This window comes from Acinetobacter sp. NBRC 100985 (assembly GCF_000241225.1).
Classification (GTDB): domain Bacteria; phylum Pseudomonadota; class Gammaproteobacteria; order Pseudomonadales; family Moraxellaceae; genus Acinetobacter; species Acinetobacter venetianus.
In genome coordinates, this window is sequence record NZ_BAEB01000022.1 from 1 (window position 1) to 92,093 (window position 92,093).

A 92,093-nucleotide genomic window follows, 5' to 3' on the forward strand; every position below is an offset into this window, starting at 1 on the left:
GTTTTTAACAGCATTGATTAACTTTCATCTATAAAAGAAACTCAAGTCATTACATCTTCTTATCTTCAATATTAAGCGCACTAATCGCTAATACTGCTTGAGTACGGTTTTGTACACCAAGTTTACGGAAAATCGCAGTCACATGCGCTTTAATTGTTGCCTCTGATACATCCAGCTCATAAGCAATCTGTTTATTTAATAGACCTTCCGCAACCATCATTAATACACGAAATTGTTGTGGTGTAAGAGACTGTAATCGCTCAGCGAGAGCCGTTTCATCCGCAGCACGAGGATCAAAACCTGCATGTGTTGGTAAATTTGGTGGTAGCCAAATCTCACCTTCCAACACTTGCTTAATCGCTTCACCAATATGGCTAGGATGTGAAGACTTTGGAATATATCCCATCGCACCATGAGCAATTGCACGTTGAATAATTGAAAGCTCTTCATGTGCAGATACAACAATAATCGGAATCGCTGGATATTGAGCGCGGACATACACTAAAGCTGAAAAGCCAGAAGCACCTGGAAGATTTAAATCCAACAGTACTAAGTCTGGTTCTGCACCATGCTCTAATCGTTCATAGAATTCATCAACATCCGCAGTTTCCTGAATTTGAGCCTGAGGAATGCTATAACGAACCGCTTGAATCAAAGCATGTCTAAATAAAGGATGGTCATCTACAATTAAAATATTCATAAGCGCTTTATGCAGTCTTCAAGTACGTCACTGTACGGAGTTTATTCAAATCTACTCTATCTTAGCGTATTTTTAAATAAACTGTTGGTCAAGCATCAAGAGTTGTGTATTCCAGCATAAATGCAAAACAATACAAATATTGATATAAGTCACATAACAGCAACTAATCAATAAACACTATACAGAAATAATGAGAAGAAACAGAGTATTAAATTCATTTAATTTTTCTCGTAATACTTAGAACAGATATATCTAGAAAACAGATAAGCTTGCAGCTTTTCCTTATTTTACAGCGGTGGTCGAGCTATAGATAAATAAATAGTAATTCGTAATGATCTTTTAGGCTGTGACTATGTCCAATCGTAATACTTTATCAACTCCACTAAATATTGTTGCGGTATCTGGTGGTTTAAATAGCCCATCAAAAACAGAAAGTTTAGTTCAAGCCATTCTCAATGAACTGGCAGAAGCCATCAACATTCAAGTACATTTTGTGAAACTCAGTGAAATTGGGCCTTTGCTTGGTGGGGCAATTTATCGTAATCAATTGCCACAATGTGTTCAAGATGACCTCGCAGCGGTAGAAGCAGCTGATGCACTGATTGTCGGCACCCCTGTTTATCGTGCTTCGTTTACAGGTTTATTTAAGCATTTTTTTGATTTTGTAGAACAAACTGCTTTGGTTGATGTGCCCGTTTTACTTGCAGCCTCAGGTGGCAGCGACCGTCATGCGTTGGTCTTAGAACATCAATTACGCCCACTATTCAGTTTCTTTCAAGCACAAACCTTACCCATTGGCGTTTATGCCACAGATCGCGACTTCACGCCTGAATATACGGTGAAAAGCGAGCAATTATCTGATCGCGTGACGCTCGCTGTTGCACGTGCTTTACCAATTTTAGAATGGGCACCAGCCAAAGGTCAGCGTGCGGCTGCCATTAAAACCAAAACCGAACAAGCTAATCAAAATCTTGGTATCAATAAACAGATTGAACAAGCGGAGGTACTTCCATCCGCAGCAGTTCCTGATCTGGATGCAGCGGAATCTCGATTGCATTCCAAATCAACTAAGAATCTAACTCACGTTGCATAAACCGATTTAATGGAGGATACAACAATGACAACAACAGCATCCGCAATTAAATTTGCCTACTGGGTTCCCAATGTGAGTGGCGGTCTCGTTGTCAGCAATATTGAACAACGTACTGACTGGAGCTATGACTATAATGTGCGCTTAGCTCAAGCAGCGGAACAAAGCGGCTTTGAATATGCTCTCACTCAAATTCGTTTTACCGCTGGCTATGGTGCAGAGAACCAACATGAATCCGTGAGTTTTAGTCATGCTTTATTAGCAAAGACTGAAAAACTCAAAGTAATTGCAGCGATCCTGCCCGGCCCTTGGAAGCCCGCATTAGCTGCTAAGCAATTGGCGACCATTGACTATCTTACTCAAGGGCGCATTGCAATTAATGTGGTCAGTGGTTGGTTCCGTGGTGAATTTGATGCGATTGGCGAACCTTGGCCTGAGCATGACGAACGCTATGTTCGCTCGGAAGAGTTTATTCGTACTCTCAAAGGGATTTGGACGACTGACCATTACAGCTTTGATGGTAAATATTACCAATTTCAAAATTACACACTTAAACCAAAACCATTGCAAAAACCGTCTATCGAAGTGTTTCAAGGTGGTAGTTCTCGCGCCGCTCGTGATATGGCTGCATGTGTATCCGACTGGTATTTTACCAATGGCAATAGTGTCGAAGAAATCAAAAAGCAAGTCGATGATGTCCGCAGCAAAGCAAAGTTAGCCAACAGGCAAGTCAAGATTGGGGTCAATGCCTTTATCATTGCCCGTGATACAGAAGAAGAAGCTAAAGCCGTGCTGAATGACATCATTGCTCAAGCCAATATTGAGGCGGTAAATGCCTTTGGCAATGCCACTCGTGAAGCAGGTGCAGCGGCTCCAGAACGCGAAGGGAATTGGGCAAAATCGACCTTCGATGATTTGGTGCAATATAACGATGGCTTTAAAACTAATCTGATTGGTACACCAAATCAAATTGCAGAACGCATTCTTGCTTTAAAAAATGTGGGGGTAGATCTAGTTCTTTCTGGCTTTCTTCATTTCATTGAGGAAGTTGAATATTTTGGAGAAAAAGTTTTACCGCTAGTCCGTCAACTTGAACAACAACAACAGGAGCATCATCTCTCAGCAAAATCAGCGTAGTTTTCAGCGTTAAATAAGAAGAAAAACAAAACTAATGGCAGATACTCCCCCCAAGGCTCGGCTTGGGGCTTTTTTATTTTAACGGGTCTCAATTTCTCGCATGACGGTTTCAACCGAATAACGGCACCACTGCGACAGCTGCTCAATGAATTCATTTAATTGTGGCGGATCAAAGTGGCTGACGATCATATAACAAGCATTGCCGAGAACCTTAAAACATTCATCCACATGCTCATATTGTTTGACTAAACGCTCAACCTCGATAAAAGCTTGCTGATCATTCATAAAAAGTTGGATGAATTGTTTATGCTCATACTTTATCGCCACAGTGTATTTTTTGATAATACCTGCATCCATCAACTGAGCAATACGTGCCCCCACTGCCTGTCCTGTACGATGCACGCATTGTCCAATTTCTTTATGGCTAATGCGCGAGTCTTGTTTCAACAATTCAATAATTTTTAAGTCGATGGGATCAAGTTCAATATTCATTTTTCATTACGAAAGAAAACCAGCAACAATGCTTTCACCAAAATATAGCCCATTTTTCAGTTTCACCCTACGCTTGTTTTATCTTAACCTTAGAGCTAAATATGATGAAACAGGCTTTACTAATTATTGATGTACAGAATGATTATTTTAAAAATGGCAAAATGGAGTTGGTCAATCCTGAACTTGCCTTGCAAAATACCAATCAACTAGAAGACTATTTTATTCGAAACAATTTACCAATCATTTATATCCAGCACATTAGTCCAGCCTCGGCCAGTTTCTTTCAGGAGAATACCGTTGGTGTTGAATTACACCCACAACTTCAAATCACTGATGATTCTCTGATTGTTGAAAAACATTTTCCAAATAGCTTTCTAGAAACCAAACTTCAAGCCATCCTTGAACAGCATCAAGTTGAGCAATTAGTGATTACAGGCATGATGACACATATGTGCATTGATGCAGGAACACGAGCGGCACAAGAACTCGGCTATCAGCCGATTGTGATTGCAGATGCGACTGCAACTCGCGATTTAGAACATGAGGGCAAAATAGTCAAAGCAGCAGATGTACAAACTGCTTTTTTATCAGCACTAGGCTTCTTCGCTACAGTACAAAACACGGCAGATTTTTTAGCCTCACATAAATAAACCATATAAAAAAAAGAGCGTTCTACAGAACGCTCTTTTAGTAAAAAAACGATTATTTGTTTGGATAAACCGTCGCAATCAAATGCTCGACCACAGCTGGTTCAGCTAGTGTAGAGGTATCACCTAAGCTATCCAATTCATTTGCCGCAATCTTTCTCAAGATACGGCGCATGATTTTACCTGAACGGGTTTTCGGTAATGCAGGCGCCCAATGCAATGCGTCTGGGGTTGCCACGGGCCCAAGGACTTTACGCACCCAATTCACCAACTCTTTGCGTAACTCGTCAGATTCTGCTACATCAGCTTGTAAAGTCACAAAGGTACAAATACCCTGACCTTTAATATCGTGCGGCATCCCAACCACCGCAGCCTCAGCGACCGCCTCATGTGCCACCAACGCACTTTCTATCTCGGCAGTCCCTAAACGATGCCCTGATACATTCAGTACGTCATCAACACGTCCCGTAATCCAATAGTAATTATCTTCGTCTCGACGTGCACCATCACCCGTGAAATAGCAACCTTTAAAGGTCGAAAAGTATGCTTCGATAAAACGTTGAGGATCGCCCCAAATGGTTCGCATCTGACCCGGCCATGAATCTTTAATCACCAGATTCCCTTCGGTTGCGCCTTCCAACTCATTGCCTTCACCATCGACCAAGGCTGGCTGAACACCGAAGAATGGACGTGTTGCTGAACCCGGTTTTAAAGCGGTTGCACCCGGCAGCGGTGAAATTAAGATACCACCCGTTTCGGTTTGCCACCAAGTATCCACAATTGGGCAACGACCTTCACCAACCACCTCGTGATACCAATTCCATGCTTCAGGGTTAATCGGTTCACCAACTGAACCCAGTAGACGCAAGCTACTGCGATCACTTTCACGCACATAAGCATCACCTTCACGCATCATGGCGCGAATTGCGGTTGGAGCAGTATACAGAATAGTAATGTTGTGCTTATCAATGACATGACCAATACGCGCCCAAGTTGGATATTGTGGAATCCCTTCGAACATCACCGTCGTCGTCGCATTACTCAGTGGGCCGTAAAGTAAATAACTATGCCCTGTAATCCAACCCACATCCGCAGTACACCAATACACATCATCTTCACGAAGATCAAAGACCTCTCTGAATGTTGTGTTGACATATACTAGATAACCGCCTGTGGTATGGAGCACGCCTTTCGGTTTACCTGTTGAACCTGATGTATACAGAATGAATAACGGATCTTCTGCTTTCATTGGCTCTGGTGGGCAGTGCTCATCTACCTCCATAATGGCAAGGTGATACCAAACATCTCGCTCCGGATTAAACGCAACTGAATTTCCTGTACGGTGCACCACAATGACATTCTGAACACTACTTGTACCATCAATTTCCAATGCAGCATCTACATTTTCTTTGAGCGGAATAATTTTTCCGCCACGCATCCCTGCATCAGCGGTAATGACTAATTTTGCTTGGCTATCTTCAATACGACTGGCCAATGAGTCTGGTGAGAAGCCACCGAACACCACACAATGTACTGCGCCGATACGCGCACATGCCAACATGGCAATTGCTGCTTCAGGCACCATTGGCATATATAAAACTACGCGATCGCCTTTACTGATCCCTTGCTTTTTCAGGACATTGGCAAAACGACACACTTCATCATGCAATTCTGCAAATGAAATAATTTTATGACGTGATGGATGATCACCTTCCCAAATAATTGCTGGTTTGAGTGGATTATCTTTAAGATGACGGTCTAAACAGTTAGCAGAAACATTCAGCTCTCCATCTGCAAACCATTCGATCTTGAAGTTATCTGGATGAAAACTGGTGTTTTTAACTTGCGTAAAAGGTTTGATCCAATCAATCTTTTTCGCTTCTTCTGCCCAAAATGCTTCAGGCTGTTCAATTGAATACTGATAACGATTGAAATAGTCTGCTTCAGAGATTCTTGCTGTTTCTTTGAATTTGTCAGGCACTGGGTAGATTTCTTTCATAGTTCACTTCCTTGGTTTTTTATCTCATACCGTAGATATACCATCTAATGCATCGGTATTTTTTGTTGTCTCTTGCAGTATGGTCACCAACAACAAGAGCAAACAATGCGGCTTTGGTCGTAGAACTGTTGCAATTTTACGATTCGCATATTTTCAAAAATTTACTCAAAATAATTTAAAATTTAACTGCTTGTCTATGCTTTTTGTTTTTAAAATAAGTGATTATTTTGATCAATGTAAACACTTTAAAAGATTTAATAAGCAGAAAAATAGGAATCCATCTATGTCAGATTTTACAATTGCACCGCAGACGCAACCCAGCAAAGATCGTCCGCTCTCATCGAGAGGACGTTTTAATCGACTTAGCTACTTAGGTTGGCATGGACTAATTAGTATCGGATTCATACTTATGTTCGTGCTATTGGTGTCAATCGTAGGCAATGTCAGCATAAACAATGTCAATATGAACGAACCGATGTTCTCAGCATTTTCAGGTATTGCAACATTTGCCATTATTGCGCTGTGGTTTGCAGGATTTTATTTTCAAATTGTTTTCTTGATTCGACGCTTACATGATCTCAATAAAACAGGTTGGTTATGCCTACTGTTACTTGTGCCATTAATACAACTCTTTTTCACTTTATATGTATTACTTGCGCCGGGCACACCGTATCACAATGACTATGGAGATGTACGTCCATCTAAAGCATGGGAAAAATTATTGGCTTGGATCATGATTATTCTGAGTATTTTCATACTATTTAGTATGTCTGTCTTTATGTATTACTTCGCTAGTCCTGATATTTGGGATGCACCAACACAGATTATTCAAAACACAACGGAGTATTTTTGATTGTGAGTAATTTTTATGCGTTTGTAGCATTAATGAAATCAATTGATTACTGAATTTGCCAAGCGTGTTTACAATAATTTCATTATCATGCAACACCTTATTACTCCTTTCTTTGCGAAATAGAGATTTCTAGTGGCTAACGAACAAACAACATTGACAAATGTCGCGAAAGATACAGGCGAACTATTGCATCAGGCAAGCGCGAAAACCACACAGACGGTACTTGCGCATACTGAGAAATATCACGATGCCTATACAACGATTGATAAAATCATCGACAGCTTTTGGGAACGTGTTCCCTATATCTGTATTGCGATTGTTGTTTTTATCATTTTCTGGTTACTCACTAAATTATTTAAATTTTTTGTGAATAAAACATTAACCAATCGCTCTTATGCAAGACAGAATTTGGTCTTAGTGTTACACCGTGTCGGTGGAACATTTATCTTATTCTTTGGCTTCCTAATCGCATTGGTGATTGCGATTCCAGGATTTACACCGAGCCAACTCATCGGTGCTCTAGGAATTGGTTCTGTTGCCATTGGTTTCGCATTTAAAGATATTTTCCAAAATTTACTTTCAGGTGTTCTGATTTTACTTGGTGAACCATTCCGTATCGGTGATGCAATCATCGTGAATGGCATGGAAGGTGTGGTCGAAGATATTCAGATTCGAGCGACTTTTTTACGTTCTTATGATGGTCGTCGTATCGTAATTCCGAATGCAACGGTCTATACCAGTCCCGTAACAGTTAATACCGCTTATCAGCAGCGTCGCTGTGAGTTTATTGTTGGTATTGGTTACGATGACGATGAACAAAAAGCCAAGCAAATTGTCTTGGATATCTTGAATAATGACCGTAATGTGCTCAGTCAACCGACATTCTCAGTCAATGTTACTGCTTTAGCCGATTTCTCTGTCAATTTAACGGTTCGTTGGTGGATTAATACCACTGAAACCGATATTTTATCATCGACCAGTTCAATCCAAGCTCAAGTAAAACAAGCCTTTAATGCTCAAGGAATTAATATTCCATATCCAATTCAAGAGCTTAAAGTACAGCAGAACAATGCTCAATTGCCTTTTGATACACAAAACTCAGATAAACAGCCTTCCTAAAATAGACGGAACAGCAGTTTCAGTTCGCAAAATTCGGTTGCCTAAGCTCACAGCTTGGCAACCATTTTTTTTGAGCAATTCAATTTCATAAGGAATGAATCCGCCTTCTGGCCCAACCACCACAATACAGGGATGTTGTATTGCGTGAGGCATCACATGCTCAACATAGGGATGTGCCACATAGGCTGGCTGCTGCTCTGTGATTAAAGTTGCCAAAACATCTTCTACAAAAGGTTTAAAGCGTTTGTACAATTGTATCTCTGGCGCAATGGTGTCTCCCGCCTGCTCTAAGCCCAAAGTTACATAATCATCCAATTGCTGTAAAAAAGGCGTCTGCCAATAGCTTTTATCTACGCGGTAACTATGAATCAAACTAATGCGATCTACCCCTAAAGTCACTGCATCCATCATCATTCGACGCAACACTTTGGGACGAGGTAAGGCTAGAATCAAATGTACAGGATACTTAGCAGGTACAGCTTCGGTCTCAATCGGGCGCACCATAATTCGCGTCTCATTCAACGCAACAACTTCTGTCAAATAGCGTAGACCTTGTCGAATACCGACTTTCAGCGAATCACCTACTTGAAGTTGTAAATGCTGACGTAAATGTTGCAATTGTCTTGGATTTTCAATATTCCAAAGCTCAGATTGTGTCTGTTCTGGTTCAAGTAACACAATATTCATGAGGATGCGGTTTGCTGTAAATAATGATCAATTAACTGAATATGCTTTTGTAAAGAACCCGTATTTCGTTGTAAAACCAACTGAGCTTGCTGAACTAAACGTTGTTCTTGAGCAGTATTTTCTAAACAGCTCAACAGCTGTTGCACAATCTGTGCTGCATCATCTCCAATCAAAATGCCTTGCTCTGCAACAAACTCATCGACAATACTTTGGAAGTTAAAATAGCGCGGTCCAATGACAGTCGGCACATCGAGTACCATAGGTTCTAAAATATTATGACCACCACCCGGTTCATTCAATGAACCGCCAACAAAACACGCTTGGCTCAAGCCATACCACAACCACATTTCTCCCATACTATCAGCAAGAAAAACTTGTGTATCCGCTTGAATCGGTTGTTGCAGGCTACGGCGTTGCGTATTTAAATTTAAACGCTGACATACCTGGTAGACTTCATCAAATCGCTCAGGATGACGAGGCACAACAATGCACAACAAATTGGAATTTGCATTTAAGTGCGGTTGCAGCTGTTTCAGTAAACTCTCTTCTTCTGGTGCATGTGTGCTAGCAAGGGTGATGATTTGACGATGTTCGAGTTGCCAATCTTGTTTGAACTGTTCTGCCTGTGTGACATAGTGCTGCGGTGCAGTAATATCAAATTTAATATTTCCAACCACCTGACTTTTGGCTTGATCTAAACCCAATTCAACATAACGCTGTTGGGTTGCCACATCTTGTGCCAGCATCCACGTCAGTTGTTGTAACATCGGCTTGGTTAATCGCGCCACTTTGCCATAACCTTTCGCCGATTTTTCCGAAAGACGGGCATTCAATAAAATACAGGGAATCTGTTGCTGCTTGGCTTCCGCGATCAAATTTGGCCAGATTTCAGTTTCAACCAATGCCAAAAGTGTGGGTTGATATACATCAAAAAACTGCTTGAGCAATGGCTTTTGATCAACGGGCAAATAAACCGCTTGAAATAAATCGAGATAAGGTGCTTTCAGAAACAGCGATTTGGCGCGCGCCTGACCCGTCTTCGTCGTATTGGTTACCAACACAGGATGGCCTAATTTTAAATAATGCTCGATCAAAGGCTGTGCTGCATTGGTTTCCCCAACAGACACCACATGAAACCAAATCGTTTCTAAGTTTTTGGGTGGCTGAAAAGGGCCAAAACGCTCGATACACTCTTGTTGAAATGCCGCCGCATTTTCAGCGCGTTGTTTTATTTTCCAACGATATAACGGTTTGATACAGGTCAATAAAAAGTTATACCAAAAGGGTGTTTGCTGCACTGCGTTTTTCTGCGCCATCCTAGACCATATTTCACGATTTGATGTGTGCTTATTATGCGGAATTTCAATAAAAAACTCATGCCATTTTGGTAAATAGCATGAGTCTTTTAGATCAGATTAAGCTTCTAACTGTTCAAAAGCAGGATAATCTGTATAGCCTTCTGCGCCTGAGCCATATAAGGTTTCAGGCTGAATAGCATTTAAAGGTAAATCATTTTGCAAACGTTCTAACAGATCTGGATTGGCAATATAAGCTTTGCCGAATGACACCGCATCTGCTTGACCTGTTGCCAAGATTTGTTTTGCAGAATCAGCCGTTAAACCTTCATTTGCAATCCATACACCTTTAAATTTCGAACGTAATGCAGGCATTAAGCTGTCTTCGGCTTGGTATTCACGCGTGAAAATAAAAGCAACATTGCGCTGATCCAATTGCTCAACGACATAGCCAAAAGTTGCTAATGGATTTTCATCGCCCATATCATGCGAATCACCACGTGGCGCTAAATGAACACCCACTCGACCCGCACCCCACACGTCAATAAATGCATCAACGACTTGTAACAGTAAACGTGCACGGTTTTCAATTGAACCACCATATTCATCATCACGATGATTGGTTGAACTTTGCAAGAACTGGTCAATCAAATATCCGTTGGCAGCATGCAACTCTACACCATCAAAACCTGCCGCTTTCGCTTGTTCAGCAGCATTTCTATATTGTGCAACAATTTCCTGAATTTCTTCATGGGATAATGCACGCGGCGTAACGAATGGGCGTTTTGGACGAAGTAAACTCACTTCACCCGCAGGCTGAATTGCACTTGGCGCAACAGGCGTATCACCATCTAACAAATCGGGATGTGAAATACGACCAACGTGCCAAAGCTGAACCACGATTTTTGAGCCTTGTGAATGCACTGCATCAACAATCTTGTTCCAAGCCTGTGCTTGTTCTTGTGACCATAAGCCTGGGGTATTGGCATAACCTGCGGCTTTTGGACTAATCACCGTTGCTTCGGTAATGATTAGACCCGCATTGGCACGTTGTTGATAGTATTCCACCATTAAATCGTTTGGAACACGAGACGCACCGCTACGTGCACGCGTTAAAGGAGCTAAAACCAAACGGTTTTTAATCTTAAAGTCACCTACTTGTAAGGTAGAGTTTAATTCAGCCATGATCGCCTCAACTTCACTCTATTTAGCGGGTTAAGATTGCCCGTATCCTCGCCGTCAGAGTGTTTGTTTTAAATGTTCGATGTATTGCTGAATCAAAGCTTCATTACGTGTGAAATAAGACCATTGCCCATATTTTTCGACATTAATCAAACCCGCTTGCTGTAACACAGACAAATGATTCGACATCGTCGATTGCGCAACTTTGCCTAAACGTTCGATGTGCCCAGCACATACACCACGCTCAAAACTACCACCACATTCCTGTACAGGTAAAAATTGCTCTGGCTCTTTTAACCACTGCAAAATTTGTCGACGTAATGGGTTGGCTAAGGCTTTGCTTATAACATCAATATCCATAGACTCACCACGTTTCTCAACAGGCAAAAGCTTTGTTCAGCATCTAAACCCAGTATATCGAATTTTATAAATATTAATATTCATTTTTATCGATATTAATATCATATTTTTCCGATTAACCAAAAGATGCTGAACGAAATTGCCGTTTTAAACTTATAAACCTTGTTTCAAACTTGCTTCAATGAACTTGTCTAAATCACCATCCAAGACTGCTTTGGTGTTCGATGTTTCTACACTTGTACGCAAATCTTTAATACGTGAATCGTCTAAGACATAAGAACGAATTTGGCTGCCCCAACCAATATCTGACTTTGAATCTTCCAAAGCTTGAGCTGCTTCATTACGTTTACTCATCTCTAATTCATAGAGCTTGGCACGTAACTGTTTCCATGCATGATCACGGTTAGCATGTTGTGAACGTTGGTTCTGACACGCCACCACGATACCTGTTGGTGCGTGGGTTAAACGTACCGCAGAATCAGTTTTGTTAATGTGCTGACCACCTGCACCCGAAGCACGATAAGTATCTGTTCGAACATCCGATGGATTAATATCGATCTCAATATTGTCATCAATCTCAGGTGAGATAAATACTGCTGAGAATGATGTATGACGGTTGTTGTTACTGTCAAATGGCGATTTACGCACTAAACGGTGTACACCACTTTCTGTACGTAACCAACCATAAGCAAACTCGCCATCTACACGAATCGTTGCAGATTTAATTCCTGCAACATCACCGTCAGAAACTTCCATCAATTCAGCTTTAAAGCCATGACGTTCAATCCAACGCAAGTACATACGTAACAGCATGGATGCCCAATCTTGTGCTTCTGTACCACCAGAACCCGATTGGATTTCAAGGAAGCATGGATTTGGGTCCATTGGATTACTAAACATACGGCGGAATTCAAGATTACCTAAAGCCTGTTCAGCACTATCCAGTTCAGCTTGTACATCGGCCAATAAACTTTCATCATCAGCCTCAACAGCCAAATCAAGCATCGCTTTCGCATCATCAAGCTGTTCAGCCAAACGATCAAATACACTAATGGTATTTTCTAAACTGCCCTTTTCTTTGGCAATCGCTTGAGCACGATTTTGATCATTCCAAATTGCAGGGTCTTCTAATTCTCTTAAAACTTCTTCTAAACGCTCAACTTTTAGATCGTAGTCAAAGATACCCCCGTAGTGTTTGGCTACGATCAGATAAATCTTTCAATTGAACTAAATACGGATTAATTTCCACGTGTCTTTTCCTACACTCTTTTTCACTTAATCGACTATTTTAACATAAGTGTTTTTACGACACAGCCGTCTTATTTTGTACATCATGGAAAACGAAAACAAATGTTTCACTTTCATCTTTTCATACTTGTCCAACGATTTCACTGAAACAATTTAAACTTAAATTGGGTAAAAATTAGACTAAATATACGAAAATACACAATCCCTCCTAAGTTTTAATAAATCAATACAGTCCATTTTTTTAAATAAAAATCAAATATATAAAATGTCAAAATTACAAGTTAATTACATTCGTACTGTTTGATTACTTTCTCATGATTGACCCTCATCAAATTTTAAATAGACTGGGACTTGTAACAAAACATGTAATTAAGATTTAGCTAGTTCTCATTATTTCAGAGGGAAGTAACCATGAAAAAATTAGCAATTGCATCGGCACTTTTATCTGCATTGGCAGTGACAGGTACTGCACATGCTTATCAAGCTGAAGTAGGCGGCTCATATACTTATTCTGATTGGGATGATTTCGATGCAACACATAGCTTTGGTGTAGATGGAAAATACTATTTCAACCCAGTGCAAACCCGTAATGCACCTCTTGCTGAAGCAGCGTTTGTAAACCGCGCAAGTAATGTTAGTGCAAAAGTGAATTACGCAGACAATAACGGTATAAAAGATTCACAATATGGCGTAGGTGTAGAATATTATGTCCCGAATAGTGACTTTTACTTAAGCGGTAATTTGGGTCGTAATGAGTTAGAAGTAGACAATACATCTATCGATCAAAAAGTTACAACTTATGCTGCTGAAGTGGGTTACTTACCTGCACCAGGTTTATTACTTGCTTTAGGTGTAAAAGGGTATGACGAAAAAGATGGTAAAGACGGTGCAGACCCAACCGTTCGCGCAAAATACGTCACTCAAGTTGGTGGAAATGACATTAACTTAGAAGCATATGGTGCTTTCGGTGATTTAGACGAATACCGAGTAAAAGGTGATTACTACCTAGATAAAACACTCAGTGTAGGTGCAGATTACTACAATAACGATCTTACGAATCGTGATGAATGGGGTATTTCTGCGAAGAAATTCCTAAATCAGCAAGTAAGCTTAGAAGGTCGTGTCGGTTTTGGCGATGATTACAACACTTATGGTGTTCGTGCTGCATACCGTTTCTAATTGTTAAATCCTAACTTTTAGATTCTAAAAACCGCTCTGAAATCAATTTTCAGGGCGGTTTTTATATAACGAATACTTATAAATATAAAAATAAGCACTCTGATTCATATTGAATTCAATATCTGATTATTTAAACAGAAACAGCTAAATATTTTGATCATTCATTTAATAATTGACGACTCTCAAATTTTGACTACACTACAACTCGCAACAAATTATTACGATGCATTATTTTAATAAAGGGGAGTTATTGAATGAAAAAATTAAGCTTAATTACAGCACTTTTAAGTTCTTGTGTTGCTTTAAATGCAAATGCATATCAAACCGAAGCGACTGGTGCTTATGAATACGTTGACATAGATGGTGGTAAAACCAATAGTGCAGCAATCAGCGGTAAATATTACTTTAATCCTGTGCAAACCCGTAATGCGCCACTTGCAGAAGCAGCTTTCCTTGACAAAGCATCGAGCATCGGCGGTGGATATGCGTATAGCAAACTTCAAGATGATGAAGATTTTGGTGATTTGCAATTTAATATTATCGGTGTAGAAAGCGAAATTTTTATTCCTGATACTCAGTTTTATGTTTCTGGTGCATTACACCGCACGAATATTAAAGCCACCATTAATGGACTTGGTTCAGAGTCAGATAATGGCAATGGTTACGAGTTTGAAGCAGGTTTCCTTCCAGTAAATGGTTTATTACTTGCTGTAGGTGTGGCTGATTTTTCAGAAAGTATCAACCCTGTAAAAGTCGCAAAATATGGTTTTGTTACTAATGTCAGTAATGCTGCCGTTGTTTCTGGTGATAACGACGATACAGCCGTTTCACTTCGCGCAAAATATGTTTCTGAAGTCGCAGGCTTCTATACAAATTTTGAAGGTGTAACTTACATCGGTGATGAAACATCTTATCGTTTAGCTGCTGATTTGTATTTAGATCAAACACTGAGTGTCGGTGTTTCTTTTGCAGACTCTACAGCTGACGACTCAGATAGTATTTTCAACATTCGTGCACAAAAATTCTTTAACCCTCAATTTGCTTTAGGTGTGGGATACACGACAACTGATGGTGCTGACTCTTATGGCATCAACGGTACATTCCGCTTTTAATTGAGTTTCTATAAAACAAAAAATCCGCTCAACAGAGCGGATTTTTTATTGCTTTAAATAGGCGACCTGCAATTGTAAACTGGTATTCCCATTAAAAACATTACGTTCTAAGGTGTACACCAAATCGACATAACCCAACATTGGATTAAATTCATAACGATCGATGGCATTAAAAGCAATCGCATCAATCACATGTTGCCCTACAGCAAGTTTTAATTTTAAGTGCTGATCTTTGAGCCAACGATAATCAATCACTTTAAACCGACCCTCGAACTGAGGTAGAGGAAATTTTTGCCCCCAAGGGCCAAGTTGCTCTATCCAATCTAAAGTTCCTAAATGCAAAGCGGAGTCATCTAACTCACCATCCGTCCATAAAGTTGCTTGAAATAAATCAGAATCCATTTCCGCAATCATTTGAGTAAACACGGTTTTAAATTCTTCAAAATGTTCTTTTTTTAGTGTTAAACCCGCTGCTGCTGCATGCCCACCAAAATGACTGACCAAATGCGGATACTGTTCAGCAACCTGCTCAATCATATCTCGGATATGAATTCCTTCGATTGAACGAGCAGAACCTTTGATATGTATCCCATCTTCATCGGGCGCAAACACTAAGCTTGGTCGATGAAACTGCTCTTTTAATCGACCTGCAACGATACCGATCACTCCTTGATGCCATTGTTCCTCAAACATTACCAAAGCAGGAGGAATATGTTCGGTTGTTAATTGTATTTGTTGCAAAGCCGTGAGAGCCTGTTGCTTCATTTCATTTTCAACTTGTCGACGTTCAACATTCAGTTGATTGAGCTGCTGAGCAATCGGATAAGCAGTTGCCATGTCTTCAGCAAGTAAGCATTCTATTCCGATACGCATACTTTCCATACGACCTGCGGCATTAATCCGCGGTCCAAGCACAAAACCCAAATCCTGCGCACGTAGATGAGCTGCATCTCGACCAGCAATATCGAGTAACGCTAAAATTCCAGCACGACACTGATACTGTTGGATGCGTTTAACACCTGCATCAATCAAAATTCGGTTGTTATAATCTAAAGTTGCAACATCAGCATAAGTACCCAAAGCAACTAAATCTAAATATTGGGTGACTTTACTGCTCGTTTTATTGTGCTGACTGCGAAAACTTGCCAGTTTTGCCAAGACATAGAATGCGACTCCAACCCCTGCCAAGGCCTTACTCGAAAACTCGCAATCCAATTGGTTTGGATTCACCACAGCATCAGCAAATGGTGTTGGCTTAGTCGTTAAGTGGTGATCCGTAATAATCACTTGCATTCCAAGCGACTGCGCCGTTTCAACACCCGCATGACTTGATATCCCATTATCGACAGTAATCAATAAATCAGGATGATAGGTTGCGTGTGCCAATTCAGCAATTTTGGGAGTTAACCCATAGCCATATTTAAAACGGTCAGGTACTAGATAATCGACCAATGCACCCATTTCTTTAAAGACTAATACCATCAGCGCGGTACTGGTTGCACCATCTGCATCGTAGTCGCCCACAATGATGATTTTTTTTTGCTGATCAATCGCTTGATCAATCAGTTCAACTGCTCGATCTAAATCTTTCAAATGCGGAGCGAGTAGGTGTTTCAGCTTTAATTCAAGCTCTTGCTCAGACTGAACACCACGTCTTGCCAAAATCTCTGCGATAAACGGAGGCACGCCCTGAAACTGTTCAGGGCGTGTAAGTAATGGTCTCTTTTGAATAAGTATCTGTGTCATTTATGGCATCAAACGTTGAATCGTCCAGAGATCATTCTGTTTTTCATAACTTAAACGATCATGCAAGCGGTTTGGTCGCCCCTGCCAGAATTCATAATAATCTGCTTCGAGACGATAACCTCCCCAAAATTCAGGTTTAGCTAACTCACCTTGATCACCAACGCGCTGCTGGAGTTGTTGAAAGCGTTGTTGCAATTCTTCACGACCCGAAATCGCACCACTTTGTGGAGTACTAATGTGCGCTGCAATTTGGCTATCACGAGGGCGCTTATGATAATAATCAGTCGATTCTTGTTCAGAAATCTTAAGTACCTTACCACTGATACGCACCTGACGTTCTAAGCTAGGCCAATAAAATAACAACTCAGCAAAAGGATTTTCAGCAAGATCTAAACCTTTTTGACTATCATAATTGGTATAAAAATCATAACCTGCTTCAGTCGCACCACGTAACAAGACGGTTCGAACATGCGGACGGCCTTGTGCATTTGCTGTCGCAAGTGACATGGTATAGGGTTCATGCAGATTTGCATCAAGCGCATGATTAAACCAGTTTAAAAACTGCAAATGTGGATCACTGCTGATCTGCGCTTCGTGTAATTCGCCTTGTTCGTAACTTAAACGTAGCTCGCTGAGATCCTTAATGACATCACTCATTATTTATCTCCTTAAGCAACTTGCGCCTGCGCACGTACTGCATCAGCTAAATGATTTGCCAGACTCACAACCTCTTCTTGTTGATCACCTTCAACCATCACACGAATCACAGGCTCAGTACCTGACTTACGAATTAAAATACGTCCACGGCCTTTGAGTTGCTGCTCTGCTTTATCAAATTCAGCCACTAAAGCTGGAATAGAATACGGGTCGATCATTTGCTGTAAACGCACATTAACGAGAACTTGAGGGAATAAAACAAAACCTTCCACTAACTCATGTAAGGCTTTACCCTGCTCAACCATAACCGTCAGCACTTGTAATGCAGCAATAATCGCATCACCTGTTGTGCTTTTATCCAAGGTGAGAATATGCCCTGATGGCTCACCGCCCGTTACCCAAGCGTTTTCTTCAAGTGCTTGTAACACATAACGGTCACCTACTTTGGCACGGACAAAACCAACGTCTGCTTTTTGCAATGCCAGTTCAAGCGCCATATTACTCATGACTGTACCCACGACACCTTTTGGCTTGTGGTTGGCTTGCGTCGCTAAAATATACAAAATATGGTCACCATCAATCAGATCACCATTTTTATCCACCATCACTACACGATCAGCATCACCATCAAAAGCAATGCCAAGATCAGCCTGATGTTCTACAACTGCTTTCTGTAATTGTTCAGGATGAGTTGAACCACAATTTTCATTAATATTTAAACCATCTGGTTCATTGAATAATGAAATTACCTTCGCACCCAACTCACGGAATACAGAAGGTCCTACGCTATAGGCTGCACCATTGGCACAATCCACGACAATTTTTAAATTATGTAAATTGAAGTGGTATGGGAAAGTAGATTTACAGAATTCGATATAACGACCATTGGCATCTGTTACACGTACGCTTTTACCAAGGTTTGCCGTGTCATCAATGACAAGATCTTTTTCTAATTCTTGGTTAATTTCATCCTGTAAGGTATCAGGAAGTTTTTTACCTTCACTTGAGAAGAACTTAATCCCATTATCAAAGTAAGGGTTGTGCGACGCAGAAATCACAATCCCCGCATGGGCATGTAGTGCACGAGTTAAGTGAGCAATCGCTGGTGTTGGTAATGGACCTAATAAATGAACATAAACACCCGCAGCGTTTAGACCTGCTTGTAGTGCAGCTTCTAAAATATATCCAGATAAACGCGTATCCTTACCTAATACCACAATTGGCTTATTTTTCGGACTATTTCTTTTTAGTACTTTTCCTGCGGCGAAGCCAAGTTTTAATGCAAACTCAGGGGTAATTGGCATTTGTCCAAATTTTCCACGAATGCCATCAGTGCCAAAATAACTCATCTTCTACTCACTTTCTTATCGTTTATATGGTCTATCACCATATATTTCTCATCACGCTCACTTTACACCAAAAACAAAAAACCGTCAGTAAACTGACGGTTTTTCTATCGGTAAAATTACCAAAAATCAACCAACACGATAGTTTGGCGCTTCTTTAGTAATCGTTACGTCATGTACGTGTGATTCAGACATACCTGCTGAAGTAATTTTCACGAATTTCGCATTTTGACGAAGATCTTCAATGGTCGATGAACCTGTATAACCCATAGAAGAACGTAGACCGCCCATCATTTGATGGATGATATTGCCCATTGGGCCTTTATATGGAACACGTCCTTCAATGCCTTCAGGTACTAATTTTTCAGCACCTGCTTTCGAGTCTTGGAAATAACGGTCAGCTGAACCAGTCGCACCTGCCATCGCACCCAAAGAACCCATACCACGATATGCCTTGTAATAACGACCTTGGAAGAACTCAACTTCACCCGGTGCTTCTTCAGTACCAGCAAGCAGAGAACCCACCATGATGGTACTCGCACCCGCACCAATTGCTTTTGCCATATCGCCAGAGAAGCGGATACCACCATCAGCAATCAAAGGAATTTGGTCTTTCAATGCATTTGCAACACTGTCAATCGCAGAAATTTGTGGCATACCAATACCTGCCACAATACGTGTTGTACAAATCGAACCAGGGCCAATACCAACTTTAACGGCATCTGCACCAGCATCAAGCAATGCTAATGCCGCATCACCTGTCGCAATATTTCCGCCAATCACTTGAACTTGTGGGTAGTTTGCTTTTACCCAACGTACGCGTTCAATTACACCAGCTGAATGACCATGTGCAGTATCTACAACAATCGCATCAACACCAGCATCAACCAATGCTTCTACGCGGCTTGGTGTCTCAGCACCTGTACCCACAGCAGCACCTACACGTAAACGGCCAAGGTCATCTTTACAGCTGTTTGGATAGCTTTCAGCTTTACGGAAATCAGTCACCGTAATCAAGCCTTTGAGTTCATTGTGCTCGCCAACAACTAAGACTTTTTCAATACGATGTTTTTGCAATAATGCTTGAATATTTTCTTTAGATTCGCCTTCACGTACAGTAACTAAGCGATCTTGACCTGTCATGATGTTGCTCACAGGCTGTTCTAAGTTCGTTTCAAAACGTGTATCACGTCCTGTTACGATACCGACAACTTTGCCATCTTTAACAACAGGCACACCGCTGATGTTGTTGGCACTTGTGATTGCAATCAATTCACGAACAGTTGTTTCTGGTGTCACAGTGATAGGATCTTTCACCATCCCTGCTTCAAATTTTTTCACACGACGAACTTCAGCGGCTTGTGCTGAGATGTCCATGTTTTTGTGCAAAATACCAATACCACCATTCTGCGCCATCGCAATTGCCATACGAGACTCAGTCACAGTATCCATTGCAGCAGAAACGAGAGGAATATTAAGTTGAATTCCGCGAGTTAAACGTGTCTTTAAGGAGACATCTTTTGGGAGAACAGTAGAGTAGGCAGGAAGTAATAAGACATCATCGAAGGTCAAGGCTTCTTGAACGATGGTCAGCATAACAATCTCACTGGTAATTTCCGTGAGCTATTATAAACAAATTTCGATGTGATTTTCATTTTCTATGAAGAAAATAATTTGAGAAAAAGCATTTCTTCATCAGAATAAATGCTTTTTACATTGAGTTTATCAAAACAGAATTAACAGACTTGATCAAAATTATCATTATTTTCAGAATCTTGTGATTCCACACAAATGAGTGGAATCATATTATGTTTCATTCGTGCTTTATTACATTGTTCATCTGCAATTTGTACTTCTTTACAACTCGAGCTACGCACTTCATAAATAGAACAACTTACATTGACACCAACTTCGCCTTGTAAGGCCACACATCTTGGTGGTGATTGATTGGTTCCTTTCATGCAAGAATAAACCGCTGTAAGAGGTTCAACCATTTCTTCAGGCATGCTTTCAGCTTCAGCCCAATAGAATGAGACACGGAAATTTGCGCAGCATGCACCACAACTAATGCATGCATCTGGCGTAGCAATTTGAGACAACATTTTTATTAAAATTCTCGCGACCAAATCAAATTTTTTATAGCGCGAATCCTAAGAAAATTCACTACCGAAAACAATATATATTTATCTGTTTTCGATAGATTTATTCGTTCAAATTTTAAGGATTAATCAAGCTTTAATTTATTTCCGTTGGAATGCTGAAAACATACTCATTCATAAGGTCTACGCCACATTCTAGATTTTCAATCCAATCCAAAAATTGATTAATCATCTCTTTACCGACAAATGCCGTGCCATGTTGAGGAACAATCATATCCAAATCCATTTGACGAACCATATTGACCCACAAACGAATCACTTTGTTTGAGCACATATAGCGTTGATGGAAGCCTTTCATTTTTTTGATGTGGGCTTCAAAATCAGTGATCGGTAGACTGGCATCTTCAACAATCGACGCCCCCATATCACCAGAAAATAAAATTTTTGCCGTTGGATCATAAAATTGGAAATTGCCAACCGAATGTAAAAAGTGAGCAGGCACGGCAACAATAGATGATTCACCCAGTGGAATCACTTGTCCTGTGTCAGGCAATTCAATCAAACGCTCCTCCCAATTGCCCTTCATACGATCACTCATAAAAGCTGAATTCAGATGTGGTAAAAATCGTGCCCATAATTTTGAAGCGACAACTTTTGCGTCGGTATAAACCAACCAACGCGGCATCGAGGTAATAATGTCAGGATCTTGATGCGAAGCCATCACATAATCTAAATTTTTAAGCTTCGTATATCGATTCAATTCCATCGTCAATGGAACATACGTTAAATCCCCACCTGGATCTAAAACAGCAGCACGATCATGATCAATAATTAAAAATTGATTGGCTTGAATACCCTCGCCCTTTACCAAACTGGTAAAACTAATGCATTTATGAGTACCATTATCAAATAATATTTGTGATGTAGTCCGATCAAAGCTCATAGCAACCCCAGAAAAATTCTTTAAATATGAAATATTTTTAATTCCATAATAAAATAATGGGATTTAGTCGCTGTTTCAATCAGATATTGGACTTTTATCGTAATTTATCTATGTAAATTTTACTGATTTAAAACTTGAGTATCTTTATTTACATCAATTAAAATAATAACCATTCTCATTAATATTACCTCGATCTGAGATATCTCTCAGTTTTGGAATCTTCTATGCTCCCTCCACATCGAACGCTGCTAGCAACACTTGTTTTAGGCTTTATGACAACCGCTTATGCAGACGATACAACCAATACCCTTCCCACCATTTCAATTCAAGCAGAGCAAGATCAAACTGACACTTATGTTGCTACTCAAGCAACTTCAGCACTAAAGTCAGATGCTCCACTTTTTAAAACAGCACAATCCGTCAGTGTAATTACTCAAGAACAGCTAGAGCAAAAACAAGCACAGACTTTAGCAGAAGCGATTGATGGTGTTGCAGGTGTTGTTTCGGGACAACTTGGACGACGGGGTTGGGACGATTTTATTATCCGTGGACAAAATTCATCGGATCAGGTTTTTATTGATGGTTTACGGCAAGGGCAAAGTACTTTTGTCGCAACAGAACTCTCTGGTATGGATCAAGTACAAGTCATCAAAGGGCCTGCATCGGTTAATTTCGGCCTCGTTCAACCCGGTGGCATGGTCAATATGGTCACTAAACGACCTCAAGCTGACTCATTCTACCGAGGGTCTTTGACCTACGGCTCCAATCAACTTAAGCAAGGCACTTTCGATTTAAACTATAGTCCGAATGACAGTGAAAAAGGCGCTTTCCGCATCAACGGACGTGTTGCAGATCAAAATGATCCAACCGATTTCGTGTATTTTAAAAATTACTATATTTCACCTTCTTATAATTTTAACTTAGGTGACAATACTGATCTTTCGGTCATTGCGAGCTATCAACATCGTGAATATATGCGCCAACAAGGCTTACCAGTCTTAGGTACATTGCTAGCAAATCCAAATGGCGCATTAAACTCAAAATTATTCATCAGCGAACCAGCTCATGGCGGCTACAATGCGGATGTTTATCGTAGTGGCTATAATTTTGCACATACTTTTGCAAATGAATGGAAGTTCAAACAAAATTTTGTCGTACAAAAAACAGAAATGGTTGGTCCTGCCGTATTTGCTGCAACAGGCAAGAACTTTTGGGCGAAAAATACGGATGGGACAATCGACTACACCACGATCCAACGTCAAGGACGTTATCAAGATGTCGATAATTTAAGTTTTTCAATCGATAATCAACTACAAAGACGCTTTAACCTTGCCAATATGTCGCATGAACTCACGATTGGTGTCGATGCTATGCAAGAAAAAAGCGATTACATCAATAACCGTTGTACCGTGGGCAATTTAAATTTATATCGTCCGCAATACAACACCAAGGTGAGTTGTCCTGAGTCACCCACAAATCATGATATCAATCGCCTCAGATATACAGGCTTATATCTACGTGATCGAATTCAACTCAATGATCAATGGGTGTTAAATCTATCAGGTCGCCACGATTGGGCTGAAACACAAAATAAAAATTTAGTGAAAAATACTGAATCAACCCAATCAGATAATGCATTTACAGGCAATGCTTCTCTCCTCTATACCATCAATGATATTGCAGCCCCTTATGTTAGCTATGCAACATCATTTCTTCCTGTGAGCGGAACAGATGCTAATGACAATGCATTTAAACCAGAGAAAGGCAAACAAGTTGAAGTCGGCTTAAAACTACAAAGCCCAGATCAACGCATCCAAGGTAGCATCGCATGGTTTGATTTACGTCGCCAAAATGTTTCAGTATCAGATCCAATCAACAGTGGATTTAAAGTACAACGTGGTGAGCAAATGACACGGGGGATTGAAACCGAAGTCACGGCACATTTGTTTGATCAGTTCAAACTCACTGCAGCATATACCTATACACCAGATGCAAAAACTACTCAGGATACAACAGCTGAAAATATTGGTATTCGCATCGACAATATTCCAAAACAGAGCTATAGCTTATCGACACGCTATCGCTTTAAACCAAATTCAAATTTAGGCTGGTATGTGGGTGCAGGACTTCGAGGCGAAACGAAAAAAAGCGTTGATGGTTTAGCGGTGGATATTCCGAGCTACACAGTATTTGATACTGAAGCAGGCTATGATACAGAACATTGGGGTGCACAACTTTCAATCCGCAATATGTTTGATAAAGACTACTATGCTGGCGCACTCAATGAAAATCTAATTACGCTAGGCAACCCACGCCAAATCAATTTTACAGTGAAATTTAACTACTAAAATTAAAGAATAATGCCAAGTCCTACTTTGAATTTCATCAAAATAGACTTGGCATTTATTTAACTTAGATTTCGTTGATGCAGCGGTTAAGCAAAGAAATAATGCTGAACCAATGTTGAAACACCGACAATTAAGAAAATCGCAGCGCCAATTTTATGAATCAAAGAAATTGGCAAACGATCAGCAAGTTTATTACCAATAAAAACAGCAGGCGCATTGGCAATCATCATCCCCACAGTCGTACCACACATCACCCAAAATACACTGTCAAAACGAGCAGCGAGTGCGACAGTTGCGATTTGAGTTTTATCACCGATTTCCGCTAAGAAAAATAAAATAAAAGTCGCACCGAATACACCAAAACGTTGCCACTTATTAATGCTTTCAGTTTCATCTCCAAGCTCATCAGGAATCAGCATCCAAATCGCCATACCGATAAATCCAAGTGCGAGGATCCAGATCAAAATCTCAGGGCTTAATACAGTTGTGATCCATTGGCCAAACACCGCAGAAATACCATGGTTAATGGTTGTTGCAAGTAAAATGGCAATTAAAATTGGAACAGGTTTTCGAAAACGTGCGGCAAGGAGTAAGGCAAGAAGCTGAGTTTTATCACCCATTTCTGCAAGGGCAACAATTGAAGTTGAGATGAGAAATTCATACATAATTGAATGCTCTGGCTAGCATATATACCGATGACTTATCCCTCCTGCTAGCCAAAATCAAATAGATTGATGCAGAGTGATAAATCAAAGGTCTTGCCAACAAAAGCACAGCCTAAGCTGCTTTGGTTCTTTGCTATGATGACCATGTTCTGTTGAACAATTATGTTGATCATCACCTCTTTACTTTGCGTAAAGAGCGGCTACTCCCCAATGAAGTGATACTATTCTAACAAATAAAGATATCATTTTGAATCTTTAGACCCAGAATTTTTGATAACCCCATAACAGCAAACGGAATATACCTAAAAGAAATGCAAAATAGGCACTCAAGCCAAGAAAACCAAAACTTCCCCAACCGCTCGCACTTCCTACATGCTGAGCTTGATATTCAACAGCCATCACCACTGTAGCAACACATACTTCTAAACCCATCACCGCGTACATTACCCATTCCCAAGGAAAGTGCAAAAAACTCACCCATAAGCCCATCAATACAAAAACAACCAGCAATAATGGCAACATTACCCGATAAATCATCAACATCCTTGCTCCTGATCTCAAAGAAATTTCTTATAGATAGAACCGTATTCTAGAGAAAAGTATTTACAAATAAAGCCACAATTTTGTCATCCTAAAAACAGAAAACCCCGCATTTGCGAGGTTATTCCAAATATAATTTAAGCACTTACAGTAGTAATGTACGAATGTCTTTCAACAGTTTGGTCAACTTATTGGTAAAGCGAGCAGCATCCGCACCATTAATCACACGGTGGTCATAAGACAATGACAATGGCAACATCAAACGCGGATCAAAGTCTTTACCATTCCATACAGGTTGCATCGTTGCAGGCGAAATACCTAAGATCGCAACTTGTGGCCAATTCACCAATGGGGTGAATGCAGTTCCACCGATACTACCCAAGCTGGTAATGGTAAAGTTGGCACCTTGTAAATCTTTCGGCGACAATTTGCGGTCACGTGCTTTCTGGCTCAATTCAGCCAGTTCTGTCGCAATCTGCTTAATCGATTTTTGATCTGGGTTACGTAATACCGGAACGGTTAAGCCATCTGGAGTCGCAACTGCAATCCCCATATGAATTTCGTTACGCAATAACACTGACTTCTGATCATCGGCCAAATGCCCAGCAAAATAAGGCTCTTCTTTGAGCAAGTGTGCAACCGCTTTGGCAATAAAAGCCAAAATTGTTAAGCTCAGACCCTGCTTTTTAAAGCCATCTTTGAGTTCACCACGCCACGCTTCGAGTTCAGTAATATCCGCCAAATCAAACTGGGTGACTTGCGGAATGAAATTGTTCAATGACAACTGTGGTACAGACACTTGCTGTAAACGCGTCATTGCTTTCACTTCACCACCACCAAATGCACCAAAGTCTGGCAACTTCGGTAAGCCCGAAGCTACTGGTGCTGCTTGAGCAGAAGGTGCTGGCTGTGATGTCGTGAGACGTGCTTTTACATAAGCAAAAACATCGTCCTTCATCACACGACCATGTTCACCAGAAGCCTTGACCTGACCGAGAATAACGCCTAATTCACGCGCCAGTTTACGCACGGCAGGGCCTGCATAAACCTTCGCATTTTCTGCTTCTTGCTCTTTGGTCAGCTTATCAGCTTGCGCTGGCGCACTTGGTGCTGCTGTCGTTGCTGCCTGCGGTTTTGCTGGTGCTGCTTGCGTAGCAGGCGCAGCGGCTGGTTGAGCTTTTGGTGCTGCTGGAGCAGCAGCCTGACCACTTACCTCGATCATTGCCAAAGCCATACCTTGACGAACTTCTTGATTCGCAGACACATGGATTGCTTTTACAATCCCCGCCACTGAACTTGGCACTTCAACAGACGCTTTATCTGACTCAACCACACATAGGCTTTGTTGAGCTTCAACGCGATCACCGACATTGACCAAAATTTCTGAAACAAGTGCTTTTTCTACACCTAGATCAGGCACTTCAATTTCGACATTACCTGTTGAGGTATTGCTTGCAACTGGTGCTTCTTTAGTTGCGACTGGCGCTTCTGTTTTAGCTGGAGCTGCTTGCGGTTCAGATGACGTTGCAGCGCTCTCAGTCTTGACCTGAATCAATACCACGCCTTCTTTGATGCTGTCGCCTTCTTTAATCTGGATCGCTTCGACAATCCCCGCAACCGAGCTTGGTACTTCTACAGTCGCCTTGTCCGATTCAACCACCACAATACTTTGTTCAGGTTCAATCTGATCACCGACTTTGACCAGTACTTCTGCAACCAATGCTTTTTCTACACCAATATCTGGAACTTTTACATCCACAATCTGACTTGCTGTCGCTGTTGGAGCGGCAGCTGGTTGTGCTTTTGTTTCAGCTTCAACAGGTTTTGTTTCTGCTTTTGGCGCTTCCGCTTTCGGTGCTTCGTTCGCAGGTGATTCAGCAGCAGACTCAGACTCTAGTTCGATCAATGCGACGCCTTCAGTAACTTCATCACCCTGTTGAACCAGAATACTTTTTACGATCCCTGCCGCAGTGCTTGGTACTTCGACCGTTGCCTTATCTGATTCTAAGACCAGAAGGCTATCGTCAACTGCAACATGGTCGCCTACTTTGACCAAGATTTCTGCAACGAGCGCTTTATCTACGCCAATATCAGGTGCTTGGATTTGCATGATTATTTCCCCTCACCTGTTTGTGTTTCATGGTATTCAGCAACGGCCTGAACTTCTGGATGCGCTTGTGGCGCCCAAGCCACTGGACGATCCGTATCTAACTCAAAGTTAGAAATTGCATCTTTGACTAAACGTGCATCTACTTCACCTTCGTCAGCGAGTTTTTTCAAAGTCGCAACAACGATATGTGCAGCATCAACACCAAAGAAACTACGTAAGTTTGCACGTGTATCTGAACGTCCGTAACCATCTGTACCTAATGCAACAAATGGACGACCATCTGGAAGATATGCACGGATTTGTTCGCTATATGCACGCATATGGTCTGTTGCTGAAACAACGATACCTTCTGTACCACGTAACTGTTTAGATACCCAAGATTCTTTCACTTCTTCAGTCAGTGGGTGTAAACGGTTGTATTCTTCACATGCCATACCATCACGTGACAACTCATTGAAGCTTGTTACGCTCCAAACATTTGAGTGGATCTGGTATTCATCACGTAAGATTTTCGCTGCTTTGATCACTTCACGCAGAATGACACCTGAACCAAGTAATTGAACCGTTGCTTTTTCATCTTTTTCGAACAAGTACATACCACGTTTAATGCCTTCCTCAGCGCCTTCTGGCATTGCAGGATGCTCGTAATTTTCGTTCATTACAGTTAAGTAATAGAACACACGCTCTTGGTTCACATACATACGTTGTAAACCGTCATGTACGATCACAGCCAATTCATAACCAAAACATGGATCATAAGATACGCAGTTTGGAATGGTGTTCGCCAAGATATGTGAATGACCATCTTGGTGCTGTAAACCTTCACCGTTCAAAGTGGTACGGCCCGCAGTTGCACCAAGTAAGAAACCTTGTGCCTGTGCATCACCAGCAGCCCATGCAATGTCGCCAATACGTTGGAAACCAAACATTGAGTAGTACATGTACATTGGAATCATTGGCAAGTTATTGGTTGAATAACTGGTTGCCAACGCAGCCCAAGCGCTCATCGCACCCGCTTCGTTAATCCCTTCTTGAAGCATGTGGCCATCACTTGCTTCACGATAATGCATTAACTGTTCTTGGTCTTCTGGGGTATATTTTTGACCGTGAGCAGCATAAATACCCAACTGACGGAACATACCTTCCAGACCAAAAGTACGTGCTTCATCTGGAACGATGGGTACAACGCGATCTTTAATGGCTTTTTCTTTCAGTAAAGCAGCAATTAAACGCACCATCAACATCGTAGTCGATTGCTCTTTACCACCTGAACCATTTAATACAGCATCAAATACAGATAACTCAGGAATCGGTAAAGTTTCACTCTCTTTACGACGTGCAGGTAGGTAGCCACCTAATGCTTCACGACGCGCCTTCATATACTTCATTTCTGGAGAGTTTTCACTTGGGCGATAGAACGGAAGCTCTTCTAACTTGTCATCTGTAAATGGCAGATTAAAACGGTCACGTACATATTTCAAAGAGTCGATCTGCATTTTTTTGATTTGGTGCGTTTTGTTCACCGCTTCAATTTCTTCAGACAATCCGTAACCTTTAACTGTTTTCGCAAGAATAACGGTCGGTTGGCCTTTGGCTTTCATTGCTTCTGCATAAGCAGCAAAAACCTTGTACGGGTCATGACCACCACGGTTAAGATTATCGATGTCTTCATCGCTTAAATCTTTTACAAGTTCCGCAGCTTCTGGGTACTTACCAAAGAATTTCTCGCGGGTATATGCACCACCTTTCACTTGATAGCGTTGGTACTCACCATCAACCGTTTCTTCCATGACCGCTTTTAAAGCACCTGAAGCGTCTTGTGCAAGCAATGGATCCCAATGACGGCCCCACACGACTTTAATCACACGCCAACCTGCGCCACGGAACAATGATTCAAGCTCTTGGATGATCTTACCATTACCACGTACTGGACCATCCAAACGCTGTAAGTTACAGTTCACCACCCAAACCAAGTTATCTAATTTTTCACGACCTGCTAATGAAATTGCACCCGTACTTTCTGGCTCATCCATCTCACCATCGCCTAGATATGCCCAGACTTTACGATCTTCTTCTTTAATCAAACCACGATTCATCAAGTACTTTTGAATATGTGCTTGGTAAATCGACATAATAGGGCCTAAACCCATCGATACCGTTGGGAACTGCCAGTAATCAGGCATTAAATAAGGATGTGGATAGCTTGGGAGACCATTGCCACCGACTTCACGGCGGAAATTATTGAGCTGATCCTCAGTTAAACGACCTTCTAAGAAAGAACGTGCATAAATACCAGGGGCGCAATGACCTTGGTAATAAATCATATCGCCGCCGAAGTTATCTGAAGCAGCGCGGAAGAAATGGTTAAAACCAACATCATATAAAGTCGCAGAAGAAGCGAAACTTGCAAGGTGTCCGCCTAGGTCATCACCGGTTTTATTCGCACGCAATACCATTGCCAGTGCATTCCAACGAATCAAAGCACGGATACGACGCTCCATGTCCTGATCACCCGGCATTGCAGGTTGTTCTTCAACTGAAATGGTATTGAGATAAGGTGTATTTAAGCGTTGGATTGGAACATGTTTCGCAATTGCTCTTTGATACAGTTTTTCGAGTAAGAATGCAGCGCGTTCCGTGCCCATATGTTGTAATACTGAATCAAATGCTTCTTGCCATTCCTGGGTTTCCTGCGCGTCTGAGTCGCCATAAAACGCCATACAATTCACCTTTTCCCTTAAGTTATTTTGACGTTATATATTTATCATGTTTTCACTTCATAAAGGTATTGCCCCAAATGAATACAAAATCCCTTAATATTTTCTCACTAAATAGTCATTGACCCAAATGAAACAAAAAATACAAAAAATCGACCAATAAAGGCGATTTTTTAATATTTCTATACAACTGTTAACAAATTATATTATGGCAACATCGCTAAGTACGGTGAAGGATTTTTGCGTTGACCATCTTTTACAACTTCAAAGTGTAAATGCGGACCTGTACAACGACCTGTGCATCCAACATTCGCAATATGCTCACCAGCGCTTACGCGATCACCAGCATTCACGATTAAACGAGATGCGTGTGCATAACGAGTGATGTAACCATTGCCGTGATCAATCTCAACATATTGACCGTAGCCTGTACCCCAACCTGATTTGGTAACAACACCTGGACCAGTCGCATAAATCGGCGTGCCTGATGGTGCAGCAAGATCAAGACCAGAATGATGACGCGTTGAACCAAGTAGCGTACGATTACCCCAAGAAGAGCTTACACGACCTTCTTGTAAAGGATGGCTCACCAACCAAGAATAACCTGTATTCGCAGAGAATGACGGTGCATTGTCTTTGCTTGAAATTGCAGAACGGCCGTATTTCTTTTCAATCGTCGCATTATTCAATTCAATAGTTTTTTCACGCAATTGAACTGAAACATTTGAAACTGCTGGCAGATCAATATCATCTGGGTGATTATAAGAACCTTGAGCTAAGGTTTTAGATAACTGTTCTAAACGGTCAGTGTCCGTTGTTTGGCTGATATTTTGATAATCAGCAAAAGCAACCGAAGCAGCTGACGCAGCCAATGAAAATGCGAGTAAAATACGACGCGTATGATGCATAAAAAACCTCTTGAAACCGTCCTTACTAAAGTTCCTTTATCATCTCTTCCTTGATAACAGTTGAACTGAACGCTTAAGATGAACACATAACCTCTGAGGAAGTTAACATGTCTGAACCTACCAACGTTTTTCAACAGAAAGGACAACACATAAAAACTGGAAACTTAACGTTTCTCACTACGCAAGTCACACAATGGAAACAACTTACGAAAATTATTCAACCATTACTGCCCCAACCAGAGCAATGGCAGGTTGTTTGTTATCAACATGGTATTTTGACCATAACAGGTGAAAATCAAGCAATGATCAGTCAACTGAGTTATTTACAAAGTCACTATGTTGCGCAGTTAGCTCAGCTTGAAGGTTTCAAGGAATTACGAAAAATACAAGTCCGGTTGAGAAACAAAACCACAGTCTCTCGTGAACCCTCTCCCCCATCTAAAGCACTTTCATCAGAGACACAAGAGCTATTACGCAGTGCCGCTGAATATGTGAGCGACCCTAAGCTTAGCCAAGCTTTACTACGTTTGGCAAGCAATAAAAAATAATAACCTAGCTTTACAGTAAGAAAACGTACACAAATTTTGTGACAAAAATCTCAGATTATATTGTTATAATATAACATACCCACTGAAAGACAATGACTTATGTCACACTCACGTATGGAATTGGACATTCATTCTCGTTAACAAATGTTACAATTTCATAGCTGCTTGGATCGTTTTGAACATTGCGCAAAAGCTGGTTATTTAGCGCATGTCCAGATTTATAGCCATCAAACTTGGCAATAACTTGATGCCCAAGCAAATATAAGTCACCCACAGCATCTAAAATTTTATGGCGCACAAACTCATCAGCAAAGCGTAAACCCTCTTCATTGACGACACCCGTATCATCTACACCAATTGCATTCTCTAAACTTGCACCCAATGCAAGATTATTGGCTTTCAAATAATCCAAATCTTTCATAAAACCAAAGGTACGCGCCTCACTGACTTCATAGACAAATGTTTCAGTGGAGAAATCAATGGTGACAGACTGGTATTCCTTAGCAAAGGCAGGATGGTCGAAATCAATAGTAAAGTTCAGTTGAAAACCTGAATGAGGGGTAAAAATCGCACGTTTATCTTCAATCAAAGCTTCGACTGGCTTAAGAATACGAATAAACTTCTTTGGGGCATTTTGTTCCGCTAACTCACCTTGCATGAGTAAGTAAATAAATGGTCCTGCGCTACCATCCATGATCGGTACTTCTGAAGCAGAGACTTCGACAATGAGATTATCAATGCCTAAGCCAGCTATCGCACTCATGACATGCTCAATTGTGCCGACTTTAATGTCTTCTCGAACCAAATTGGAACACATAAAAGCTTCTTGAATCAATAAAGCGTTGGCAGGGATATCAACGGGTGGGTTGAGATCGATACGGCGAAATACAATTCCTCCATCAATATGATGCGGAACAAAATTAATCAGCACTTTTTGACCACTGTGCAGACCAATACCGCTCGCTTTCACCACACGTTTTAGAGTTCGTTGCTTCACCATGCCATGCTAACTTCATTTGCAAAAACCGATATAACTTAGCATATTTTGCCATTTTAAAAAATAAAAAGGGGGCAATTACTTGCCCCCTTTTCCTAAATAGTTGATTTTATTATTTACGCTGTTGATTTTTTAGATAGTCCTGAATGCTCATCGGAGACGAACGTGGCGTAGAACTTGGTGCAGAGCTAACTGGTGCTTCAGTATTTGTACGTTTACTGATCGCTGGTACATCGTCTTCATCAACAGATTGCTGTGCAACTTGAGCTGATGCGTGATGTGAAGGAACAGTACGTTTCTTATGTTCAACTTCAGTTGCATTACGCGTTAAACCTGTCGCTATAACAGTTACGCGAAGTTCATCACGTGCATCAGGATCAAATACGGTACCGTAGAAGATTTCACCTTCATCCAAATCAACGATTTGGTTAACGACATCCGTAATGATCTCAGTTTCGCGTAGGGTAATATCATCACCACCCGTGATATTAATCAACACGCCTTTGGCATTGATAATGTTGACGTTATCAAGCAACGGACTACGAATCGCTTGTTCAGCTGCTTGACGAGCACGATCTTCACCACGACCTAAACCAGCACCCATCATTGCGTAACCACGAGTACTCATTGCAGTTTTCAAATCTGCGAAGTCAAGGTTAATATGACCGCGGTTTACAACCAAGTCAAAGATACTGCGTACCGCATTGAGCAATACATCATCTGCCTTTTTATAGGCATCTTTCATTGAAATATCGCCATAAACACTGAGTAAGCGCTGGTTCGGAATGATGATAAGCGAGTCAACATGTGCTTCTAAAGCATCAATACCTTTTTCTGCAGACTTTTGACGACGGCGACCTTCAAAATTGAATGGTGTTGTCACCACACCAACAGTCAAAATACCCATTTCTTTGGCAACTTCAGCAACTACGGGTGCCGCACCCGTACCCGTACCACCGCCCATACCAGCAGTGACAAATACCATGTCAGTACCTTCAAGGTGCTGACGGATGACTTCACGACTTTCTTCCGCTGCAATTTGACCCACTTCTGGGTTTGCACCAGCACCTAAGCCACGCGTACTTTGTTCGCCTAATTGAATTTTAAATGGCGCATTCATGCTATCTAAAGCTTGTTTGTCGGTGTTCGCACAAACAAATTTCACACCTTGGATATCAGATTGCACCATGTGCTGGACAGCATTACCACCACCACCACCAACACCAAATACTGTGAAACGGGCTTGACCGTTGCCATCGTCTAGTTCATCTTCTATAAATTCAAATGAGGCCATGACCTTTAGATTTCCTAATATATAAATGGCAGTTACTTCAGCCCGTTACTGCCTTGATTTTTAAAACACCTGATGTTTAGGATGCTGTTCAATATTCGTCAGCTTGTCAAGTCCAGTGACTTAGTATTACAACTTCCTAACAATTTTTCCCCAAAATGCCTACAACTTAGAATATCGCCTTAAGCTTACTGTTTAATGCATTCCAGCCATTTGAGACACGATCAATAAAACTACGATCACTTGCCTCCTCTGGCTCTTCTACTGCATCTTGTAGATCACTTTGGCTAAACATCAACAATCCAGCCGTCGTTGCATACATCGAACGACGTAATGCTGGTAAATGTTGATCATCAGCATAAACCTGTAATGGTGGATTTCCTAAATGTGCAGATACCCCAAGCATACGACGTGCCAAATTGACCATACCTTCAATCTGACATGCATCCCCAGTTAAAACCACCCCATGATATAAACCGTGAATTGCACCGCTATGCTCTAGTTCTTCACGAATTGATGCAAAGATCTCTTCATAACGCGCAATAATAATTTCTGCAAGCTCAATACGACTGATGGTTTGAGTACCATCAATCCCTTGAACTTGAATCATGTGATCTGGTTTCACAACACTCAGGTCAACACAACCATGTAAAATCTTGATGCGCTCAGCTTCTTCGGTTGTAGTCTGTAACACCGCTGCAATATCGCGCGTTACATTTTCACCACCGCGCGCGAGGGTACGTGCTAAAGCTAATCGACCATCTAAATACACAGCGAGATTGGTAATACCCGCTCCAATATCTACAAGGCAAACGCCATATTCTTTTTCATCTTTAAGCAGGCTTGCTTCAGCTGTTGCCAAGCAAGACACCACCATTTTTTCCACCCCGATATTGGCACCTTTCATGGCGCGATCAAGGTTTTGCATAGTGCTAATTGGCATCATCATTAACTGATAATGACCCGTCATACTATGTGCAGACATATTGACTGGGTTTTGTACCCATTCAGCAGAGTCACCAAGTTCAAAGCCTAAAGGAACTGCACTTGCCAAATAATAATCAGGCGAAACATGACTTGCTTTCGCCAATTCTAATGCTCTAACCACTTCATTTGTTGTAATAATATGATCATGGTTAGCAACAGGCGTACGTCCTGAAGCATAAAAACTTTGTAATTCTGTACTTGGAATCGACACCCATGCGCTATGAATACGACATTCAGCCATATCTTCCGCTTCGGATACTGCATTTTTGATCGCAGCAATTACCTTGTCTAAGCTGACAATCTTGCCTTTAACCATACCTCGGTTGCGAGCAGTTGCCATGCCAATGACTTGGATCTTATCCGGTGCATGGATCTTACCAATCAAAACTGAGACTTTATGAGTCCCAATATCAATCGCAACAACTGAGGGAACAGCTTCACTCATTACTTAAATACCATTTCTTTAATGTTGTTTAGGACCACTGCCTATTATTTTCAAGCCACGTATTATGGCTTTGCCTGAATTACACCTGCAAGGTTTGTGTCATCAATCGTTACAACAAACTGACCGTTCACAATCTTGGGCGGTGCTGCATTTTTCCATTGAATCGCTAAGCCATTCCGATATCGCAAATCAATCGACGAAATTTTTGACCATACAGGTTTTAGATCTGTTTGTGCCAAATGGCTTAAGCGTTGTAATTTATTCATGGTCTGATCTTGGTCAACAATAATTCGCAAGCCTGAATCAAACTGCATAAACCACGTCATACGCTCAGTTAAATACAACTCTTTTAAACGCAAATTTGCAGGATGAAAAAGCTGATTAATTTCATTATAGCGACGCATCATCATTTTGGATTGGCTGACTGGACCATGTAAAAGCGGCAAATTTGGATGTGCGGTTAACACAGCCTCACTAAATACATCCCCATTATCACTGAGCAAGCGCCCTGTTCCCCAACGTGCAATCGCATGGCGCGGCATGACACGCACTCGAATTGCATTTGGCCAAGCTCGTGATACAACCACTCGATCAACCCATGAGACCTTTAATGCTTGATCTCGAATCTGCTCTAAATCGGACGTGAAATAGTTATCTTTAATCACTGGATCCAAATGTTGAACCATCTGTTGGTTCTCAACATCTGAATATGTGCCAACCACCTGCAATTCCGCCACTTTTGCATCAGTCATGACTTTATATAAACCATAAAGACCAATGGCAAGAACAGCAAATGCAATAATCAACAATGCCCAGCCGCCCGCATTCACCATTTTTTGTTTTGGCGAAGGCGGTTTCTCGTGAATCGAGCTAATCGCTGGTCGTGTTTTACGACGCATTGATGCAGGAAGTTGAGCCATAAATAGTTAGACCGACTCAGTTAATGTTTGCTCTAAGATCGCAACACAAAGCTCATCAAAACTATAACCAACTGCTTGTGCTGCCTTCGGTACCAAAGAATGACTGGTCATACCTGGTACAGTATTTACTTCTAATAACCAGAAATTCCCTTGTTCATCCTGCATCGCGTCAATACGCCCCCAGCCCTCTGCACCGACTGCTTGGAATGCACGTAGACACAATGCTTGCAAGTTTTTCTCTTCAGCGTCACTCAATCCGCAAGGAATACCATATTCGACATCATTGCGTTGATATTTTGCTTCATAATCATAAAAAGCAACATCTGCTGGTGGCTGTAAACGAATGACTGGCAATGGCTGACCATTTAAAAATGAGATCGTAAACTCACGTCCTGTAATCCACTTTTCTGCCATAACCACAGCATCATGTGCGGTCGCTTTTGCAATCGCAGCCGCAAAATCTTCTGCTTTCTCAACCTTGCTCATGCCCACACTTGAGCCTTCGTGAACAGGTTTGATAATCACAGGTAGACCAAGATCGGCAATTACTGAATCTAAATCAGTTTCTTTGGTAATAATACGATACGGCGCTGTTGGTAAATCACTACCCTGCCAGATTTGCTTGGTTTTGACTTTGTCCATACCAATCGCAGAGCCTTGCACACCTGTTCCTGTATAAGGTAGGTTCAACCATTCCAAGACACCTTGGATTTGGCCATCTTCACCACCGCGACCATGTAATACGATAAAAGCACGGTCATAAGCAACCAGCTCTGTCACGCTACGATCTTGAGGGTCAAATGCTTCTGCTTGCACACCCGAGCGCAATAATGCTTCTAATACGGCTTGACCGCTGTCCAACGAAACAGCACGTTCAGCCGACTTCCCACCCAATAACACGGCAACTTTGCCGAATTTTGCAGCATTTGACACGTTTATATCCTTAAAACTTTTCTAAATTCTCTAAATCTCCCCCTATTCCCTATTTATTAAAGGAAGATTGGGAGAGATTTTCTAAAACTATTCGGCATACAAGCGATGCTGAGCCAATTCTACCGAAATTGCACCAACGTTACCTGCGCCTTGTGTTAATAACAGGTCATTCGCTTGTAACACTTTTTGTAAAACACTTGGCAAATTGCCTTCAACTGGATCAACAAGAATCGGTTCAACCTGACCACGTAGACGAATACTGCGTGCCAATGCTCGACTATCCGCACCCACAATCGGTTTTTCGCCCGCAGGATATACCTCAAGCAATAATAGCTGATCGACTTGCGATAACACATCGACAAAGTCATCGAAACAGTCACGAGTACGGCTAAAACGGTGTGGCTGGAACATCATGACCAAACGACGATCTGGATGGCTTGCTCGCGCTGCCTTAATGGTTGCTTCAACTTCTTTTGGATGGTGACCATAGTCATCGACTAATTTCACCAAGCCTTCGCCGACTTCAAATTCACCCTGAACTTGGAAACGACGACCAACACCGCTAAAGCCTGCTAAAGCACGGCAAATCGCACCATCAGAAACACCTTCATCTGTCGCAACACCAATCGCAGCAAGTGCATTTAGGACATTGTGTAAACCCGGTTGATTAATCGTGACACTTAATGGCTCACGATCTTTACGCAATACCGTAAAGTGCGAACGCATGCCTTCTTGTTCAACATCGACCGCACGAATGTCGTTGCCTTCATCAAATCCATAGGTCAATACTGGACGACCTACACGCGGCAAGATTTCACGGATATTGGCATCATCACCACACACTACGGCCAAACCATAGAATGGCAAGTTATGTAAGAATTGAATAAAAGTATCTTTTAATTTATCAAAGCTACCTTCATAAGTATCCATATGATCGGCATCGATATTGGTCACAATTGCGGCCATCGGTTGCAAATACAAGAAAGAAGCATCTGATTCATCCGCTTCAGCCACGATAAAACGACTCTCACCCAATGCAGCGTTGACACCTGTACTATTCAGCAAACCACCGATTACATAAGTTGGATCAAGGTTTTCTTCTGCCAACATGGTTGTTAGTAAACTTGTGGTCGTAGTTTTACCATGCGTTCCCGCAACTGCAATACCATGACGGTAGCGCATTAACTCACCCAACATTTCTGCACGGCGCACGATTGGAGTACGTTGCTCAATGGCCGCTTTAATCTCTGGATTTTCAGGGTCAATTGCCGTTGAAACAACCAGTACATTGGCATTTTTAATATTGTCAGCAGAGTGTCCAATAAATACTTTAATACCATTTGCTTCAAGCTGAGCTGTGGTTTTTGACGCTTTAATATCAGAACCTGAAACTTTATAACCTTGGTTACTTAATACTTCGGCAATACCACACATCCCCGCACCACCAATACCAACAAAGTGGATATGTTTAATACGGCGCATTTCAGGCACTTTGATCAGCTTTTTGGCTTGGTTTGGATTCGTTGGAGACATAGATAAACTCGAATTACAATTTTTTAATCAGATCAACCACATGCTGAGTTGCATTCGGTTGTGCTTGTTGACGTGCTTTGATTGCCATTTCTGAGAGCAGTTGGCGATTGAATAATGTGGCTAACAACTCATCTAAAACAGCGGGTGTCATTTCTGCTTGTTGGCAAATCTTTGCAGCGCCGACATTGGCAAGGAATTTTGCATTTGCAGTTTGATGATCGTCTACGGCAATCGGCAAAGGTACAAACACTGCGGCTAAACCTGCTGTTGCAACCTCTGTCACCGTCAAAGCACCAGCACGACAAATAATTAAATCTGCTTCACTATAGGCCTTTGCCATATCGTGAATAAATGGCTCAACCTGAATATTTAAATTTGCAGATGCACCTTGATAACGTTCACGCGTAATCTCTTGCTGATTTTGACCACATTGATGAAAAACATTCAGTGGCAAATTGACCTTTTTCAAAGCTTCTGGCAAACGCTCATTGAGCGCTTGAGCGCCTAATGAACCGCCTACAATCAAGATATTCAGGGGCAACTGCGCTTGTTCACGCGTTTGATAACGCCAAGATGGATTTAAAATCGCAGTGATTTCCGCACGCACAGGATTGCCTGTGGTCACGACTTTATCACTATTTGCGAAAGTATTTGGAAAAGCCTGACAAACTGTTGTTGCAACACGCGCCAGTTGGGTATTGGTAAATCCTGCAACAGCATTTTGTTCATGGATCAATACAGGGATACCCAATAAACGTGCAGCTAAACCACCCGGCCCTGCGACATAACCACCAAAGCCAGCAACAGCATCAATCTTAAGTTGTTTCATATAGCGCATCGCGCTTAAAGTGGCTTTTAAAATTTTAAAGGGTGCACTCAGTTTCCGTAATAAACCATTGCCACGCACACCTTGGATATCAATCTGATAAATCGGAATATTTTGATCTTTGAGTAACCGATTTTCCATTCCTGTAGGCGTCGCTAACCAAGACACTTGGCAGCCTTCTTGTTGCAGTTGTTTGGCAACAGCAAGCGCAGGAAAAACATGCCCACCTGTACCAGCGGCCATCATCATGACATGTTTGGGTTTGTTCTGTGGTGAATTGGTCACGGTCTAATTCTTCAACTCAAAAAAGAAGGTTATCGTCTATTGTTTTCGGGAGTTATTTTAATCCTAAAGCTTCATTCACGAAAAGCGAATTTCACTTGTTTACAACAGAAAGCAGTGCTTTTTTCGATTCTTTGTTAAAAACAAGGTTCTGTCGATATCCAATTGCCCATTTGCTTGTCAATTTGGTACAAATTCAAACGGGCAATTCGGTCAAATAATGATTCTTATTTAGCTTGAGCGACCTGCTTCTAACACATTAAATAAATCATCCGCAATCGATGTTCCAAACTGTGCATCAATCTCACGGATACAGGTTGGACTAGTCACGTTAATTTCCGTCACATAGTTACCGATCACATCCAAACCAACAAAGACCAAACCTTTTTCACGTAAAAAAGGTCCCACTTTTGCAGCAATCAATTTATCGTTTTCAGTCAGAGGGCGTGCTTGACCCAAGCCACCTGCCGCCAAGTTTCCACGCACTTCACCATTTTGTGGAATTCGCGCCAAGCAATATGGAATCGGCTCACCATTGACCATCAAAATGCGTTTATCACCTTCCACGATTTCAGGAATATAACGTTGTGCCATGATTGGACGTGTGCCCATTTCAGTGAGCATTTCCAAAGTCGAACCAATGTTTACCCCATCTTGATACAAACGGAAAATCCCCATTCCGCCCATACCATCAAGTGGTTTCACAATTACATCACCATGTTCTTTGATAAATTCACGAATTAGGCTTTGCTGAGACGTGACCAAAGTGGGTACTTGTAACTCTGGGAACTGGGTTGCAAACAGCTTTTCATTACAGTCACGTAGCGATTGTGGTTTGTTAATAATCCACGCACCTTCACGTTCGGCTTGTTCTAAAATATAAGTGGTATAGACAAAGTTCATGTCGAACGGTGGGTCTTTACGCATCAATACGACATCGTAATCAGCCAATGACTCTTTTTGCTTGTCACCCAACTCATAATAATGATCGTAATCTTCAAAGACTTTAAGCGGCGAAATCAAACCAAAGGCTTTACCTTGATCAATATATAAATCGTGTTGTAATGCATAACCCAATTCATGACCGCGACGGCTTGCCGCCCATAACATTGCCATCGTCGAATCTTTCTTGAGATTCACCGTTTCAATTGGGTCCATCACTACAAGTACACGCATAATTTAACACTCATATTTTTAATCTTGGCAAAAAGTATAGCGAAGTTTAAGGATGATGTTTAAACAAGTTATGTAATTATTAAATCTAAAAAATTCTAATTTATTCAAATCACTAGATTCGATTTATTTAAATAGACGATTTTCTGAGTGATAAAAATTTAAAAATTACTGGTAGATGATTTCGATACCAGTAATTCGTGCAACATTCAATTTCAGCATCGAATTAAGCCAAAAGTTTTTCAATATCTTTGGCAATTTTTTCAGGTTTAGTGATGGGAGCATAACGCTTGATCACTTCGCCTTTTTGATTGATCAAAAACTTGGTGAAATTCCATTTAATGCTGCTGCCCAAAAGACCTTTGGCTTCAGAAGTCAGGTATTGATACAAAGGATGTGCCGTTGGACCATTCACATCAACCTTGGCAAACATTGGAAATGATACGCCATAGTTGCGCTGACAGAAGCTGCCAATTTCTTCATTGCTTGATGGATCTTGATTGGCAAATTGGTTACACGGAAAACCGAGAATCACCAGACCTTGTTGTTGATAGTCCTGATAAAGCTTTTCCAAACCTTCGAATTGTGGGGTTAAGCCACATTGACTTGCAGTGTTCACCACCAATAAAACTTTGCCTTGATAGTCGGCTAGGTTCTTTTGCTCGCCTTCTAAAAGCTCAGCCTGAAAATCATAAATTTTGCTCATAGGTGTTTTCTCAACTATCCAATTGTGGGATTGCGCAAAATAGTTTGCTTAATCATTCAGCTCGTTCATTTAATATTGCACACAATTATCTTGTGTGCAAGTTTATTATGCACAATATACTTTTGCGATTAATCAAACTATACTGTGAGCTAGCAAAATGACGTTGAGGAGCAAAGCATGACTGAATTTTCTTACTTGGATAATCAAGTGTGTTTTGCCATGTATTCCGCGACCAATGCGATGATTCGTCAATATCGTCCTTTGCTTCAGGAATACGACCTGACCTATCCACAATTTATCGTACTGTTGGCTTTGTATGAAAAGGACAATGTGACTTTGTCTGAAATTGGTCAAAAGACTTTTTTTGATTCGGGAACGCTGACGCCAATTATTAAAAAACTTGAAGAAAAACAGTTTTTAAAACGTGTTGCGGTGAAAGAAGATGAGCGGATGAAAAAAGTGATCTTGCTGGAAAAAGCACTTGCTGCAAAAGATGAAATTACGTTAATTCCTTTTAAACTCGCATGCTCTTTGGGTGTTGATCCAAATGATTTAGTGGCAATTCATAATCTATGCCATCGTTTTTTAAAGGATTTAGAGGATTCTAAACTCGAAAGTATGAGTGAATAAATGCAACAGGCTATTGTTGGATTTCATCTCGATGCGGAAAATCATTGGGTTACTGATCTTGCTTGTGGTCATACGCAGCATGTGCGCCATGATCCACCGTGGCAAAATCGCCCTTGGGTGTTAACCGAGCAAGGGCGCAGAGAGAAATTAGGGGTGATGTTGGAATGTAAAAAGTGCGGGGAGATATCTTCTGGATAAGAAATTTTATGTTAAGTATAGGATATCTAAAGACTATGATGTTTCACTAACAACTATGGTGTTCCAATTGTCTTAAAATCTCTTTACTAGCTTCATTTGCTTCATCAAACGAGATAGGATCATCCTCATAAAGACATGCAGCGGCAACAACTTGTTCTGGACGAAATCTAGGATATTTACCCTTATCTTCTCTTAACTTTTCTAGAAAATGATCTTGGAAAAGAAAAAAACAGTCATTAAGCATTCTTTCAAACCAAATTGTATCTTCTTCTGTTATTTTCCAAGAATTTTTATCTATTAGATTAACACCAAAATTTTCCAACATTAATATAACAAACGTTGCACAAGTTAACCCTTCTGTAGGGAATTTAGGATCTACAATATACTTTCCATTTTTATCATCTAAAACTCCATTTCCAGAATAGATAGGACTATATTCAACATCAATTGTTTTTTTTAAGCTTAAATTCTTTAAACGTGCCATTAATGGCACAATAATCGCCTCATCTAACTCATTAATCCATGTATATACATATGTTCCCTCATATCTTTCAAATCTATAATTTTTACCACACAAATGTGCAATACTAAGCTCTTGATTCTGTTTTAAAATAATAAAACCAGTATGCCTATTTCCTAATTCCAAATCAGTAGTTTTAAGAATTAATCCTAATAAGTCGGGTTTATCTATTGGATTCACTCCCCGCTGTATAATAAAATTTTTCATATAATTTAACGATTCAACCCTTTTAATAACTTCTTAGCATTATAATTTTTTTGTTCGAGAACCTCATAACTTTTTTCATAAAAATCTTGCCAACTAGGTAGTAAATCTTTTGCTGAATATGTACTTCTTAATAAAGATACTATTGACCACTTAGTTAAATAGTTAATATCTACAAGCATAATTGATAAAAATGAATTTACATTTTCATATTCGCATTGGTCAAACCAATGATCAATTATAATAACAGTATAAACAGAAGCTTTTCTACCTTCATTATTTAACTCATATCTAATCAGCTTTACATTGGCTGCGTAAAAATCATCTCCAAAATAACACCCGTCAAACCTATCTAACTGATTGTAATATTTACTAGTTTTGTTTTTGTCAAAACAATACAATCTATTAGAATGTTCCATCTCACTAAAAAAATCAGAGTTATTACGATTCTGACATGATCTATTCATAATATATCCTCATAAACCATTTTTTTCTTAACAAGAAGAATAACTTCATTCAGAATGTAATCAAATTCGATTATTTTACTATTGTTTATAGCATCAGTATTGACATCAATTTTTATTATACATGCATCAATAATTTTACCTTCTGGAAAATTTTCATCATCATCAACCATTATTTTTTTCGAACTACTACCAACCAAAGTTTCGTTAATAAATATTTTAGAAACATCCTTATTTAAATTTATCTTTTTACTTATTTTTAGTGATATTTCATCATATTCATCATTATTAACATGAATTATATCAAAATATTTTTTTTAAAGCAGACGTAGATTCTTCTATTGAATCAGCCACATATATAGTATCAACACCAACCCCTAATCTGACAATATCAAGGTTATTTACTTTATTAAATACAACACTGATTAAAGAAATAAATTCCTCAAAAGCAATTTTTATCTTATATATATCAATTTTATCACTTGAAGTATCAGCAAATTCAAAATCCAACCTATTTTTATATAAAATCACATGTAAATATTTATTATCAGAACATCGAATAACATAAATTTCTTTACCAGATGATTCATCATTAATTTTTTTATGAGGTTCAATCATAAATTTTTCATCAAATAAATCAATGATTTCCTCTATATTCTCTAAAAAAAACTTCTTTTCTTGAAAAAAAATGTCAATCGAAAAGAATCTATTTCCCACAATAATGTTTCCATATAGATTTAACCTATCAAAAAAATTGATTTTATTAGTATTACATATATTATTAATAAATAGTTTTTAGTAGACATAATTATGCGTAAACTTATAAAAAATTTACTTAATTTAACATTTATTTCCCGTATAAACAATGAAATCTTGTGGCAGACTATCTCTTAAATATTAAAAAAATATGAAATTTTTTAAATAAATTCTATCTTAATTTTTCAATTTTATATGACTATGGAGTTCCCTGAAGTCAAAATAATACACCTTATTCGAAATAATTTAAATTTAAAATAAATATCAATAACTTATACAAAGTAACCCCATAATTCAGAGCACTCAAATGGCTTTTTCGTGATCTTTCACATTCCACACTTATTTTTTTAATCACTATTTCCAATAATTCATTAATTAAACTCAACAAAAAAGGAAGCCTCAGCTTCCTTTTTTCATTTACACCTAAAACTTAGATACCATATTTTTCACGATACGCCTGCATATTTGCTAAAGCTTCTTTCTCGCCTTTTGCATCCAAATAATCCATCAAATCTTTCATTGTGATTAAAGCATGCACTGGGATTTCAAGTTCTTTTTGTACTTCCTGAATCGCAGAAAGCTCTCCTTGACCACGCTCTTGACGATCGAGTGCCACTAATACCCCTGCAATCGTTGCACCCGCATTTTTTAAGATGGTCACAACTTCACGAATCGCAGTCCCCGCAGTAATCACATCATCAATAATCCAAACTTTTTGACCTGCAACCGATGCACCAACCAACACACCACCTTCACCATGATCTTTAGCTTCTTTACGGTTAAAACCCCAAGGAACGCTCTTGCCATGTACTTGAGACAACGCCACTGCAGTCGCCGCAACAAAAGGAATACCTTTATATGCAGGACCAAAAATCACACCAACATTGTCACACTGAACCAATTTATCGGCATAGCCTTGTGCTAATAAAGATAGCGCTTCGCCATCGTTTAACAAACCTGCGTTAAAGAAATAAGGACTGACACGGCCTGATTTTAAGGTAAACTCACCAAATTTAAGCACTCCACGTGATAATGCGAGTTCGATAAAAGCTTGCGGATGAAATGACACAGGCGTTGTCATATAAGGTGCTCCAAATTCTTCAATTGAGGTTAAACAGACGTATGATACCAAAGGATAGCTATCCAAGTGATGTAAAAATTCTTCGAGTCGTTTCAATTAACGTAAATGGCTTGCGCGCATCAGTCACCAAAGGCTTGCTCGAATGGTTAGAACAGTCTGGTGCCGATGTGGTATGTATGCAAGAAAGCCGTATCACTCATGAACAATGGACTGATAAATTTAAACCTGAAGGTTGGTACACTCACCTCTTCCCTGCTGAACGTGCTGGTTATGCAGGTACGGCGATTTATAGCCGCTTGCCCTTTGTCTCAGTCACCAATGGTTTAGGTTTTGAGCTTGCGGACTCTCAAGGTCGTTTTGTTACCGCAGAATTTGATTTAGGTCTGTCACATCCTGTTCATATTGCCTCGTTATACTTACCATCAGGTTCAAGCGGTGACGAAGCACAAGCACGCAAAGATTTATTTCTACAAGAATATGCCAAAATACTAAAACAATGGCGAGATGAAAATAAATCAATCATTGTGTGTGGTGACTACAATATCGTACACAAGCGTATCGATATTAAAAACTGGTCAGGCAACCAAAAGTCATCAGGTGTTTTGCCGCATGAACGTGCATGGCTCGACCATATTTATGATGAGTTAGGTTATGTCGACACCTTCCGTGAGGTACGACCTGAAGCTGAATTGTATTCATGGTGGTCAAATCGTGGTCAAGCGCGTGCGAAAAATGTAGGTTGGCGTATCGACTACCATGCTTGCTCGCCAGACTGGAAATCGCGTACCAAAAACGCATGGGTCTATAAAGAACAATGGTTTAGTGACCATGCACCCGTGATTATCGACTATAAAATACACGAATAAGTGAACACTTGTTCACTTTGACCGCTTCTTTAGCTTACATCCCGTGTCGTTTTTTGTGTATTTTTATTTACCCCCTGTAACGGCATTATAGCACCACGGCACAGGGAAGCGGTCAGGATGACCACAAAGGGATAGGACGCCGTAGGAAGGAAAAATAAACTTAGTTTAAGTTTATTTGCAAGGATGAGACATTGGACGTTGAAATGAGACCCGCATGATCAGGAAGATTAAATGCGGGTTTTCTCTTTTTTAGATACTAAATATTTTTTACTGACTTTATCCATCGCATTTTTATTCAATTCAACTGATCAATTTGGTCACCCCTTTTATCTCTTTCATCGATCAACTGAATAAAAAATTTCAACTGGCACAGCGCAGCCTTTTTACGTTAGGCTTTGGGCATATCTTTTTGTTATTTTCTGTGGTTTTCGCATGTTTAAAATTTATGGTATTAAAAATTGTAATTCAATGAAAAAAGCCTTTGATGCATTGCAGGCAAAAGGCATCAACTACGAATTTCATGATTATAAAAAGCAAGGCATTGATGCAGACACTTTAGCAGTTTGGTTAAAAGAGATTGGCGCTGACAAAGTTCTGAATAAAAAGGGCACAACATGGCGTAAACTAACAGCAGATGAGCAAGCTCACGCTACCAGCAATGAACAGAACCTCATTGAAACGCTTATGTCGCAGCCAAGCCTAATCAAACGTCCTGTATTACAAACACCACAAGGTTTTGTGATTGGCTTTGATGAGGCGAGCTATGAGGCATTATCAGCCTAAGCTGAATATAAAGATAAAAAAACCGAGCTTTTTAGCTCGGTTTTTTAGTGCTATGAAATCTTAGTTCACGCGAATCCATGTTTGGTTACGACCTAAAGCTGCAATACCGATATAACCACGTAATTTCAGTTTTTTACCGCCTTCAATCATTTCAGCTTTTAACTTGTATGTCTTACCATTTTTAGGATCAATGATTGAACCATTGTCGTAGTTCGTACCACCGACATTTTTCAAGCTATGAACAATCGTCACGCCTTTTAGTGGTTTGTTGTGGTAAGTGCCTTCACATTTAGAGCAGGCATTTTCTTGACCAGCAACTAAATATTTTTGAATCGATGCGGTTAACGATCCATCTTTTTGTTCCGTAAACTTTACAATTGCCTTTGGTTGTTTTGTTTCATCATCAATTGTTTGCCAAACTGTACCATTCAGCGCATCCGCCGCATTGGCAAAAGTTGTTAAACCGAGCAATCCAAATGCTAAAGCAATTTTCTTCATTTTTGTAATATCCTTAAGAGGGTCTTTTCAAGACCAAGAGTATTGGGAACTTCAATCAATATTGCAATTCTTGATTATGACTATTTGGTATAACCTGACGAGTTCATGAACTAACTCTACTTATTATTATACTGATCTAACAATATGGAAAAATTATGAAATTTGGTACTGTTTGGAAATATTATTTTACTGAATCGTTACTAAAGGCGACCATTCGCACGCCAAGTCAGTTGAATTTAGCACCGAATGCTTTACGACCAGTTCTCGATCAACTTTGTCGCTTATTTCCACAAAATCCAACAGTACAAATTCGACCAATTCGTTTGGCTGGTGTACGTGGTGAAGAAATTAAAGCGCAAGCATCTGCAACGCAATTGATCTTTCATATTCATGGCGGTGCATTTTTTCTTGGTAGCTTAAATACTCACCGTGCTCTGATGACTGATCTTGCTGCGCGCACTCAGATGCAAGTGATTCATGTGGATTACCCTCTTGCACCTGAACATCCTTACCCTGAAGCGATTGATGCGATTTTTGATGTCTATCAAGCACTGCTCGTGCAAGGGATTAAACCAAAGGATATTATTATTTCAGGCGATTCATGTGGTGCCAATCTCGCACTTGCACTTTGTCTACGCCTGAAACAGCAACCAGAGCTCATGCCAAGTGGTTTGATATTAATGTCGCCTTATTTGGATCTGACACTGACCAGTGAATCGCTACGTTTCAATCAGAAACACGATGCATTGTTATCGATTGAAGCTCTACAAGCAGGTATCAAGCATTATCTAACCGACGATATCCAACCTGGCGATCCGAGAGTTTCTCCACTGTTTGATGATCTTGATGGCTTACCGCCTACACTGGTTCAAGTCGGTTCTAAAGAGATTCTGCTGGATGACTCAAAGCGTTTTAGAGAAAAAGCAGAACAAGCAGATGTCAAAGTTCATTTCAAACTCTATACGGGAATGTGGCATAACTTCCAAATGTTTAATGCATGGTTTCCTGAAGCTAAACAGGCATTGGCTGATATTGCTGAATTCGCACATTCGCTTGACCTAGACTAATCTGATCAAAATATATGCAAAAATGGTCAGCTATGTCTGACCATTGTCACTCTTAATTTATTTTTGTCATTATAAAATAAAAATCATCGGATATTTAGATAATAGACCGTTTTTCAAAGAATTTTTCCCTTTCTATTTTGCATTAAAAAGTCTTTAGCTAGACTTCATTCTCATTCCAAAGATGTTATTGTTATTTTAACAGTCATTTCTCGATAATTTTGATGACGAATTTACACTTATAAAGTTTCTTAGGAATCTCATTGCATATAAGGATGCATGCCAATGATAAAGATTCGATTTAAGGATTTAGCAAATACAGAAAAATGGAATTTTTCGCAGCTTTGGGAACATGAACCATTAATTAATTGGAACATGTTAAGAAAAACAATTTTGCTGCTAATCCTTGCTTCATTAATGAGCCTTTTTGGGATTATTTGGGACAGTTTTGTTCTACTGAATTCTGCGACATGGCAATGGGTTAATTTACCTTTGGTTCGTTCTAAATTATGGACCAATCTTATTATGCTCTGCGTATTTCTGAGCATGATTATCCCTTGTTATTTCTATAAAGATAAAAAATGGGTTCAGAATATTATTCCTATTCTAAGCGTACAGGTTTTTACTGTTCTGCTCTGCCACACAGGCTATTTGATCGGTAGTTTTAGTCCAGCAACCATGGTTGCTTATGTCAGTGTAGTGGGTGTTGGATTGGTCTTGTTTGATCGTAGAATGATTTATTGCGCCCTCGTACCTGCAACTATAGCGCTCTTATTTTGTAGTTTTTTAAGTATTTTTGGCATATTAACTTACGCGCCAATCTTTAAGCCTGAAGTGTTAAATCAAGCGCAAATGCACCCATTTTGGGTCGGCAGCATGTTTTTCTTTTTACTGCCTATTTTAATTGCTTGTTTATATCTTTTTGAAAGCTTACTCACCCAGTGGCGTACTCGCGAAACAGCTATTCAGGTGTTAAGTCGCCTTGATCCACTGACCAACGTGATGAATCGGAGAAGTATTAGCAATCACTTAGAGAAGCTATATCAACAGCCAGATCAACTGTATTCCGTTGTTCTGTTGGACTTAGATCATTTTAAAAGTATTAATGATCATTTTGGTCACAATATGGGAGATCAAGTGTTGGTCCAAGTAGCCAAATGTCTTTCAGATAATATTCGTGATCAGGATATGATTGGTCGCTTTGGCGGTGAGGAATTTATTTTATTGCTTCCCAATACCACCACACCTCATGCACAAAATGTTGCTGAACGTTGCCGTATGGCAATTTCCCAGCTGATTTTCACTACGGAAGATCATCAGGAGTTTTCAGTGAGTGCCAGTTTTGGTATTAGTAGCTCATTGAGTGCAGATGAGCCGCATTTAGTGATAAGTCAGGCAGATCAAGCCCTTTATGCGGTAAAAGCCGCTGGGCGTAATCAAGTAAAAATATTTACGGATTTAGTGGCGAATTAAAGCGAAGATCGTTGTATCTTCGCTTTATCAGTTCAACTAATCGATGAGATATTCCTCACGATTCTGACGGTAGGGTTCGTCAAAAGGTACGTACATTTGCTCTTGTTTGGCTTCGTCAATCCATTGTTGTACTGATGCAAGCGCTAATATTTTTTGCATATACATTTGGCTCAACTGAGAAATCGGTAGCTGATAGCACACGAAACGCATGACCACTGGTGCATAAAATGCATCGGCAATACTAAAATCACCACACAAGAAGCTGTCATCACTTGGACGTTCAGACCAAATTTGATCGATTCGTGCAACTTCTGCACGTAATTCAGCATTTTCATTCCACAATTGTTGTCCAATATGCGCCAAATCAGCTTCGACATTCATCGGACAGAAATTACGTAGGTTTTGGAAGCTGCTGTGCATTTCAGCGCTAATCGTCCTCGCTCTTGCACGTAATTTTTGGTCTGTTGGTAATAATGCTTTTTCAGGATTTTGTTCTGCGACATATTCACAAATCGACAGACTATCCCAAACTACTATGTCACCATCAACCAAAGCGGGTACTTTACCTGTGGGATTGAGCTTTAAAATTTCCGTTTTGAATTCACTGTCTGGCTCAAAGCTATCAAAACGAATTAAATGTTCTTCAAATGCAATATTGGCTTGTGTTAATAAAATCCACGGACGCATCGACCATGTTGAGTAGTTTTTATTTCCTATAAATAGCTGATAACTCATGATGATTTCTCTTTTAATTGCGCAAGCTGTTGCAGTAATTCAGATTTCTGGAATGCACCTGTTAAACGTAAAGTACGTATTTCTTTATGTTGCTGATCCAAGAACAAATAAGTAGGTGGTCCTAGAATATCCCACTGACTCAATAAAGCTTGATGTGATGCATCATAGTGGCTCAAATCAAGCTTAATCAGATAATACGGCGCAAGCGCGTTTTGGACTTCTGCATCTTTTAAAATACGATGCTCAATCGGCTGACATGCCACACACCAATCTGCATAAACATCAATCACAATCATACGATCAGTCGGTGCTGAAGCAAGAATTTGATTAAATTGATCAGCACTGTTGGCAACATGCCATTCGGCTAACTTGTCTGCTTGTACCGAACTCAGATTTTGGTAATGTTGATATTGATTGAATGCGAGCGCTGGAATCGCTAAAACCAGCAATACAGCATATAACCATTTCAGTTTGTTTTTTTGACCAAATAAGCGATAAACCGCATAAATAATAAAGGCGAGGCCTAAAATCAGACTCAAAATTTGGATCGCTAATTCTGGCAGGATTGGGCGAATGAAATAGAGACTGAGCGCCAGCATCAAAAAAGCAAAAATGATCTTGATTTGGTTCATCCAATCGCCTGCTTTTGGCAACACACGAGAGCCAAGCACACTTGCCAACAGCAAAGGAATCCCCATTCCAAAACCCAGTGCAAAAAGTAGTAAAGCTCCCTGCCATTGATTTTGAGTCTGAGAAATAAAGAGCAGTACACCTGCCAAAGGTGCGGTCATACAGGGTCCGACCAATAGCGCCGAAATCATCCCCATGATGCCTGCGCCCACCAAGGTACCACCCTGTTGTGCTGACTGCATCTGATCCAGTCGATTGACCCATTTTTGCGGTAATTTGATTTCAAACAAACCAAACAAATTTAGTGCAAACACCACAAACAATAAGCTAAAAGCAATGAGGGTTGCGGGTTGCTGTAACCAACGCTGAAAATTCAAACCTGCTGCTGATGCGATCATACCTAAAACAGCGTAAACCAGCGCCATACTCACCACAAAAGTAAGTGCAATCGACCAAGCGCGAACGCCTCTATGCTCACGAACAAGCAACGACGTGAGAATTGGCAGCATCGGCAATGAACATGGGGTAAAAGCCAGCAATATGCCTAAGCCAAGAAATAATAATAGGCTATAAGCCAAAGAGTGTTGTTCCAGACGGCTTGACCATTTTTGGTCTTGAGCCATAACCGTACCGTCAGCTTGCTCAGATGAGGTTACATTAGGTGCTTGTTCAGTTGTTTCTAACGAAGTGGTTTGAGTATCTAAAGCATTGGACGATCGTGCGAGATCCAAAAATCGTTTTTGTGCATTTGGATTGGTGTTTTGTACACTGACCAAACCATCTGCATCTGTTTGAAATTCAATATTTTGTGGAGGATAACAAATACGATCTTTGGCACAACCCTGCCATGTGACACGATAGTGTTGTGATGCTTGTGTGGGAATATCAAATTCGACTTGTTGATAATAAACTTGGCTATGACCATAGTTTTCATCATATTGATCAACAGCTTTTGGAAAATTAAGTGCAACCGCTTGATTGCCTTGCTGTACTTCAAATTTGTGCTGATATAAATAATAGTTCGGCTGAATCGTCCAATGTAAACGCGCTTGATTGGTCTTGGTCGATTCAACTGAAAATGTAAATGCATCTTCAGGGCTTAGTAAGGTTGCTGAATTGTCTTGCGCATAGGTCAAAGACCCGCAGAGTAATAGCAACGTTCCAATAAAATAACTTATCCATTGGGAACTGCGTTCACCCTGAACACACATTTTCATTATTTTCTCTCTGATGTGCTCCGAGACCTCATTTCAGTGCTTCAAAAATCATAGAAACAGGAATAACTCAGAGCATTTTTTCATTAAAATAAAACAGATACGCCTAAGCCACCGTTATAACTAGGTACGTCACCATTTAAATCGACACCAACACTTGCATCTAATTGTGCACGGTCATTAATCGCATAAATAAGGCCTGTACCTAAGCCATATTCATAGTCTTGACTTTCAGCTTTTCGATAAACGAACTCAGAATAACCTGATAATTTACCTGCAATTTTATAATCAATCGTTGGAATTGCGGTTACAGCCCAATCACTATTTTGTGCTTCGTAACGCATGGTAATTGATGTTCCGATGAGATCGCTAAACTTATAAGCGACTGCAGACGTTAAGCTATAAATGTCATCATGCGCTGTAAATTCATCGTTCCCTGTCGCAATAATTGCTTCAGCCAACAAAGCCATCGTTAAACGATCATCTTTTAAATCAATTGCCTTTTTTAGACCAATACTTACATCGCCTAAACCATTCGTTTCTTTAGTTTTACCCGCACGCTTATATTGCTGCCAAACTGGACCCTGCCAACCAAGTTGTAACTCAAGCCCATCCGCAAGACCTGTACGTAGCAACATATCGCCATTTAAAGTAACTGTTTTGGTTTTCTCACCATCAATCGTATCTTCTTGGTAACTCGCAGATGGTAGACCTTGCTCCCAAGCGAGTTGACCTACAGGTGTAATGCCCGTGCTGATCCCTGAACCTGGACGGTCAAAAGAAAAGTCTGCCGCAAAAGCTGTGCTTGCCATCATTGATACGGCTACGACGCCCAATGTCTGAATTTTTTTCATCATTATCCCCTGTTTCATTCTGTTGGCTAAGCTTATGCCGTTAGCTCTTTTGACATTTTCGCACCATTTTGACGGAGCAACTCTAGCGTTTCGCGCTCTTCTTTTAATGACTCTGACCAATCAATTTCATCAAATTCACAATCAAAGAACAGCTGACTAATAGACGATAAAATAGTTAGGCCTTCTTCATCGCGGGTATTTGGATCAACTTTTTCATCCAACAAACGTTGTACAACTGGTACACATGCTGAACTTGCTGCATCCCAAAGTGGACCATAAAACTCTTCGGCATCCCATAAATGCAGGTTTGCTTTTGCTTTAATCAGTGCATCTAAAATATCTAAATAGACTTGGAGTTCTTGTTGTTTTTCTGTCTCACTGAGTGGTTCACCAGCTTCATATGCTTCGCAAATCTTTTCCCACCAAGCAAATAAACCATCACAAATCATTGAGACAGGAGGACCTTGTTCAGGATCAATAAAATTTGGGTCGAGTCCTTCAGCAAGCAAAGATTGCACTTGGTTTAAGTCGAGTTGTTGTATGGCTTGCACCAAGGTCTGCTGTTGGTTACTTAACATGACCAATTCTCTCAATATTTTTAATGGTTCTATTATGCCGAATATCCTGACAGGTTTTTATAAAACGACCCAAAAATCATGTATAAATTTGATACACACATAAAAAAGCCCAACTAAGGGCTTTTTTTATGTCTTTACCGACATTTACGCTTCGTCATCGACCTCAACATCGACATATTCTGGCAAGCCACCACGATGATGGTCTTTTTTCTCATATAAATGTTCCAAACTACGTTTCAGCTTATCGATTGCACCATGAATAGATGCATCAATATTGGCTGCTTTATGAGTCACAGCAATTGGCTGCATTCCAGCTGGACGAGCTTCGATCATACAGCGTTTGTCATGATCGCCCGTTTTCTCCCCATTCTCATCACTAATATGAACCGAAAAATGTGTAATACGCTCGCTATAGCGTTGAAATTCTTGCGTAAGTTCTGCACGGACATAACTAATTAAACGTTCGCTACCTTGAATGTTTTTATCTGTACGGATTTCAATATTCATAAATATCTTCCTCTCTTTTCTGTGAGACGGTTCTACGAAACTTTATTTATTCAGCACACTTTGAGCATGCATTCATTCAGTGCAGTTGTATATTTTGATTATGTAAATGCTTGTCGTCTCCTTGCTTCACATCTGTTGCGTTTCAGTCATTTAGAAGATCTTCTCTCATTCCAATATCTGTCTTTCCTTATAAATATGCAAGCTGATTTTGCAGATTTTCATCGAAATATGATTAAAAAGTCAGCGCTCAAGCCTTGTCTTTTAAGTTGATTTTTGCCGTATACAATTCTTTTGAGCATTTGGTCAAATTTGGCTTTATTTTTGCTTCATAACTTGTATGCTTTACACGCCTTTTGTGGGGGAGATTTTTTAAATGCAATTGAAGCAACTTGCGGCTACATGTCTATTGGTATCTACAGCAGCTTTCGCTCAGGCGAAACCAATTTGGCAGGATTTCAGCTTAACTGGTTTATATGGTGAAAATTACGAAGTTGTTGATGAAAAACAAACAACTTTGACTGTTGAATATGCGGCAAAAGTTAAATATGCCGATGTATTCTTTTTTATGGATCGCATGCGTGGTAGCGACGATCATAAAAGCACTTATTTCGAACTTTCTCCACGTTTAAGCCTAGGCGAAATTTCAGGTCAAAAACTTGCTTTTGGTCCAGTGAAAGATGTTTTGATCTCAACGACTTGGGAAAGTAACAATGATGATTTCTCTAGTTTTGATAACTTCTTATACGGCGTAGGTTTCGATCTTGCAATTCCATATTTCCAATATGCGAATGTGAATTTCTATCGCGCAAACAACGAAAAAACTGCTGATGACTATCAAATGACGATCGCATATGCATTGCCATTTAAAGTATCTAACGAAGATTTCTTGGTTGATGGTTTCCTTGACTGGTCTACGGGTGAGAAAGATCATGCGAGCGAACTCAACTGGACAACACAATATAAGTGGAATGTCGGTAAACACATTTCACCAGACACTCGCTTATATTTAGGTGTTGAACATTCTGTTTGGAATAACAAATTTGGTCTTAAAAACCGTGACGAAAACAACGTCAGTGCTTTGATCAAATATCATTTCTAAGCCAATTAGAATGAAAAAAACAGTAAGGAATTCCTTGCTGTTTTTGTTTGTAGAGATCATATTGGAATCACTTGATATTTCTCGTATTGAAATATGATTTAATCTATATTTTTAATCTGCTTTGATGGTCTCACCCATGTCAGCTCTGATTTCACTTGCTCCAACAACACTCTCATCAGATTATCAAATTCGTTTTGCTAACTTACACGATCTCGAACCAATTCTCGCGATATATAATGCAGAGATTTTAAATGGAACAGCGAACTGGAACGATCAGGCTGTTTCTTTTGCAGACTACCGACAACGTTTTCTAACCTTACAAGAACAACAATTTCCAATGATTGTGGTTGAGGATTTGCAACTCAAGAAAATCGCGGGCTATGCCTATTATGCAAGTTTTCGGAGTATTTCGGGTTATCGTCAAACAATTGAACACTCTGTGTTTATCGATCCAAGTTATGCCCGTAAAGGGATGGGAAAAGCGCTCATGCAACAATTGATTCATCTGGCAAAACAGCAACAGATGCATATTATGGTTGCCGCAATTGATAGTGAAAATATGGGTTCAATTGTGCTACACGAACAGCTTGGTTTTGTACAAACGGGTTATATGCCCCAAGTTGGACAAAAAAAGGGAACTTGGCGAGACTTAGTTTGGATGCAACTACAGCTCAGCAACTAACAATTTCATCACAGCGCAAATCCATCATCATTGGATAAACTATTGCCATAGCAACTTTAAAAATATTGAAAATGATTAAAATATCTCAGCTCAGTTTCATCGCCATCACTGCCATTATTTCCGCAAGCAGTTTTGCTGAATCTTCTTTTGCAGAAGAGTTACAACAAGGTTGTGCCAAAGTAAAACAATATGCCCAGCAAGGTAAGAAGCTCTACGATCAAAAACAGTATGCTAAAGCAGTAAAACAATTTGAAGACCAAGCAGCATGGGCACATTTCTGTAAATTAAATGCTGATGAAAGCGGTATCCAAGTCAGCGATCGTGATATAGAAATCGCCAATAATAATGTCGGTTTAAGCTATGCCAAACTTGGAAAACCTCAATGGGCAAGAGTTTGGTTTCTTAGAAATAAAGACTCGAAAACCAGTCAATACAACTTAAAACAGCTCCCAAAACCCCAGATCACCAAAGATTTACAAGGTACTTATGTCCGAGCCAATGGTTTTGGGCAATGGGACTACATCAAGGTGAGTAAAAAGCAAAATAAATATGAAATCGACTTTGATGGTTATTACTTTGGACTTAGAGGTCTAATTTATGGTCCCAATATGGGTCAATTTGACACCAACATGCCTGTTACATCAAAGCAAGCCAGCTATCGTTATGAAGATTGCACCATCAAACTACAGTTTTTAGATGACCTACAAAATGGTCAAAAAATCGAGGTTGAGCAAAATAATGGTGATTCAACCTGTGGCTTTGGACACAATGTTTATGCTGGTGGCACGTTTTATAAGGTTGAAGGCAAATAAATCTAGTACCAACCATTTAATTTTCTAAATTGTATTTACCCACCATTCACTATTGTGACAGGCGACATGGATGTCGCCTTGTTCGACTGCGGTTACAAGGACGTACCGTCAGTCGAACAAAAGATTTTTGTTACTTTTGATCTTTCAAAAGTAAAATATATCACTCAGGCACATGACTTAGAAAACAGCTAAAAAATCATTAGTTGAAGAATATTAAATCGCCACCAACTCCCGAATCCCTTTTTCAGGCATCTCCTCACCTCTCCCATGAGCGACCACTTGCCCACGTGCCATTACCGTATAGGCATCCGCGAGCTCTTCGGCAAAATCATAAAATTGCTCAACCAAAATAATTGCCATTTCCCCTTGATCGGCGAGCTTGCGAATCACTCGACCAATATCTTTAATGATGGATGGCTGAATGCCCTCTGTGGGCTCATCCAGAATCAAGACACGAGGTTCTGATGCCAAAGCCCTCGCAATCGCAAGTTGTTGTTGCTGACCACCCGATAAATCACCACCACGGCGATGTTTCATTTCATCAAGAACAGGAAAAATCTCATATAAATGGCTTGGAACTTTACGCGTTTTAGCCCCTGAAAATTTAGCCATACCAATTAAAATATTTTCCTCAACGGTTAATGTCGAAAAAATATCACGACCTTGGGGCACATAAGCTAAACCGGCACGAACACGCTGCTCAGGTGTCATTTTTGCGATGTCTTTTCCATCCAATAATATTTCCCCCGACTTAATCGGCAGAATCCCCATCAAACACTTGAGCAATGTGGTTTTTCCCACTCCGTTACGTCCAAGCACAACACTACATTCGCCGACTGGGGCAGACAAAGACACATCACGAAGAATATGACTGCCACCATAAAACTGGTTGACTTGTTTAACTTCTAACATGGCAGTCTCCTAGCGTCCTAAATATTTTTCAATTACATCTTCATTGGCTTGAACCTCTGCCAATGTGCCTTCTGCCAAAATTGCACCTTGTGCCAAGACTGTGACTTTTTCACTAATGGTGTCGATAAAGCTCATATCGTGCTCCACCACCACCAAGGTATGATTCTTTTTTAATTCTAAACACAATTCAGCAGTCCGCTCTGTCTCTGCATCGGTCATGCCAGCGACGGGTTCATCTAACAAAATCAGTTTCGGACGTTGCATCAACAACATACCGATTTCCAACCATTGTTTTTGACCATGTGACAATAAGCCTGCGGGTTTATGAATGAACTCTTGCAGACGAATTTGCTGCAAACTCTCATCTAATGCCAACTGCGCTTCAGGGTCTAAACGACTAAAAAAGCTTTTCTTGACTCGTTTGTCTCGCGGCGCTGCGAGAAGTAAATTCTCCATCACCGTGAAATTTTCAAATACCGTTGGTTTTTGAAATTTACGACCAATTCCTGCTTCCGCAATCTGTTCAGTACTCATTTTGGCAAGATCATAATTCTGCCCAAAAAAAGCCGTGCCTGTCGTCGGACGAGTTTTGCCTGTGATCACGTCCATTAAGGTAGTTTTGCCTGCACCATTTGGACCAATGATGCAGCGTAATTCACCCTCTGCGATATACAGCGATAAATCATTCAAGGCACGAAACGAATCAAACCAAACACTGACTTTTTCTAAATAAAGTGCGATACCATGACTAAAGTCAGCGCCTTGAGGTTTAGCACGACCATAGCCCTCACCGAGTTGACCGCCATGTTGAGCAGAGTTTGTTAATAAATCACTCATTTAATTGCTCTCCTTTTTAAAACGGTCAAATAAACCAATCACACCTTTTGGTAAGAATAAAGTCACCACAATGAACAATGCGCCAAGGATGAGTAACCATGCTTCTGGTGCTGCCACGGTAAAATAAGTTTTCACTGCATTAATCAAACCAGCACCTAAAATTGGTCCAATCAATGTGCCACGACCACCTGCTGCGACCCAAACTGCCATTTCAATCGAATTCACAGGATTCATTTCACTTGGATTGATAATGCCTGCCTGCGGGACATACAGCGCCCCTGCAATGCCTGCAATCACCGCAGAAAGCACCCATGCAGACAGCTTGTACCAAAGCGTGCGATAACCCAGATATTGCAAACGATTTTCACTATCTCGAATCGCGCCAAGCACACGACCATAAGGGCGATTCATCAATTGACGTAAACCAATAAAACACAACATCAGAACCAAAGCAGTCATAAAACATAAGCTGGCACGCATCGGTGCTGAGGTGATGTCAAAACCTAAAATCGTTTTAAAACCAGTAAAACCATTATTGCCACCAAAGCCTGTTTCATTACGGAAGAACAATAGCGCTGCCGCAAAGGTCATGGCTTGGGTAATAATTGAGAAATACACGCCTTTAATTTTTGAGCGGAAAGCAAAGAAGCCAAAGATGAAAGCAATTAAGCCTGGAACCAGTACGACTAAAGCCAAGGCCCATAAAAAATGCTCTGTTCCGATCCAATACCAAGGCAATTCTGTCCAGCTCAAAAAGCGCATGAAATCAGGCAAGCCATCACCTGCCGATTCACGCATTAAGTACATGCCAAACGCATAACCACCTAAAGCGAAATACAAACCATGCCCTAAGCTCAAAATGCCTGCATAGCCCCAAACCAAATCCAATGCCAATGCGACTAAGGCCAAGCACATAATTTTGCCAATCAAGGTGATCCAGTAAGCAGACAAATAAAATGCAGAATCTGGAGAAAGTAAATGTAACCACGGTAGTGCCATCAATACTGCAAAGCAAATTGTAATCGCGACGGCGCTATACGGTTTATCTGCAAAGAGAGAAGTGATTTTCATTGGCTTACTCCACGAAACGACCTTTGATGGCAAACAAACCTTGTGGACGCTTTTGGATAAACAAAATCACAAGAACCAAGAGAATAATTTTTGCAAGAACAGCACCTAGACCGATCTCCAAGACCGTACCACTGATCCCAAGACCTAACGCAGCAAGTACTGCACCCCAAACTTGACCGACACCACCCACCACAACAACAAGGAAGGCATCAATAATGTAGTTTTGTCCCAAGTCAGGCCCGACATTGCCCACTTGAGCCAAAGCACACCCTGCAAGGCCTGCTAAACCAGAACCTAAACCAAATGCCATCATGTCGATACGCGCTGAACGAATCCCCACCGCACGCGCCATTTGACGGTTTTGCGTCACTGCACGCACGAATAAACCAAAACGAGTTTTATTAAGTAAGAACAGCAACAACAGCAACACCGCAACAGTAAAGCCAATAATGGCAATACGGTTATACGGCAGCATTAAACTTGGAGTAACGGCAATCCCGCCACTGAGCCATGCCACATTGGAAACTTCAACATTCTGAGCACCAAAAATCATGCGTACCGCTTGCATTAGGATCAGACTGACCCCGAAAGTTGCCAATAATGTTTCAAGTTGACGACCATAAAGCGGACGGATCACAGTGCGTTCAATCAACATACCAATTAAAGCACTCACTAAAAATGCAGCTGGAATCGCAGCCAATAAATACCAATCGACTAAGCCAGCAAAATGGGTTTTAAAGAAGCTTTGCACTACATAAGTGGTATACGCGCCGATCATGATCAGCTCACCATGCGCCATATTGATGACACCAAGCAAACCATAAGTAATCGCAAGTCCCAACGCCGCTAGAAGTAAAATACTTGCTGTACTTAGACCCGAAAATACATGCCCAGACCATTCACTCATTTGAATACGTGTTTTAATTTTCTTTTGCGCATCGACTAAAGCTGTTTTTAATACAGCATTATTTTGTGGTTGAGCTAAGCTCTGTTCGATCAATGCCAACACATCAGGACGATTAGAGTCTGAAAGAACTTTGACCGCTTCAATCTTGGTGAACTCATCGGTACTGTTAAAATCTAAACGCGCTTTCAATTGCGCTAAACGTGCTTTGACCTGATCATTTTTCTCATTCAGATAAAGTTGTTTTACCGTTGCAATATCTAGCTCATCCAAATTATTTTCTAAAATATCAACCGCTGCTAAACGTTGCGATGCGTCATTTGAATTGAGCTTAACTTTGGCTTGTCCGAAATTTAAAGCTTTGCGTAAAGTATTAACCAACGTCACTTGAGATAAGTCCGCAGGCCAGTTTTCAATGACTTGTTGTTGTGGATAGCTTAATAATTTTTCATCATCTTGCAGAATATAAGTATGTCCCACGCTATCAGTATAGAGCTGATTTTGATCAATATAAGCAACCAATTGATCAAGCTCCTCAATACTTGCAGGCCATTGATTCAACATCGCTCGGCGTGTTGCAAAATCTGCTTGAACAAAAGTTTGAATTGCATCTTGAGAAGCTATAGGCGTCACTGTTGTTGGTGTTATCGTCGATGTGGCTTGCTCTGCCCATACAGGGCTAAAAATCACTTGCGCCATGACACAGAGCAGCGCCAAAACATATTGTTTCGCCATATGACTCCCCTTATTTACTGTATTTTTGAAATGATTGAAGCGGAAAATGAAAATAAAGAAACCTGCTGCTTAAAACAGCAGGTTTGAAAGAAATTATTTAGGGATATATGGACTCCAAGGCTCTGCTTTGATGGTCTCAGGGGTTTTATACACCACATCAAATTGTCCATCTGCTCGGATTTGCCCAATCATCACGGGCTTGTGTAAATGGTGATTGCTCTCATCCATTTTTAAGGTATAGCCAGATGGTGCTGCGAAGGTTTGACCTGCCATTGCATCACGAACTTTATCAACATCGGTTGTGCCTGCTTTTTCAACCGCTTGTTTCCACATATTGATTCCGACATAAGTCGCTTCCATTGGATCGTTGGTCACGACTTTGTCTGCGTTTGGCAATTTATATTCGACCGCGTATTGCTTAAATTTATTCACAAAATCCGTATTTTTCGGATTTTTAACTGACATGAAATAGTTCCATGATGCTAAATGACCGACCAACGGTTTAGTATCAATACCACGTAGCTCTTCTTCGCCGACAGAGAAAGCCATCACTGGAATATCTGATGCTTTGATGCCTTGGTTACCCAACTCACGATAGAAAGGAACGTTTGAATCACCATTGATGGTTGAAATCACCGCAGTCTTTTTACCCGCAGAGAATTTTTTGATATTTGAAACAATGGTTTGATAGTTGCTATGACCAAATGGCGTGTATTCTTCCATGATGTCTGCATCGGCAACGCCTTTAGACTTCAAGAAAGCACGTAAAATCTTGTTGGTGGTACGTGGATAAACGTAGTCCGTACCGAGTAAAACAAAACGCTCAGCCTTACCGCCTTCGTCACTCATTAAATATTCAACAGCTGGAATCGCTTGTTGGTTCGGCGCAGCACCTGTATAAAAAATATTTTTAGATTGTTCCTGACCTTCATATTGCACTGGATAGAACAGCAACCCATTGAGTTCTTCGACAACAGGTAAAACAGATTTACGAGAAACTGAAGTCCAACAACCGAAAATTACAGCCACTTTATCTTGCGTAATTAACTGACGTGCTTTCTCAGCAAACAAAGGCCAATCAGATGCAGGATCAACAACAACAGGTTCTAATTTTTTGCCTAATACCCCACCATTGGCATTAATTTCATTGATGGTCATGAGGGCAGTATCTTTAAGTGATGTCTCAGAAATTGCCATCGTGCCTGAAAGTGAATGAAGAATACCCACTTTAATCGTGTCACCATCAGCTGCTGGTGTCGCTGTGGATTCTGTTTTTGTTTGTTCTGTTTTTTCCGCTGGCTTAGAACAACCGACCAAGCCTACCCCCATCATCGCTGCCATTAACACAGACATTGACATGAATTTATTTTGCATCTTTTTTCTCCACCCATTGATATTTTGATCTTTACTGAATGGAGTTATTCAATTTCTATGCCAACAATTTAAATTATTGTTTTATATTAATATTAACTATAATTTTTGGATAAAAATCCAATCTTGTATACAACACTGCATACAAAAAATACCTCCTGACCTAAAATGATGCAAATTTATTCAATAAAAGACTCAATAATATTAATAAGAAAAAAAGCCAAGCATGTGCTTGGCTCTTAAAAGTTATTTTTGATCCGGTATCACACCACGATATCCGCTAAATTACCCTTTTGTTCTAACCAATGCTTACGATCGGCTGAACGTTTTTTCGCAAGTAACTTATCCAATAAACCAGCAGTTAAATGTGCATCATCCAAGTCCAATTGCACCAAACGACGTGTATTCGGATCCATCGTCGTTTCACGTAGCTGACTGGCATTCATCTCACCTAATCCTTTAAATCGGGTGATTTGTGGATTTTTATTGCCTTTGATCTTTTTCAAGATGGTTTCAAGTTCGTCATCATCCAAGGCATAGTGCACATCTTTACCAATATCGATACGGAATAGCGGTGGCATCGCCACAAAGAGATGACCTTCTTCGACTAAGGCAGGAAAATGTTTCACAAACAATGCACAGAGTAAAGTTGCGATATGTAGACCATCTGAGTCCGCATCGGCAAGGATACAGATTTTGCCATAACGTAGTTCAGACAAATCATCACTACCTGGATCAACACCAATCGCAATCGCAATGTCATGCACTTCCTGCGAGGCAAGAACTTCATCCGAGGACACTTCCCACGTATTCAGGATTTTTCCACGAATCGGCATAATCGCTTGGAAATTCTTGTCACGCGCTTGCTTGGCACTCCCACCCGCAGAATCTCCCTCGACAATAAATAATTCACTGTCTTCACGCGTTAAGCCCACACAATCTGCTAATTTTCCAGGTAAGGCTGGCCCTGCAACAATTTTTTTACGCTCAACTTTCTTTGCAGCTTTTAAACGACGTCCAGCCTTAGCAATCGCCATCTCAGCCAATTGTGTCGCAATCTCGGCGTGTTGGTTTAACCATAAAGCAAAGGCATCTTTGGCAATATTCAAAACAATATTGGATGCTTCACGACTCGATAGACGCTCTTTGGTTTGGCCTGAAAACTGAGGTTCTTGAAATTTCAAAGATAAAATGAAATTCACACCATCCCAAACATCTTCAGCAGAAAGTTTGACATTCCGTGGTAACAAACTACGTAACTCACAAAACTCACGTAAAGCTTCAGTTACACCTGAACGTAGCCCATTCACATGAGTACCGCCTTGTGCGGTTGGAATCAAGTTGACGTAACTTTCTTGAATTTGTTCACCACCTTCGACATTCCAACAGATCGCAAATTCACATGCAGCACGTTCTGCTTGTCCACTGCTCACAAATGCAGGACTTGGTAAAATCTCTCGGTCTTCCAACTCATCCATTAAATAGTCAACTAGACCATTTTCAAACTGCCACTCGATCTTTTCTTTATTAATCTTATCGTCGTAAGTAATTTTGAGACCTGCAGCTAAAACTGCTTTGGCTTTTAAATTGTGTTTCAGTGCTTTTAATGCAAATTTTGGACTATCAAAATACTTGGCTTCTGGCCAGAAACGTACTGTTGTTCCCGTCGCACGTTTTGCAACTTTACCCTCCAATACAGACAAAGGAGCAACAGGTTCGCCTTGCTCAAAGGCCATCTGATACAAATTGCCTTGTCGTTGAACGGCAACTTCAACACGCGTAGATAAAGCATTGACCACGGAAATCCCAACACCGTGTAGACCACCCGAGAATTGATAATTATCGGTACTAAATTTGCCACCTGCATGCAGCTTGGTCAGAATAATCTCAATACCACTTTGCCCATATTCAGGATGAATATCAACAGGCATGCCACGCCCATTATCCTCTACTGATAAAGAACCATCTTCATAAACCGTGACACAAATCTGGCTTGCATGTCCTGCGAGTGCTTCATCCACAGCATTATCGATCACTTCTTGCGCCAAATGGTTTGGACGCGAGGTATCGGTATACATGCCTGGTCGACGACGAACAGGATCTAAACCAGAAAGAACTTCAAGGGATTGTGCCGTGTATTGTGTCACTGGGTCTGACTTCCTTATTGGATGGCTGCCGATAAAAACTCGAGAATTAAGGGTAATTTTTCTTCAAAATCATCCATTGCATGATTACCATTAGCGTCGGTTAAAATCAATGAGGATGGACCTGCTGCACTATAATAACGTTGTGCTTGACGATAATCCAAGACCTCATCGCCTTGCTGCAATAGCACGAGAATTTTATCAGCATGACGTAACTTCGTGTCAGCAATCGATTGTAATTGCTGCAATTGATCATGATCAAGTGTCCATGATTCGGTGACTTTGAGTGGTATTTGCTCAATCCCAAATAAATCTTGAAATAATTGCCATGGTTGCATAGCAGGATTGATCAGTACAGCTGGACAAGCATATTTGGCGACAAAGTATGTCGCATAAAAACCTCCCAAGCTACTCCCTACCAACACAACTTTTTGATTTTGTAATGTCTCAATCAAGGCAGAAACTTGTTTAATCACTTGATCTGGAGAAAGATTTAAATCAGGGAGATGAACATGCACATCGCCTAATTTTGCACAATAATGTTTCAATTGTTGCCCTTTTATAGACATCGGACTACTACGGAAGCCGTGTAAATATATAATTTCCATACGCACCAAAATAGACAACAACTTGACTTGCTGTGAAATAAATCACATTATTCTGCTTAATAGATAAACATATAACAATATAAATTACATTTAAGCTCGATATTGTCCGACACAAATAACGATACTGTACTCCGTTCATCAGTATTCTAAAAAAATTACTTATGAAAGACATAAGATGTAAGAGTTTGTTGTAGTTTATCTAAACAATGATAAGTTAATAACTTCAAACCTTCGGTATATATATCAAGGATGGGGAAATAAAAATGCCAAGTTTAACACCTCTGCATGAAACCTACTGCAAATGGGACAGTACGCCCCCAAGTCAGGCAGATGTTTTGGAAGGTTTGGCACAACTTGTGAGCACAAGTTTAAGCGGTGTTCACGAATTGGTGCAATTGGTGCAAACTGAAGTGTTAAGGACTACACTTGGTTTAAGCGCACAAAAAGCAAAAAAATTACAAAAATTGCCGCAACTACAGAAATTTTATCAATTTTCTTATGATGCACTGCAAAAATACGGTAGCAGTTTTCTTGCACCAAGTTTACGCCATATCGTTGAGAAATTTCCTGTTTTGCATGATAAACCATTGAATCCAACCCTTCATTTTGTAGTTGGTGCACTTAATGGAATCTTTGGTGATTTCTTCTTGAAACAGCACAATCCAATGGCTTTACCAATGGTGCTTTATGATCATTATGGATCATTACAGCAAGGTGAGCTGACTGGGCGTATTGTGATTTTGACACATGGTTTATGTATGAACCATTTAAGTTGGTCAAATCAACGTTATGGTGGGATTGGTGAACGCCTCTTAGCACAACGTGACAATAATACGATGCTGTACCTTAACTACAACACAGGCCGTCGTATTTCCGCGAATGGTCGTAGTTTTGCCAATGTACTGGAAGACTTAGTACAACGAAATCCACGTATTACCAGTATCGATTTAATCGGTCACAGTATGGGTGGATTAGTCTCTCGTAGTGCATTGTTTTATGGAAAACAGAACTTATATCAATGGGTTCACATGGTTGAGAACCTCGTTTGTATCGGTTCGCCTCATCATGGTGCGGTACTTGAACGCTTTGGTTTTATTTTACAAGATAAATTAGGTGCTTTCCCTTTTATCAGTCTTATTGGTCAATTAGTGAATGTGCGTAGTAATGGGATACTCGATCTGCGTTATGGTAGTGTTCGTGATGATGATTGGGAACATAATGACGCACGTATCGGCTTTGCAGATGACAATCGTAAGCCAGCGCCATTACCCTCACATATCAACACATTCCTGATTGCTGGAACTTTAGAGTTTGAAAAGGTAAAAAATAAAGCACTTAAAGTAATTGGGGATTATCTCGTCAGTGTAAAAAGCGCTTTAGGTGAACACCCTAATCCTCGTTTCCAACTGAAATTACCTGACACGCATAAAGCCGTATTCTATGGTTTGAATCATTTTGAAATTCAATATCATTCAAGTGTAGCTGAACAAATCACCCGTTGGTTGTATCCAGAAGTCGGTGAAGTTATTGAGGATGGCGTTCAAACACATATGATCAATGTCCCAAATAATTATACCTTTGATGATCTAGAAGGAATTGTTGAGACTTAAAGTAAAAGGCTCAGCTGTATAGCTGAGCTTTTTTTTACAAAAATATTTAAAAGATAAGTTGTTACATTGGTACCTAAGTACCTAATCACTCCAAGCAGCACATTTTTTTAGCGCATAAGCTCTTCTATTCTTTCAAAGCTTCACTTTTTAGTAGGATATGACTGCATATATCTCAAAAAGAACCCCGTCATAGTGTATCGCGAACTCAGAATAGATTTGAGCTGCATAAGCCATTACAGATAAAAACCATTTAAATTCGATAACTAAATGGTTTTCTTAAAGTTTAGTTACAGTTCTTAATTAAAATGTTGGAAGGTACTTTCCGCTTATATGTATTAAACTTTTGGGTAATATTTATGTTTTCGCTTCCAATAAATACTTTATCGACAACCAACTCCATATCACTATCACTTAGCTCACTATGATCATCTGCAATAAGATCTTTAAGATCGTCATCGATATTTATCAATCCATTTCTATATCTGTAATTCACATAATTAGTTGATATCAAATTATTTTTATTAAATTTAAACTTGTATTTTTCTTGACCTGTTTCTCCATAAATACTAAGTATAAGGAAACAGTTCTTCCCGCTCTTTTCCAATTCTATCCCCCCACCTTCGGAGCTAATTCCTTGATTTGTTAAATCGAGCTCAAAAACCTTTTCAGAAGATGGATTTGTTTTAGCTGATAGATTACAACCCGTTAAGAATATAAAAATAATAGTAGTAATTTTTACGAGAAAAAGCTTCTTATTTAACATCATATTTCACCTTTAAAGGGTCTCCACCAGCATCTTTAGTTAATTGTCTAAGCTGAGACATAGTCTTGCCTGTTTTTAATTGAAAGTGTGGATTATCAGTAATTGACTTCCAGTCTCCGCCCCACTCCAACCCAATACTCTTTCCTATAGGCGCAACCTTTTTCAAAATTTTAATATTTTCAGCATCTGACTTTGCATCCATATGAAGTTTACCATCTGCCCACAATGGAAAAATATCAACAGCTAAGGCAAAATTATGATTACTTTGACCACCTTTAGCTTTTGTCACAATCCGACCGGAAGTTGTTCTACCCTTTGCATATAAAGCATCTTGTTGTTCATATGTTCTATAATCTTGAACAATAACAAGCTGTATTTGATGCTTTAGATATACATCATTAATAAACTTCCTAATTAATCCCCTCACTTGGGGATGCAACCTTGCAATTGCCTTTTCATTTCTTTGAGAAACTTTAGAGGTGGCCTGAGCCTTAGACTCTATTTTTACTATAGGAGCCTTTTCCTTATTCTTTGATGCATCTTGCGTAACTTTTGGTAGCGTTACTGGCTTTTCCTCTTCTTTGTTCTTTAATATTTGCGTTTTTTTTACTATAGATGCTACTTGACGATCATAGACCTTTAATTTTTGCGTTTGACCAAGCTTCTCACTACTTAGACCATTGAGTTTTTTTATTTCATCAACTGTATTACTAGTCAGTTTAGCAATTAAGGCTAAAGAATCATTCTGTTGAACAACAATAATTTTTGTTTTTCTTGCTGACTTGGATTTACTATTTGTATTTTTTGCTTAACTTCAGATGATGGTGTTTGCGCTTCTGTTTTTTTAATAGGGATCTTTAAAATTTGCCCAGGCCGAATATCTGAATCGCTTTCTAAGTTATTAATTCTTATCAATTCGTTTATAGTAGTATGATTATCATCCGCAATTCTACCTAGATAGTCTCCATCTGCAACAATATAGGTTGATCTTACATAAGTGCCCGTAGCTACATCTTTTGCCGAAAGTTTTACACCTTTTAATAAAACTTTTGGGCTACGTACAATGAATATGGTCTTTTCACCAATAAGCTGTATTTTAACTTTTGATTTATATTCTCCAGATATAAGACTTTTTACCCGAACATCAATAATTGTTCCAACTGGACGTTTAATCCATACAGATTCTCCACTAGTAGAAGTAACATGATCAGAAATGAGTATTGAACCGATCCAAAGTTGGTGAACTAAACCATTAATAGGCTGATTAAGCGCATCCAAAAATTTTATATTAGCTAAACAATCCATACTTATATTTCTTCCTGATCCAGATGATCTTCATGCGAACAACTACAGTTGTATTCAAAATTTTCAACCTCTATTCCATCATCCAATGAAACTGTCCAGTCACCATCGGTACCGATGAGAATGTCATGATCATCGTTGTTAGATGTATTAATACGCTGAGTTCGTCCATGCGCATCCAAAGTTCCTGAAACATAGGAGTTATTTTTATTATTGATTAATTTATATTTTACTTCTGAAAAATTAGACTCATAAAATAAGTCATAAAAATCCCATTTATTAGTGAATGTTTTGATTTCGTCAACGATAGGTAAAGTGGGAACCTCTACTTTAACTTGCTGCCCAGCCTTAAATTTGTGTTGTCCGGCTTTAACTTCAAACTTACCACTAGTAATAAGAAAGATACCAGACTCATTGATTTTTAATGCAGATCCATCAGCCGTAAAGCTAATTTCCTTAGGGCTAGTAATATAAATTTTATCTTCTGTTGAAATTATCTGAATAGCTCTCTTGGCGAAGAAATCAATTCCATCTGACTGTGCATGCATTTCAAACTTTCCTTTCGCTGCAACCTGCTTAATGCCATTTTCAGCTGCAAACCAACTAATCTTGTTTTGTATATGAGCAATCAGATTTTTTTGTGAACTTAGATTAATACTGCCGCTGGCGGTCTGATTGATTTGCTCATCCGCAGAGATATGAATATCTTCATCACTACTTAAACCAATACCATTTGGTGAGCTGAGTAACAGCATTGCCTTATTAAACTTAGCAATCTTCTCCTCAATCCCCGCGGCAAATTCTTTTAATTGTTCTAATGATTCAATTTCATCAGTCTGCTGATTCTTGGCAACTTCACTAAGTGCCTTGGCATTACCTTGGCTAGCTTGCAATTGTTGTTTCACAGATTGGGCTTCCAAATGATCAGCAATTGCCTGTTCTTGGGCATAAGTACTAATCAGCATACCCTTGCCAGCACGTACAGCGCCCCAAGCATCGGTCCTAAGCTCAAAGCCCTCTCCACGACCATTACTAGTTTCTTGAATTTTAGGATGACTTAAATTACCTAAATTCAATTGTGTCGCAGCATGACTACTTTGTAACTGCGTACTGATTTGCCCTGTCGTATCGTCAAAACGTAACTGGTTAAAACCACTACCATTAACTTCCTGACTACGGATACCACTGAGTTTTTTGGTATCTGGAAGCTGTCCTTTAATATCAAACTTGGTCGGTGAACGCTGCGCTTCATGGATTCGCCCGGTGACAAAAGGACGGTCAATATTGCCATCAAAGAAGTCTATGACTACCACCTCACCAATACGTGGTAAGAAACGTGCACCATACCCCTCCCCAGCCCAAGGCGTGAGGACATCGATCCATGCTGAATCAGTGTCATTGTCATTGCTACCTGCCCCACCATCATGTCCATGATCGTCAATACGGGTAAATAGAAAGCGGACTTTGATACGCCCCCACTCATCTACATAAATGGTTTCGCCTTCAGGGCCAACCACTTTGGCACGTTGTGGATAGGCTATAGCACGATGCTGTTCTGGATCATATTCAGGAATAATTTTGATTTGACGACGAATTAAAGTCAGTTCATTACCTTGACGTTCAGCATCCTCATAACGTTGTTGTTCCCAACGACTATGACTTAATAATTGGTTAACTTGTTGCTGAATATCTTTCGGTAAATTATTTTGGTTATAGAAATTTTTGGCGATAATTAGGAACTCTTGATCAACCCCATTATGCAGATCAATTTCAGGATGCTCCCTAAAATTGAACCAATAACCAACTTGGCTATCCTGCACCGTACTATAAGCCTTAAAGTATTTGGCTTGGCTGGCATACATGTCATTGAATTGTTGATTCAGTTTTTCTAACTGGCTGTTCCCAGAAGGAGTGGCTTGGTCTTCCCCCTGCAAGTCTTGCATCCAAGCTGGGCTAATATGCCATGCTTGCTCAAGGCTTAAGCTGGCAGAATCAAAGCTTTCCGAATGATTATGAGTTGTAACCACTGAGCCTGCACCTTCGTCTTGTGCTAAAGCATCGGGCTGCCAACGTTGCACATGCACCGCAGTCGGTTGCAAGCTGCGTATCGCAACAAAATCCGTAATGCTGTCTTGGAATTCTGTTGCACTGCTACGGTGAAAACGAATACTACGTCGAGCTAAAGCTTCATAATGACTATTATCATCAATCAATCGCAGCTTTTGGGCTTTGATAGGTATATTCGAATGAAGTACAAAAAGTTCAGCTTCATCAACGAGCCAACTCACACCCTCACTGCGCCATAAACGTGTAAGAAAGTCGTAATCTGACTCATTATGTTGCATCGCAAATGGACGAATGTCGTAATTTTGGCTTAAGCCACTCAAATCAAGACTTAAACTTGTTGCAAAAAGTGGACTTCGTCCTTGCCACTCCTTGAATAAAACTTCTGTGATTTCCACAATCGTTTTATTCATAAAAACTCGGCTATTACGACGTTTATGCCATAAACTAGTCGCATCTTTTATGGTCAATTTATATAGCGTTAAAGCACCATCACTTTGTCCATAACTGGCCTCTGTTACAATTCCCGTGGTTCGAAACAGTTGTCCTGAGTCGGTAACCTGATCAACTGCAACCTGCGTCCCAATAAATTGTTTTAAGGGAATTAGAGCATTGGTTGAAAGGCAAATTAATTCAGCCTCTAAACCTGAATTAAGTTGGTGCTGCCCTTGTATTCTCTGAAGAAAAACCTGACTATTCAGAAGGTTATTAGAAAATTGTACGTGTATCGCACGCTTCTGTGCATTTAGCCCCATTTTTTCAAATACATTAAATATATTAAAAAGCATTTTTTATAATCAATAGTGTAAATAATCAGCGGCACTTTACAAAAAACAGACCTATCTGTCTACATCTTATGCGTAGTTTTTTTAATTCTAGATCTCAATCTTCAACCAAAAATAAAACCCTAGAAACACCATGATCTCTAGGGCTTTAAAATATCTAAATCATATTTATTTTGGATACTTTCTAAATAACTGCCATAAGCAAACCAATAAAATCAAAAGGAAATAGATAAACGACCAAACAGGTAGTGATTGACCTAAGAAAGTCCAATCTATTGCAGCACATTCACCAGAACCTGAAAGCACTTCTTGGAAAACTGCTTTCATTGGCAATGCTTCAACTAAATAGTCTAAGCCTGGACCACAGCTAGGCACCTTATCTGGTGGCAAATGCTGCAACCAAACATGGCGAGCGGCAACACCAACAGACCAACCAATTGATAAGGTTGCCAATAATGCATAAAACCGCTTAAAACCATTTGAAATAGGATTATGAATAAATGCAATCAGCGCCACTAGCCCCATTCCAATGAGACCAATACGTTGGAAAATACACAGCGGGCAAGGTTCTAAACCTTGAACATGCTCTAAATACAACGCAAACGAGATACCAATAATGCTGGTCAGTACCAGAAGTGCACTAACTAAACGGTAATTCCATCGCATGGGAAGTCCTCTAAAATTTTAACGGTATTGTGCAAGATATTGCTCAAAACTCGTGTCGTTATCTTGTTCAAGTTGCGACTGTTTTTGCAACGAAGTTTGCGCTAACTGTTCAAAATATTCAGCTCGTTCTTGGCTTAACTGATGTTGATCATAGCGATGAACATGCTGCTCAGCCATCATGCTACCAAAATTCCAAGTACCGCCATGCTTCAAAGTATCTTCAATCACATGCGATGAAAGTGTTGCATCAACATGATCTAAACGCTGTTGCATAATATGCAGCGCATCTTGATACAATGATGTCGCCGACATCTGATCTAATAAAACAGCACAATCTTTGATAGCATCTAAATGCTTTTGCGCCCAAGCTTGTAATGAAGTTGTTGTATGCCCTTCTTCAATTTTAGCATCAGCTGCGCGACCACGATTGACCACTTCAGTTTGGTTACGATCAACTTGCTCTTGTTCTTCATCAAACAAATCTGGACTATCTTGCAGTAAGCAATAAAGCGCTAAACTTTCCAAGAAACCTGCAGTTATTTCGTCGATCCCAATTTCACTGTAAGGGTTCACATCCACTGCACGAAGTTCGACATATCCCACGCCACGATTTTTCAATGCTTGTGAAGGCGTTTCTCCAGCTTCAGGCACTTGTTTTGGACGGACAAGACTGTAGTATTCGTTTTCAATCTGTAAAACATGGTCATTAATCTGAATAGGTTCGCCATTTTGATCATTCAAACCTAAATCAGTAAATGGTGGATACGGCGTATGCACTGCCTTTTGCAATCCATCTAAATAATCATGCAGGTCGTTATAATGAATTCCTAATTGTTTCTGAGCTGAGTTCTGATACCCCAGACGCCCCATTCTCAATGCAGTTGCCTCTGGTAAATAAAGTGTACCTTTAACCAATGGCTGTAAATGATGTTGACGATTGGTTAAAAAACAACGACAAACTGAAGGACTTGCCCCCAATAAATACATAACCAATGGCGTTAAACGAATAAAGTTACGAATCAGACCAAAGTAACGATGACTCCGATAATCTTGTAGGCTAAGTTGCTTTAGCTCAGGATTGCTTTCGTGTTGTTTTAATTCGGCAAATAACTCTTCAGGGAAAGATAAATTATAGTGTACACCTGAGATTGTCTGCATACGGCGACCATAACGCACACCTAAACCATGACGATACAAGGTCTTAAAACGCCCAATATTAGACATGCCGTATTGGGCTAATTTAATATTTTCTTCATCATCATCCAGCATACATGGCATTGATAATGGCCACAGCTTTTCACCAGCTTCCAAATGTTGATGCACAACCGTATGAATATCGCGTAATTCATTTAATGCAGCAGCAATGGTGTTGTGTGGCGTGGTAATAAACTCCATCAACGCTTCAGAATAATCTGTGGTGATATGTGGATGCGTCAGCGCTGAACCTAAAGCTTTAGGATGATTTTTTTGTGATAAAAATCCATTGCTTTGCATGCGTAAACTTTCACGCTCTATACCACGCAGCATCCCTGTTAATAGCGAAGCATCTACCCAATTTGGTATCACAGAGGAAGAATGTGTGCTGGGTTGATTCATAATTTATATGCTCGCTTATTCAAGATCAGCCGACCAAATCAAAGGGAACGACTTCATTGTGATGCCAATTATAACGACAATTCTGCGCTAGTCATCTGATTTAGTTTGGCAATTTTTATCACAATCTTGTTACATAAGACACGCTGAAATTGTGATTTTATTGAAAATAAATCTTCCGAAGAGTACTCACCCATGCAAGCGCAAGATATTCTAGATTTTTGGTTTGATCCAGATCATCGCTCACTTTGGTATGCGAAAAGTGATGAATTTGATGCAAAAATTCATGCGCTTTTTCAAACAATTCACCAACAAGCAAGCCAAGGGGAACTTTGGTCATGGCGCAAAACAGCAGAAGGACGGCTCGCTGAAATTATTATCCTTGATCAATTCTCTCGTAATCTATATCGAGATCAGGCTCAAGCCTTTGCTTATGATGGAATTGCCCTGATACTGGCACAAGAAGCAATTAGTTTACAACTTGATGCTCAGTTAAGCCCTGATCAACGCTCTTTTTTATATATGCCGTTTATGCATAGTGAATCAAAAGTCATTCATGAATTTGCATTGCAACTGTTTCAACGCTTAGGCAATGAAATTAATCTCAGTTTTGAGAAAAAACATAAGGTGATTATTGACCGTTTTGGTCGATATCCACATCGAAATAAAATTTTAGGACGCGACTCTTCAGCAGAAGAACTTGAGTTTTTAACACAACCGAATAGTAGTTTTTAAGCCTTACTCCCACGGCTTTAAACCATAGGAATTGCATATGAAACGTTTATTAATGTGCACCCCTCTCCTTGTCGCTTTGACAGTGGCAGGATGTGCAAGCTTACCCACTCAACCGAGAACCTTTGATCAGCTCGGCCAATTTACCGCTTATCCATTAAATAACAAAACTTTCCGAGTCGGTTTTCAAGCTGATAATAATTTGAGTTATGGTACAGCAGAGGAAATTACCTTATTAAAAGCTGCACAAACCACGGTGAAAAATGGCTTCCGTTACTTCACCGTTATGGATGATCCAAGTAATGCACGCCACAAGGCTCAACGTCAGGCCGTTATTTATCCAACACCTAATTACTACCCTTATGGTTATTATCGTCGTCATCCCGCCTTTTGGCCTGATCCATTCTATGATATGCCACAAGTGGTCAATATTGATCCAATCCAAGTGTCGTATACTATTGAATGTTTCAAGACTCAGGAACAATCCCCTGATGCATTTGATGCTCAGTTGATCTTGCAATCCTTGGGACAAAAATATGGGTTGAGTCCAACAGGTGAAGTTCTACAACCACCTGCGCCACCTGAAAACAAAAAATAAATTTAAAGGATGACTAGATGAGTTCAGCTGAAGAGATCCACGTACCTAGCCTGCAAAGAAGTAAATACTTTGCCACTATGGCCTTAATCATCGCTGTGGTGTCATGGATTGGCTTAATGGTCGCGGCACATTTTCTCCCTGAATATAAATGGATCATTCATATTTTCATGCTTGCCGCTGAGGCAGGTGTTGTTGGTGGTTTAGCTGACTGGTATGCCGTCACCGTTCTATTTCGCAACCCATTTGGGAAAATGCCGTTACCGAAGCTGTTGCGTGACCATACTGAAATTATTCCACGTAACAAAGCCCGTATCGCTGAATCTATGGGTCGCTTTGTACAGGAAAATTTCCTATCACCACAAGTTGTTCAACGCAGTTTGCAAAATGCAGATTTAAGTTTGGCTGTGGGCGAATGGCTTGCAAATCCAAAGAATAATAAACAAGTGGTACAGATGATCCAGCATACTGTGCCCAGAATTTTTGAATTTGTCAGCCAAGATCAAATCGCACATTTCGTTCAAAATAACAGTGTGCAATGGGTGCGTAGTACCAAAATCAATAAGCTTGCCAGTGAAATGTTACGTGCCGTTTTGGAAAATGATTTCCATCAAGATGTTCTACAACGAGGTCTTGATCTTGCACATGAATGGATGGTTTCACATCCAGAAGAAGCTCGCGATTTATCCCGTAAACTCTTTCAAGAATTGGGGGTTTGGAAACTGGCAAAAGGTGCAAGTTGGATCGGTATTGATGTACAACAAAGAACCATTGATTCACTGATTGAAAAAGTAGAATCCATGTTGGCAAATCCAGAGCATCCATGGCGACAAGATATTGAAGCAACAACACATTCACTGATGTTACAACTTGCAGATGGCAATAGTGAAGCGAGCCAACGTTTAAATGATGGTAAAGATGCACTTTTGGATAGTCCACAAGTGCTCAACTTTATCAGTGGTACCATCGCTATTTTATGTGATGCGATCAAAACTGATTTAATGCAGGAAGATTCAGGCATTGCAACCAACTTACAGGCTGCGATTCAACAGCTTGGAGAAAGCTTGATTCAGAATGAAAAAGTTCGCCAAGTTTTAAATGAAAAAATGGTCGGCTTAGCGATCAATTTCAGTGAGCAATATAGCGACAAAATCATTCGTTATATCAGCGAACGTATCCATGAATGGGACTCAAGAGAAATGATTGCCAAAATCGAAAGTGAGGTTGGCGGTGATTTACATATGATTCGTGTGAATGGTGTGATCGTAGGCGCATTTATCGGTTTGGCGCTCGGAGTTATTCGCGCGATTGTTGAAAATGTTTTGTAAGTGATTTGATTAAGAGTGGCAAGACCATGATGTGTTGCCGCTCTTTTTTATAATTTAATAGCCAATCCCACCCTTATATAAAAATAATTTAATATCAATTGCATACATACTTTTTGATATGTTTAAAAATCCCTCCTAACCTCCCTTTAAAAAGGGAGGAACATCAAAAATTCAATACCTCTAGTAATTTCAGAATTAGTCCCCCTTTATCAAAGGGGGATTCTATAGATTTTCACTTAAAGTTGAGATTGGCGTAACTTAAATAAAATACAATCAGAATTAGACCAAATTTAGAGAAGAGATACTTCGCCCCTTTCAAAAGATCAGACCACATATTTACTTTCTTGGTAATAGCGCGCTAAAGCATCTGTGTCTTGCTTTAAAAATGCTGTGAGATAAGCTTTCACTTGCACTAATGACAATTGATTAAAATGAATCTTTTCTTTTTTCTGACGCTTAATTAATCCGAATACCTGCTTTTTATCAACTAGTACTGGAATATCTGTTTTCACAATAAACTTCAGCTCTTGCGCTGAACCATAAGTATTTAAGACAATTTCTATCGTCCGTTCCGTCTTTCCATCTGTAATGGTAAAAGTTGGACTTGCACCATCTAATTGTAACCAACGACTGAGTTGCTGCTTCCAACCCATTTTATCAAAACGAGTTAACACCCCAATGGTATTGAGTGCCCCAAGCTGCTCTACATCTTTTAAATCAATATGATGTGGATAGCGTATTTTCAGATCGAAACTGTCCATTACTTAATGCCCCATTTCACAATAATTTGTATTTCTTTTAATCACTTGCTATAAATTATATCGCTTAACAGATAAAAATAAAACACTGTATATAATTGAAAATTAACAATTAATTTGACAAATTTAAATCAAAATCGACCAATTCTGTCAGTATTGCTTTTATTAAGACACAATTCCAGTATTTCTATTGATCAGAAACACATTTTTCGAAAGATCGAGAGAGACAGATCACTTTTTATTTTTGAGATCGACAATTTGGAAAAAGCCATTTTTTATCGCTACAATCACATCAAAATAAAATGGAATGAGGTCAATCATCATGTTGCAACTTCAGTCAAAACTCCCAAGCCAAGGCGTTACTATTTTTAGTGTCATGACTGAGCTTGCACAGCGACTCAAAGCCCTGAATCTTTCACAAGGTTTTCCTGATTTTCCTGCACCACCGGCACTGCTTGAAGCACTTAGCCAAGCAACACTGGATGGCTATAATCAATACCCTGCTGGTGATGGAGTACTGGCATTAAGAGAACAACTCGCGAAACAGTTCTTTGCACGCGATCAACAACAACTTGATCCTGTTACTGAAATAACCATCACACCTGGCGCAACCATTGCGATTTTTTGCGCGATCCAAGCCTGTATCCATGCAGGTGATGAAGTCATTATCTTTGATCCAAGCTATGACAGTTATGCTCCAGCAGTGCAACTGGCAGGTGGTCAGTCGATCCATATCCATTTGGAAGCGCCTACTTTTCGCGTAGATTGGCAAAAAGTAAAAGACAGTATTAACGAAAAAACTCGCATGATTATTGTCAATACTCCTCACAATCCAACAGGTGCAATTTGGTCAGAACAAGATTGGAAGCAACTGATTAAACTCATTCAAGATAAAAATATTGTAGTGCTATCCGATGAGGTATATGAACATTTGGTCTTTGATGGACAAATGCACTACAGCGCACTTCATTTTCCAGAACTCCGTGATCGTAGTTTTGTCATCGGTTCTTTTGGCAAAACTTATCATGTTACAGGATGGAAAACGGGTTATTGTGTCGCCTCTCCAACCTTGATGCAGCTGTTTAGACAAATTTATCAATTTGCCAATTTCTGTGGCACTACGCCCTGTCAAATCGCTTTAGCAAATTATATGCAACAGCATCCTGAGCATATTTTAGAGCTGCCAAGTTTTTATCAACACAAACGAGACCTGTTTAATCAACAGATCCAGAACTCTCGTTTCCAGTTTGTGCCATCACAAGGCACTTATTTTCAAAATCTCGATTACAGTAAGATTCGCCCCGATTTAAACGATATTGAAATGTGTCAATTCTTGGCCGAACAACACAAAATTGTTGCGATTCCAATTTCTGTATTTTACCAGCACGCACCGAGTTCACTGCGATTAATCCGATTCTGCTTTGCAAAAACGGATCAAACCTTACAACGAGCGGGTGAAATCCTAGAGCGTTGCTAATCAACAAAAAATAAAATTGAATTACCATCACTTCAACGCTGCTTGTGCTATGTTGAACAAAAGCTGTTCATTCTAGGATGAAGCGTTAAGGAATTTGAATGACACCTCGTCAACCCCTCGTCATGCAACCCAATTTATGGAAAACCTTTTTTGTTTTCCTTGTACCGTTGATCGCCACCAATATTCTGCAAAATCTGTCAGGCACGATTAATACCATTTTTGTCGGGCAAATGATGGGGGTTGATGCGATTGCCGCTGTATCAGTGTTCTTTCCAATTTTGTTCTTCTTGTTGGCATTCGTGATCGGGATTTCAGCAGGTACAACGGTGTTAGTGGGTCAGGCATGGGGCGCACAAAACTTAGAAAAAGTGCGTGCTGTCATCGGCTCAACTTTATTTATGACCTTGATCGGCGGCAGTATTATTGCTGTTCTCGGCCTGATCTTCGCCAAACATATTTTGAATTTATTGGGCACAGATCCAACCGTCATGCATCTCTCATTACCCTATGTAGAATGGATGCTCGTGGGCAGCCCGTTATTATTTGTCTATATTATTTATACGTCGATTCTGCGAGGCGTTGGGGATAGTGTCACCCCACTGATTGCTTTGAGCCTTACCAGTCTAATTGGCTTAGCTGTTACGCCTGTGTTACTGAAAGGCTATTTTGGCTTTCCTGCTCTCGGCATTATTGCACCAGCCATCGCAACCATTATGGGCTATGCGGCAGTTTTAATTTTCTTGGCTTTTTATCTTAACTATAAAAATCATCCGCTGAAAATTGACCGTCAACTTTTGCAGCATATTCATTATGATGCCGAATTATGTAAGTTAATCTTAAAATTAGGCATCCCGACGGGCATTCAAATGGTGACGACCTCTTTAGCAGGTCTGGTCATCATTGGACTCGTCAACCGTTATGGCGCACATGCCACTGCTGCTTATGGTGCAGTGAACCAAGTCTTGAACTATATTCAATTTCCAGCCTTATCCATTTCCATCGCGGCTTCTATTTTTGCAGCTCAGGCAATTGGCGCAGGTAAACCCGATTTGCTCGCAAAGGTGACGCGTACAGCTTTAGGCATGAATCTGTTATTCACTGGAAGTTTAATCACGCTTGCTTATCTGTTCTCGAAGTATTTAATGGCATTATTTATTACCGAACACAGTGTAATTGAATTAGGTCAGCAGCTTTTATTTATAGTGTTGTGGTCAATTTTATTCTTTGGCGCGAGTGCGATCTTTGCTTCGATTATGCGTGCCAGCGGAACCGTTAATGTACCGATGCTGATTAATATTTTCACGATTATTTTAATCGAAGTGCCGTGTGCTTATTGGTTTAGCTCACGTTGGGGATTAACGGGCATTTGGATTGCCTATGCGCTTTCCTTTGTCTGCTTATGTATATTTCAAGCGAGTTATTATCAATTCTTTTGGAAGAAATCAAAAATTAAAGTTCTGATTTAATTAGGGACTGTTGACTTCGACCAAAAATAAAAAAGCCACTCACAGAGAATGGCTTTTTTAATGATGACAACTTACATCATTTTAGTTGCAAGTGCAGCAATGCGTTGATATCCCGTTGGGAATAAACGTTGGCATGTATCAACAATGCGAGCATCTGTACCAATCAAGAGGCGACGTTTGTTTTTCAATACAGCATTGAGAATTTGACGAGCTGCTTCTTCTGGTGGTGTACGAAGGAACTTATCAAATTGTTTAATTGATTTATTCGGGTCCATACCTAAGCTCTTCAAGCTGTCATTCATTTTTGCAGCTTTTGCGATATTGGTACGGATACCACCTGGGTGAACACAAAGCGAACTTACACCACTTTTCTCAATATCTAACTCTTGGCGTAATGATTCAGTGAAACCACGTACAGCAAACTTGGTTGCGTTATACGCAGATTGCGTTGGTTGTGATGTTAAACCAAAAATACTCGAGATGTTGATGATATGACCATCTTTGGTTTGTTTGATAAATGGAAGGAACTCTTTCGTGCCGTATACCACACCCCAGAAATTAATTCCTACGATCCATTCTAAATCTTGATAGCTCGCGCCTTCTACTGTTGAGCCTAATGCAACCCCTGCATTATTGAAGATCATATTGACACAACCATGATCTTGCACAGTTTCTTGTGCCCACTGTTTTACTGCATCGCAGTTCGAAACATCGAGTACTTTTGTTGTTACTGTCACTGGATATTCTTTAAGAATCTCAACAGTTTGTGCTAAGCCTTTTTCATTGATATCACTAATCGATAAGTGGCAGCCTTGTTTAGCCAATAAAATTGCAAGCTGTTGTCCAATCCCAGAACCTGCACCTGTGATCGCTGCGACTTTATTTTTAAAATTTTTCATTGCCTATCCCTTGTTACGAATGATATGCACATATTTGCATAAATCATGTGCAGTTTAAGTTATAGTCAATATAGTTTTGACAATGATGCTTGTCAATATAGTACACTATAGCTTTCTACTAAATCATTTGATCAAATACATTTATTTCCTCAAACTCGGTAGTTATATTTTTAGGTGACGGTTAATTCAATGACAATTTCAACTGATAATGTGCAAAAAAAACCAAAAGCGCCAAAAGAACGTCAATTTAAGGGCTTATCTTTAACTGAGCGCAAAGAAGTGCGCCGCGAAAAGCTGATCGAAGCAGGGATTCATCTATATGGGACAAATGGCTTTTTTTCAGTCACGGTGAAAGATGTTTGTAATGAAGCCAAACTGACTGAACGTTATTTTTATGAATCTTTTAAGAAAAGTGAGGAGCTTTTCCAAACCGTTTTCTTAAAAATGATTGAGAAAATGCAAAATTGCCTTACTCAAGCTGTTCTTATGGCGGCACCTGAACCTAAAAATATGGTCACAGCTGGATTATCTGCATTATTGAATGCAATTAAAGATGACCCTCGCATGGCACGTATTATTTATATTGATGCGATGCTGGTACAGGATTTACATAACCAAGCAACCATCCAAGAAACGTTGACCCAGTTTGATCGGATTATTCAAGGCTTTGTCATGATCACCATGCCGAATGCACCTCAAAGTGCCGAAGAAGTTTCATTAATGGCTACAGGACTGAATGGTTATGTGACACATATTATTATTCGTTGGGTCTCTGAAGGCTTTAAGCAGCCCTTAGCAGATGTTTTATCGGCATGTTGTGCGGTATTTTTATCTTTCATCGAGACAACATCACAAAAAAATTAAAATCGTTTTACAGTTTTGTGACAATCAAAACTGTTAAAATGCATTGATATTAACCAAATGAATTTATTTGCATTATTGTTAAACAACTTGTCATCATCTGGTCACTACTGTGACGCATAATTGTCACAATTTATTGCTAAATTCGACTTTATTAACTCTTTTGCAATGATATTGTCATAATTAATCTTTGTAATAAGCCTGTCATAACAACAAAACGGTTCACCGTTACAGATTTAAGGGTATTGCGCTGTGAAAGATGACTATATTTTAATTGTCGATGATGAGCTACCGATTCGTGAAATGATCCATACCTCTTTGGATATGGCAGGCTTCCAATGTTTACAAGCTGAGGATGCAAAACAAGCGCATCAGATTATCGTTGATCAGCGTCCTGCACTTATTTTGCTGGATTGGATGCTGCCGGGTGGTGTCAGTGGTGTAGATCTTTGTCGTCGCCTCAAAAGAGATGAAAATTTAGCTGAAATCCCTGTGATTATGCTGACTGCACGTGGCGAAGAAGACCATAAAGTTCAAGGTCTTGATGCTGGTGCAGATGATTATATGACCAAACCATTTTCAACACGTGAGCTGGTTTCGCGTATCAAAGCTGTGCTCCGTCGTGCCAATGCACTCAGCGGTGAGAAAGTGATTGATGCCAATGGTTTAATGCTTGATCCTGTCAGCCAACGCGTGAGCTTTGGTAACAGTATTTTAGATATGGGGCCAACGGAATATCGCTTACTTGCTTTCTTTATGACCCATCCAGAACGTGCTTACACACGTGCCCAACTACTTGACCAAGTTTGGGGTGGAAATGTCTATATTGAAGATCGTACCATTGACGTGCATATTCGTCGTTTACGCAAAGTGTTAGAACCTTTCGGCGTTGATCGCTTTGTGCAAACGGTACGTGGCACAGGTTATCGTTTCTCTACACGCGCTGATTTAGCAGCAGGTTAAAATCCTATATGTATGAACCCTATCCCGTCCCTGAACTGGCACGTGAACATCAACAGTTTCGCTACAGCAGTTTATGGACGTTTGCAAAACAAGATTTAAGATTACTGCTGTTTTTCTTATTGATTGCGAGCTTAATTGGATTTGGGATTGAATACTTTTGGAGCTGTATTTTTGCTGCATTTGTACTGTTTTTCTTATTGCAGCTTCGCTCACTCTATCTCGTCAATGACTGGATTTCTAATCGCCCCTATGATGCCCCACCGAATTTAAGTGGGATTTGGGGTGCACTACTGTTCAATGTCTATCGAGCACAACGCCAAGAGCGTATCGTTCAAGCAGAAATGGTCGGCTTAATTGATCGTGCTCAGTCTTCTTTAGTTGCTTTAGCAGAAGCAGTAGTTTTGATTGATGATCAGCATCAAATTGAATGGTGGAATCCAGCAGCAGAGAAGCTATTGGGCATCAATCCTTCCGATCGTGGACGGAATTTATTGTCGATATTGCGCCAACCTCACTTCATTGAATATTTCAAAAATAGTGATCAAGCACCTGATGGCATTCGTCTACAAGCACTGATGGATGAAGAGCGCTATGTTCAGGTGAAATTGACCCGCTTTGGCGGTGAAAGCCGTCTTTTGGTCGCCCACGACATTACCCGTATGCACAACCTTGAGCAAATGCGTAAAGACTTTGTCGATAACATTTCACATGAATTACGCACTCCACTCACGGTGTTAAGTGGTTATATCGAAACCTTTACTGATCAAGATGACATTACCCCACGTTGGAAGCGTGCGTTTACCCAAATGCAATCTCAAACCAAACGCATGAATGCATTGGTCAATGATTTATTGTTGTTATCTAACCTAGAAAATAATAAAAAAATTGCGAAAAATCAGATCATTGATATGGCTAATCTGATGAATCAATTGTTTGATGATGCCCGTGCTTACAATTTAGATTATGGTCATACCCTTAATTTAGATATTGATAGCCACTGCGATCTGATTGGTTCGGATATGGAAATTGCCAGCGCATTTAGCAATTTAATTACCAATGCCATCAAATACACACCCAAAGGTGGAATTATTACCATCGGCTGGCATGAAGATGGTGATCAAGCCTATTTCAGTGTGCAAGACAATGGTATTGGGATCAACCCTAAGCATTTGCCCCGATTAACAGAACGCTTTTACCGTGTTGACAGTGCACGCAGCCGACAAACTGGTGGAACAGGCTTAGGCCTTGCCATCGTCAAACACGTGTTAATGCAACATGGTGCGCATCTTGAAATTAGTTCAAAAGAAAATGAAGGTTCAACCTTTACCGCAGTTTTTCCAAAAGAGCGTTTATACCGCATGGTCTAAAAAATAAAGGGAACTGCTCAGTTCCCTTTGAATATTACGCTATCATTACAAAATAATAAGAATATAATAACTCGTTGTTTCATTTCGCTATTTCTATACTTTATCTCGATCTAAAAACTCATGATGAATACTCGTTTTCTCCGTAATTTTGTCCTATTTCTTGGACTAAGTACTCCCTTTACTGTTCACGCAACACCCTTTGACCCGCTGATTGGAACTTGGAAAGTCGTTGATTCACGTACAGGTTCATACCTATCTGATATTGTGATTCGAAGAAATTCCAAGACTGAGCAATATAGTGCTGTGATTGTCAAAATGTACCCTTCAGCTCAGGAAACTGTTCCAACCACATGTACGCCATGTTCAGACTCATTAAAAGACCAACCTATTATTGGAATGGAAGTTTTGACAGGCTTAAAAATGCTGACTCAAAATGAAGAGTTTGGGCAAGGGGTTTGGGTCAATCCTTATGATGGTTATAAATACAGCATCAATGGACGTTTGAGTAAAACAGGCAAGATGCTTAATATTAATGCAAAAAATCCAAGCAATAATACCTTTCGTAATATGACATGGATTCGCTTATAATTTTTTAGTACTAAAACAATAAAAATGAGTGATTAAATACACTCATTTTTATTGAATAAACTGACTCAAGTTCTATTCAGAAAAATCAAATGCTAAATCAATGACTCGGCTTAGTATTTAATTCTTTAGACTCTAAAAGATGACTCGGTAAACCAAAGATTAAATCAAAAAAATAATTATAAATAAATGTAAAGCATGGGATAATAATCATTAAACTAAAATCCAATAAAAATGCTTTGCTTAAACTAATCTGCATCCACCATGCAATCAATGGAATTAAAATCGTAATTAACACCAACTGAAAGCCAATCGCATGTGCCACTCGTCTTTTCACCGTTCTAGTTTTAGAGACTTGTCTTTTTTCCCATAACTCGAAAACGTAGTTATAGAAAAAGTTGACCGTCACGGCGATCACGGCAATCAAAATCGACAAAGGGCCTGTATGGCTGAGTGTGGTTCCTGACAGTGCAGCCAAAATCATGGCACAGATAAAAAAGCTGAGTACTTCGTAGAAAAATACATAGATAACTCTTCTTTTCGTTCCTTGCATGACAACACCTAGCAATCAATAAAAAATTGGATTTTACGCTTTAATTCTGATAAAAAAAGTTAATCGTTATCAGATTTAATGACAAGGGATTGCATGAGACTCAATCGTGAACAGCTTGAACTAATCCTTGAAATTATTGATCGCGGTAATTTTTCGGCGGCAGCACGCGCATTGAATCGCGTTCCTTCAGCAGTGAGTATGGCGATTGCCAATTTAGAAGCAGAACTGAATTTAAAACTTTTTGAACGAAGTAAAAATCATCTCGAACCGACAGAGGTTACGCTTTCAATTGAACCACATGCACGATTGATCGTGACAAAAATGCGCCAGCTCGACATGCATTTAACAGAACTTTCCACTGGTTTAGAAACCCGTATTTCAATCGGTATTGCTGCTGATATGAATCAACGTTATTTACTGGCTGGTGTTGAACAATTGATACAACTTTATCCGCTGTTAAATATTGAAATGGTGTGTGCGCCACAACAAGAACTTAAAGCACGTTTGCAAAATAATGAAATTGATCTCTATGTTGCCTATAGTTCTTCTGAACTAGATAAAAATGAACGTTTCCGTTTATTGGGTGTAGAGAAATTTGTTGCTGCCATTTCTCCAAAAGATGCACAACAACTCAAAGATCACGATAAAAATGAACTGACCATGCTATCCGAGTTACGGCAAATCATCGTCGCAAGTAAGCATTATCCTTTGCCTGATCGTCGTGTCTTGGTTTCAGATGCATATTGGTATAGCGATAATTTAGCGATGGCCATCAATATGGTTGAGCAAGGTATGGGCTGGGGTAATTTCCCGCTTTCCATCGTGAGTGAACATTTTTCTAAGCAAAGTTTGATTCGTTTAGAGTTTAGTGATACCACCAATGGTCTCGATATGCCCATTCATGCAATTTGGCCAAGTTACAAACCGCTGAGTAAAACACTTCAGCATTTAATTCAACTTTGGGAAAAACAAATTTAAAGCATCATAAAAAAAGCCCGACATCCTGTCGGGCTTTTTCGTATTTCGCACTTTAGGTATAACTCCTGTCGTACCTCACGTCCTGATGCTCAAACTTATTATTTTTGTTTTATGTTTTGGAACTTCCTGTTCCTGATGAGTTCATATTAGGCAATTTAACTTAAGCTGAAAATGGGACATTGACGTTAATCTATGTAGGAAATGGCTTACAGAATAGTTTTATGCTTGGCAAGAAATACCAAACATGCTTAAAAAGCAGCTGACTTATTTCTAAGTCTAGTTTTGGGTGTTTTTAAGGAATATGTAAAATGCACGAGCATTTGATTTAATTAAAACAAATAAGATTGGTTCCGCATAACGGCCATTATGTTAAATGGTATTCATTTATCGTTTAATCACATCATTAGGAGTTAAATAAATTTCTGATTCTTCACCTTGCACAGTAGCTTTTAATTTTTTTGATATATCAATCATTTTACCAATAGCTTCAGGTGTTGGATTTTTCGTTAGTAAGTCACAAGAGTTACGGTCATACCATAAAGAAAACTCTTGTGCATCAATGGATACAAGAAAGTCTTCTTCTGAATTTTGAAGATCTATCGTTACTGTTGAGTCTGTTTTTAAATATGTGTTCCATTCTTGTTTAGTAATACATTCTCCATCATTAAAATAAAACTCTTTTTTTGTTATATACATATTATAGCCAGCATAGGTAATTGGGCTAATCATTAAAAGGACAGGAATAATAAATTTTAACATTGGATCGATGGTCTCTAAAGGAACTAGAATTTAATTTTTCCTAAAATTAACATAATACGCCTTATACAAAATACTTAAAAACAAAAAGCCCCTATATAGGGGCTTTTATAATGTTATTAATTAAACCGAATGCCCCAACCGCTCACCCATGACCACAGTCGAGTTCGCTTTAAACTGCTGTTCCCATACCATTTTATCTTTTTCAAATAAAACCACAGCAGTAGAACCTAAGTAGAAACGACCTAACTCTGCACCTTTATCCAACTGCATTTGGTGATGTTGTAATTCAACCTTACCTGAAGGTTTTACCTTACCTGTTGCAACAGTTTCAATCCCAGCCACAATCATCGCGCCAACTAAAACCACTGCCATGCGACCAAGTTCGGTATCAAACAAACACACCATACGCTCATTACGCGCAAATAGACCCGGTACATTTTCAGCAGTCGTTTGGTTGACTGAAAACAACTCACCTGGAATATATAAAGTTTCGGTCAAAGTACCCGATAAAGGCATATGTACACGGTGATAATCTTTCGGTGATAAATAAACTGTTGCAAACTGACCATCTACAAATGGCTTTGCCAGTTGTGGATCGCCAATTAATTTCTCAACAGAAAAGCTCTGACCTTTGGCTTGAAAAATATCACCTGCTTCAATCTTACCTAACTGAGAAATCGCACCATCCGCAGGGCAAACAATACTATCTGCTTGTTCATCAATACCACGCGCACCATTTTTCAGAGCACGAGTAAAAAACTCATTAAATGATTTATATTGATTTGGATTTGTTTGCTCAGCAATACTCATGTCAATGCCGTACTTTGCTTTGAACGCTTGAATCACAGCAGTTTTCACCACAAAATTTTCGCTTGCAGCAACTTTACCTACCACACGGCTCAGTTGATGTTGTGGCACAAGATTTTGTGCTTTGATAAACAATTGTTTTTTTAAATCTGCTGCAAAACTCAAGATGGTGACTCCCCTGAAATAATAGGACTATCGAGGCGATTGCCCCATTCACTCCACGCACCATCGTAGGCTCTGACTTGCCAATTGAGCAATCTTGCCAAAATATACGCTAAGCCCGAACGATGATGAGACTGACAGTACACCACCACAGGTTGTTGTAAATTAAAGCCTAATTGTTCTAAACGTTGTTGTGTGCGTTCAAGCGGGTGTAATTTTAGATGATTTTCACGATTAAGGGCAGTGCTCCACTCAAAATGCAGTGCATTTGGAATGTGACCGCCACGTCGCGCAGCCAAACGTAACCCCGTATATTCTTCATTGGTACGGCAGTCCCATAGCTGAATATTCTGAGTTTGAACGTGTTCTAATAATTCGTTGTATTCAATCCGATGCTGTTGAACTGTATCCAAATCAACTTGTAAAGGATCAGCAACAGGTACGACAGTCTCAACTTCTGCCGTTGTTGGCAAACTTGCCCCCAGCCAACCATGAATTCCACCATTAATTAAACTGGTACGGTAGAAACCAAGACAATGTAAATTCCAAATCAAACGTCCTGCCCAAGCTCCGCCCTCATCGTCATACACAACAACATGATGCTGTGGCGAAATATTCAACTTTTCAATAAGTGCTTGAAGCCCTTCAATATCAGGCAATACACCATTAGCATTTTCTTGTTGAGCAACCAAATACTTAGGTTGTAAATGAATAGCATGGGGAATATGAAGTTGCTCATATACCGATGCTCGGCTGAGATCGACCACACGGATCAACTCATGCCCCAAATAGGGAACGAGCTGTTCAGGTTCAATCAGTAAATCAAGTTTAAAATCTACGTCAGTCATTGTTATGCTGTTTTATCATCCGCCTTATGCGTAATTTTAGCATAGCCGACTTTTTATCTTTGTCTGATTTTTTGCATTGATTTAGCAGAAAAGGAGATATAGCAAAAAGTTTAAAGATTATGGACTAAAAGTATAAAATTTACTGGTGCGGAGGCGGCATGGATGCCGCCCGTTGAACTGCGGCATCAAGGATGTGCCGTCAGTTCAACAAATGCCTTTGGTTACTTTGGGCAAAACCAAAGTAACTTACCGAAGGTCTATCCTGAAAATTGATGAGAATTAGATAAGACACTGTAATGTCTCTACTCAACCTCCTCAATTTCAAACACCTGACGCAAATACGCCAAAAACGTTTCATTATCGCTCATGGTCTTGCCCGAACTATCCGAAATCTTCGCCACAGATTGACCATTACACTCCACCAACTTCAACACGATATTCAAAGGCGTTTGCCCCATATCATTGGTCAGATTCGTACCAATCCCAAAGCTTACTTGGAAACGATCTTTAAAATATTGATGTAATTGCCATGCTTTCTCTAAATTCAAACCATCACTAAAGGTCAACATCTTGGTTTTACTATCAATTTTCAACTTACAATAGTGTGCATAGGCTTTATCACCCCATTCATAAGGGTCGCCACTATCATGACGCAAACCATCAAACAGCTTGGCAAAATACAAATCAAAATCACGCAAGAATGCATCCATGCCGACCACATCTGTCAAGGCAATACCCAAATCCCCTCGGTACTCTTGCACCCATGCTTCTAGGGCAGCCTTTTGGAAATTACGCAATCTAACATCAAGCGCCTGAAAAGCCTGTAAAAACTCATGTGCCATGGTTCCAATCGGACTGATCCTCAATTGTTTTGCCAATAGCACATTACTGGTACCACGAAAAACTTTCGGTGCTGCTGAATGAAATGCTTGTACGACATGTTTTTGCCATTCAAAACTATAACGACGACGTGTCCCAAAATCCGAAACTAAAAATGGAGGATCATTTTCTTGCTGTTGTTCTGCATATTTTTGCAGTTGTAGCAGTTTTTGCTGTAAACGTCGTTCACCTTCAACAAAAACCTCATCATGACGAATTCTACGGAAATACAACTCGTTGACGATCGCCAACACAAAAATCTCAAACATCATCGCTTGAACCATCGGCCCTTCGATACGAATATCTAAACGACCCGCTTCATCTATACTGGCTTTGATAAAACGGCGCTTGAGTTGGAATAGTTCTAAATAATCAACAAAGTCACTTTTAATAAAACGCAATGAGCGTAAATATTGCAGCTCATCCTCAGCAAAACGAAGCTCACATAACACATCCAATTGATGATTCAAATCATCCAAGATCTCAACCAGAGGATAAACCGTATCGTCTAAATTTCGGCAACGAAATAAATAAACACTGTGCGCTTGTGGGAACTGATGTAATACCACTTGTAACATGGTGAATTTATATAAGTCAGTATCAAGTAAAGATCGAATAATCGCAGACATGGATGATGGTTTTAACCAATTCTTTTGCATAATATTTCTATTTATACAACCAAATAGCCAATCTTGAATAGTAGACTTTTGCTGCACAGCTCATTTTTGCCCAAACTCTCTGTTAAACTGACCTGTCTTTTTTCAATCGATCATTTCCTCTTATGCGCGCATTAATACAACGAGTTCTTGAAGCTAAAGTGGTTGTTGACGGTCAAACCACGGGTGAAATTCAACAAGGTCTGTTGGTCTTTTTAGGATTAGGGAAAGAAGATAATTTAGAGAAAGGCAAAAAGCTGATTGATAAGATTTTAAAATATCGCGTCTTTGATGATGAACAAGGGAAAATGGGCTGGAATATCAGCCAAGCCAATGGCGGTCTATTACTGGTATCTCAATTCACGCTAATGGCACAAACACAGAAAGGTTTACGTCCAGACTTTGGCCCAGCGATGCCACCAGCAGAAGCCAAAGCACTTTATGAACAACTGGTTGAGTATGCTCAGCAACAGTTCGAAAATGTTCAAACAGGAATTTTTGCAGCTGACATGAAAGTCCATCTTATCAATGATGGACCCGTCACATTTAACTTAGAAATTGAATAATACATGAGAATAAAAAANACT

General features: G+C 39.9%; 87 protein-coding genes, 1 pseudogene and 1 riboswitch. Of the genes and pseudogenes, 30 read left to right on the forward strand and 58 right to left on the reverse strand.

The features are described from left to right. Window positions 1-49: 49 nt before the first annotated feature. Window positions 50-700, reverse strand: coding sequence for a response regulator transcription factor (locus ACT4_RS08300; protein WP_004878012.1), 651 nt, complete (start codon window positions 698-700; stop codon window positions 50-52). 352 nt (window positions 701-1,052) lie between these two features. On the opposite strand from ACT4_RS08300, the gene msuE reads away from it, so the two are divergent. Then, window positions 1,053-1,793 carry an FMN reductase gene (gene msuE, locus ACT4_RS08305; protein ID WP_007481342.1) on the forward strand — a complete coding sequence of 247 codons (741 nt, stop codon included), beginning with the start codon at window positions 1,053-1,055 and terminating at the stop codon, window positions 1,791-1,793. 24 nt (window positions 1,794-1,817) lie between these two features. Next, window positions 1,818-2,927, forward strand: a complete 1,110-nt coding sequence (sfnG, locus tag ACT4_RS08310; RefSeq protein ID WP_007481343.1) for a dimethylsulfone monooxygenase SfnG — start codon at window positions 1,818-1,820, stop codon at window positions 2,925-2,927. A 78-nt stretch (window positions 2,928-3,005) separates the two neighbouring features. Here the strand turns inward: sfnG and ACT4_RS08315 are convergent, their stop codons facing one another. Beyond that, entirely contained in the window at window positions 3,006-3,419 is a 414-nt protein-coding gene (locus tag ACT4_RS08315; protein ID WP_007481344.1) for an Lrp/AsnC family transcriptional regulator, read from the reverse strand. Window positions 3,420-3,523: 104 nt separating this feature from the next. On the opposite strand from ACT4_RS08315, the gene ACT4_RS08320 reads away from it, so the two are divergent. Beyond that, window positions 3,524-4,069: a cysteine hydrolase family protein gene (locus ACT4_RS08320; RefSeq protein WP_034604827.1), complete on the forward strand. Its 546-nt coding sequence runs from the start codon at window positions 3,524-3,526 to the stop codon at window positions 4,067-4,069. Between the two features lie 52 nt (window positions 4,070-4,121). Here the strand turns inward: ACT4_RS08320 and acs are convergent, their stop codons facing one another. After that, window positions 4,122-6,065 (reverse strand): acetate--CoA ligase, encoded by a 1,944-nt coding sequence (gene acs, locus ACT4_RS08325; RefSeq protein WP_007481346.1) that lies wholly within the window; start codon window positions 6,063-6,065, stop codon window positions 4,122-4,124. A gap of 283 nt (window positions 6,066-6,348) precedes the next feature. Here acs and ACT4_RS08330 point away from each other — a divergent pair, with 283 nt between their 5' ends. Further along, window positions 6,349-6,918 carry a DUF805 domain-containing protein gene (locus ACT4_RS08330; RefSeq protein WP_007481347.1) on the forward strand — a complete coding sequence of 190 codons (570 nt, stop codon included), beginning with the start codon at window positions 6,349-6,351 and terminating at the stop codon, window positions 6,916-6,918. A gap of 132 nt (window positions 6,919-7,050) precedes the next feature. After that, window positions 7,051-8,037 carry a mechanosensitive ion channel family protein gene (locus ACT4_RS08335; RefSeq protein WP_007481348.1) on the forward strand — a complete coding sequence of 329 codons (987 nt, stop codon included), beginning with the start codon at window positions 7,051-7,053 and terminating at the stop codon, window positions 8,035-8,037. Here ACT4_RS08335 and ACT4_RS08340 read toward each other — a convergent pair. The 5 genes from ACT4_RS08340 to prfB form a co-directional block, all read right to left on the reverse strand. Beyond that, entirely contained in the window at window positions 8,017-8,724 is a 708-nt protein-coding gene (locus tag ACT4_RS08340; protein WP_007481349.1) for a 16S rRNA (uracil(1498)-N(3))-methyltransferase, read from the reverse strand. The genes ACT4_RS08335 and ACT4_RS08340 overlap by 21 nt on opposite strands. Further along, window positions 8,721-10,040, reverse strand: a complete 1,320-nt coding sequence (locus tag ACT4_RS08345; RefSeq protein ID WP_007481350.1) for a 3-deoxy-D-manno-octulosonic acid transferase — start codon at window positions 10,038-10,040, stop codon at window positions 8,721-8,723. The genes ACT4_RS08340 and ACT4_RS08345 overlap by 4 nt, the downstream gene beginning before the upstream one ends. A 99-nt stretch (window positions 10,041-10,139) precedes the next feature. Further along, on the reverse strand, window positions 10,140-11,204 hold the full coding sequence (locus tag ACT4_RS08350; protein ID WP_007481351.1) for an alkene reductase: 1,065 nt from the start codon (window positions 11,202-11,204) through the stop codon (window positions 10,140-10,142). 54 nt (window positions 11,205-11,258) lie between these two features. Then, window positions 11,259-11,561, reverse strand: a complete 303-nt coding sequence (locus ACT4_RS08355; protein ID WP_017196833.1) for a helix-turn-helix transcriptional regulator — start codon at window positions 11,559-11,561, stop codon at window positions 11,259-11,261. A gap of 153 nt (window positions 11,562-11,714) precedes the next feature. Then, a protein-coding gene (gene prfB / locus ACT4_RS08360) for a peptide chain release factor 2 (RefSeq protein ID WP_139023478.1) occupies window positions 11,715-12,810 on the reverse strand; the annotation gives its coding sequence in 2 pieces (ribosomal slippage) (window positions 11,715-12,737 and window positions 12,739-12,810; 1,095 coding nt in all). 410 nt (window positions 12,811-13,220) lie between these two features. Between prfB and ACT4_RS08365 the strand changes: the two genes are divergently transcribed. Continuing rightward, window positions 13,221-13,988, forward strand: a complete 768-nt coding sequence (locus ACT4_RS08365; protein WP_007481353.1) for a putative porin — start codon at window positions 13,221-13,223, stop codon at window positions 13,986-13,988. A gap of 254 nt (window positions 13,989-14,242) precedes the next feature. Continuing rightward, window positions 14,243-15,100: a putative porin gene (locus ACT4_RS08370; protein ID WP_007481354.1), complete on the forward strand. Its 858-nt coding sequence runs from the start codon at window positions 14,243-14,245 to the stop codon at window positions 15,098-15,100. 45 nt (window positions 15,101-15,145) lie between these two features. On the opposite strand, the gene recJ is transcribed toward ACT4_RS08370, so the two are convergent. From recJ to ACT4_RS08400, 6 genes are all read right to left on the reverse strand, one after another. After that, a complete protein-coding gene (gene recJ, locus ACT4_RS08375; RefSeq protein WP_007481355.1) occupies window positions 15,146-16,846 on the reverse strand; it encodes a single-stranded-DNA-specific exonuclease RecJ in 1,701 nt (566 codons plus the stop codon). Beyond that, complete coding sequence (gene pdxH, locus ACT4_RS08380) at window positions 16,847-17,503, reverse strand: pyridoxamine 5'-phosphate oxidase (protein WP_004878039.1); 657 nt, start codon at window positions 17,501-17,503, stop codon at window positions 16,847-16,849. It abuts the gene before it with no gap. An 11-nt stretch (window positions 17,504-17,514) separates the two neighbouring features. Further along, window positions 17,515-18,852 (reverse strand): phosphoglucosamine mutase, encoded by a 1,338-nt coding sequence (gene glmM, locus ACT4_RS08385; protein WP_004878041.1) that lies wholly within the window; start codon window positions 18,850-18,852, stop codon window positions 17,515-17,517. Between the two features lie 126 nt (window positions 18,853-18,978). Beyond that, a complete protein-coding gene (guaB, locus tag ACT4_RS08390; RefSeq protein WP_004878042.1) occupies window positions 18,979-20,445 on the reverse strand; it encodes an IMP dehydrogenase in 1,467 nt (488 codons plus the stop codon). 140 nt (window positions 20,446-20,585) lie between these two features. Continuing rightward, entirely contained in the window at window positions 20,586-20,951 is a 366-nt protein-coding gene (locus ACT4_RS08395; protein ID WP_007481359.1) for a YkgJ family cysteine cluster protein, read from the reverse strand. 133 nt (window positions 20,952-21,084) lie between these two features. Continuing rightward, window positions 21,085-21,891, reverse strand: a complete 807-nt coding sequence (locus ACT4_RS08400; RefSeq protein WP_007481361.1) for an MBL fold metallo-hydrolase — start codon at window positions 21,889-21,891, stop codon at window positions 21,085-21,087. A gap of 224 nt (window positions 21,892-22,115) precedes the next feature. Between ACT4_RS08400 and ACT4_RS08405 the strand changes: the two genes are divergently transcribed. Then, the gene (locus ACT4_RS08405; protein WP_007481363.1) at window positions 22,116-24,239 is read left to right on the forward strand and encodes a TonB-dependent siderophore receptor; all 2,124 of its coding nucleotides are present in this window, start codon (window positions 22,116-22,118) and stop codon (window positions 24,237-24,239) included. Window positions 24,240-24,325: 86 nt separating this feature from the next. Here ACT4_RS08405 and ACT4_RS08410 read toward each other — a convergent pair whose 3' ends face one another. The 5 genes from ACT4_RS08410 to ACT4_RS08430 form a co-directional block, all read right to left on the reverse strand. After that, window positions 24,326-24,904 (reverse strand): TMEM165/GDT1 family protein, encoded by a 579-nt coding sequence (locus ACT4_RS08410; protein ID WP_007481364.1) that lies wholly within the window; start codon window positions 24,902-24,904, stop codon window positions 24,326-24,328. Window positions 24,905-24,987: 83 nt separating this feature from the next. Then, a riboswitch (yybP-ykoY riboswitch) is annotated at window positions 24,988-25,125 on the reverse strand. Between the two features lie 34 nt (window positions 25,126-25,159). Then, entirely contained in the window at window positions 25,160-25,447 is a 288-nt protein-coding gene (locus tag ACT4_RS08415) for a hypothetical protein (protein WP_007481365.1), read from the reverse strand. 142 nt (window positions 25,448-25,589) lie between these two features. Then, window positions 25,590-27,554 (reverse strand): 2-oxo acid dehydrogenase subunit E2, encoded by a 1,965-nt coding sequence (locus tag ACT4_RS08420; RefSeq protein WP_007481367.1) that lies wholly within the window; start codon window positions 27,552-27,554, stop codon window positions 25,590-25,592. Window positions 27,555-27,556: 2 nt separating this feature from the next. Further along, window positions 27,557-30,274, reverse strand: a complete 2,718-nt coding sequence (gene aceE, locus ACT4_RS08425) for a pyruvate dehydrogenase (acetyl-transferring), homodimeric type (protein WP_007481369.1) — start codon at window positions 30,272-30,274, stop codon at window positions 27,557-27,559. 203 nt (window positions 30,275-30,477) lie between these two features. Further along, a complete protein-coding gene (locus ACT4_RS08430; RefSeq protein WP_007481372.1) occupies window positions 30,478-31,179 on the reverse strand; it encodes a M23 family metallopeptidase in 702 nt (233 codons plus the stop codon). A gap of 107 nt (window positions 31,180-31,286) precedes the next feature. On the opposite strand from ACT4_RS08430, the gene ACT4_RS08435 reads away from it, so the two are divergent. Then, window positions 31,287-31,727, forward strand: a complete 441-nt coding sequence (locus ACT4_RS08435; RefSeq protein WP_004878056.1) for a DciA family protein — start codon at window positions 31,287-31,289, stop codon at window positions 31,725-31,727. A 97-nt stretch (window positions 31,728-31,824) separates the two neighbouring features. On the opposite strand, the gene lpxC is transcribed toward ACT4_RS08435, so the two are convergent. From lpxC to ACT4_RS08480, 9 genes are all read right to left on the reverse strand, one after another. Then, on the reverse strand, window positions 31,825-32,727 hold the full coding sequence (gene lpxC, locus ACT4_RS08440; RefSeq protein ID WP_004878058.1) for a UDP-3-O-acyl-N-acetylglucosamine deacetylase: 903 nt from the start codon (window positions 32,725-32,727) through the stop codon (window positions 31,825-31,827). Between the two features lie 109 nt (window positions 32,728-32,836). After that, window positions 32,837-34,018, reverse strand: coding sequence for a cell division protein FtsZ (gene ftsZ, locus ACT4_RS08445; protein WP_007481374.1), 1,182 nt, complete (start codon window positions 34,016-34,018; stop codon window positions 32,837-32,839). Between the two features lie 166 nt (window positions 34,019-34,184). After that, a complete protein-coding gene (ftsA, locus tag ACT4_RS08450; RefSeq protein WP_007481376.1) occupies window positions 34,185-35,447 on the reverse strand; it encodes a cell division protein FtsA in 1,263 nt (420 codons plus the stop codon). Between the two features lie 62 nt (window positions 35,448-35,509). Then, a complete protein-coding gene (locus tag ACT4_RS08455) occupies window positions 35,510-36,367 on the reverse strand; it encodes a cell division protein FtsQ/DivIB (protein ID WP_007481377.1) in 858 nt (285 codons plus the stop codon). A 6-nt stretch (window positions 36,368-36,373) separates the two neighbouring features. Next, entirely contained in the window at window positions 36,374-37,300 is a 927-nt protein-coding gene (locus ACT4_RS08460) for a D-alanine--D-alanine ligase (protein ID WP_007481378.1), read from the reverse strand. Window positions 37,301-37,387: 87 nt separating this feature from the next. Continuing rightward, window positions 37,388-38,833 (reverse strand): UDP-N-acetylmuramate--L-alanine ligase, encoded by a 1,446-nt coding sequence (murC, locus tag ACT4_RS08465; RefSeq protein ID WP_007481380.1) that lies wholly within the window; start codon window positions 38,831-38,833, stop codon window positions 37,388-37,390. Between the two features lie 13 nt (window positions 38,834-38,846). Then, entirely contained in the window at window positions 38,847-39,944 is a 1,098-nt protein-coding gene (murG, locus tag ACT4_RS08470; protein ID WP_007481382.1) for an undecaprenyldiphospho-muramoylpentapeptide beta-N-acetylglucosaminyltransferase, read from the reverse strand. Between the two features lie 228 nt (window positions 39,945-40,172). Further along, on the reverse strand, window positions 40,173-41,117 hold the full coding sequence (gene gshB / locus ACT4_RS08475) for a glutathione synthase (RefSeq protein WP_007481383.1): 945 nt from the start codon (window positions 41,115-41,117) through the stop codon (window positions 40,173-40,175). 223 nt (window positions 41,118-41,340) lie between these two features. Next, window positions 41,341-41,820: a glutathione peroxidase gene (locus ACT4_RS08480; RefSeq protein WP_004878070.1), complete on the reverse strand. Its 480-nt coding sequence runs from the start codon at window positions 41,818-41,820 to the stop codon at window positions 41,341-41,343. A 177-nt stretch (window positions 41,821-41,997) separates the two neighbouring features. Here ACT4_RS08480 and ACT4_RS08485 point away from each other — a divergent pair, with 177 nt between their 5' ends. Both ACT4_RS08485 and ACT4_RS08490 read left to right on the forward strand, forming a co-directional pair. Next, window positions 41,998-42,450 (forward strand): MarR family winged helix-turn-helix transcriptional regulator, encoded by a 453-nt coding sequence (locus ACT4_RS08485; RefSeq protein ID WP_007481386.1) that lies wholly within the window; start codon window positions 41,998-42,000, stop codon window positions 42,448-42,450. Further along, window positions 42,451-42,648, forward strand: coding sequence for a DUF3565 domain-containing protein (locus tag ACT4_RS08490; RefSeq protein ID WP_007481387.1), 198 nt, complete (start codon window positions 42,451-42,453; stop codon window positions 42,646-42,648). A gap of 46 nt (window positions 42,649-42,694) precedes the next feature. On the opposite strand, the gene ACT4_RS08495 is transcribed toward ACT4_RS08490, so the two are convergent. The 5 genes from ACT4_RS08495 to pyrE all read right to left on the reverse strand — a co-directional run bounded on the left by ACT4_RS08495 (window position 42,695) and on the right by pyrE (window position 45,673). After that, complete coding sequence (locus ACT4_RS08495; protein WP_007481389.1) at window positions 42,695-43,375, reverse strand: hypothetical protein; 681 nt, start codon at window positions 43,373-43,375, stop codon at window positions 42,695-42,697. A 5-nt stretch (window positions 43,376-43,380) separates the two neighbouring features. Continuing rightward, on the reverse strand, window positions 43,381-43,839 hold the full coding sequence (locus ACT4_RS08500; RefSeq protein WP_007481390.1) for a hypothetical protein: 459 nt from the start codon (window positions 43,837-43,839) through the stop codon (window positions 43,381-43,383). Beyond that, window positions 43,836-44,009 (reverse strand): hypothetical protein, encoded by a 174-nt coding sequence (locus ACT4_RS17275; RefSeq protein ID WP_007481392.1) that lies wholly within the window; start codon window positions 44,007-44,009, stop codon window positions 43,836-43,838. The genes ACT4_RS08500 and ACT4_RS17275 overlap by 4 nt, the downstream gene beginning before the upstream one ends. A 130-nt stretch (window positions 44,010-44,139) precedes the next feature. Next, the gene (locus ACT4_RS08510; RefSeq protein ID WP_007481393.1) at window positions 44,140-44,553 is read right to left on the reverse strand and encodes a hypothetical protein; all 414 of its coding nucleotides are present in this window, start codon (window positions 44,551-44,553) and stop codon (window positions 44,140-44,142) included. 469 nt (window positions 44,554-45,022) lie between these two features. Further along, window positions 45,023-45,673, reverse strand: a complete 651-nt coding sequence (pyrE, locus tag ACT4_RS08515) for an orotate phosphoribosyltransferase (protein ID WP_004683560.1) — start codon at window positions 45,671-45,673, stop codon at window positions 45,023-45,025. Between the two features lie 41 nt (window positions 45,674-45,714). On the opposite strand from pyrE, the gene ACT4_RS08520 reads away from it, so the two are divergent. Next, complete coding sequence (locus tag ACT4_RS08520; protein WP_007481395.1) at window positions 45,715-46,539, forward strand: exodeoxyribonuclease III; 825 nt, start codon at window positions 45,715-45,717, stop codon at window positions 46,537-46,539. 432 nt (window positions 46,540-46,971) lie between these two features. After that, a complete protein-coding gene (locus ACT4_RS08525) occupies window positions 46,972-47,322 on the forward strand; it encodes an arsenate reductase (protein ID WP_004878086.1) in 351 nt (116 codons plus the stop codon). A 60-nt stretch (window positions 47,323-47,382) separates the two neighbouring features. Here the strand turns inward: ACT4_RS08525 and ACT4_RS08530 are convergent, their stop codons facing one another. Continuing rightward, window positions 47,383-47,820, reverse strand: a complete 438-nt coding sequence (locus tag ACT4_RS08530) for a DUF2147 domain-containing protein (RefSeq protein ID WP_004878087.1) — start codon at window positions 47,818-47,820, stop codon at window positions 47,383-47,385. A 155-nt stretch (window positions 47,821-47,975) separates the two neighbouring features. On the opposite strand from ACT4_RS08530, the gene ACT4_RS08535 reads away from it, so the two are divergent. Then, window positions 47,976-48,887 carry an alpha/beta hydrolase gene (locus ACT4_RS08535; protein WP_004878088.1) on the forward strand — a complete coding sequence of 304 codons (912 nt, stop codon included), beginning with the start codon at window positions 47,976-47,978 and terminating at the stop codon, window positions 48,885-48,887. A gap of 282 nt (window positions 48,888-49,169) precedes the next feature. Then, on the forward strand, window positions 49,170-50,357 hold the full coding sequence (locus ACT4_RS08540) for a GGDEF domain-containing protein (protein WP_007481397.1): 1,188 nt from the start codon (window positions 49,170-49,172) through the stop codon (window positions 50,355-50,357). A gap of 36 nt (window positions 50,358-50,393) precedes the next feature. Here ACT4_RS08540 and ACT4_RS08545 read toward each other — a convergent pair whose 3' ends face one another. The 5 genes from ACT4_RS08545 to ACT4_RS08565 all read right to left on the reverse strand — a co-directional run bounded on the left by ACT4_RS08545 (window position 50,394) and on the right by ACT4_RS08565 (window position 54,875). Next, window positions 50,394-51,092 (reverse strand): glutathione S-transferase family protein, encoded by a 699-nt coding sequence (locus ACT4_RS08545; RefSeq protein ID WP_007481400.1) that lies wholly within the window; start codon window positions 51,090-51,092, stop codon window positions 50,394-50,396. Beyond that, complete coding sequence (gene dsbD / locus ACT4_RS08550) at window positions 51,089-52,939, reverse strand: protein-disulfide reductase DsbD (RefSeq protein WP_007481402.1); 1,851 nt, start codon at window positions 52,937-52,939, stop codon at window positions 51,089-51,091. The genes ACT4_RS08545 and dsbD overlap by 4 nt, the downstream gene beginning before the upstream one ends. An 83-nt stretch (window positions 52,940-53,022) precedes the next feature. Further along, a complete protein-coding gene (locus ACT4_RS08555) occupies window positions 53,023-53,790 on the reverse strand; it encodes a transporter (protein ID WP_007481404.1) in 768 nt (255 codons plus the stop codon). 32 nt (window positions 53,791-53,822) lie between these two features. After that, complete coding sequence (locus ACT4_RS08560) at window positions 53,823-54,368, reverse strand: ankyrin repeat domain-containing protein (RefSeq protein WP_004878099.1); 546 nt, start codon at window positions 54,366-54,368, stop codon at window positions 53,823-53,825. A 144-nt stretch (window positions 54,369-54,512) separates the two neighbouring features. Beyond that, window positions 54,513-54,875, reverse strand: coding sequence for an HPF/RaiA family ribosome-associated protein (locus ACT4_RS08565; protein WP_007481406.1), 363 nt, complete (start codon window positions 54,873-54,875; stop codon window positions 54,513-54,515). A 373-nt stretch (window positions 54,876-55,248) separates the two neighbouring features. Between ACT4_RS08565 and ACT4_RS08575 the strand changes: the two genes are divergently transcribed. The 3 genes from ACT4_RS08575 to ACT4_RS08585 all read left to right on the forward strand — a co-directional run bounded on the left by ACT4_RS08575 (window position 55,249) and on the right by ACT4_RS08585 (window position 57,468). Then, window positions 55,249-55,974, forward strand: a complete 726-nt coding sequence (locus ACT4_RS08575) for an outer membrane protein OmpK (RefSeq protein ID WP_004878102.1) — start codon at window positions 55,249-55,251, stop codon at window positions 55,972-55,974. A gap of 136 nt (window positions 55,975-56,110) precedes the next feature. Next, the gene (locus ACT4_RS08580) at window positions 56,111-56,656 is read left to right on the forward strand and encodes a GNAT family N-acetyltransferase (protein ID WP_007481408.1); all 546 of its coding nucleotides are present in this window, start codon (window positions 56,111-56,113) and stop codon (window positions 56,654-56,656) included. A gap of 71 nt (window positions 56,657-56,727) precedes the next feature. After that, window positions 56,728-57,468, forward strand: coding sequence for a hypothetical protein (locus ACT4_RS08585; RefSeq protein WP_007481410.1), 741 nt, complete (start codon window positions 56,728-56,730; stop codon window positions 57,466-57,468). A gap of 213 nt (window positions 57,469-57,681) precedes the next feature. Here the strand turns inward: ACT4_RS08585 and urtE are convergent, their stop codons facing one another. From urtE to ACT4_RS08620, 7 genes are all read right to left on the reverse strand, one after another. After that, entirely contained in the window at window positions 57,682-58,380 is a 699-nt protein-coding gene (gene urtE, locus ACT4_RS08590) for an urea ABC transporter ATP-binding subunit UrtE (protein ID WP_004878106.1), read from the reverse strand. A 9-nt stretch (window positions 58,381-58,389) separates the two neighbouring features. Continuing rightward, window positions 58,390-59,217 (reverse strand): urea ABC transporter ATP-binding protein UrtD, encoded by an 828-nt coding sequence (urtD, locus tag ACT4_RS08595; protein ID WP_007481413.1) that lies wholly within the window; start codon window positions 59,215-59,217, stop codon window positions 58,390-58,392. Continuing rightward, a complete protein-coding gene (gene urtC / locus ACT4_RS08600; RefSeq protein WP_007481415.1) occupies window positions 59,218-60,288 on the reverse strand; it encodes an urea ABC transporter permease subunit UrtC in 1,071 nt (356 codons plus the stop codon). A gap of 4 nt (window positions 60,289-60,292) precedes the next feature. Next, window positions 60,293-61,927 (reverse strand): urea ABC transporter permease subunit UrtB, encoded by a 1,635-nt coding sequence (gene urtB / locus ACT4_RS08605; protein ID WP_007481416.1) that lies wholly within the window; start codon window positions 61,925-61,927, stop codon window positions 60,293-60,295. A 93-nt stretch (window positions 61,928-62,020) separates the two neighbouring features. Further along, a complete protein-coding gene (urtA, locus tag ACT4_RS08610; protein ID WP_004878113.1) occupies window positions 62,021-63,301 on the reverse strand; it encodes an urea ABC transporter substrate-binding protein in 1,281 nt (426 codons plus the stop codon). Window positions 63,302-63,561: 260 nt separating this feature from the next. Continuing rightward, window positions 63,562-65,445, reverse strand: coding sequence for a DNA topoisomerase IV subunit B (parE, locus tag ACT4_RS08615; protein ID WP_004878114.1), 1,884 nt, complete (start codon window positions 65,443-65,445; stop codon window positions 63,562-63,564). Window positions 65,446-65,459: 14 nt separating this feature from the next. Then, the gene (locus ACT4_RS08620) at window positions 65,460-66,050 is read right to left on the reverse strand and encodes a YqiA/YcfP family alpha/beta fold hydrolase (RefSeq protein ID WP_004878115.1); all 591 of its coding nucleotides are present in this window, start codon (window positions 66,048-66,050) and stop codon (window positions 65,460-65,462) included. A gap of 263 nt (window positions 66,051-66,313) precedes the next feature. On the opposite strand from ACT4_RS08620, the gene ACT4_RS08625 reads away from it, so the two are divergent. Beyond that, entirely contained in the window at window positions 66,314-67,660 is a 1,347-nt protein-coding gene (locus ACT4_RS08625) for a hypothetical protein (RefSeq protein WP_007481419.1), read from the forward strand. A 283-nt stretch (window positions 67,661-67,943) separates the two neighbouring features. Here the strand turns inward: ACT4_RS08625 and ACT4_RS08630 are convergent, their stop codons facing one another. The 5 genes and pseudogenes from ACT4_RS08630 to gshA form a co-directional block, all read right to left on the reverse strand. Continuing rightward, window positions 67,944-68,426 (reverse strand): hypothetical protein, encoded by a 483-nt coding sequence (locus ACT4_RS08630; RefSeq protein ID WP_139023479.1) that lies wholly within the window; start codon window positions 68,424-68,426, stop codon window positions 67,944-67,946. After that, window positions 68,413-69,728 (reverse strand): annotated as a pseudogene (locus ACT4_RS16810) (LysM peptidoglycan-binding domain-containing protein). The gene ACT4_RS08630 and the pseudogene ACT4_RS16810 overlap by 14 nt, the downstream one beginning before the upstream one ends. Before the next feature lie 2 nt (window positions 69,729-69,730). Continuing rightward, window positions 69,731-72,577: a type VI secretion system Vgr family protein gene (locus tag ACT4_RS08645; protein WP_007481427.1), complete on the reverse strand. Its 2,847-nt coding sequence runs from the start codon at window positions 72,575-72,577 to the stop codon at window positions 69,731-69,733. Between the two features lie 165 nt (window positions 72,578-72,742). Next, window positions 72,743-73,240, reverse strand: coding sequence for a disulfide bond formation protein B (locus ACT4_RS08650; RefSeq protein WP_007481429.1), 498 nt, complete (start codon window positions 73,238-73,240; stop codon window positions 72,743-72,745). 18 nt (window positions 73,241-73,258) lie between these two features. Then, complete coding sequence (gene gshA, locus ACT4_RS08655; RefSeq protein ID WP_007481431.1) at window positions 73,259-74,836, reverse strand: glutamate--cysteine ligase; 1,578 nt, start codon at window positions 74,834-74,836, stop codon at window positions 73,259-73,261. A 192-nt stretch (window positions 74,837-75,028) separates the two neighbouring features. On the opposite strand from gshA, the gene ACT4_RS08660 reads away from it, so the two are divergent. From ACT4_RS08660 to ACT4_RS08670, 3 genes are read left to right on the forward strand one after another with little or no spacing between them, the layout of a single operon-like run. Beyond that, window positions 75,029-75,568: a DUF924 family protein gene (locus ACT4_RS08660; RefSeq protein WP_004878121.1), complete on the forward strand. Its 540-nt coding sequence runs from the start codon at window positions 75,029-75,031 to the stop codon at window positions 75,566-75,568. 37 nt (window positions 75,569-75,605) lie between these two features. Beyond that, the gene (locus ACT4_RS08665; protein WP_007481433.1) at window positions 75,606-76,163 is read left to right on the forward strand and encodes a hypothetical protein; all 558 of its coding nucleotides are present in this window, start codon (window positions 75,606-75,608) and stop codon (window positions 76,161-76,163) included. 17 nt (window positions 76,164-76,180) lie between these two features. After that, entirely contained in the window at window positions 76,181-77,488 is a 1,308-nt protein-coding gene (locus ACT4_RS08670) for a DUF445 domain-containing protein (protein ID WP_007481435.1), read from the forward strand. 323 nt (window positions 77,489-77,811) lie between these two features. On the opposite strand, the gene ACT4_RS08675 is transcribed toward ACT4_RS08670, so the two are convergent. Continuing rightward, window positions 77,812-78,249 (reverse strand): hypothetical protein, encoded by a 438-nt coding sequence (locus ACT4_RS08675; RefSeq protein WP_007481437.1) that lies wholly within the window; start codon window positions 78,247-78,249, stop codon window positions 77,812-77,814. A gap of 319 nt (window positions 78,250-78,568) precedes the next feature. Here ACT4_RS08675 and ACT4_RS08680 point away from each other — a divergent pair, with 319 nt between their 5' ends. Continuing rightward, window positions 78,569-79,723 (forward strand): pyridoxal phosphate-dependent aminotransferase, encoded by a 1,155-nt coding sequence (locus ACT4_RS08680; protein WP_007481439.1) that lies wholly within the window; start codon window positions 78,569-78,571, stop codon window positions 79,721-79,723. Between the two features lie 98 nt (window positions 79,724-79,821). After that, window positions 79,822-81,189, forward strand: a complete 1,368-nt coding sequence (locus tag ACT4_RS08685) for an MATE family efflux transporter (protein ID WP_007481440.1) — start codon at window positions 79,822-79,824, stop codon at window positions 81,187-81,189. 71 nt (window positions 81,190-81,260) lie between these two features. On the opposite strand, the gene ACT4_RS08690 is transcribed toward ACT4_RS08685, so the two are convergent. Further along, complete coding sequence (locus tag ACT4_RS08690; protein ID WP_004878132.1) at window positions 81,261-82,088, reverse strand: SDR family oxidoreductase; 828 nt, start codon at window positions 82,086-82,088, stop codon at window positions 81,261-81,263. Between the two features lie 189 nt (window positions 82,089-82,277). On the opposite strand from ACT4_RS08690, the gene ACT4_RS08695 reads away from it, so the two are divergent. From ACT4_RS08695 to ACT4_RS08710, 4 genes are all read left to right on the forward strand, one after another. After that, a complete protein-coding gene (locus ACT4_RS08695; protein ID WP_007481442.1) occupies window positions 82,278-82,952 on the forward strand; it encodes a TetR/AcrR family transcriptional regulator in 675 nt (224 codons plus the stop codon). Between the two features lie 249 nt (window positions 82,953-83,201). Next, complete coding sequence (gene phoB / locus ACT4_RS08700) at window positions 83,202-83,912, forward strand: phosphate regulon transcriptional regulator PhoB (protein ID WP_004659793.1); 711 nt, start codon at window positions 83,202-83,204, stop codon at window positions 83,910-83,912. Between the two features lie 8 nt (window positions 83,913-83,920). After that, complete coding sequence (phoR, locus tag ACT4_RS08705; protein ID WP_004878136.1) at window positions 83,921-85,279, forward strand: phosphate regulon sensor histidine kinase PhoR; 1,359 nt, start codon at window positions 83,921-83,923, stop codon at window positions 85,277-85,279. A 120-nt stretch (window positions 85,280-85,399) separates the two neighbouring features. Next, window positions 85,400-85,867: a DUF2147 domain-containing protein gene (locus tag ACT4_RS08710; RefSeq protein ID WP_007481445.1), complete on the forward strand. Its 468-nt coding sequence runs from the start codon at window positions 85,400-85,402 to the stop codon at window positions 85,865-85,867. Window positions 85,868-85,964: 97 nt separating this feature from the next. On the opposite strand, the gene ACT4_RS08715 is transcribed toward ACT4_RS08710, so the two are convergent. Beyond that, the gene (locus tag ACT4_RS08715; protein ID WP_007481446.1) at window positions 85,965-86,417 is read right to left on the reverse strand and encodes a PACE efflux transporter; all 453 of its coding nucleotides are present in this window, start codon (window positions 86,415-86,417) and stop codon (window positions 85,965-85,967) included. 93 nt (window positions 86,418-86,510) lie between these two features. Between ACT4_RS08715 and ACT4_RS08720 the strand changes: the two genes are divergently transcribed. Beyond that, entirely contained in the window at window positions 86,511-87,395 is an 885-nt protein-coding gene (locus ACT4_RS08720) for a LysR family transcriptional regulator (RefSeq protein WP_007481448.1), read from the forward strand. A 384-nt stretch (window positions 87,396-87,779) separates the two neighbouring features. Here ACT4_RS08720 and ACT4_RS08725 read toward each other — a convergent pair whose 3' ends face one another. From ACT4_RS08725 to pncB, 4 genes are all read right to left on the reverse strand, one after another. Continuing rightward, a complete protein-coding gene (locus tag ACT4_RS08725) occupies window positions 87,780-88,154 on the reverse strand; it encodes a hypothetical protein (RefSeq protein ID WP_004878140.1) in 375 nt (124 codons plus the stop codon). 120 nt (window positions 88,155-88,274) lie between these two features. Further along, the gene (gene asd / locus ACT4_RS08730; protein WP_007481450.1) at window positions 88,275-89,126 is read right to left on the reverse strand and encodes an archaetidylserine decarboxylase; all 852 of its coding nucleotides are present in this window, start codon (window positions 89,124-89,126) and stop codon (window positions 88,275-88,277) included. Then, on the reverse strand, window positions 89,123-89,971 hold the full coding sequence (locus tag ACT4_RS08735) for a sulfurtransferase (RefSeq protein WP_007481452.1): 849 nt from the start codon (window positions 89,969-89,971) through the stop codon (window positions 89,123-89,125). Before ACT4_RS08735 ends, asd begins: the two co-directional genes overlap by 4 nt. A 302-nt stretch (window positions 89,972-90,273) precedes the next feature. Then, window positions 90,274-91,479, reverse strand: coding sequence for a nicotinate phosphoribosyltransferase (pncB, locus tag ACT4_RS08740; protein ID WP_034604835.1), 1,206 nt, complete (start codon window positions 91,477-91,479; stop codon window positions 90,274-90,276). A gap of 152 nt (window positions 91,480-91,631) precedes the next feature. Here pncB and dtd point away from each other — a divergent pair, with 152 nt between their 5' ends. Next, window positions 91,632-92,072, forward strand: a complete 441-nt coding sequence (dtd, locus tag ACT4_RS08745) for a D-aminoacyl-tRNA deacylase (RefSeq protein ID WP_007481455.1) — start codon at window positions 91,632-91,634, stop codon at window positions 92,070-92,072. Window positions 92,073-92,093: the final 21 nt, after the last annotated feature.

Coding starts and splice junctions, on each gene's coding strand:
- ACT4_RS08420 (WP_007481367.1), bottom strand. CDS start 27,554: ATGCAAATCCAAGCACCTGATATTGGCGTAGATAAAGCGCTCGTTGCA.
- ACT4_RS17275 (WP_007481392.1), bottom strand. CDS start 44,009: ATGGTTGATGATGATGAAAATTTTCCAGAAGGTAAAATTATTGATGCA.
- ACT4_RS08620 (WP_004878115.1), bottom strand. CDS start 66,050: ATGGAAATTATATATTTACACGGCTTCCGTAGTAGTCCGATGTCTATA.
- ACT4_RS08720 (WP_007481448.1), top strand. CDS start 86,511: ATGAGACTCAATCGTGAACAGCTTGAACTAATCCTTGAAATTATTGAT.
- ACT4_RS08625 (WP_007481419.1), top strand. CDS start 66,314: ATGCCAAGTTTAACACCTCTGCATGAAACCTACTGCAAATGGGACAGT.
- ACT4_RS08585 (WP_007481410.1), top strand. CDS start 56,728: ATGATTAAAATATCTCAGCTCAGTTTCATCGCCATCACTGCCATTATT.
- dsbD (WP_007481402.1), bottom strand. CDS start 52,939: ATGAAAATGTGTGTTCAGGGTGAACGCAGTTCCCAATGGATAAGTTAT.
- glmM (WP_004878041.1), bottom strand. CDS start 18,852: ATGAGTTATTTTGGCACTGATGGCATTCGTGGAAAATTTGGACAAATG.
- ACT4_RS08355 (WP_017196833.1), bottom strand. CDS start 11,561: ATGGATATTGATGTTATAAGCAAAGCCTTAGCCAACCCATTACGTCGA.
- sfnG (WP_007481343.1), top strand. CDS start 1,818: ATGACAACAACAGCATCCGCAATTAAATTTGCCTACTGGGTTCCCAAT.
- ACT4_RS08650 (WP_007481429.1), bottom strand. CDS start 73,240: ATGCGATGGAATTACCGTTTAGTTAGTGCACTTCTGGTACTGACCAGC.
- ACT4_RS08345 (WP_007481350.1), bottom strand. CDS start 10,040: ATGGCGCAGAAAAACGCAGTGCAGCAAACACCCTTTTGGTATAACTTT.
- ACT4_RS08490 (WP_007481387.1), top strand. CDS start 42,451: ATGCAACAGGCTATTGTTGGATTTCATCTCGATGCGGAAAATCATTGG.
- msuE (WP_007481342.1), top strand. CDS start 1,053: ATGTCCAATCGTAATACTTTATCAACTCCACTAAATATTGTTGCGGTA.
- ACT4_RS08675 (WP_007481437.1), bottom strand. CDS start 78,249: ATGGACAGTTTCGATCTGAAAATACGCTATCCACATCATATTGATTTA.
- ACT4_RS08365 (WP_007481353.1), top strand. CDS start 13,221: ATGAAAAAATTAGCAATTGCATCGGCACTTTTATCTGCATTGGCAGTG.
- ftsA (WP_007481376.1), bottom strand. CDS start 35,447: ATGAGTGAAGCTGTTCCCTCAGTTGTTGCGATTGATATTGGGACTCAT.
- ACT4_RS08370 (WP_007481354.1), top strand. CDS start 14,243: ATGAAAAAATTAAGCTTAATTACAGCACTTTTAAGTTCTTGTGTTGCT.
- urtE (WP_004878106.1), bottom strand. CDS start 58,380: ATGTTAGAAGTTAAACAAGTCAACCAGTTTTATGGTGGCAGTCATATT.
- lpxC (WP_004878058.1), bottom strand. CDS start 32,727: ATGGTGAAGCAACGAACTCTAAAACGTGTGGTGAAAGCGAGCGGTATT.
- ACT4_RS08455 (WP_007481377.1), bottom strand. CDS start 36,367: ATGGCTCAACTTCCTGCATCAATGCGTCGTAAAACACGACCAGCGATT.
- pdxH (WP_004878039.1), bottom strand. CDS start 17,503: ATGAGTGATGTCATTAAGGATCTCAGCGAGCTACGTTTAAGTTACGAA.
- ACT4_RS08665 (WP_007481433.1), top strand. CDS start 75,606: ATGAAACGTTTATTAATGTGCACCCCTCTCCTTGTCGCTTTGACAGTG.
- dtd (WP_007481455.1), top strand. CDS start 91,632: ATGCGCGCATTAATACAACGAGTTCTTGAAGCTAAAGTGGTTGTTGAC.
- ACT4_RS08530 (WP_004878087.1), bottom strand. CDS start 47,820: ATGAAGAAAATTGCTTTAGCATTTGGATTGCTCGGTTTAACAACTTTT.
- urtA (WP_004878113.1), bottom strand. CDS start 63,301: ATGCAAAATAAATTCATGTCAATGTCTGTGTTAATGGCAGCGATGATG.
- ACT4_RS08525 (WP_004878086.1), top strand. CDS start 46,972: ATGTTTAAAATTTATGGTATTAAAAATTGTAATTCAATGAAAAAAGCC.
- ACT4_RS08430 (WP_007481372.1), bottom strand. CDS start 31,179: ATGCATCATACGCGTCGTATTTTACTCGCATTTTCATTGGCTGCGTCA.
- ACT4_RS08320 (WP_034604827.1), top strand. CDS start 3,524: ATGAAACAGGCTTTACTAATTATTGATGTACAGAATGATTATTTTAAA.
- ACT4_RS08410 (WP_007481364.1), bottom strand. CDS start 24,904: ATGTATGAATTTCTCATCTCAACTTCAATTGTTGCCCTTGCAGAAATG.
- ACT4_RS08480 (WP_004878070.1), bottom strand. CDS start 41,820: ATGAGCAAAATTTATGATTTTCAGGCTGAGCTTTTAGAAGGCGAGCAA.
- ACT4_RS08710 (WP_007481445.1), top strand. CDS start 85,400: ATGATGAATACTCGTTTTCTCCGTAATTTTGTCCTATTTCTTGGACTA.
- ACT4_RS08400 (WP_007481361.1), bottom strand. CDS start 21,891: ATGAGCTTTGATCGGACTACATCACAAATATTATTTGATAATGGTACT.
- ACT4_RS08330 (WP_007481347.1), top strand. CDS start 6,349: ATGTCAGATTTTACAATTGCACCGCAGACGCAACCCAGCAAAGATCGT.
- recJ (WP_007481355.1), bottom strand. CDS start 16,846: ATGACACAGATACTTATTCAAAAGAGACCATTACTTACACGCCCTGAA.
- ACT4_RS08575 (WP_004878102.1), top strand. CDS start 55,249: ATGCAATTGAAGCAACTTGCGGCTACATGTCTATTGGTATCTACAGCA.
- urtC (WP_007481415.1), bottom strand. CDS start 60,288: ATGAAAATCACTTCTCTCTTTGCAGATAAACCGTATAGCGCCGTCGCG.
- guaB (WP_004878042.1), bottom strand. CDS start 20,445: ATGCTGACCATCGTTCAAGAAGCCTTGACCTTCGATGATGTCTTATTA.
- ACT4_RS08685 (WP_007481440.1), top strand. CDS start 79,822: ATGACACCTCGTCAACCCCTCGTCATGCAACCCAATTTATGGAAAACC.
- ACT4_RS08495 (WP_007481389.1), bottom strand. CDS start 43,375: ATGAAAAATTTTATTATACAGCGGGGAGTGAATCCAATAGATAAACCC.
- murC (WP_007481380.1), bottom strand. CDS start 38,833: ATGTCTCCAACGAATCCAAACCAAGCCAAAAAGCTGATCAAAGTGCCT.
- ACT4_RS08405 (WP_007481363.1), top strand. CDS start 22,116: ATGCTCCCTCCACATCGAACGCTGCTAGCAACACTTGTTTTAGGCTTT.
- ACT4_RS08520 (WP_007481395.1), top strand. CDS start 45,715: ATGATACCAAAGGATAGCTATCCAAGTGATGTAAAAATTCTTCGAGTC.
- ACT4_RS08670 (WP_007481435.1), top strand. CDS start 76,181: ATGAGTTCAGCTGAAGAGATCCACGTACCTAGCCTGCAAAGAAGTAAA.
- ACT4_RS08315 (WP_007481344.1), bottom strand. CDS start 3,419: ATGAATATTGAACTTGATCCCATCGACTTAAAAATTATTGAATTGTTG.
- phoR (WP_004878136.1), top strand. CDS start 83,921: ATGTATGAACCCTATCCCGTCCCTGAACTGGCACGTGAACATCAACAG.
- ACT4_RS08725 (WP_004878140.1), bottom strand. CDS start 88,154: ATGTTAAAATTTATTATTCCTGTCCTTTTAATGATTAGCCCAATTACC.
- ACT4_RS08435 (WP_004878056.1), top strand. CDS start 31,287: ATGTCTGAACCTACCAACGTTTTTCAACAGAAAGGACAACACATAAAA.
- ACT4_RS08560 (WP_004878099.1), bottom strand. CDS start 54,368: ATGTTAAGTAACCAACAGCAGACCTTGGTGCAAGCCATACAACAACTC.
- acs (WP_007481346.1), bottom strand. CDS start 6,065: ATGAAAGAAATCTACCCAGTGCCTGACAAATTCAAAGAAACAGCAAGA.
- pyrE (WP_004683560.1), bottom strand. CDS start 45,673: ATGACAACGCCTGTGTCATTTCATCCGCAAGCTTTTATCGAACTCGCA.
- ACT4_RS08535 (WP_004878088.1), top strand. CDS start 47,976: ATGAAATTTGGTACTGTTTGGAAATATTATTTTACTGAATCGTTACTA.
- ftsZ (WP_007481374.1), bottom strand. CDS start 34,018: ATGGCCTCATTTGAATTTATAGAAGATGAACTAGACGATGGCAACGGT.
- ACT4_RS08415 (WP_007481365.1), bottom strand. CDS start 25,447: ATGTTGATGATTTATCGGGTAATGTTGCCATTATTGCTGGTTGTTTTT.
- urtB (WP_007481416.1), bottom strand. CDS start 61,927: ATGGCGAAACAATATGTTTTGGCGCTGCTCTGTGTCATGGCGCAAGTG.
- ACT4_RS08555 (WP_007481404.1), bottom strand. CDS start 53,790: ATGAAAAAAATTCAGACATTGGGCGTCGTAGCCGTATCAATGATGGCA.
- ACT4_RS08395 (WP_007481359.1), bottom strand. CDS start 20,951: ATGTTGTCTCAAATTGCTACGCCAGATGCATGCATTAGTTGTGGTGCA.
- ACT4_RS08715 (WP_007481446.1), bottom strand. CDS start 86,417: ATGCAAGGAACGAAAAGAAGAGTTATCTATGTATTTTTCTACGAAGTA.
- ACT4_RS08500 (WP_007481390.1), bottom strand. CDS start 43,839: ATGAATAGATCATGTCAGAATCGTAATAACTCTGATTTTTTTAGTGAG.
- ACT4_RS08350 (WP_007481351.1), bottom strand. CDS start 11,204: ATGGCTGAATTAAACTCTACCTTACAAGTAGGTGACTTTAAGATTAAA.
- aceE (WP_007481369.1), bottom strand. CDS start 30,274: ATGGCGTTTTATGGCGACTCAGACGCGCAGGAAACCCAGGAATGGCAA.
- ACT4_RS08690 (WP_004878132.1), bottom strand. CDS start 82,088: ATGAAAAATTTTAAAAATAAAGTCGCAGCGATCACAGGTGCAGGTTCT.
- ACT4_RS08580 (WP_007481408.1), top strand. CDS start 56,111: ATGTCAGCTCTGATTTCACTTGCTCCAACAACACTCTCATCAGATTAT.
- ACT4_RS08645 (WP_007481427.1), bottom strand. CDS start 72,577: ATGCTTTTTAATATATTTAATGTATTTGAAAAAATGGGGCTAAATGCA.
- gshA (WP_007481431.1), bottom strand. CDS start 74,836: ATGAATCAACCCAGCACACATTCTTCCTCTGTGATACCAAATTGGGTA.
- ACT4_RS08340 (WP_007481349.1), bottom strand. CDS start 8,724: ATGAATATTGTGTTACTTGAACCAGAACAGACACAATCTGAGCTTTGG.
- pncB (WP_034604835.1), bottom strand. CDS start 91,479: ATGTCTGCGATTATTCGATCTTTACTTGATACTGACTTATATAAATTC.
- ACT4_RS08735 (WP_007481452.1), bottom strand. CDS start 89,971: ATGACTGACGTAGATTTTAAACTTGATTTACTGATTGAACCTGAACAG.
- urtD (WP_007481413.1), bottom strand. CDS start 59,217: ATGAGTGATTTATTAACAAACTCTGCTCAACATGGCGGTCAACTCGGT.
- ACT4_RS08680 (WP_007481439.1), top strand. CDS start 78,569: ATGTTGCAACTTCAGTCAAAACTCCCAAGCCAAGGCGTTACTATTTTT.
- ACT4_RS08695 (WP_007481442.1), top strand. CDS start 82,278: ATGACAATTTCAACTGATAATGTGCAAAAAAAACCAAAAGCGCCAAAA.
- ACT4_RS08630 (WP_139023479.1), bottom strand. CDS start 68,426: ATGATGTTAAATAAGAAGCTTTTTCTCGTAAAAATTACTACTATTATT.
- ACT4_RS08485 (WP_007481386.1), top strand. CDS start 41,998: ATGACTGAATTTTCTTACTTGGATAATCAAGTGTGTTTTGCCATGTAT.
- ACT4_RS08565 (WP_007481406.1), bottom strand. CDS start 54,875: ATGAATATTGAAATCCGTACAGATAAAAACATTCAAGGTAGCGAACGT.
- ACT4_RS08540 (WP_007481397.1), top strand. CDS start 49,170: ATGATAAAGATTCGATTTAAGGATTTAGCAAATACAGAAAAATGGAAT.
- ACT4_RS08300 (WP_004878012.1), bottom strand. CDS start 700: ATGAATATTTTAATTGTAGATGACCATCCTTTATTTAGACATGCTTTG.
- ACT4_RS08660 (WP_004878121.1), top strand. CDS start 75,029: ATGCAAGCGCAAGATATTCTAGATTTTTGGTTTGATCCAGATCATCGC.
- gshB (WP_007481383.1), bottom strand. CDS start 41,117: ATGCGTGTACTTGTAGTGATGGACCCAATTGAAACGGTGAATCTCAAG.
- ACT4_RS08545 (WP_007481400.1), bottom strand. CDS start 51,092: ATGAGTTATCAGCTATTTATAGGAAATAAAAACTACTCAACATGGTCG.